Origin of the sequence: Arthrobacter sp. SLBN-122 (genome assembly GCF_006715165.1) — a bacterium.
In the GTDB taxonomy this organism is placed as follows: Bacteria; Actinomycetota; Actinomycetes; order Actinomycetales; family Micrococcaceae; genus Arthrobacter.
The window spans coordinates 3,421,440-3,533,946 of sequence record NZ_VFMS01000001.1; the positions used below are offsets into that span (position 1 = coordinate 3,421,440).

111 protein-coding genes, 3 tRNA genes and 2 riboswitches (2 of these 116 only partly in view) are annotated in these 112,507 nt (G+C 66.8%); of the genes, 80 read left to right on the forward strand and 34 right to left on the reverse strand.

What is annotated here, in order from left to right; genetic code table 11:
* The 4 genes from ligA to FBY36_RS15710 all read left to right on the forward strand — a co-directional run.
* A protein-coding gene (ligA, locus tag FBY36_RS15695) for an NAD-dependent DNA ligase LigA (RefSeq protein WP_142120874.1) crosses the window boundary here: on the forward strand, positions 1-5 show its 3' end. 2,338 nt of this gene lie to the left of the window's left edge; the window shows 5 of its 2,343 coding nt (coding positions 2,339-2,343); the start codon falls outside the window, past its left edge; it ends in the stop codon at positions 3-5.
* Positions 2-811 (forward strand): inositol monophosphatase family protein, encoded by an 810-nt coding sequence (locus FBY36_RS15700; RefSeq protein ID WP_142120876.1) that lies wholly within the window; start codon positions 2-4, stop codon positions 809-811. The genes ligA and FBY36_RS15700 overlap by 4 nt, the downstream gene beginning before the upstream one ends.
* Positions 812-940: 129 nt before the next feature.
* Positions 941-1,444 (forward strand): GNAT family N-acetyltransferase, encoded by a 504-nt coding sequence (locus FBY36_RS15705; RefSeq protein WP_142120878.1) that lies wholly within the window; start codon positions 941-943, stop codon positions 1,442-1,444.
* A gap of 46 nt (positions 1,445-1,490) precedes the next feature.
* Positions 1,491-1,871: a RidA family protein gene (locus tag FBY36_RS15710; protein WP_142120880.1), complete on the forward strand. Its 381-nt coding sequence runs from the start codon at positions 1,491-1,493 to the stop codon at positions 1,869-1,871.
* Between the two features lie 15 nt (positions 1,872-1,886).
* Here FBY36_RS15710 and FBY36_RS15715 read toward each other — a convergent pair whose 3' ends face one another.
* A complete protein-coding gene (locus FBY36_RS15715; protein ID WP_142120882.1) occupies positions 1,887-2,549 on the reverse strand; it encodes a response regulator in 663 nt (220 codons plus the stop codon).
* Positions 2,542-4,290 (reverse strand): sensor histidine kinase, encoded by a 1,749-nt coding sequence (locus FBY36_RS15720; protein ID WP_142120884.1) that lies wholly within the window; start codon positions 4,288-4,290, stop codon positions 2,542-2,544. Before FBY36_RS15720 ends, FBY36_RS15715 begins: the two co-directional genes overlap by 8 nt.
* Positions 4,291-4,491: 201 nt before the next feature.
* On the opposite strand from FBY36_RS15720, the gene FBY36_RS15725 reads away from it, so the two are divergent.
* The 4 genes from FBY36_RS15725 (at position 4,492) to gatB (ending at position 9,486) form a co-directional block, all read left to right on the forward strand.
* Complete coding sequence (locus FBY36_RS15725; RefSeq protein ID WP_142120886.1) at positions 4,492-5,958, forward strand: CitMHS family transporter; 1,467 nt, start codon at positions 4,492-4,494, stop codon at positions 5,956-5,958.
* A 146-nt stretch (positions 5,959-6,104) separates the two neighbouring features.
* Entirely contained in the window at positions 6,105-6,401 is a 297-nt protein-coding gene (gene gatC / locus FBY36_RS15730; protein WP_141940678.1) for an Asp-tRNA(Asn)/Glu-tRNA(Gln) amidotransferase subunit GatC, read from the forward strand.
* Positions 6,402-6,403: 2 nt separating this feature from the next.
* Positions 6,404-7,978 carry an Asp-tRNA(Asn)/Glu-tRNA(Gln) amidotransferase subunit GatA gene (gatA, locus tag FBY36_RS15735; RefSeq protein ID WP_142120888.1) on the forward strand — a complete coding sequence of 525 codons (1,575 nt, stop codon included), beginning with the start codon at positions 6,404-6,406 and terminating at the stop codon, positions 7,976-7,978.
* Positions 7,978-9,486 (forward strand): Asp-tRNA(Asn)/Glu-tRNA(Gln) amidotransferase subunit GatB, encoded by a 1,509-nt coding sequence (gatB, locus tag FBY36_RS15740; RefSeq protein ID WP_142120890.1) that lies wholly within the window; start codon positions 7,978-7,980, stop codon positions 9,484-9,486. The genes gatA and gatB overlap by 1 nt, the downstream gene beginning before the upstream one ends.
* Positions 9,487-9,533: 47 nt before the next feature.
* Here gatB and FBY36_RS15745 read toward each other — a convergent pair whose 3' ends face one another.
* Positions 9,534-10,604 (reverse strand): IS110 family transposase, encoded by a 1,071-nt coding sequence (locus tag FBY36_RS15745; protein WP_142120891.1) that lies wholly within the window; start codon positions 10,602-10,604, stop codon positions 9,534-9,536.
* Between the two features lie 437 nt (positions 10,605-11,041).
* Here FBY36_RS15745 and FBY36_RS15750 point away from each other — a divergent pair, with 437 nt between their 5' ends.
* Positions 11,042-11,782, forward strand: coding sequence for a hypothetical protein (locus FBY36_RS15750; RefSeq protein WP_235008861.1), 741 nt, complete (start codon positions 11,042-11,044; stop codon positions 11,780-11,782).
* Positions 11,783-11,831: 49 nt separating this feature from the next.
* On the opposite strand, the gene FBY36_RS15755 is transcribed toward FBY36_RS15750, so the two are convergent.
* Positions 11,832-12,743 (reverse strand): LysR family transcriptional regulator, encoded by a 912-nt coding sequence (locus tag FBY36_RS15755; RefSeq protein WP_142120893.1) that lies wholly within the window; start codon positions 12,741-12,743, stop codon positions 11,832-11,834.
* 129 nt (positions 12,744-12,872) lie between these two features.
* On the opposite strand from FBY36_RS15755, the gene tdh reads away from it, so the two are divergent.
* The 7 genes from tdh (at position 12,873) to FBY36_RS15790 (ending at position 19,721) form a co-directional block, all read left to right on the forward strand.
* Positions 12,873-13,919, forward strand: a complete 1,047-nt coding sequence (gene tdh / locus FBY36_RS15760) for an L-threonine 3-dehydrogenase (RefSeq protein WP_142120895.1) — start codon at positions 12,873-12,875, stop codon at positions 13,917-13,919.
* An 8-nt stretch (positions 13,920-13,927) separates the two neighbouring features.
* Positions 13,928-15,124, forward strand: coding sequence for a glycine C-acetyltransferase (locus tag FBY36_RS15765; RefSeq protein ID WP_142120897.1), 1,197 nt, complete (start codon positions 13,928-13,930; stop codon positions 15,122-15,124).
* A 40-nt stretch (positions 15,125-15,164) separates the two neighbouring features.
* The gene (locus tag FBY36_RS15770) at positions 15,165-16,307 is read left to right on the forward strand and encodes an NAD(P)/FAD-dependent oxidoreductase (RefSeq protein WP_142120899.1); all 1,143 of its coding nucleotides are present in this window, start codon (positions 15,165-15,167) and stop codon (positions 16,305-16,307) included.
* 11 nt (positions 16,308-16,318) lie between these two features.
* Positions 16,319-17,530, forward strand: a complete 1,212-nt coding sequence (gene hutI / locus FBY36_RS15775; RefSeq protein ID WP_142120901.1) for an imidazolonepropionase — start codon at positions 16,319-16,321, stop codon at positions 17,528-17,530.
* Positions 17,531-17,631: 101 nt separating this feature from the next.
* Positions 17,632-18,420 carry a DeoR/GlpR family DNA-binding transcription regulator gene (locus FBY36_RS15780; protein ID WP_142030746.1) on the forward strand — a complete coding sequence of 263 codons (789 nt, stop codon included), beginning with the start codon at positions 17,632-17,634 and terminating at the stop codon, positions 18,418-18,420.
* 69 nt (positions 18,421-18,489) lie between these two features.
* Complete coding sequence (locus FBY36_RS15785) at positions 18,490-19,269, forward strand: CPBP family intramembrane glutamic endopeptidase (RefSeq protein ID WP_142120903.1); 780 nt, start codon at positions 18,490-18,492, stop codon at positions 19,267-19,269.
* Positions 19,270-19,343: 74 nt separating this feature from the next.
* Positions 19,344-19,721 (forward strand): hypothetical protein, encoded by a 378-nt coding sequence (locus tag FBY36_RS15790; RefSeq protein WP_235008862.1) that lies wholly within the window; start codon positions 19,344-19,346, stop codon positions 19,719-19,721.
* A 100-nt stretch (positions 19,722-19,821) separates the two neighbouring features.
* On the opposite strand, the gene FBY36_RS15795 is transcribed toward FBY36_RS15790, so the two are convergent.
* Together FBY36_RS15795 and FBY36_RS15800 are read right to left on the reverse strand one after the other, a co-directional pair.
* Positions 19,822-21,504, reverse strand: coding sequence for an HNH endonuclease signature motif containing protein (locus FBY36_RS15795; protein WP_142120905.1), 1,683 nt, complete (start codon positions 21,502-21,504; stop codon positions 19,822-19,824).
* Between the two features lie 196 nt (positions 21,505-21,700).
* Complete coding sequence (locus tag FBY36_RS15800; RefSeq protein WP_142120907.1) at positions 21,701-22,339, reverse strand: VOC family protein; 639 nt, start codon at positions 22,337-22,339, stop codon at positions 21,701-21,703.
* A gap of 221 nt (positions 22,340-22,560) precedes the next feature.
* Positions 22,561-22,675, forward strand: a riboswitch (SAM riboswitch).
* A 43-nt stretch (positions 22,676-22,718) separates the two neighbouring features.
* Here FBY36_RS15800 and FBY36_RS15805 point away from each other — a divergent pair.
* The 4 genes from FBY36_RS15805 (at position 22,719) to FBY36_RS15820 (ending at position 28,086) form a co-directional block, all read left to right on the forward strand.
* Positions 22,719-24,041, forward strand: a complete 1,323-nt coding sequence (locus tag FBY36_RS15805; protein WP_142120909.1) for a bifunctional o-acetylhomoserine/o-acetylserine sulfhydrylase — start codon at positions 22,719-22,721, stop codon at positions 24,039-24,041.
* A gap of 102 nt (positions 24,042-24,143) precedes the next feature.
* Positions 24,144-24,259: riboswitch (SAM riboswitch) on the forward strand.
* Between the two features lie 12 nt (positions 24,260-24,271).
* Complete coding sequence (metX, locus tag FBY36_RS15810; RefSeq protein ID WP_142120910.1) at positions 24,272-25,387, forward strand: homoserine O-acetyltransferase MetX; 1,116 nt, start codon at positions 24,272-24,274, stop codon at positions 25,385-25,387.
* A gap of 164 nt (positions 25,388-25,551) precedes the next feature.
* The gene (locus FBY36_RS15815) at positions 25,552-26,934 is read left to right on the forward strand and encodes an MFS transporter (protein ID WP_142120911.1); all 1,383 of its coding nucleotides are present in this window, start codon (positions 25,552-25,554) and stop codon (positions 26,932-26,934) included.
* A 9-nt stretch (positions 26,935-26,943) separates the two neighbouring features.
* Positions 26,944-28,086: a zinc-binding dehydrogenase gene (locus tag FBY36_RS15820; protein WP_142120912.1), complete on the forward strand. Its 1,143-nt coding sequence runs from the start codon at positions 26,944-26,946 to the stop codon at positions 28,084-28,086.
* Between the two features lie 16 nt (positions 28,087-28,102).
* Here FBY36_RS15820 and FBY36_RS15825 read toward each other — a convergent pair whose 3' ends face one another.
* Positions 28,103-29,011 carry a LysR family transcriptional regulator gene (locus FBY36_RS15825; protein WP_200830516.1) on the reverse strand — a complete coding sequence of 303 codons (909 nt, stop codon included), beginning with the start codon at positions 29,009-29,011 and terminating at the stop codon, positions 28,103-28,105.
* 135 nt (positions 29,012-29,146) lie between these two features.
* Here FBY36_RS15825 and mmsB point away from each other — a divergent pair, with 135 nt between their 5' ends.
* Both mmsB and FBY36_RS15835 read left to right on the forward strand, forming a co-directional pair.
* Positions 29,147-30,067: a 3-hydroxyisobutyrate dehydrogenase gene (gene mmsB / locus FBY36_RS15830; protein ID WP_142120913.1), complete on the forward strand. Its 921-nt coding sequence runs from the start codon at positions 29,147-29,149 to the stop codon at positions 30,065-30,067.
* A 35-nt stretch (positions 30,068-30,102) separates the two neighbouring features.
* Positions 30,103-31,587, forward strand: a complete 1,485-nt coding sequence (locus FBY36_RS15835; RefSeq protein ID WP_142120914.1) for a CoA-acylating methylmalonate-semialdehyde dehydrogenase — start codon at positions 30,103-30,105, stop codon at positions 31,585-31,587.
* A gap of 70 nt (positions 31,588-31,657) precedes the next feature.
* On the opposite strand, the gene FBY36_RS15840 is transcribed toward FBY36_RS15835, so the two are convergent.
* Entirely contained in the window at positions 31,658-32,233 is a 576-nt protein-coding gene (locus FBY36_RS15840; RefSeq protein WP_142120916.1) for a hypothetical protein, read from the reverse strand.
* A 49-nt stretch (positions 32,234-32,282) separates the two neighbouring features.
* Positions 32,283-33,152 (reverse strand): SGNH/GDSL hydrolase family protein, encoded by an 870-nt coding sequence (locus tag FBY36_RS15845; protein ID WP_142120918.1) that lies wholly within the window; start codon positions 33,150-33,152, stop codon positions 32,283-32,285.
* Positions 33,153-33,230: 78 nt separating this feature from the next.
* Here FBY36_RS15845 and FBY36_RS15850 point away from each other — a divergent pair, with 78 nt between their 5' ends.
* A complete protein-coding gene (locus FBY36_RS15850; RefSeq protein WP_142120920.1) occupies positions 33,231-33,881 on the forward strand; it encodes an alpha/beta hydrolase in 651 nt (216 codons plus the stop codon).
* An 80-nt stretch (positions 33,882-33,961) separates the two neighbouring features.
* Here the strand turns inward: FBY36_RS15850 and FBY36_RS15855 are convergent, their stop codons facing one another.
* Positions 33,962-34,192 (reverse strand): RNA-binding S4 domain-containing protein, encoded by a 231-nt coding sequence (locus FBY36_RS15855; RefSeq protein ID WP_142120922.1) that lies wholly within the window; start codon positions 34,190-34,192, stop codon positions 33,962-33,964.
* A gap of 32 nt (positions 34,193-34,224) precedes the next feature.
* Here FBY36_RS15855 and FBY36_RS15860 point away from each other — a divergent pair, with 32 nt between their 5' ends.
* From FBY36_RS15860 to FBY36_RS15870, 3 genes are all read left to right on the forward strand, one after another.
* Positions 34,225-35,223 carry a DMT family transporter gene (locus FBY36_RS15860; RefSeq protein ID WP_142120923.1) on the forward strand — a complete coding sequence of 333 codons (999 nt, stop codon included), beginning with the start codon at positions 34,225-34,227 and terminating at the stop codon, positions 35,221-35,223.
* Positions 35,224-35,355: 132 nt separating this feature from the next.
* Entirely contained in the window at positions 35,356-36,741 is a 1,386-nt protein-coding gene (locus FBY36_RS15865) for a glycine--tRNA ligase (RefSeq protein WP_056338595.1), read from the forward strand.
* Positions 36,742-36,743: 2 nt separating this feature from the next.
* Positions 36,744-37,775, forward strand: a complete 1,032-nt coding sequence (locus FBY36_RS15870; RefSeq protein ID WP_142120925.1) for a GNAT family N-acetyltransferase — start codon at positions 36,744-36,746, stop codon at positions 37,773-37,775.
* A gap of 67 nt (positions 37,776-37,842) precedes the next feature.
* On the opposite strand, the gene FBY36_RS15875 is transcribed toward FBY36_RS15870, so the two are convergent.
* Complete coding sequence (locus FBY36_RS15875) at positions 37,843-38,664, reverse strand: lysophospholipid acyltransferase family protein (protein WP_142120927.1); 822 nt, start codon at positions 38,662-38,664, stop codon at positions 37,843-37,845.
* An 11-nt stretch (positions 38,665-38,675) separates the two neighbouring features.
* Positions 38,676-39,467 carry an alpha/beta hydrolase gene (locus FBY36_RS15880; protein ID WP_235008863.1) on the reverse strand — a complete coding sequence of 264 codons (792 nt, stop codon included), beginning with the start codon at positions 39,465-39,467 and terminating at the stop codon, positions 38,676-38,678.
* 141 nt (positions 39,468-39,608) lie between these two features.
* Here FBY36_RS15880 and FBY36_RS15885 point away from each other — a divergent pair, with 141 nt between their 5' ends.
* The gene (locus tag FBY36_RS15885) at positions 39,609-41,048 is read left to right on the forward strand and encodes a YibE/F family protein (RefSeq protein WP_142120929.1); all 1,440 of its coding nucleotides are present in this window, start codon (positions 39,609-39,611) and stop codon (positions 41,046-41,048) included.
* A gap of 33 nt (positions 41,049-41,081) precedes the next feature.
* Here the strand turns inward: FBY36_RS15885 and FBY36_RS15890 are convergent, their stop codons facing one another.
* The gene (locus FBY36_RS15890) at positions 41,082-42,302 is read right to left on the reverse strand and encodes a globin domain-containing protein (RefSeq protein ID WP_142120931.1); all 1,221 of its coding nucleotides are present in this window, start codon (positions 42,300-42,302) and stop codon (positions 41,082-41,084) included.
* Positions 42,303-42,440: 138 nt separating this feature from the next.
* Here FBY36_RS15890 and dusB point away from each other — a divergent pair, with 138 nt between their 5' ends.
* From dusB to FBY36_RS15940, 10 genes are all read left to right on the forward strand, one after another.
* Positions 42,441-43,619, forward strand: coding sequence for a tRNA dihydrouridine synthase DusB (dusB, locus tag FBY36_RS15895; RefSeq protein ID WP_142120933.1), 1,179 nt, complete (start codon positions 42,441-42,443; stop codon positions 43,617-43,619).
* On the forward strand, positions 43,603-44,916 hold the full coding sequence (locus tag FBY36_RS15900; RefSeq protein WP_142122674.1) for a deoxyguanosinetriphosphate triphosphohydrolase: 1,314 nt from the start codon (positions 43,603-43,605) through the stop codon (positions 44,914-44,916). The genes dusB and FBY36_RS15900 overlap by 17 nt, the downstream gene beginning before the upstream one ends.
* A 117-nt stretch (positions 44,917-45,033) precedes the next feature.
* Positions 45,034-45,399 carry a hypothetical protein gene (locus FBY36_RS15905; protein WP_142120935.1) on the forward strand — a complete coding sequence of 122 codons (366 nt, stop codon included), beginning with the start codon at positions 45,034-45,036 and terminating at the stop codon, positions 45,397-45,399.
* 118 nt (positions 45,400-45,517) lie between these two features.
* On the forward strand, positions 45,518-46,486 hold the full coding sequence (locus tag FBY36_RS15910; RefSeq protein ID WP_235008864.1) for an FAD:protein FMN transferase: 969 nt from the start codon (positions 45,518-45,520) through the stop codon (positions 46,484-46,486).
* A complete protein-coding gene (locus FBY36_RS15915; RefSeq protein ID WP_235008865.1) occupies positions 46,479-47,036 on the forward strand; it encodes a ferric reductase-like transmembrane domain-containing protein in 558 nt (185 codons plus the stop codon). The genes FBY36_RS15910 and FBY36_RS15915 overlap by 8 nt, the downstream gene beginning before the upstream one ends.
* On the forward strand, positions 47,033-48,256 hold the full coding sequence (locus FBY36_RS15920; RefSeq protein WP_235008866.1) for an NADH-ubiquinone oxidoreductase-F iron-sulfur binding region domain-containing protein: 1,224 nt from the start codon (positions 47,033-47,035) through the stop codon (positions 48,254-48,256). Before FBY36_RS15915 ends, FBY36_RS15920 begins: the two co-directional genes overlap by 4 nt.
* A complete protein-coding gene (locus FBY36_RS15925; protein WP_142120941.1) occupies positions 48,253-48,513 on the forward strand; it encodes a ferredoxin in 261 nt (86 codons plus the stop codon). Before FBY36_RS15920 ends, FBY36_RS15925 begins: the two co-directional genes overlap by 4 nt.
* Positions 48,514-48,541: 28 nt before the next feature.
* A complete protein-coding gene (gene dnaG, locus FBY36_RS15930) occupies positions 48,542-50,485 on the forward strand; it encodes a DNA primase (RefSeq protein ID WP_142120943.1) in 1,944 nt (647 codons plus the stop codon).
* Between the two features lie 103 nt (positions 50,486-50,588).
* Positions 50,589-50,661: transfer RNA gene (locus FBY36_RS15935), tRNA-Asn, on the forward strand.
* 124 nt (positions 50,662-50,785) lie between these two features.
* A tRNA-Asn gene (locus FBY36_RS15940) sits at positions 50,786-50,858 on the forward strand.
* Positions 50,859-50,931: 73 nt separating this feature from the next.
* Here FBY36_RS15940 and FBY36_RS15945 read toward each other — a convergent pair.
* The 3 genes from FBY36_RS15945 to FBY36_RS15955 all read right to left on the reverse strand — a co-directional run bounded on the left by FBY36_RS15945 (position 50,932) and on the right by FBY36_RS15955 (position 52,897).
* Positions 50,932-51,339 (reverse strand): hypothetical protein, encoded by a 408-nt coding sequence (locus FBY36_RS15945; protein ID WP_056338573.1) that lies wholly within the window; start codon positions 51,337-51,339, stop codon positions 50,932-50,934.
* A gap of 64 nt (positions 51,340-51,403) precedes the next feature.
* A complete protein-coding gene (locus FBY36_RS15950) occupies positions 51,404-51,613 on the reverse strand; it encodes a hypothetical protein (protein ID WP_142120945.1) in 210 nt (69 codons plus the stop codon).
* Positions 51,614-51,673: 60 nt separating this feature from the next.
* Positions 51,674-52,897, reverse strand: a complete 1,224-nt coding sequence (locus FBY36_RS15955) for a multidrug effflux MFS transporter (RefSeq protein ID WP_142120946.1) — start codon at positions 52,895-52,897, stop codon at positions 51,674-51,676.
* Between the two features lie 180 nt (positions 52,898-53,077).
* On the opposite strand from FBY36_RS15955, the gene FBY36_RS15960 reads away from it, so the two are divergent.
* The 6 genes from FBY36_RS15960 (at position 53,078) to FBY36_RS15985 (ending at position 58,333) form a co-directional block, all read left to right on the forward strand.
* Positions 53,078-53,929 carry a phage holin family protein gene (locus FBY36_RS15960; protein WP_142120948.1) on the forward strand — a complete coding sequence of 284 codons (852 nt, stop codon included), beginning with the start codon at positions 53,078-53,080 and terminating at the stop codon, positions 53,927-53,929.
* A 79-nt stretch (positions 53,930-54,008) separates the two neighbouring features.
* Positions 54,009-54,632 (forward strand): CDP-alcohol phosphatidyltransferase family protein, encoded by a 624-nt coding sequence (locus FBY36_RS15965; protein WP_142120950.1) that lies wholly within the window; start codon positions 54,009-54,011, stop codon positions 54,630-54,632.
* A complete protein-coding gene (locus FBY36_RS15970; protein ID WP_142120952.1) occupies positions 54,632-55,540 on the forward strand; it encodes a DMT family transporter in 909 nt (302 codons plus the stop codon). Before FBY36_RS15965 ends, FBY36_RS15970 begins: the two co-directional genes overlap by 1 nt.
* Positions 55,541-55,651: 111 nt before the next feature.
* Positions 55,652-56,848: a glycosyltransferase gene (locus tag FBY36_RS15975; RefSeq protein ID WP_142120954.1), complete on the forward strand. Its 1,197-nt coding sequence runs from the start codon at positions 55,652-55,654 to the stop codon at positions 56,846-56,848.
* A gap of 74 nt (positions 56,849-56,922) precedes the next feature.
* A tRNA-Ile gene (locus FBY36_RS15980) sits at positions 56,923-56,996 on the forward strand.
* Between the two features lie 146 nt (positions 56,997-57,142).
* A complete protein-coding gene (locus tag FBY36_RS15985; RefSeq protein WP_142120956.1) occupies positions 57,143-58,333 on the forward strand; it encodes an acyl-CoA dehydrogenase family protein in 1,191 nt (396 codons plus the stop codon).
* A 22-nt stretch (positions 58,334-58,355) separates the two neighbouring features.
* On the opposite strand, the gene FBY36_RS15990 is transcribed toward FBY36_RS15985, so the two are convergent.
* Complete coding sequence (locus FBY36_RS15990; protein ID WP_142120957.1) at positions 58,356-58,937, reverse strand: M23 family metallopeptidase; 582 nt, start codon at positions 58,935-58,937, stop codon at positions 58,356-58,358.
* A gap of 460 nt (positions 58,938-59,397) precedes the next feature.
* On the opposite strand from FBY36_RS15990, the gene rpsB reads away from it, so the two are divergent.
* The 6 genes from rpsB to FBY36_RS16020 all read left to right on the forward strand — a co-directional run bounded on the left by rpsB (position 59,398) and on the right by FBY36_RS16020 (position 64,422).
* On the forward strand, positions 59,398-60,273 hold the full coding sequence (rpsB, locus tag FBY36_RS15995; RefSeq protein ID WP_142120959.1) for a 30S ribosomal protein S2: 876 nt from the start codon (positions 59,398-59,400) through the stop codon (positions 60,271-60,273).
* A gap of 128 nt (positions 60,274-60,401) precedes the next feature.
* Complete coding sequence (gene tsf / locus FBY36_RS16000; RefSeq protein ID WP_142120961.1) at positions 60,402-61,238, forward strand: translation elongation factor Ts; 837 nt, start codon at positions 60,402-60,404, stop codon at positions 61,236-61,238.
* A gap of 134 nt (positions 61,239-61,372) precedes the next feature.
* Positions 61,373-62,110 (forward strand): UMP kinase, encoded by a 738-nt coding sequence (pyrH, locus tag FBY36_RS16005; protein ID WP_018771653.1) that lies wholly within the window; start codon positions 61,373-61,375, stop codon positions 62,108-62,110.
* Between the two features lie 129 nt (positions 62,111-62,239).
* Complete coding sequence (frr, locus tag FBY36_RS16010) at positions 62,240-62,797, forward strand: ribosome recycling factor (RefSeq protein ID WP_056338542.1); 558 nt, start codon at positions 62,240-62,242, stop codon at positions 62,795-62,797.
* Complete coding sequence (locus FBY36_RS16015) at positions 62,797-63,717, forward strand: phosphatidate cytidylyltransferase (RefSeq protein ID WP_142120963.1); 921 nt, start codon at positions 62,797-62,799, stop codon at positions 63,715-63,717. The genes frr and FBY36_RS16015 overlap by 1 nt, the downstream gene beginning before the upstream one ends.
* A 120-nt stretch (positions 63,718-63,837) precedes the next feature.
* Entirely contained in the window at positions 63,838-64,422 is a 585-nt protein-coding gene (locus FBY36_RS16020) for a DivIVA domain-containing protein (RefSeq protein WP_142120964.1), read from the forward strand.
* Between the two features lie 23 nt (positions 64,423-64,445).
* On the opposite strand, the gene FBY36_RS16025 is transcribed toward FBY36_RS16020, so the two are convergent.
* The 5 genes from FBY36_RS16025 to FBY36_RS16045 are packed head-to-tail and all read right to left on the reverse strand — an operon-like array spanning position 64,446 to position 68,958.
* Entirely contained in the window at positions 64,446-65,135 is a 690-nt protein-coding gene (locus FBY36_RS16025) for a hypothetical protein (protein ID WP_142120966.1), read from the reverse strand.
* A gap of 4 nt (positions 65,136-65,139) precedes the next feature.
* A complete protein-coding gene (locus FBY36_RS16030; RefSeq protein WP_142120968.1) occupies positions 65,140-66,651 on the reverse strand; it encodes a sodium/solute symporter in 1,512 nt (503 codons plus the stop codon).
* 7 nt (positions 66,652-66,658) lie between these two features.
* Entirely contained in the window at positions 66,659-67,030 is a 372-nt protein-coding gene (locus FBY36_RS16035; protein ID WP_142120970.1) for a DUF485 domain-containing protein, read from the reverse strand.
* Complete coding sequence (locus FBY36_RS16040; protein ID WP_142120972.1) at positions 67,027-67,743, reverse strand: LytR/AlgR family response regulator transcription factor; 717 nt, start codon at positions 67,741-67,743, stop codon at positions 67,027-67,029. The genes FBY36_RS16035 and FBY36_RS16040 overlap by 4 nt, the downstream gene beginning before the upstream one ends.
* Before the next feature lie 33 nt (positions 67,744-67,776).
* Positions 67,777-68,958, reverse strand: a complete 1,182-nt coding sequence (locus tag FBY36_RS16045) for a sensor histidine kinase (RefSeq protein WP_142120974.1) — start codon at positions 68,956-68,958, stop codon at positions 67,777-67,779.
* A 133-nt stretch (positions 68,959-69,091) separates the two neighbouring features.
* On the opposite strand from FBY36_RS16045, the gene FBY36_RS16050 reads away from it, so the two are divergent.
* Together FBY36_RS16050 and FBY36_RS16055 are read left to right on the forward strand one after the other, a co-directional pair.
* Complete coding sequence (locus FBY36_RS16050; protein WP_142120976.1) at positions 69,092-69,472, forward strand: DUF485 domain-containing protein; 381 nt, start codon at positions 69,092-69,094, stop codon at positions 69,470-69,472.
* Positions 69,469-71,085 (forward strand): solute symporter family protein, encoded by a 1,617-nt coding sequence (locus FBY36_RS16055; protein WP_142120979.1) that lies wholly within the window; start codon positions 69,469-69,471, stop codon positions 71,083-71,085. Before FBY36_RS16050 ends, FBY36_RS16055 begins: the two co-directional genes overlap by 4 nt.
* 114 nt (positions 71,086-71,199) lie before the next feature.
* Here FBY36_RS16055 and FBY36_RS20905 read toward each other — a convergent pair whose 3' ends face one another.
* The 5 genes from FBY36_RS20905 to FBY36_RS16075 all read right to left on the reverse strand — a co-directional run bounded on the left by FBY36_RS20905 (position 71,200) and on the right by FBY36_RS16075 (position 73,635).
* Positions 71,200-71,463, reverse strand: a complete 264-nt coding sequence (locus tag FBY36_RS20905; RefSeq protein WP_235008867.1) for a hypothetical protein — start codon at positions 71,461-71,463, stop codon at positions 71,200-71,202.
* Positions 71,464-71,534: 71 nt separating this feature from the next.
* A complete protein-coding gene (locus tag FBY36_RS20910) occupies positions 71,535-71,819 on the reverse strand; it encodes a hypothetical protein (protein ID WP_235008868.1) in 285 nt (94 codons plus the stop codon).
* A gap of 77 nt (positions 71,820-71,896) precedes the next feature.
* Positions 71,897-72,301 carry a DUF4383 domain-containing protein gene (locus tag FBY36_RS16065; RefSeq protein WP_142120981.1) on the reverse strand — a complete coding sequence of 135 codons (405 nt, stop codon included), beginning with the start codon at positions 72,299-72,301 and terminating at the stop codon, positions 71,897-71,899.
* 139 nt (positions 72,302-72,440) lie between these two features.
* Entirely contained in the window at positions 72,441-72,986 is a 546-nt protein-coding gene (locus FBY36_RS16070) for a hypothetical protein (protein ID WP_142120983.1), read from the reverse strand.
* 175 nt (positions 72,987-73,161) lie between these two features.
* On the reverse strand, positions 73,162-73,635 hold the full coding sequence (locus tag FBY36_RS16075) for an Lrp/AsnC family transcriptional regulator (protein WP_142120985.1): 474 nt from the start codon (positions 73,633-73,635) through the stop codon (positions 73,162-73,164).
* Between the two features lie 193 nt (positions 73,636-73,828).
* Here FBY36_RS16075 and pdhA point away from each other — a divergent pair, with 193 nt between their 5' ends.
* From pdhA to FBY36_RS16090, 3 genes are read left to right on the forward strand one after another with little or no spacing between them, the layout of a single operon-like run.
* On the forward strand, positions 73,829-74,998 hold the full coding sequence (pdhA, locus tag FBY36_RS16080) for a pyruvate dehydrogenase (acetyl-transferring) E1 component subunit alpha (protein WP_142120987.1): 1,170 nt from the start codon (positions 73,829-73,831) through the stop codon (positions 74,996-74,998).
* Positions 74,998-76,008, forward strand: coding sequence for an alpha-ketoacid dehydrogenase subunit beta (locus FBY36_RS16085; protein WP_142120989.1), 1,011 nt, complete (start codon positions 74,998-75,000; stop codon positions 76,006-76,008). Before pdhA ends, FBY36_RS16085 begins: the two co-directional genes overlap by 1 nt.
* Before the next feature lie 8 nt (positions 76,009-76,016).
* Positions 76,017-77,429 carry a dihydrolipoamide acetyltransferase family protein gene (locus tag FBY36_RS16090; protein ID WP_235008869.1) on the forward strand — a complete coding sequence of 471 codons (1,413 nt, stop codon included), beginning with the start codon at positions 76,017-76,019 and terminating at the stop codon, positions 77,427-77,429.
* A 14-nt stretch (positions 77,430-77,443) separates the two neighbouring features.
* Here FBY36_RS16090 and FBY36_RS16095 read toward each other — a convergent pair whose 3' ends face one another.
* Positions 77,444-78,097, reverse strand: a complete 654-nt coding sequence (locus tag FBY36_RS16095) for an SACE_7040 family transcriptional regulator (protein ID WP_142122676.1) — start codon at positions 78,095-78,097, stop codon at positions 77,444-77,446.
* A gap of 161 nt (positions 78,098-78,258) precedes the next feature.
* Between FBY36_RS16095 and FBY36_RS16100 the strand changes: the two genes are divergently transcribed.
* From FBY36_RS16100 to FBY36_RS16130, 7 genes are read left to right on the forward strand one after another with little or no spacing between them, the layout of a single operon-like run.
* Positions 78,259-79,866, forward strand: a complete 1,608-nt coding sequence (locus tag FBY36_RS16100) for a carboxyl transferase domain-containing protein (protein WP_142120993.1) — start codon at positions 78,259-78,261, stop codon at positions 79,864-79,866.
* Positions 79,867-79,879: 13 nt separating this feature from the next.
* The gene (locus FBY36_RS16105; protein WP_235008870.1) at positions 79,880-82,147 is read left to right on the forward strand and encodes an ATP-binding protein; all 2,268 of its coding nucleotides are present in this window, start codon (positions 79,880-79,882) and stop codon (positions 82,145-82,147) included.
* Position 82,148: 1 nt separating this feature from the next.
* A complete protein-coding gene (locus tag FBY36_RS16110; RefSeq protein ID WP_142120996.1) occupies positions 82,149-83,312 on the forward strand; it encodes an acyl-CoA dehydrogenase family protein in 1,164 nt (387 codons plus the stop codon).
* A 35-nt stretch (positions 83,313-83,347) separates the two neighbouring features.
* A complete protein-coding gene (locus FBY36_RS16115; RefSeq protein WP_142120998.1) occupies positions 83,348-84,139 on the forward strand; it encodes a CoA transferase subunit A in 792 nt (263 codons plus the stop codon).
* Positions 84,140-84,141: 2 nt separating this feature from the next.
* Entirely contained in the window at positions 84,142-84,909 is a 768-nt protein-coding gene (locus FBY36_RS16120) for a CoA transferase subunit B (RefSeq protein WP_142121000.1), read from the forward strand.
* Positions 84,906-85,463 (forward strand): MaoC family dehydratase, encoded by a 558-nt coding sequence (locus FBY36_RS16125; protein ID WP_142121002.1) that lies wholly within the window; start codon positions 84,906-84,908, stop codon positions 85,461-85,463. Before FBY36_RS16120 ends, FBY36_RS16125 begins: the two co-directional genes overlap by 4 nt.
* Positions 85,460-86,299, forward strand: coding sequence for an HpcH/HpaI aldolase/citrate lyase family protein (locus FBY36_RS16130; protein WP_142121004.1), 840 nt, complete (start codon positions 85,460-85,462; stop codon positions 86,297-86,299). Before FBY36_RS16125 ends, FBY36_RS16130 begins: the two co-directional genes overlap by 4 nt.
* Before the next feature lie 13 nt (positions 86,300-86,312).
* On the opposite strand, the gene FBY36_RS16135 is transcribed toward FBY36_RS16130, so the two are convergent.
* Positions 86,313-87,782 carry a lipase maturation factor family protein gene (locus FBY36_RS16135; protein WP_142121006.1) on the reverse strand — a complete coding sequence of 490 codons (1,470 nt, stop codon included), beginning with the start codon at positions 87,780-87,782 and terminating at the stop codon, positions 86,313-86,315.
* 103 nt (positions 87,783-87,885) lie between these two features.
* On the opposite strand from FBY36_RS16135, the gene dxr reads away from it, so the two are divergent.
* From dxr to FBY36_RS16190, 11 genes are all read left to right on the forward strand, one after another.
* On the forward strand, positions 87,886-89,070 hold the full coding sequence (gene dxr / locus FBY36_RS16140) for a 1-deoxy-D-xylulose-5-phosphate reductoisomerase (RefSeq protein WP_142121008.1): 1,185 nt from the start codon (positions 87,886-87,888) through the stop codon (positions 89,068-89,070).
* 17 nt (positions 89,071-89,087) lie between these two features.
* A complete protein-coding gene (locus FBY36_RS16145) occupies positions 89,088-90,419 on the forward strand; it encodes a M50 family metallopeptidase (protein WP_142121010.1) in 1,332 nt (443 codons plus the stop codon).
* A 74-nt stretch (positions 90,420-90,493) separates the two neighbouring features.
* Positions 90,494-91,198: a MarR family transcriptional regulator gene (locus FBY36_RS16150; RefSeq protein WP_142121012.1), complete on the forward strand. Its 705-nt coding sequence runs from the start codon at positions 90,494-90,496 to the stop codon at positions 91,196-91,198.
* A 62-nt stretch (positions 91,199-91,260) separates the two neighbouring features.
* Positions 91,261-91,779, forward strand: coding sequence for a hypothetical protein (locus tag FBY36_RS16155; protein WP_142121015.1), 519 nt, complete (start codon positions 91,261-91,263; stop codon positions 91,777-91,779).
* A gap of 80 nt (positions 91,780-91,859) precedes the next feature.
* Positions 91,860-92,153 (forward strand): YciI family protein, encoded by a 294-nt coding sequence (locus FBY36_RS16160; protein WP_142121020.1) that lies wholly within the window; start codon positions 91,860-91,862, stop codon positions 92,151-92,153.
* A gap of 34 nt (positions 92,154-92,187) precedes the next feature.
* Positions 92,188-93,354, forward strand: coding sequence for a flavodoxin-dependent (E)-4-hydroxy-3-methylbut-2-enyl-diphosphate synthase (gene ispG / locus FBY36_RS16165; RefSeq protein ID WP_142121022.1), 1,167 nt, complete (start codon positions 92,188-92,190; stop codon positions 93,352-93,354).
* On the forward strand, positions 93,317-94,207 hold the full coding sequence (locus FBY36_RS16170; protein ID WP_142122677.1) for a GNAT family N-acetyltransferase: 891 nt from the start codon (positions 93,317-93,319) through the stop codon (positions 94,205-94,207). Before ispG ends, FBY36_RS16170 begins: the two co-directional genes overlap by 38 nt.
* A gap of 235 nt (positions 94,208-94,442) precedes the next feature.
* Positions 94,443-95,027, forward strand: coding sequence for a hypothetical protein (locus tag FBY36_RS16175; protein WP_142121024.1), 585 nt, complete (start codon positions 94,443-94,445; stop codon positions 95,025-95,027).
* A 344-nt stretch (positions 95,028-95,371) separates the two neighbouring features.
* Positions 95,372-97,183: a proline--tRNA ligase gene (locus FBY36_RS16180; RefSeq protein WP_142121026.1), complete on the forward strand. Its 1,812-nt coding sequence runs from the start codon at positions 95,372-95,374 to the stop codon at positions 97,181-97,183.
* Positions 97,180-97,974, forward strand: coding sequence for a sulfite exporter TauE/SafE family protein (locus FBY36_RS16185; RefSeq protein ID WP_142121028.1), 795 nt, complete (start codon positions 97,180-97,182; stop codon positions 97,972-97,974). The genes FBY36_RS16180 and FBY36_RS16185 overlap by 4 nt, the downstream gene beginning before the upstream one ends.
* 55 nt (positions 97,975-98,029) lie before the next feature.
* The gene (locus FBY36_RS16190) at positions 98,030-99,421 is read left to right on the forward strand and encodes a pyridoxal phosphate-dependent decarboxylase family protein (RefSeq protein ID WP_142121030.1); all 1,392 of its coding nucleotides are present in this window, start codon (positions 98,030-98,032) and stop codon (positions 99,419-99,421) included.
* 33 nt (positions 99,422-99,454) lie between these two features.
* Here the strand turns inward: FBY36_RS16190 and FBY36_RS16195 are convergent, their stop codons facing one another.
* The 3 genes from FBY36_RS16195 to FBY36_RS16205 all read right to left on the reverse strand — a co-directional run bounded on the left by FBY36_RS16195 (position 99,455) and on the right by FBY36_RS16205 (position 102,568).
* The gene (locus tag FBY36_RS16195; protein WP_142121032.1) at positions 99,455-100,489 is read right to left on the reverse strand and encodes an aminoglycoside phosphotransferase family protein; all 1,035 of its coding nucleotides are present in this window, start codon (positions 100,487-100,489) and stop codon (positions 99,455-99,457) included.
* Positions 100,490-100,555: 66 nt separating this feature from the next.
* Positions 100,556-101,323 carry a VIT1/CCC1 transporter family protein gene (locus FBY36_RS16200; protein ID WP_142121034.1) on the reverse strand — a complete coding sequence of 256 codons (768 nt, stop codon included), beginning with the start codon at positions 101,321-101,323 and terminating at the stop codon, positions 100,556-100,558.
* A 96-nt stretch (positions 101,324-101,419) separates the two neighbouring features.
* Positions 101,420-102,568, reverse strand: a complete 1,149-nt coding sequence (locus FBY36_RS16205) for a DUF4439 domain-containing protein (protein ID WP_235008871.1) — start codon at positions 102,566-102,568, stop codon at positions 101,420-101,422.
* A gap of 106 nt (positions 102,569-102,674) precedes the next feature.
* On the opposite strand from FBY36_RS16205, the gene rimP reads away from it, so the two are divergent.
* From rimP to rbfA, 5 genes are all read left to right on the forward strand, one after another.
* The gene (gene rimP, locus FBY36_RS16210) at positions 102,675-103,286 is read left to right on the forward strand and encodes a ribosome maturation factor RimP (RefSeq protein WP_142121036.1); all 612 of its coding nucleotides are present in this window, start codon (positions 102,675-102,677) and stop codon (positions 103,284-103,286) included.
* Positions 103,286-104,266, forward strand: coding sequence for a transcription termination factor NusA (gene nusA, locus FBY36_RS16215; protein ID WP_142121037.1), 981 nt, complete (start codon positions 103,286-103,288; stop codon positions 104,264-104,266). Before rimP ends, nusA begins: the two co-directional genes overlap by 1 nt.
* 179 nt (positions 104,267-104,445) lie before the next feature.
* Entirely contained in the window at positions 104,446-104,793 is a 348-nt protein-coding gene (locus FBY36_RS16220; protein ID WP_056338423.1) for a YlxR family protein, read from the forward strand.
* A gap of 152 nt (positions 104,794-104,945) precedes the next feature.
* Positions 104,946-107,876 carry a translation initiation factor IF-2 gene (gene infB, locus FBY36_RS16225; protein WP_142121039.1) on the forward strand — a complete coding sequence of 977 codons (2,931 nt, stop codon included), beginning with the start codon at positions 104,946-104,948 and terminating at the stop codon, positions 107,874-107,876.
* Between the two features lie 243 nt (positions 107,877-108,119).
* Positions 108,120-108,629, forward strand: a complete 510-nt coding sequence (gene rbfA / locus FBY36_RS16230; protein ID WP_142121041.1) for a 30S ribosome-binding factor RbfA — start codon at positions 108,120-108,122, stop codon at positions 108,627-108,629.
* Positions 108,630-108,701: 72 nt separating this feature from the next.
* On the opposite strand, the gene FBY36_RS16235 is transcribed toward rbfA, so the two are convergent.
* Complete coding sequence (locus FBY36_RS16235) at positions 108,702-109,829, reverse strand: ScyD/ScyE family protein (protein ID WP_142121043.1); 1,128 nt, start codon at positions 109,827-109,829, stop codon at positions 108,702-108,704.
* A 176-nt stretch (positions 109,830-110,005) separates the two neighbouring features.
* Between FBY36_RS16235 and FBY36_RS16240 the strand changes: the two genes are divergently transcribed.
* Together FBY36_RS16240 and trxA are read left to right on the forward strand one after the other, a co-directional pair.
* On the forward strand, positions 110,006-110,545 hold the full coding sequence (locus FBY36_RS16240; RefSeq protein ID WP_235008872.1) for a nucleoside deaminase: 540 nt from the start codon (positions 110,006-110,008) through the stop codon (positions 110,543-110,545).
* Positions 110,546-110,547: 2 nt separating this feature from the next.
* Positions 110,548-110,985, forward strand: a complete 438-nt coding sequence (trxA, locus tag FBY36_RS16245) for a thioredoxin (RefSeq protein ID WP_142121045.1) — start codon at positions 110,548-110,550, stop codon at positions 110,983-110,985.
* Between the two features lie 36 nt (positions 110,986-111,021).
* Here the strand turns inward: trxA and FBY36_RS16250 are convergent, their stop codons facing one another.
* Positions 111,022-112,179 carry a pyridoxal phosphate-dependent aminotransferase gene (locus FBY36_RS16250; protein ID WP_200830518.1) on the reverse strand — a complete coding sequence of 386 codons (1,158 nt, stop codon included), beginning with the start codon at positions 112,177-112,179 and terminating at the stop codon, positions 111,022-111,024.
* Between the two features lie 102 nt (positions 112,180-112,281).
* On the opposite strand from FBY36_RS16250, the gene truB reads away from it, so the two are divergent.
* Positions 112,282-112,507 carry the start of a tRNA pseudouridine(55) synthase TruB gene (gene truB, locus FBY36_RS16255; protein WP_142121049.1) on the forward strand. 707 nt of this gene lie beyond the right edge of the window, so only the first 226 of its 933 coding nucleotides appear in the window; the start codon lies at positions 112,282-112,284; its stop codon lies beyond the right edge, outside the window.

The following is a 112,507-nucleotide window of genomic DNA, read 5'->3' on the forward strand; positions in this document are numbered from 1 at the left end:
CATGACGTCCGCAACGGAGCTGCTGGAGGTCGCCAAACAGGCGGCCGCTGCCGGTGCCGGGGTCCTTTCCAGCCGGGACGGCAACGCGCTGGATGCCAGCAACAAGGGGGCGGCCGGGGACTGGGTTACTGCCTTTGACGTTGCCGCCGAGAACGCGGTGCGGGACGTCATTGCCGCTGCCCGCCCGGGGGACAGCATCACCGGCGAGGAACAGGGTAGCACCCGCCCCGCGAATCCCAGCGGCTACCGCTGGTCCATCGACCCGCTGGACGGCACCACCAACTTCATCCGCAATATCGTCTACTACGCCACCTCCGTGGCAGTTGCCGATGCTGACGGCGCCTGGCTGGCCGGCGTCGTCAATGCTCCTGCGCTGGGCCGCATCTACTACGCTGCCCGCGGCCAGGGTGCCTGGCTGGAGGAGCGCGGCACGGTTACCAGGCTCGAGGGCCCCGTCCCCGGCCGCACCGGGCAGATCCTGGCCACCGGGTTCAGCTACGAGCCCGGGATCCGTTCCCAGCAGGCTGCCGCCTTCGCCACCCTGATGGATGGGTTCGCAGACGTCCGCCGGCTTGGGTCCGCGGCCCTGGACCTGTGCATGGTGGCTGACGGAACGCATGACGCGTACGGCGAGCGGGGCCTGAACGAGCACGATTTTTCGGCCGGGGCACTCATTGCCGAGGAGGCCGGGTGCTGGGTGCGCAGGCCGCGCCTCACCAGCCCCCTCGACGGCGGTCCCACCGATGATGAACGGCTGGACGCCTGGACCTGCGCCGCCAGCCTGGAGCTGTCCGGCAAGTTTCCGCTGTAGGTGCCTTTCCCGTCGCCGTCGTTCCCTACTGGCCCGGGGAAGCACCACCCCACGGCCGGTACTGATAGTTCGATCACGGAAAGCACGTTTCCGCCGGAACCGGGGCCGCCCCGCCACTACCATTGATGGGTGCAGCAGCCGTTAACCATCCGTCCCGCAGTCGAAGCCGATTTCCCCGCCGTGGCCCGCATCACCGGCGACTCGTACCTGTCGGCAGGCTATTTCGACGACCCCGCCCACCCCTACATGGTCAAGATCATGGACGTTGCTGCACGCGCCCGGCAGGCCACCATCTGGGTGGCTGAACGGGAAGGAACGGTTATCGGCTCCGTCACCCTGGCGCTGGCGGGGGAACCCTACGCGGACATCGCGCTGCAGGATGAGTTGGAATTCCGCATGCTGGTGGTGGACCCTGCCGTCCAGCGCAGCGGCGCCGGCAAGGCCATGGTGGAAGCCATCCTGGGCCACGCCAAGACCCTCCCCGGCATCCGTGGAGTGTCCCTCACCACCGGCAAAGCCTGGGAAAGCGCCCATGGTCTGTACCGCAAGACCGGCTTCGAGCGCGTGCCCGAACGGGACTGGTTCGTCCCCGGAACCGACACAAAACTACTGGTTTACCGGCGCGACCTGTAGCAGCCCTACAGTGGTGGCGACCCATTCCAGCTTTGAAAGGCCACCCATGCGCAAAACCTTCGGCAGCGGATCCGTCTGGGAACAGACCCTCGGATATTCCCGCGCCGTCCAGGTGGACAACACCCTTTACATCTCCGCCACCGCGGCAAGCGGGGACGACGGAATCGTCGGGGACGACTTCTACACCCAGACCCAGTACATCCTGCAGAAACTCGGCAAGGTGCTGGCCGACGCCGGCTTCGCCTACGGGGACGTGGTGCAGTCCAAGCTGTACCTGACGGACATCAGCAAATGGGAAGAGGCCGGCCGGGCACACGGCGAGGTGTTCGGGGAGATCCGCCCCACCCTCTCCCTGGTCCACGTGCTGCCGTTCCTGGACCCGAAGATGCTGGTCGAGATCGAACTGGTGGCCCAGAAAGCTGCATGACGCGATCCACGCATCCTACCGCGCCGGCAGGCCGTACCTGTGTTCCGGCCTGCCGGTAGTTCCGTAGCGGAGCTGGATGTCCACCGCGCCGTCGTCCGCCAGGGAGGACAGGTACCGCTGTGCGGTCGCCCGGGAGACGCCCACCCGGGAGGCCACTTCAGCGGCGGAATACTGCTCACCGGGAACCAGGGATTCCAGCACCGCCGCTTCGGTTGCCGAGCGGGGTTTCGACGACGGGGTGACATCGCCCGGAATCAGCGAACGTTTGGCACGTTCCACTGCCTCCTGGTCCAGTGCCCCCGGCTGGCCCAGGAGGCGCCGGTACCGGGCATAGGAGCGCAGCTGCTGGGACAGTGACTCCGCGGTGAAGGGCTTGAGCAGGTACCCCAGGGCGCCGCGGCGGAACGCCACCCGGAGGGATGCGGCATCGGAGGCGGCGCTGAGGATGATGGTGTCCACATCCAGCTGCTGCAGCAGGTCCAGGCCGGAAGCGTCCGGCAGGTAGACATCCAGCAGCACCAGGTCAGGCCGCAGGCTGTGGATGGCCTGCAGCGCCAACGACGCCGTACCCGCCGGCGCCAAGGCCATGAACCCTGCCACCGAGTCAACATAGGCTGCATGGAGCTTGGCCACGTGGAAGTCATCATCCACGATCAGGACCCGAAAATCGTCAGCCATTCTCATCCTTTCCGGCTGCCCCCGGGGTGGCGGCGGCAGGTTTTCCCGCCGTCGTATGCGGAAGGGTGGCCATGAACACGGCACCCGGCCCGCCCTTGGTTCCGCGCTCCAGTACCTTCACGTCGCCGCCGCGGCGCCGTGCCAGCTGGCGCGCCAGGGCCAGTCCGAAGCCCTGCCCGCCGCCTGCCCGGACGGGGCCGGAAGCGGTGGTGAAACCTTCGGCAAACACGCCCTCCGCGTCCGTGCCCTCTGCCAGCCCGTCGCCGGAGTCCGCCACCACGATATGCAGTGTGCCGCCGTCGTCTGCCGGCTCATCCAGCACCTCAAGTTCAACCCAGCGGTCCGTCGATGACCCCGCCACGGCGGCGTTGACGGCGTTGTCGATCAAGTTGCCCAGCACGGTGGTGACATCCTGGGCCTCCGTGACCTGCCCCCGGACCAGGGTCTCCGGGCCGATGCGGAGGGCGACGCCGCGCTCGTCCGCCTCCACGCCCTTGGCGCCAACGAAGGCCTGAAGGTAGGGGTCCTGCAGCAGTTCGGCCTGGTCCACCGGGAACTTCAGCGGACCGGTGGCGGCCAGCCGCGCGAGGTAGTCGCGCGCGTCCTGGTGCTGGCCGATGCCCAGGAAGCCCGCCAGCGTGTGCAGCTGGTTGGCGAACTCGTGCCGCTGGGCACGCAGCGCCGTGGACATGGTGCCGACGGCGTCCAGCTGGCGGGTCAGCTGCTGCAGCTCGGTACGGTCCCGCAGCATGATGACCCAGCCCAGGTCCTCGCGCCGGTGCAGCGCCTTGCGGGCGTTCGCCACCAGCACGCGGCCGCCGGCCACCAACTCCAGTGCATCCACGGGGGAGCCTGCCGTGCCGGGGACATCAGTGCCGGAGCCCGGGCGGGTCAACGCTTTCAGCTGCTCCGGAACCGGCGCTTCCTCCCACCGCGTGCCGGCCAGGTCGGGCAACGCCAGCAGGCGCTGGGCGGCGGCGTTGAAGACGCTGACCCGGCCGTCGGCACTGACGCCGATGACGCCGTCGTCCACCCCCTGCAGCACCGCCACCTGGTCATGGACCAGCGTGCTGATCTCTTCCGGCTCCAGGCCCAGGGTGAGCCGCTGCAGGCGGCGGCGCAGCAGGAAGGACCCCAGGATCCCGGCCAGCAGGGCGCCCGCGGCCGTCAGCGCCACCGGTCCGATGTCGCGGGCCACGCTTTGGGCCACGGTCTCCATGGAGTAGCCCACACTCACCTCGCCCACCACGGTGGCGGTACCTGGGGCATATACGGGAACCTTGGCGCCGGCGGAGGGACCCAGGGTGCCGGTGTTCCGAGTGGTGATTTCCTGCCCCGACAGCGCCTCGGACGGATCCGTGCTCACCTTCTCACCCAGCCGCTGCGGATCCGGATGCGCCAGCCGGATGCCGGTTTCGTCGGTAATGACCACGAAGAGGGCGCCGGTCCGGGTCCGCGCTGCCTCGGCGGAAGACTGGAGCGGCCCGGCCAGCAGTTCGGCGGGCGGGGGAGTGCCGGGCTGTTCGCTGATGGCCAGGACGTTGGCCCTGACCTCCGGATCGGAGGCAACGGTGCGGGCCAGCGTAAGTGCCTGGTTTTCGGCTTCGCTGCCGACCCGGTCGTATGTAAGCCACGCGTGCACGGCGGCGCTGAGCAACACAACGAGCAGCACCACCGCCAGCTGCAGCAGCAGCGTCTGGGTGGAAAACCGCAGCGGCGGCCGGGGCGCGGAACGCTGCATTGGTCCTCCTTGACGTGTGTGGGCGGTGCGGCCAAAGGCTGCGGCTTCAGCGCGAGAACGCTTTGAGCACAATGAGCAAAATGCTCCCAATAAGCAGTATGCCAATCAATTGAGCCAAAGGCACTGCCGTGACGGACGCCACCTTACAGTCTGTAGCACGCATCACAACGCTGTGGTGCCGTTCACAAGAAGGAGCCGGCTGTGCTGGTAATACTTGGATTCGCCATGATCGCGGTATTCATGGTGCTGATCATGACGAAGAAGTTGACGCCAGTGCTGGCGTTGATCATTGTCCCTACTGTTTTTGGCCTTTTCGCCGGCGCCGGCCTCGGCATCGGCGACATGGTCATGGACTCCATGAAGTCCATGACCTCCACCGCGGCGCTGCTGATGTTCGCCATCATCTACTTCGGCCTGATGATCGACGTCGGGCTCTTTGACCCGCTGGTGAAGTTCATCCTCCGCAAGCTGGGCAACGACCCCGCCAAGGTTGTGCTGGGCACCGCCATCCTGGCGGCCGCCGTGTCGCTGGACGGCGACGGGTCCACCACGTTCATCCTCACCACCGCCGCCATGCTGCCGGTCTACCTGCGCCTCAAGATGAGCCCCGTGGTCCTCACCTGTGTGGCCGGCCTGGCCAACGGCACCATGAACATCCTCCCGTGGGGCGGCCCCACCGCCCGCGCCGCCACCGCCCTGAAGATCGACGTCAATGACGTCTTCGTCCCCATGATCCCGTCCCTGGTGGCCGGCCTGGTGGTCGTCTTCGCCTTCGCCTGGCTGCTGGGCCTGCAGGAGCGCAACCGCCTCCGTGCCACCGCACCCGAGATCTGGAGCGTCCCGGACACTGCCGAGAAGTTTGATGGAACGTCCGACGGCGGCACCCCCGCAGCTGCCTCCGGCACCGGCCGTGGGCGCAAGGGCGGCAACCCCGGCGGCGCAGCCCCCGCCGGTGGCTCCGTGGCTGTCCTGGAGCGCACCGAAACCCTGGTGGACGATCACGACTCCGCCATGGCCGACACCGCTCTGGACCCCAACCGCAGTACCCTGCGCCCCAAGCTGTTCTGGTTCAACCTGGCCCTGACCGTCGCCGTCATGGTGGTCCTCGTGGCCAACATCATCCCGCTGCCGTTCGTGTTCATGGTGGGCGCCGCCATCGCCCTGCTGGTCAACTTCCCGAAGGTCAAGGACCAGGGCGCCCAGCTGATCGCCCACGCACCGTCCATCGTTGCCGTGGTCAGCATGGTCATGGCCGCCGCCGTCCTCACCGGTGTCCTCAAGGGCACGGGCATGGTGGAAGCAATGTCCGCATGGCTGGTCCAGATCATCCCGTCCTCGATGGGCCCGTTCATGGCCGTGATTACCGGCATCCTGAGCATCCCCATGACGTTCTTCATGAGCAATGACGCGTTCTACTTCGGTGTCCTGCCCGTGCTGAGCGAGACCGCCGCACACTACGGGGTTGGCGCCGCCGACATGGCCCGTGCCTCCATCACCGGCCAGCCGTTCCACCTGCAGAGCCCGCTGGTTCCTGCCATCCTGCTGCTGGTTTCGCTGGCCAAGGTGGACCTCGGCGACCACCACAAGAAGGTCCTGTGGCGCACCGCGGTCATCTCCCTGGTCATGCTTGGCGTCGGACTGCTGACTGGAGCCATTGGAATCGGTTAGTCTTTAGCTGCCCGCGCTCCTGTCCCCGAGGCAGGACCGGGTCTCGAAGGTGCCCGTCTGACGCCCGCTGGGGGCCGTCAGACGGGCATCTTCGTTTCCGCACTAGACTGGATCGGAAAACAATTCGAACTTTGCAGGGGAGATCCATGGCTGCGATCAACCGTGACGACGTCGCGCACCTCGCGCGGCTCGCTCACATCGAGATGAGTGCCGAAGAGCTGGACAGGATGGCCGGCGAGCTGGCCGTCATCGTCGATTCGGTCAAGTCCGTCAGCGAGGCCGCCGGGGACGACGTCCCGGCCACCTCCCACCCCATTCCGCTCACCAACGTCTTCCGCGAGGACGTTGTGGGGCACACCTTCACGGCGGAACAGGCCCTCTCCGGCGCCCCGGACTCCGATGAGAACCGTTTCAAGGTCCCGGCCATCCTGGATGAGGCATAACCATGACTGAACACAACACCACCGGCACCAGCGCCGAGACCCTGATCCGCCTGTCCGCCGCGGAGCTGGCCGGGAAGCTCGCCGGCGGCGAGGTCACCGCCGTCGAAGTCACCCAGGCCTACCTGGACCGCATCGCCGCCGTGGACGGCCTGGTCAACGCATTCCTGCACGTCAACGCGAAGGAGGCGCTCGCCGTCGCCGCCGAGGTGGACGCCATCCGCGCCGCCGGCGGTGCTGAGGCGGAGGCCCTGCACGTGCTCGCCGGCGTCCCCATCGCCGTCAAGGACCTCATCGTCACCGTCGGCCAGCCCACCACCGCGGGCTCTAAGATCCTCGAAGGCTGGCACAGCCCGTACGATGCCACCGTGGTGGAGCGCCTCCGCGCTGCGAAGATGCCCATCCTGGGCAAGACCAACCTGGACGAATTCGCCATGGGCTCCTCCACCGAGCACTCGGCCTACGGCCCCACCCGCAACCCATGGGACCTGGACCGGATTCCGGGCGGCTCCGGCGGTGGCTCGGCTGCGGCCGTTGCCGCCTTCGAAGCACCCCTCGCCCTGGGGACGGACACCGGCGGCTCCATCCGCCAGCCCGGTGCCGTCACGGGAACCGTCGGCGTGAAGCCGACCTACGGCAGCGTCTCCCGCTACGGCGCCATCGCCATGGCCTCCTCGCTGGACCAGATCGGCCCGGTCACCCGCACGGTCCTGGACTCCGCCCTGCTGCACCAGGTCATCGGCGGCCACGATCCCCGTGACTCCACCTCCTTGCCGGACCCTCTCGCTGACCTCGTCGCCGCCGCAAAGACCGGCAACGTGGAGGGCCTGCGGATCGGCATCATCAAGGAACTGCACGGCGAGGGCTACCAGGCCGGCGTCGAAAACCGCTTCAATGACGCCCTGGAGCTCCTCAAGGAAGCCGGCGCGGAGATCGTGGAGGTCTCCTGCCCCAACTTCCAGTACGCCCTGGGTGCCTACTACCTGATCATGCCGTCCGAGGCCTCCTCCAACCTGGCCAAGTTCGACGGCGTCCGGTACGGCCTGCGCGTCCTCCCCGAGGACGGTCCCATGACCATCGAACGCGTCATGGGTGCAACCCGTGCCGCCGGCTTCGGCGACGAAGTCAAGCGCCGCATCATCCTGGGCACCTACGCCCTGTCCGCCGGCTACTACGACGCCTACTACGGCTCCGCCCAGAAGGTGCGCACGCTGGTCCAGCGGGACTTCGACGCCGCCTTTGAACAGGCCGACGTCCTGATCTCGCCCACCGCCCCCACCACGGCTTTCCCGCTGGGCGAAAAACTGGACGATCCGCTGGCCATGTACCTCAACGACGTCGCCACCATCCCCGCCAACCTGGCAGGTGTTCCCGGCCTGTCGCTGCCCGGTGGCCTGGCCGACGAGGACGGACTGCCCGTCGGCATCCAGCTGCTGGCCCCGGCCCGCGAGGACGCCCGCCTCTACCGGGTGGGTGCGGTCCTGGAATCGCTGCTCGAAGCCAAGTGGGGCGGCCCGCTGCTGGCCCAGGCTCCCGACCTCGCCGCAGCCGTCACCCTCGAAACCCAGGAGGCAAAATAATGAACACCGAGGCAATCCTGAGCTTCGACGAGGCCATGGAGAAGTACGACCCCGTCCTGGGCTTCGAGGTCCACGTGGAGCTCAACACCAAGACCAAGATGTTCTCCTCGGCCCCCAACGTCTTCGGTGACGAGCCCAACACCAACGTCAACGAGGTGGACCTGGGCATGCCGGGCGTCCTGCCCGTGGTCAACAAGACGGCGGTGGAGTCCTCCATCAAGATCGGCCTGGCGCTGAACTGCAAGATCGCCGAATCCTGCCGCTTCGCCCGGAAGAACTACTTCTACCCGGACACCCCCAAGAACTTCCAGACCTCCCAGTACGACGAGCCCATCGCGTACGACGGCTACCTGGACGTCGAACTGGAGGACGGCACCGTCTTCCGCGTCGAGATCGAGCGCGCGCACATGGAGGAGGACGCCGGAAAGCTGACCCACATGGGCGGCGCCACCGGCCGCATCCACGGCGCCGACTTCTCCCTGGTGGACTACAACCGTGCCGGCGTTCCGCTGGTGGAAATTGTCACCAAGCCCATCGAGGGTGCCGGTTCCCGCGCCCCGGAACTGGCCAAGGCGTACGTGGCCGCCATCCGGGAGATCGTGAAGAACCTGGGTGTCTCCGATGCCCGCATGGAACGCGGCAACGTGCGGTGCGATGCCAACGTCTCGCTCCGCCCGCACGGGCGCGAACGGTTCGGCATCCGGTCCGAGACCAAGAACGTGAACTCGCTGCGCGCCGTCGAACATGCCGTCCGCTACGAGATCCAGCGCCACGCCGCCGTCCTGGACTCCGGCAGCCCCGTGGTCCAGGAGACCCGGCACTGGCACGAGGACACCCGCACCACCACTTCAGGCCGGCCCAAGTCGGACGCGGACGACTACCGCTACTTCCCGGAACCGGACCTGGTGCCCGTGGTTGCCTCCCGCGAGTGGGTGGAGGAACTGCGTGCCACGCTGCCCGAGCCCCCGGCCGAGCGCCGCAAGCGCCTCAAGGCGGACTGGGGCTACTCCGACCTGGAATTCCGCGACGTGGTGAACGCCGGCGTCCTGGACGAGATCGAGGAAACCATTGCGGCCGGCGCCTCGGCGTCCGTGGCCCGCAAGTGGTGGATGGGCGAGATCGTGGGCCGCGCCAAGGCCGCCGACGTCGACCCCGGCCAGTTGGGCGTCCAGCCCGCCACGATCGTGGAGCTCAGCCGCATGGTGGAAGCCGGCAAGATCAACAACAAGATGGCTACGGAGGTGCTGGACGGCGTGCTCGCAGGTGAAGGCACCCCCGAGGAGATCGTTCAGAAGCGCGGCCTCGCCGTGGTGTCCGACGACGGGCCCCTCCTGGAAGCCATTGACGCCGCACTGGCTGCCCAGCCCGACGTCGCGGAGAAGATCCGCGGCGGCAAGGTCCAGGCCATCGGTGCCATCGTGGGCGGGGTCATGAAGGCCACCCGCGGGCAGGCGGATGCCGGCCGCGTGAAAGAACTGATCCTGGAGAAGCTGGGCGTCACCGCCTAGCCTTTCCCACCCAACTGGGTAGCACCAGGTGACCCTTCTATGGTTCGTCAAGCCTGGGAGGCGCTGGGTGTGGCGGCGCTGAGGGTGCGGTAGATACGTCGGGCGAGGTAGCGTTTCACGCAGCGGCGGATTTCCCTTTTGGTGCGTCCTTCGGTTTGTCGTTTGGTGACGTAGTTGCTGGTCTCGGTGTCGAACGTCATTCTGCTGAGGGCGACCATGTGCAGTGCCCTGTTCAGGGTTCGGTCACCGCCGCGGTTGAGTCTGTGCCGGACGGTGTTCCCGGAGGAGGCTGGGATTGGGCTGGCCCCGGCTAGCGAGGCGAAGGCGGCTTCGGACCGGACCCGGCCGTGGTGTGACCAGGCGGTGAGGCAGATGGCGGCGGTGACGGGGCCGAAGCCGGTTTCCTGGAGCAAAGGTGCGGCTTCGCTCACTTCCACCAGTTCGGTGATCCGGTCGTTGTTGGTTTTGATCTCCGCGTCGAGCTCGCCGATCCGCTTGGCGAGCCGGACTGCTTCTGAGCGGGCGATCGACAGTGCCAGTGGTTCTTCACGGGCGCGCCAGCGGCAGACTTCACGGATCTGGGTTCCCGTGAGGGGTTTGCGGGCGTCAAGGCCAAGGTCGTTGACCCGGGCCAGCGCTGTTAGGGCGTTCACGGCCCGGGTGCGCTCGGTCGTCATCGACTCCCGCGCGGTGACCAGGACCCGCAAGGCGGCCCGGATACCTTCGTTCAGTCGTGGCCTGCGCAACTGATCCGTTTCCAACGGCAGGACGGCCGCGGCGATCCGGTGGGCATCCAACAGGTCGGATTTGCCAACCCCGTGATGGGACCGGGCATCCATCCTCGGTGCTTCGGCGACGTCGTAGCCGGCGGCGCCTACAGCTCCGGCGAGGAGGGCACCATAGGACGCGGCTCCCTCGATCACCCACAATGTGGCCAGGTCAGCTCCGATGTGACGTGCCACCCAGGCCAGGGCGCGGTTGATCCCGGCGCTGGTGGTCGGGAAGTCCCGGGTTTGAAGCAGTTCCCCGGTTGTGGTGGTGATGATCGCGTAGACATGGTTTTTGGCGTGGGTATCGACGCCGACGACAAACGGGTGCGAATGCGTAACGATAGACATAGCGGTTCTGGCATCTTCCTCTAGACCGGATAGGGTCAGGCCGCGTTCGGCCGGTACCAGTCCGGGTAGAGGTCACTTCGGAACAGCACTGTGACGAGCCACGCCCCCTTAGAGGGGCCGGGCAACCTTCTGATCAAGTCACCGAGGTGGGCCGGGCAGGTGCCGGCCGTCCACCCCAGCGGACGGACAAGTCAATTGAAAGGCACCCACAAGGGGGGCCAATCGTTTTGTGAGTCACGACCACAGGGCGGAACGGCCAACACCTACTCTGCCAGCCAGTCCCGGACCAGCCACCCCAATCCTCACAGTCGTTTTGAGCACTCATAACGACACTTGGCGCTACCCAGTTTTTCTTTAAGTACTCAAGTGCGCGTGCGGCCAAAGTACTTATATCCAGCAACGGAGCGCGGTCTTAGACTGATGCGCAGGATGCGGCTTTGGGCAATGACCTGGCCTCACCGGAGCTGTGGGAGGAGACAGACATGTTTGTGGGGGACACACTGAAAATGCGCAAGGTAGCGCTCGCCGGGGCAGTGGCCCTGGCCTTGACGGGCACGGGAGCTGCGTTGGCCTGGTCTGCCACAGGCACGCCTACGCCGTCGCCCTCCCAGTCGGCGCCCGGCCAGGAGAAGGCACCAGGGAAGGCCACGGCACCCGGCCAGCAGGACAAACAGGACAAGAAAGCCCAGCGACCGCAGCCGCTCCATGGCGAGGGCGTGGTCAAGAACCCCGACGGAACCTTCCACACCAAGCTGGAACAGCGCGGAACGGTGGAGTCGGTCAGCGAGTCGGCCATCACCGTCAAGAGCGAGGACGGCTTCTCCCAGACCTACACGGTGAACGGCGATACAAAGATCACCGTTATACCTGCCCCGGCTGCGGATGGATCAGGGACAAATGGTTCGGGGACAAATGGCCCAAATGCTACGGGCGACGACGGCAAGCGGCTTAAGCCGGCGGACGGAACCATCGCGGACATCGCCGTGGGGGACACCGTACGCATCTCGGGCGTGAAGGATGGGGACAAGGCCACCGCCGGGCGGGTTGTGAAGGGCGCCGGTGACGGGCCAGGCCTTGGTTTGGGACGCGGCTTGGGACGCGGCCATGGCCTGGGACACAAGATGGGCCAGGGCAACCACCAGGACGACGGTAACCACCAGGACGACGACGGGGCGTAAAGGCTGGATCCCGGCCCGGTCCTGCCTTCCTGAACCCGGACACCCCGGCTCAGCCCTGCCGCACCAGCCCCGCCATGATGTCCTCCAGGGCCTCGCAGACCATCACCACGGCCCGCCGCTTCAGGTTTTCCGGCCGGGCCAGCAGGTCGATCCTGCGGCGCGTGCTGATGCCCTCCAGCGGCCGCAGCACGATGTCCGGGTTAAGGACCGGCCCTGCCGTATACCTGGGCAGCAGGCCCACCACGCCGCCGGCGGCCACGAGAGCCGCGACCGTGGAGTAGTCGTTGATGCGGTGCACAATGTTCGGCTCGCGGCTGGAGACTGCAGCGACGGCGGACAGGACGTCGGCGGGGGAGTAGCCGGGGTGGCTAGTCACCCAGGCCTCGGCGCCCACGTCGTCCGCCGTGACAGTGTCCTTTTGCGCCAACGGGTGGCCGGCGGGCAGTGCCACGTCCAGCGGTTCGTGCGCCAGCGGGATCACCGCAACCCGTTCTGCGGGCCAGCGCGGACTGTGGTCCATGCGGTGCGCCAGGACCAGGTCGTACCGCGCGGTGAGGGCAGGGAAGTCCTGCTGGGCCACGTCCTCGTCGGACAGTTCGATCCGGGGGTGCTCCGGCTTGTCCAGCATGCGAGCCAGCGGGGCAAACAACGCCTGCCCGGCGCTGTGGAAGCCGCTGAGGCTCACGCGGCCTGCCGGCGACTGGTGATAGGTGCTCAGGGCGCCGCGGGCGTCGGCCATGGCACTGACGACGGCGGCGCCCGCGTCCGCGAGTACCTGGCCGGCTTCCGTGAGGACCAGGTTCCGGCCCTCCTTGCGCGTCAGTGGTGCCTCGACCGTCCGCTGCAGGTGGGCCAGTTGCTGCGAGACGGCCGAAGGAGTGACCATGAGGGTGTCTGCCACGGCCTTGACACTTCCCAGTGCTCCCAGTTCGCGCAGGATCTCCAGCTGATGAACTTCCACGATCCCAGTCTAATCATTAGCAACCGCTACACCGTCGATTGAGAAGATCCTTGTTGTGCTAACGCTTCGGCAGGGCTTCAATGAGGAGGACAAGACCTCGGATCTGAACGCCAAGAAGTAAGGACGCCAATGAAGGCCCTCTACAAGGCCGGCCCACACGCCGGTTTCGAACTCGTCGACCGGCCTGAGCCTGAGGCCGGCCCGGCGGACGTGAAGATCCGGGTCATGACCACGGGGATCTGCGGTACGGACCTGCACATCCAGTCCTGGGATTCCTGGGCCCAGGGGATCATCGAAGCGCCCCTCATTGCCGGCCACGAGTTCTATGGCGAAGTGGTGGAGGTGGGGGAAGACGTCCGGGACGTCAAGGTGGGTGACCGGGTCTCGGGTGAAGGCCACGTGGTGTGCGGCATCTGCCGCAACTGCCGGGCCGGCCGCCGCCAAATGTGCATTCATACTGTCAGCGTGGGGGTCCAGCGTGACGGTGCGTTCGCAGAGTACGTGGTGATCCCCGAAACCAATGTCTGGGTCCACCACGATCCTTCCGTCACACCGGAGTTGGGCGCCATCTTCGACCCTTTCGGCAACGCTACCCACACAGCCCTGAGCTTCCCGCTGGTGGGGGAGGACGTCCTGATCACGGGCGCCGGCCCCATCGGCCTGATGGCCATCGCGGTCGCCCGCCATGCCGGCGCGCGAAAAATCGCCATCACGGACATCTCCCGGCCCCGCCTGGACCTTGCACGGCAGCTCGGTGCGGACCTTGCCATCGATGTCTCCACCACCAGGGTCCGCGACGCCCAGCGCGAGCTGGGCATGCGCGAAGGCTTCGACGTCGGAATGGAAATGTCAGGCCACCCCTCCGCCCTGCCGGAGATGATCGACAACATGAACCACGGCGGCCGGATCGCCATGCTGGGGCTGCCCATCCAGGAGATCACCATCGATTGGGGCAAGGTGGTCACCCACATGCTCACGCTCAAGGGCATCTACGGCCGGGAAATGTACGAAACCTGGTACGCCATGAGCGCCATGCTGTCCTCCAACCCCGTCCTGCACGCGGGCATTTCCGCCGTGGTCACGGACACGCTTCCGGCCACCAACTGGGAGAAGGGCTTCGACATTGCCCGCAGCGGTGTGGGCGGCAAAGTTGTCCTCGACTGGACCCGACTGTAAGGAAACCCATGTACACCTCCATCAAGGGCCAGCTCCACGACGAGCTGGAAGACATCCGCACCGCCGGGCTCTACAAGACCGAACGCAGCATCAGCTCGCCGCAGTCCAGCCACATCACGGCCGGCCGGATTGGCGGCCCGGGCGCCGACGTGCTGAACTTCTGCGCCAACAACTACCTGGGCCTGGCAGACCACCCGGACATCATCAGTGCCGCCAAGGCTGCGATGGACGAGCGCGGCTTCGGCATGGCCAGCGTCCGTTTCATCTGCGGGACCCAGGACCTGCACCTGGAACTTGAGGCCAGGGTCTCCAAGTTCCTGGGCACCGAGGACACCATCCTGTTTTCCAGCTGCTTCGACGCCAATGGTGGAGTTTTCGAATCCCTTTTCGGCCCCGAGGACGCGGTCATTTCCGACGCCCTGAACCACGCCTCCATCATCGACGGCATCCGCCTGTGCAAGGCCCGCCGCTACCGCTATGCCAACCAGGACATGGCCGAGCTCGAGGCCCGGCTGCAGGAGGCCCAGGACGCCCGCCGGAAGATCATCGTCACTGACGGCGTGTTTTCGATGGACGGCTACCTGGCTCCGCTTGAAGCCATCTGCGACCTCGCCGAAAAATACGACGCCCTGGTGATGGTGGACGATTCGCACGCCGTGGGCTTCATGGGTGCCACGGGCGCAGGCACACCCGAACACGCTGGGGTGTCACACCGGGTGGATATCTACACCGGCACGTTCGGCAAGGCCCTGGGCGGGGCGTCCGGCGGCTATGTTTCGGGCCGCAGGGAGATCGTTGCCATGCTGCGGCAGAAGGCCAGGCCCTACCTGTTCTCCAACTCCCTGGCTCCCGCCATTGTGGCCGCCACCCTCAAGGCGCTGGACCTGGTGGAAAACTCGGCGGACCTGCGCCGCCGCCTGTTCGAGAACGCCGAACTCTTCCGCCGCCGCATGACCGAGGAGGGCTTCGACCTGCTTCCCGGGGAACACGCCATCGTGCCGGTGATGTTTGGTGACGCCGTGATGGCCGCCAAGGTGGCTGACCGCATGCTGCAGCACGGAGTCTTCGTCACCGCCTTCAGCTTCCCCGTGGTCCCGCGGGGTGCTGCGAGGATCCGGGTCCAGCTGTCGGCTGCACATTCAGCGGACGACGTCGAGGCGTGCGTGGGTGCCTTCGTCGCCAGCCGTGCCGAGGCAGCAGCCTGACGGGACTTCCACGGGACGCGAACTCTGCGAGGATGGACGGATGGCAGCACATTATGATGTCCTGATCGTGGGCGGCGGCATTGCCGGCCTGTCCCTGGCTTCCGAGCTGGCCGGCCGGTGCAGCGTGGCGCTGGTGGAGGCTGAGCAGGATCTGGCGTACCACACGTCCTCCCGCTCGGCCCGCCAGCTGATCCCCAGCTACGGCCCTCCCGTGGTGCAGGAGCTCACCGTCCGGACCCTTGAGCTGATTGCGGCCCGGGACGCCGAACTGCCGGAACCGGTCCTGACGCCACGCAGTTTCATGCTGATTGGCTCAGAGGCGGATGTTGCCGCGGAAGCCAGCGGGCACATGCAGGCCATTACCGTGGACCGGGCGCTGGAGCTCTGTCCGGCCCTCCTCCCGCAAACCTTTGCCGCCGCCGGTCTGGACACCGGATCCTATGGCTGCAATGCGCCCCTGCTGCTGGCCGATCACCGGCAACGCGCTGAAGCTGCCGGGGTGGACATCATCACCGGTGCCCGTGTGCATTCAGCACAACGGCTGGGTTCCGGATGGCAGGTAGGTGCCGGTGCCGAGGGTTTCGAGGCGGGTGTCCTGGTTAACGCGGCCGGTGCATGGGCTGATGAGCTCGCAGTGCTCAGCGGCGTGGAGAAGCTTGGCCTGCAGCCGTACCGGCGCACTGCGGCGATTGCCGCCGTCGAACGCCCCCTGTCCGCTGCCACCCCCATGGTGGCGGCAGCGGACAATACGTTCTACTTCCGCCCGGACGGTGACGACGTATTGATTTCACCGTCCGAAACCGTGCCCAGCGGGCCCGAGGACGCGCAGCCGCGGCCCGGCGACGTGGAACGCATCGTGGAGAGGCTGAACTCTGTCACCAGCCTGGGGATTACCGGAATCCGCCGGGCCTGGACCGGCCTGCGCACCGAAGCCGCCGACGGGGTTCCGGTGGCCGGGTTCGACGCCGAAGCTCCCGGGTTCTACTGGCTTGCCGGGCAGGGTGGCTACGGCTTCCAGACTTCTGCTGCCATGGCTGAGCTGGCGGCCAGCCAGATCCTTGCCGGCCAGGCATTCGGAAGTGCGGCGTTTGGAGATGTTGCCGCCGGAAATGCAGCCGGCGACGGTCCGGCATCCCGGACAGCGCAGGCGCTTGCTGCCACCCGCTGGTCCATCCGACGCTGAAGAATGGTCCCATGAGTACCCTGATCACCAATATTGCCGAGCTGATGACCCAGGACCTGGAACACCGGGTCCTGAAGGACGCGGCGGTAGTGGTCGAGGGGGAACGGATCTCGTGGATCGGCGCCGCAGCTGATGCCCCGGCGGCAGATAACGCCGTGGACGCTGGCGGCCGGGCCATGCTCCCGGGGTGGGTGGACTCCCACAGCCACCTGCTGTTCGCCGGGGACCGTACTGCAGAATTCGAAGCCCGTATGGCGGGGGAGGCGTATGCCGCCGGCGGCATCGCCGTCACGATGAATGCCACCCGCGCCACGTCGGATTTCGACCTCACCCGCCTGGCCATGGGCAGGGTTGCCGAGGCAGTTTCGCAGGGGACGACGTACCTGGAAACGAAGACCGGCTACGGCCTGGATATCGGGAACGAGGCCCGGAGCGCGCGCATCGCCGCCACCATAGCGGACCAGGTAACCTACCTTGGCGCCCATTTGGTTCCTGCCGGCCAGGACCCGGAGGAGTACACCGACCTGGTCTGCGGGCCGATGCTTGATGCCGTCCGCCCGTATGTCCAATGGGCCGACGTCTTTTGCGAGGAAGGTGCGTTCACCGCCGAACAATCCCGGCGCGTGCTGACCGCCTGCCGTGATGCCGGCCTGGGCCTGCGTGTGCATGGCAACCAACTGGGCGAGGGCCCTGGCGTGCAGCTTGCCGTAGAGCTGGGCGCAGCCAGCGTGGACCACGTCAACTACCTGGCCGGGCAGGACGTGAAGGCCCTTGCCGCTTCCTGGTCCGGGTGGGACGCCGCCGCGGGAACCGGTGGGCGGGGCACGGTGGCCACCTGCCTCCCCGCCTGCGATCTCTCAACCCGGCAACCGTTGGCCCCCGCCCGCGAGCTTCTCGACGCCGGCGTGCAGGTGGCGCTTGCCTCCAATTGCAATCCCGGAACGTCGTACACAAGTTCCATGGCGTTCTGCGTCACCACCGCTGTCCTCCAGATGCACCTGAGCGTGCACGAGGCCGTCCGGGCTGCCACCTATGGGGGTGCGCTGGCGTTGCACAGGGAAAGCGGCCGTGATGCCGACGGGGAACGCGCCGTGGGGTCCATCGCCGTCGGGCACCGGGCCGACCTGCACCTGCTGAATGCTCCTTCCGCGACGCATCTCGCTTACCGCCCGGGCATGCCGTTGACGTACGCTGTGTGGCGGGCAGGAGCCAGGGAGCGGTAGGCCCGGACAGAGCTTCTGATTGTTCCTGATTCTTTCTCTTGGTTTATAATCAGGAAACGTCATCGACAGCGGTGGCTGATGTATCGAAAGGCCCCGTTTGCATGACGCGCACTGACCGGTTGACGGCGATCCTTGACCTGCTGGCCAGGACCGGGCAAGTGGAGGTTGACGAGATTGTCAGCACCCTCAATGTCTCGCCGGCCACGGCGCGGCGTGACCTGGACAGCTTGGCCAAACGCCGGCTGCTGACGCGTACCCGGGGTGGCGCCACTACCGGCGCCCTGGCCTACGATCTTCCCGGCCGCTACAACCGCGACGACCACGCGGAGGCCAAGGAACAGATTGCCCAGTGCGCCTCGGCGTTGATCCGGCCCGGGGCGGTGATTGGCCTGTGCGGGGGGACCACCAGCACCGCGCTCGCGCAGATCCTCGCTACCCGTGAGGACCTGAACGCGCCGTCCAATCAGCCCACCCTTACTGTGGTCACCAATGCCATCAACATCGCCGGCCAATTGGCGGTGCGGCCCAACATCAAGGTGATGGTGACCGGGGGAATCCTCAACCCGCGGTCCTATGAGCTGGTGGGGCCCTATACGGACATCATCATGCAGAAGGTGGTGCTGGACATCGCGTTCATCGGTGTCAACGGCATTGATCCCGAAGTTGGCCCAACCAACACGGGGGAAGGGGAGGCATCAGTGAACGCCCTGCTCGCCAGCAGGGCCCGGGTGTCCTATGTCCTGGCCGATTCCTCCAAGGTGGGCGTGCGGGCCTTCGCCACCATGGACGGCTATGACTTCACCCGTCTGATTACCGATTCCGGGATCTCCCCACGGGACAAGGCTGCCTTTGAGGCCAACGGCACGGAAGTGATCGTCGCGCCGGCCTGATTTCCGGGGAGTCCAGTGGTTCGGCAGTTCCATCAGCCCGGATCCAGAAACTGAAGGCAAGATGGGAACATGCTGGTTCCCTCCCGCCGTCGCCTGCGGCTCGAAGTATGGATCGTCCTTGGCCTCTCCCTGGGCCAGTCGGCTGTCTACTCCGTGGTGCAGCTGCTGGACAAGATGACCCGCGCTCCGCTGGCGGAGGGCACGTCCACGCTGAACCGCTCCCAAAGCACCCGCGAGTACTTCGACCTCACCTACCAGCTGCTGGACATCATCTTTGCACTGGTGCCGGTGCTGCTGGTTCTCTACTTCCTTACGGACCAGCGCCAGGCAGGGCCGGGTGATGCCGGGAACTCCCGCTCCGCGTTCCAGAAGCTCGGGTTCAATTTCGTCCGGCCCGGCAAGGATCTGCTGCAGGGCCTCGGACTGGCCGCGCTGATCGGCATTCCCTCACTGGGGCTCTATGCGGCCGGCCGGGCACTGGGAATCACCACCGCCATTATCCCGAGCGCCCTGGATGCCTACTGGTGGACGGTTCCTGTGCTGATCCTGTCCGCCATCCGCCACGCAGTTCTCGAGGAAGTCATCGTGGTGGGCTACCTCCTGAACCGCTTTGGCAAGTTCGGGTGGAGCACGCCGCTGGCCATTGCAGTGAGTTCCCTGCTGCGCGGCAGCTACCACCTGTACCAAGGCTTCGGTCCGTTCTTTGGCAACGCCGTGATGGGCGTGGTCTTCGCCTGGCTGTACACCCGGACCCGGCGGGTCATGCCACTCGTCATCGCCCATGCCCTGCTGGACATCGTGGCCTTCGTGGGCTTCAGCCTGTTCGGCAAAGCCGTGGGGCTGGGCTAGGGCCCGAGGGCATCGGGGCTAAGCCTGGGATCGTACGGCTGATTTCGAAGAAACCTATTGGCGCTCACAACCTGTTGACCATCAACTGGCTTTCATGGATCGTGTGCACCATGAACCTGGGGGCGCGGTTGACAGCATGGTCGCTGGTGGCGGTCACAGTGCTGGCTGGACTTCTGGTTCTTGGGCAGTTGTGGAGCGTCCATCAGCAAACATCTGACTGGGCTCTCTGGCCAAAGGAAATTCCTTCACGAGTGCAGTTCGCCGGCCGCGACTATGACTGTGGCCCGACTCCAGCGGCTGCACATGACGACGTGAGCGGAATGACCAGGCAAGGCACGACAGCGGGTGGGGCCGAGATCCTCGCAGAACCTCCTTCGGTGGAAGCCAAGGTCTTCATCCTGGTGCGAACGGCTGAGGGGACGTTCGGCTGCGGCCTGCTTGGCGGTCCTTGATTTTTCAGGCACAGTCCTTGGCCAGGCCCCGCCGTTGCCGTTGCCGTTGCCACAGGACCTATCCCACGCAGGAGTATCAGCCAGCTTCGAATTCCAGCCCTCACATCAGCGACAGCACCAACTGCCAGTCCGCCTCCGGGTCGGGCGGCAACACAAAGGGCTTCGCATAAAAGTCGTCCCATAGCGGATCCGTCGGCGACAGTTCGTCCGGATCCAGCAGGTTGTCGCCGTCAGATTCCTCCACCTCGCACCCTGCCCACGCTGGCGCCGCTGGTGTACCCGTCGCCGGTGGTGCGGCGGGTGCAACCGTCGATTCATTCGGCGACAATATCCCTGGTGGCCAGTGGGGTGGTTCGGTGTCGTCGTGTTCAGGGTTGTAGTGGCGGCCGGTGGGTGAGGTCCAGCCCGGTGGCTCACGAGGGGTCGCCGCATCCGGTTTCCACTGGCTGTTGTGCTTGAGCCGGTGATGTTTTGGGCAGAGTTGTGCCAGGTTGCTGGTGCCGGTGGTGCCGCCGTGGTCCCAGGCGGTGAGGTGGTCGGTGTCGTTGTCCGGGGTGCGGTTGTTGCAGCCGGGGAAGGTGCATTTTCCGTCCCGCATCCGGATCCACTGTTTGACGGTTTCCGTGAGTCGGTAGCGGGTGCGGCCGATCTCCAAGGGGGCCCCGTCGCGAGGGTCGACCAGGACCCGGTAGAACGAGTCCGCCCCGTCCGCGACGAGCTTGCGTGCCAGGGAGGCCGGGATGGGGCCCAGGCCGTCCAGTTCTGCGGGTTCGTCGGTGCTGCCGAGGAGGGAGAACACCGGGACCATGACCAGGACGTCGGCCCGCGGAGTGGGGACCTGGGCTATCCCGGTGGTGCCTGCCGTGGGGGAACTGCTGTCTGTACCCGGCCCGCTTCCGGAGAAGGTGGCGGTGTCAGCGGTGGCGGTGTTTTCTGGACCGGGAAGCAGGCCTGTCCCGAGGAGCAGGGATGCTGCGATGTCGGGGCGGAGTTGGGTGAGGGTGCGGGGTTCGTTGGGGCCTTGGAGGCCGCGGGCGGTGGCGGTGGTGCGGTTCCAGATGGCGCAGGCGGTGTGCCCGGGGAGGCGGAGCGAGATCCAGGCCATGCCGTCGCGGTCCGGGCTGTATTCCATCCGCCGGTCCGCGACGCCCTTCGCGTGGCGCTTCTGCAGGCTTTCGGGGTGGTGGCGCTCCCGCCAGGCGCGGATCTTCGTCCGGAACCGGGACGGAACCAGCTTGCCGGGTGCGGCGCCGCGGGCCGGCTTGGGGGCAGCGGGGTCGAAGAAGTGGGCTACTAACGCGGCGGCGCCGTCCGGGGTGAGGCCTTCGGTTTCGTCGGCAACAATCCTGGCGTGCTGCCAGGACAGGGCCCCGGCGGCCAAAGCGTCCATCACCGGCGGCAGGGCACAGACACGGCGGGACTGCTCCACGAATGCCCCGGCAGCGCCGGAGCTGATGGTCAGGACACCCGCGATCTCCTCCACCGCTGACATCTCCGCGTAGGTGCGTTCACGCACGGGCGCGTCGGGGGCAAGCATTGCGTGCTGGATCTCAACGGCCTCGGCAACATCAACGGCCTTGACCGCGGCGAGCTGCGCCTCCAGCCGCTTCACCACCTCCAGCCGGGTCAGCCGGAGCTCATACCGCCGCTGCAAGACATCAACATCAGCCCCAACACCAACACCGGCAGCCAGGAACGTATCCTCAGCAGCCAGCGCATCCAGGGCGGCCACAGAGGCATGAACCCCCTCCAAGACCACCCCGCCACCGCTGCTGATTTCCATACGAACATCATCCATCGAGGCACTGACAATCAAAGGTCCGCAGGAATCCCGTTCGCGCCTGGCAGCCACGTTAAATGAATTCGGCCGCCATCGGGTAGTGACGCCGTTGTCACCACCTGATGGCGGCCGAAGCAGGTCCGGACAGTGGCCCGGAAAACCCAAATCCCGCGAGTGCCGGGAAAGAGGGATGAAGCGTTTAGATGGTGACTGCTCCGTTGGCGGTTTCGAACGTGACCGACAGGATTCCCGGCGTTCCGTGCGGGGCCACCCACTCAACCGCAACGTCCTCAAGCGGCTTCTCCACCGGCTCACCCAGCCACTCGGTCACGCGGGAGGCGGAACCGGCGATGGTCAGGCAGCTCATCTTGATGTTGCTGGCGTAGGCGTTGGACGGGTGCAGTGACGGGTCACCTTCCCACTTGAGCATGTACGGAACCTGGGGGTCGGCGATAAGGCCAAGGATGCCAATCTGCTTCCAGACCAGCTCCCGGCCGTCCGGGAACTTGCGGTTGCCGTTCACGGCAGCACGGCCAAGGCGTTCCTCAAAGGGGGCGAGGTCGTCCACTTCGACGCACCAGCCCATCCAGCCGCCGCCGGCTGCGGAACGGGCACGGACTGCCTGACCGAACGGTGCCTTGTCCGATGCCGGGTGGTCCAGGACCTCCACGACTTCCAGGTACTTGTGCCCGGCGAGCGGGATGATCATATTCCGGGTTCCGAACCGGGGGTGGACCCCGCCCTTCACTGCCTCAACGCCGAGGGCAGATGAAATACGTTCGGTAGTGGCCGCGAGGCCATCGGTTTCACAGGCGTAAGAGACGTGATCCATGCGCATGGCAACATCTTGGCACTTTGTGATCGGGCTCTCAGCTAAGGGTACCCTTACTGGAAACGCGGGCCGTGGAAAGTGCCGGGAATGGGGGGCAATCCGGACGACGGCGGCGTCCCCGGGCTGGGTGCCGCGCGCCAATCCGCCGTCAGTACGGGGGCATACCGGATGACCTTGTTCGTCACAATGCTGTCCACGGTGGCCGCCCGGTTCCTAGACTGGGCGCAGGTCATGAGCGCCAGCGCCAAGCCCCGGTTCGCTGGCCGGCAACCCTCCATCCGCGGTGGGGTGCCCCGGGTGAGGACCTGGCTGTCCGGCACCAGCCGGAAGCAAGCGCGGCCCGTACTGCTCCACGCATGCCGGGCCCATGTCAAAGGAGATTTGGATGTCCAACGGATGGTCCTTCGAAACCCGCCAGATCCATGCAGGCCAGGAAGTGGACAGTGCCACGGGAGCCCGTGCGCTGCCGATTTACCAGACCACGTCCTTCGTGTTCCCCAGTGCCGAAAGCGCAGCCAACCGCTTTGCCCTGGCTGAACTTGCACCCATCTACACCCGGATCGGCAACCCCACCCAGGACGCCGTCGAACAGCGGATCGCCAGCCTTGAGGGAGGCCTGGCCGCTTTGCTGCTGAGTTCCGGGCAGGCAGCGGAAACCTTCGCGGTCCTGAACATCGCGGAGGCCGGGGACCACATTGTGGCCAGCCCCAGCCTTTACGGCGGGACGTACAACCTGTTCGCCCACACCCTGAAGAAGTTCGGCATCTCGGTCACGTTCGTGGACGATCCCGACAACCTGGACCAGTGGCGCGCCGCCGTCCAGCCCAACACCAAGCTCTTCTTTGGCGAAGTGGTGTCCAATCCCCGCCAGGACGTCCTGGATATCGAAGGCATCTCCGGGGTGGCCCACCAGGCAGGCGTGCCGCTGATCGTGGACAACACCCTGTCCACCCCGTACCTGATCCGTCCGCTCGAGTGGGGCGCCGACATCGTGATCCATTCCGCCACTAAATACCTTGGCGGCCACGGCACGGCGATTGCCGGCGTCATTGTCGATTCCGGAAAATTCGACTTCAGCAAGGATCCTGAACGGTTCCCAGGCTTCAACACCCCTGACCCCACCTACAACGGCCTGGTCTACGCACGCGACCTCGGCGCCGATGGTGCGCTGGGAGCCAACCTGTCCTACATCCTCAAGGCCCGCGTCCAGCTGCTGCGCGATCTGGGCTCGGCCGTGTCCCCGTTCAACGCCTTCCTGATCTCCCAGGGCCTGGAGACGCTGAGCCTGCGGGTGGAGCGCCATGTCGCCAACGCCACGGAAGTGGCGCGCTGGCTGGAAGGAAGGGACGACGTCGAATCCGTCGCCTACGCGGGGCTGCCCTCCAGCCCCTGGTACGAACGTGGCCGCAAGTACGGGCCCAAGGGGACGGGCGCCGTCGTGGCTTTCAACCTGGCCGGCGGGGCGGAGGCGGGCAAGCGCTTCGTCGACGCCCTTGAACTGCACTCCCACGTTGCGAACATCGGCGACGTCCGCTCCCTGGTCATCCACCCGGCGTCGACCACCCACAGCCAGCTCTCGCCGGAGCAGCAGGCAGTGGCAGGGGTGACCCCGGGACTGGTCCGGCTGTCCGTAGGCCTGGAACACATCGATGACATCCTGGCCGACCTGGAAGCGGGCTTCCGCGCAGCCAAGGGCGCCCCGGCCTAAGACAACAGCCGGGGCTGCAGTGAGTGCCGCCGGCAAGCCGGGAAAGTCACAACCAGTCACACTCTTGGCTTGGAACGGGGGGTGTTTCGTACACTCGAACCAGGTCATGAGTGCCAGTGACAGCCCCGGCTTGCTGGCCGGCAACCCTCCATCCGCGGTGGGGTGCCCCGGGTGAGGACCTGGCCTGCCGGTCAAATGACGGCGGGCAAGCGCGTAGAAGAGGTCTTGCCATGACGGTTACCGTCGCCCGAACCACCATTCCCGAACACGGAATCGTCCGCTACGCCTCCATCGGGGGACTGGAACTTGAAGCCGGCGGCTACCTCCCGGACGTCACGCTGGCCTACGAAACCTGGGGCACGCTTAACGCGGACGGCAGCAATGCCGTCCTGATCGAGCATGCCCTGACCGGAAGCACCCACGTGACCCGTGGCGACACGGACGAAGAAGGCTGGTGGGAACAGCTGGCCGGTCCCGGCGCGCCCGTGGACACGGACAGGTTCTTCGTGGTGTCCATCAACATCGTGGGCGGCTGCTACGGGTCCACCGGTCCGTCGTCGCCCGCCCCGGACGGATCCCCCTGGGGCTCCCGTTTCCCGCTCGTCACCCTGCGGGACAGCACGGTGGCGGAGGCCCGGCTGGCAGACCAGTTGGGCATCAAGAGCTGGTTTGCCGTCCTGGGCGGCTCCATGGGCGGCGCCCGTTCCCTGGAATGGGCCGTGACCTACCCGGAGAGGGTGCAGCGCTGTGCCGTCATCGCCGTGGGGGCCGCAAGCACAGCCGAGCAGATCGCCTTCGCGCAGGCCCAGACGCTGGCCATCCGGCAGGATCCGAATTTCAACGGCGGCGACTACTACGGCGGTCCCAGCCCGGAAGACGGCCTGGCCCTTGCCCGGCGCATCGCCCACATCACGTACCGCTCCGCAGCCGAGCTGGAAGGCCGGTTCGGCCGGTCACCGCAGGCGACCGAGTCGCCCCTGAAGGGCGAGATCCTGGCCGCCCGGGGCCGCTACCAGGTGGAAAGCTACCTGGACCACCAGGGCAACAAGCTCGTGAAGCGCTTCGACGCGAACAGCTACATTGCCCTGACCGAAGCGTTGATGAGCCACGACATCTGCCGGGGCCGGGGGAGCCTCGCAGAGACGTTGGCCAGGTCAACTGCACGCTTCCTCGTAGCCGCCGTCGACTCCGACCGGCTCTATTTTCCGTCCCAATCCCATGAACTGGCCCAGGCCCTGCCCGGGGACGTGGACGTCCACGTCATCCAGGCCCCGATCGGGCACGACGGGTTCCTGACCGAAATCGGCCAGCTGGGCAGCCAGCTGAGGGGCACCTTCCTGGCCTGAGGCCCCGCATGTGCATTCCTGCAGATGCCTTCTGCACTAATCGGCGTTGAGGTTGCACCGCAGGCAGACCATACTCAATCAAATCCGGCGTTCGTGGTGTGCATCACATCCGGCCGCCATTGACTGGTCCCCGTGGTGTCGACGACGACGCCGAAGGAGTTCACATGAGTACGGAAAGCTCCGCCGCAAGGCGTACAGAGGAAACCGACGTCAAGGCCTCAGGCCTCAAGAAGGTAGTGACGGCCTCCATGGCCGGAACCGTGGTGGAGTGGTACGAGTTCTTCCTCTACGCATCCGCCGCCACGCTGGTGTTCGGAAAGGCCTTCTTCCCCAACGCCGGCACCGAACTGGACGGCATCATCGCAGCCTTCCTCACCTACGCAGTCGGCTTCGTGGCCCGCCCCATCGGCGGGATCGTCTTTGGCCACTTCGGCGACAAGTTCGGCCGGAAGCAGCTGCTGCAGCTGAGCATCATCCTGGTGGGCGTCTCCACCTTCCTCATGGGCTGCCTGCCCACCTTCCAGCAGATCGGCTACTGGGCCCCCACCCTGCTGGTGGTGCTCCGGTTTGCCCAGGGCTTTGCCGTTGGCGGGGAGTGGGGCGGTGCCGTCCTCCTCGTGGCAGAGCACAGCCCCAGCAAGTCCCGCGGATTCTGGGCCAGCTGGCCGCAATCTGCAGTGCCGCTGGGAAACCTGCTGGCCACGGCCGTGCTGTTCATCCTGTCCTCCACGCTGACCCAGGACGCCTTCCTGGGATGGGGCTGGCGCGTGGCGTTCTGGCTGTCCGCGGTGATCGTCCTGATCGGCTACTACATCCGGACCAAAGTCAACGACGCACCCATCTTCCTGGAGGCCCGCAAAGAGGTCGAGGCCGGCCACAAGGGCTACGGTGTCGCCGAAGTTTTCCGGCGCTACCCCCGCGGCGTGTTCACCGCCATGGGCCTGCGCTTCGCGGAAAACATCCTGTACTACCTGGTGGTCACCTTCTCCATCACCTACCTGAAGACCGTGGTGCAGGCCGACACCACCCGCATCCTGCTCCTGCTGCTCCTGGCCCACGCCGTGCACTTCGCGGTGGTGCCCATGGTCGGCAAGCTGTCGGACCGCTTTGGCCGTAAGCCCGTCTACATGGCCGGTGCCATCATGGGTGCCACCTGGGGCTTCTTCGCCTTCCCCATGATGGATACCAAGAACGATGCCATCATCCTTGCCGCCATCATGATCGGGCTGGTGTTCCACGCCTTCATGTACGCAGGTCAGCCTGCCATCATGGCGGAAATGTTCCCCACGCGGATGCGGTACTCCGGGGTGTCCCTGGGCTACCAGGTGACCTCGATCGTGGCCGGTTCGCTGGCTCCGATCATCGCCGCCTCGCTCCTGGGCACCTACAAGTCCTCCGTCCCCGTGGCCGTCTACCTGCTGATCGCCTGCGCCATTACCGCCGTCGCGGTCTTCTTCCTGAAGGAAACCCGCGGCATCTCGCTGCACGACGTGGACGCCGCCGACGCCCAAGGCACCGCCGACCTCCTTGCCGCCAACAAGAAGTAGCAGGTTCCCATGAAAGCCGCCGTCCTGTACTCCACCGTTCCGGCCCCCACCCCGGGGGCCGGACCCGGGAAACGGACCTACTCCGATGCCGGCCCGCTGCTGGTGCAGGAACTGGAGCAGCCGGAGCCGCGGGCCGGTGAGCTGGGTGTTGCCATCACCTACTCCAGCCTGTGCCATTCAGATCTCTCGGTGGTGGACGGTTCCCGCGTCCGGCCGCTTCCCATGGCCCTGGGCCACGAGGCCGTGGGACGGGTGGTGTCCGTCGGCGAAGGTGTGGCCGACGTGTCGGTGGGTGACCACGTGGTGCTGGTCTTCGTGCCGAGCTGCGGGAAGTGCCGGGCCTGCCTGTCCGGCCGGCCGGCCCTGTGCCACCGCGCAGCGGAGGTCAACGGCTCCGGGGACCTGCTGCACGGTCCGGCGCTGCTGCGGACTCCGGCGGGGGAGCGCATCAACCACCACCTGGGCGTCTCGGCCTTTGCCGACTACGCGGTAGTCGCGCGGGAATCGGTGGTGGTGATTGACGACGACGTCCCGGACACGGTTGCCGCGATGTTTGGTTGCGCCGTGCTCACCGGAATGGGCGCCGTCCTGAACACCGCCGGCGTCAGTGCGGGCCAGTCGGTGGCGGTGTTCGGACTTGGCGCGGTGGGCCTGTCCGCCGTCATGGCAGCGCGCCTTGCGGGGGCCGCCAGCGTGATTGCCATTGATCCGAACCAGGGCAAGCACCAGCTGGCCCGCGACGCCGGGGCCACGTCGGTGGGGACTCCGGAGGACGCGGCACGGTTGGTTGCGGAAGCCTCCGGAGACGGGGTGGACGTCGCCATCGAGGCGGTGGGCTCGGCGGGCGTCATTGCCTCCTGCCTGGACCTGGTTACCCGGGGAGGCGCCGTGGTCTCGGTGGGCCTTCCCCATCCGTCCGCCCAGTTGACGGTACCCGCCCTGCAGTTTGCCGGAGCGGGAAAACGGCTGCTGGGCTCCTACATGGGGGATGCCGTGCCCTCCCGCGACATCCCGAAATACCTCGGATTCTGGCGGGAGGGCAGGCTCCCCGTTGAGTTGCTGCACACGGACACGAGGCCACTGAGTGAGATCAACGAGGGCCTTGATGCGCTGGTATCCGGGCAGGTGGTGAGGCGGCTCTTCCAGGCCTGAGCCCTTCCGGGCCGGCCTAGCCAGCCAACAGCCCGGCGCGCTCCTTCATCTCCTCTTTGAGTGCCCCAATCACGGCCTGCACCGGGGCCGAGCGGAGCGACTCCGGACGGGCAACGGCCCAGATGGGGAGCTGCCGCTCGAAGTCGGCGGCCAGGACGGGAACGAAATTGTCGGATTCCGCCACCATGAAGTTGGGCAGCAGCCCAATGCCCGCGCCCCGCCGTACCGCCTCCACCTGGGCGAACACGCTCGTGGCCTGGAAACTTGTCCTGGGGACGGGAAGCTCCGATGACCAGCGCGGCCCAAGCTCCGCTACCTGGAGTGCGGACTCCACGTAAGAGACAAACCCGTGCTGCCCCACGTCGTCGAGCCTTTCCGGCAGGCCATGCCGGGCGGCATAGGCGGAACTGGCGTAAAGGCGCAGGTAGTAGTTGCTCAGGAAGATGGTCTGCGCGCTGGTAACCTCGGCCCTGCCCACCACAATTTCCAGGTCCACCCCCGACCGGTTCTGGCTGACTTTCCGAGTGGCACTGAGCATTTCAACGTTCAGCTGCGGGTTCTGCTGCTGGAGCCGCACCAGCGACGGGGCCACGAAGACGGCACCCACGCCGTCCGTCGTAGCGACGCGGACCAGGCCGGTCAGGGCACTCTGGTCCTGGCTGATCAGGCCGGACAGCGAGCCCAGCGTGGCCTCGATTGTCTCTGCCGCTTCCACCGCGGCGGTGCCGAGCTGCGTCAGTTCCCAGCCGTGCGGGCTGCGTTCCAGGGTGCGGCCGCCCAGCTGCTTGTCCAGGGCGAGGATGCGCCGGGAAATGGTGGTGTGGGTTGTCCCCAGTGTTTCCGCCACGGCGTTGAAGCGGCCCAGGCGTGCAACCGTCAGCAGGATGAGCAGGTCGTCGGGGCTGGGCAACCGTCTGGGGTCCACACCGGTCCTTCCCTTGATGTGCAGCAATGCACATGGTCTCTGTGATTTTTCCCCTTGATTGCACTCTAACAGGGTGTGATCGTTGACACAGACATGCCGGCAGCAAGGCTGGAATGGAAGCAAAGGAGCTTACGCATGGCAGTTATCGGTTGGATCGGCCTGGGCAACATGGGCGGCCACATGTCCGTGAACCTGGTGAAGGCCGGGCACGATGTCCGCGGTTTCGACCTCAATCCCACGGCCCTGGCAGCGGCTGAGGCAGGCGGCGTCAAACGGACCGCCAGTATCGCAGAAGCGGTGGACGGTGCAGACGCCGTGTTCACCATGCTGCCAAAGGGTGAACATGCCCGCGCGGTGTACCTTGGGGCGGACGGCGTGCTGGCGCACGCGGATACCCGCACGCTGCTGATTGACTCCTCCACCATCGACGTCGCCTCCGCGCAGGAACTGCACGACGCCGCTGCTGCCGCCGGCTTCCGCTTCGTGGACGCCCCGGTGTCGGGCGGAATGAGTGGGGCCGAGGCAGGAACCCTGACCTTCATGGTGGGCGGCGAAGAGGGCGCCGTGGCGGACGCCACGGGCTACATCGGCCCCATGGCCGCCAACATCATCCCCACGGGTGGGGCCACCACAGGGCAGGCCGCAAAGATCTGCAACAACCTGATGCTCTTCATCAACCTCGCCTCCACCGCCGAAGGCGCAGTGCTCGCCGACCGGCTGGGCCTGGACAAACAGGTCTTTTGGAACATTGCCTCGGTCTCCTCGGGTGACTCATGGGCGCTGCGGACCTGGTACCCGGTGCCCGGAGTGGTTCCCACCGCCGCCTCCAACAACGACTTCGCACCCACCTTCACCACCGAACTGGCGAACAAGGACATTGGGCTGGCCATCAGCGCGGCCGAGGACACCGGCACACCCCTGGAGATCGGCAGGCACGTCCAGCAACTGTTCCAGCGCCTCATTGACGAAGGTGATGCCGGCAAGGACTGCTCCATGATTATCAAGCTCGTGGACGGCTCACTCGAAACCGCCCAGCCGGCACCGTCCGCCAACTAGCCCCGCCGCAAGCAACGCAGGAAAAGAGACTCCCCTTGGAAACCATTCCGCATTACATCAACGGCACCCGTGTCAGCGACGCAGACCGCTTCGGTCCGGTGTTCAATCCCGCCACCGGAGAACAGGACAAGCAGGTGGCGCTCGCCTCCGCGGCCCGCACGGAGGAAGCCATTGCGGCTGCCCGTGCTGCGCTCCCTGCCTGGCGCGCCACCAGCCTGGCCAGGCGCACCACCATCTTCTTCAAAGTCCGCGAGATCCTGAACCAGCGGAAGTCCGAACTTGCCGCCATCCTCACCAGCGAGCACGGCAAGGTCCTCTCAGATGCAGAGGGCGAGATCGCGCGCGGCCTGGAGAACATCGATTTCGCCACCGGCCTGTCCCACATGCTCAAGGGCGAGCGGTCCGAGCAAGTCTCCACCGGAGTGGACGTGCACTCCGTCCGCCAGCCCGTGGGCGTGGTTGCCTGCATTACGCCGTTCAACTTCCCGGCCATGGTGCCGCTGTGGATGATCGGCAGCGCCCTGGCCTGTGGCAACACCGTGCTGCTGAAGCCCAGCGAGAAGGACCCATCCGCCGCCGTCTTCATCGCCGAGGCCTTCGCCGAAGCGGGCCTGCCGGCGGGCGTGCTGAACGTGGTCCAGGGGGACAAGGAAGCCGTCGACGTCCTGCTGGAACACCCCGACGTCAAGGCAGTCAGCTTTGTCGGGTCCACGCCCATCGCCCAATCGATCTACAAGCGGGCGGCAGAACACGGCAAGCGGGTGCAGGCCCTGGGCGGCGCAAAGAACCACATGGTGGTCCTTCCCGACGCCGACCTGGACATGGCTGCCGACGCTGCGGTTTCCGCCGCCTACGGTTCAGCCGGCGAACGGTGCATGGCTGTCAGTGTCCTGGTGGCCGTAGGCAACATCGCGGACGATCTGGTGAAGGCCATCTCCACCCGCATGGCCGGCCTCAAAATCGGCCCGGGAACGGACCCCGCCTCCCAGATGGGTCCCCTGATCACCGCTGAGCACCGGGAACGGGTGGCCTCCTATGTTTCGGGAGCAGAGAACGAAGGCGCAACCGTGGTGGTGGACGGGCGCTCGCAGCAGTTCGATTCAAACGGGTTCTTCATCGGCGTCAGCCTGGTGGACCACGTCAAGCCGGGCATGAAGGTGTACGACGACGAGATCTTCGGCCCGGTCCTGTCCGTGGTCCGCGTCGACACTTACGCCGACGCCGTCAAGCTGGTCAACGACAACGAGTTCGGCAACGGCACCGCCATCTTCACCCGCGACGGCGGGGCGGCGCGGCAGTTCGAGTTCGACGCCGAAGCAGGCATGGTGGGCGTCAACGTGCCCATACCGGTCCCGGTGGGCACCTTCTCGTTCGGCGGCTGGAAGAACTCGCTGTTCGGTGACACCCACATGTATGGCCCCGACAGTATCCGGTTCTACACGCGGGGCAAGGTGGTGACCACGCGCTGGCCGGATCCCGCCACCTCGGTGATTGACCTGGGCTTCCCGCAGGTGGATTAAGTACAGGTGCGTTAAGCACAGCAGGCCGGGGGCCGGCAACCGGTCCCCGGCCTGGCTGTTGACAAGGCAGCTAGCCGTTCATGATGTCGCTGCGCCGCTTCATGTACTCCTCCATGGACAGCTCACCGTTGCTGTACTGCTGGTCCAGCTCCGCGAGCTTGCGGGCACGGAACCCTTGCGGGGCGGCCGGCGGCGGGGGAGTGGCAGGCGCCGAAGGCTGGCCCGGCCCCTGCCGGACGGGTCCCTGCTGTACGGGCGGCTCCTGGTACGGCTGCTGCTGGAACGGCGGTTCCTGCGGGGCACCGTAGCCGGGCCCCGGTACGGGCGGCTGGCCGTACTGGTAGGGCAGCGGCTGGGGATCGCCCGTGGGCTGCGGCCGCTCGATACTGCGGAAGCCGCCGGAGAAGTAGTCCTGCTGGGTGTAGCCGTCGCGGGGCTGGTTGCTCTGCGGCCCGGCCGGGCCCGGGTACTGGCCCGGGAACCCGCCTTGTCCGTACTGTCCGGGGTGCTGCCCCGGGAACTGCTCGGGGAAGCGCCCAGGCAAGCCTTGGTCCCGGTCCCGCCGCGCCATGGAGCGCCGGTACATCCGCACGGCCATGGGAATGACGAAGGACAGGATGATGATCCAGAAAAACAGGCTGCTCACTGTGCCGCACCTCTCAAGTGTTGTCCTTCCAGCCTAACCCCGGGCGGCCCTACCGGCGGCTGGGCTCCGCCGTTCCCAGCGGACCCTCGCCGGATCCCAAGGGAACGCCCGGACCAAAGACGGGACCCGGCGTCGGCCGCTTCGCCGTGATGCCGTCACCGGAGGACTGGTGGCGCAGCCGCCGCAGCACCCACGGCACAAAGTATTCGCGCGCCCACACGAAGTCTCCGCTCCTGGCCTCGCGCCAGGTCCGCGGCGGCAGCGGCTTGGGCTGCAGCGGTTCCAGGGAATGCTCCACGTTCAGCGCGTCCAGCACCATGGCCGCGATGGTGTGGTGGCCCAGCGGGGAGAAATGCAGCCGGTCCTGGTCCCACATCTGCGGGTCGCTCAACTGCCGCAGCGACCACATGTCGGCGATGATGGCGTCGTGCCGCGCCGCGACTGTCCGCAGGTTCTCGTTGTAGATCGCCACCTTGCTGCGGATCCTGCCCAGCACCGACGAACCCGTGTCAGGTCCGTTGAACAGGACCACGGTGGCGCCGCCCATGGACAGGATCTGCACCACGGAATCGAGCTTCTCGGCCAGTGTGTCCGGGTCCCCGCCGGGGCGGATCAGGTCGTTGCCGCCGGCGGACAGGGTGACCAGGTCCGGCTTCAGTTCCAGGGCAGGGGCAAGCTGCTGGTCCACGATCTGCTGCAGCAGGCGGCCGCGGACGGCAAGGTTGGCGTAGGCGAAGTCAGGTTGGGTCCGGCCCAGCTCCTCGGCCACCCTGTCGGCCCAGCCGCGGTGGCCGCCGGGAATCGAGGGTTCGGGGTCGCCAATGCCCTCGGTGAAGGAATCGCCCATCGCCACGTAGCGGGTCCACGGGTGGGATCCGCGGTGCGCGGGCAGGGCCTGGATGTCACTTGTGTCAGTCACGGTCCTATCCTGCCTTCCGCCTTGCTGCCTACGCGAACGTAGGTTGTTACCTCTGGGTAACTGATATGAATGGAAACCATGACTGACGCCGAAGTATTTCCTGCCCCCGTTGTCCTGTGGTCCCATCCCGAGGACCAGCGCACCGGCAAGCCGCTGCTGGTACTCCTCCACGGCTACGGCGCCAATGAGCAGGACCTGCTCAGCCTGGCCGACCTGCTGCCGGGGGACTTCGCCGTCGCTTCCGTGCGGGCACCCATCGCCATGGGCCCCGGCTTCACCTGGTTCCCGCTCACGGCCTCCATCGACTATTCCCTGGACCGGGTCAAGAAGGCCTCGGCGTACGTGCTCGACTGGATCGACGAAATCCGGGTGGGGCACCCATCGGTGACCCTGCTCGGTTTTTCCATGGGCATGGCCATGGCCACCACGCTCCTGCGGCAGCGGCCCACGGACTTCGCTGCCGTCGTCGGACTCTCCGGCTTCGTGGTGGACGCCGCCGGTGACCCGTCCTTCAAGGACGGCGAGCTGGACGGCACCGTGCCCCTGTTCTGGGGCCGGGACCAGCAGGATCCGGTGATCACCCAGGACAAAATCGAGTACACCATGGGCTGGGTCCGCAAGCACGTCAAGCTCACCAAGGTGCTCTACACGGGCATGTGGCACGGCATCAACCAGCAGGAGATCGGGCACGTAGGGGAGTTCCTCACCCATGAGGTGCTGAACAAATAGGCGTACGACGGCGGCACGGCGGCCTAGGAGGCCTGCCCGCCGCCGTTGGATCGGAGGTCAGCCCTCCGGCACCTGCCAGGTCAGCCCTCCGGTGCCACAACCTTCACCGAGTGGCCGTTGACGGTGACGATGTCACCGTTGTGCAGCTGGCGGCCGCGGCGGTCGTCGATTTCGCCGTTGACCTTGACCAGCCCGTTCTTGATGAGGTCCGCCGCCTCCACCCCGTCCTCCACGAGGTTGGCGAGCTTCAGCAGCTGGCCCAGCCGGATCATGCTGTCGCGGATGGGGACGTCGTCAATGGGGTTGCTCATACAGCAATAATGCCTGAACTAAGGTGGATGCAATGACCTCCCCTCCCCGCCTGCCGGTGCTCGCAGGCCTGCCGCTGGCCGTGGGTTCCGGCCTTGCCATCCCAGTCCAAGGGCGCATCAACGGGGCCCTGGGTGCCCGGCTCAATGACGGAATCGCCGCCGCGGCCGTGAGCTTCAGCACAGGGCTGCTGGTCATGATTGTCATTTCGCTGGTCCTGCCGCGCGGCCGGGCCGGGCTGGCAAGCATCCTCCCGGCGCTCCGCAACCGCGCTTTTCCCCGCATCTACGTGGTGGCCGGCGGTATCGGTGCATTGTTCGTCTTTGCCCAGTCCTTCACGGTGGGCATCCTGGGCGTGGCACTCTTCACGGTGGCCACCGTGACCGGGCAGACCGTGAGCGGCCTGCTGGTGGACCGCCTGGGAATCGGGCCGGCCGGGAAGAAATCCGTCACCGGCATCCGGATCATCGGCTGTGTCCTCACCATCGCCGCGGTGGCATGGGCGGTGTCACCCCGGTTCAGCGGCACAGGGGCGGGCGGACCCGACGGCGGTCCCGCTTCCCTGCTGCTTCCCATCCTGCTGCCCGTAGCCGCGGGCTTCCTCATGAGCTTCCAGCAGGCCATGAACGGCACCGCCACCGTCCACTACGGCACACCGATCGCGGCAACGCTGGTCAACTTCGTGGCCGGCTGCACCGTGCTTTGGGCCGCGCTGGCGGTGAAGCTGGCGGTGGCCGGTCCCGCCAACCCGCTGCCGTCCGAATGGTGGTACTACCTGGGTGGTCCCATGGGGTGTGTCTTTATCGGCCTCGGCGCCCTCCTGGTGCGCAGCCTGGGCGTGCTGGTCACCGGGCTGGGCATGATTGCCGGGCAGTTGCTGGGCTCGCTGGCCCTGGACCTTGCGCTGCCCACGCCGGGTACCGTCGTGGCTCCGGCCACCGTCCTCGGGACCCTGCTGACCCTCGCCGCCATTATCCTGGCAACCCTACCCTGGCCGCGGGGCGCGCTCCGGAGGCAGCGGCCGGTACGCTAGGACACGAGCTTTCCACCATCTTCCTTCATTCGCCCCGGCGGGCAGCCCACTGTGCCTCCAGGCATACGGCGGCCGGGGCCCGGCAAACCCGCGGACCGCACCCAGCGGCCCTGTAGAAATTGGAGTTACCCCATGGCAGCAAAATCCGTCCTCGACCAGGTCATTTCCCTCTCCAAGCGGAGGGGCTTCGTGTTCCAGGCCGGTGAGATCTACGGAGGTTCGCGCTCTGCCTGGGACTACGGCCCCCTGGGCGCGGAACTGAAGGAAAACATCAAGCGCCAGTGGTGGCAGTCCATGGTCCGCGGCCGCGAGGACGTGGTGGGCCTGGACTCCTCCGTGATCCTGCCCCGCCAGGTCTGGGAAGCCTCCGGCCACGTCGAGGTCTTCTCCGACCCCCTGGTGGAATGCCTCTCCTGCCACAAGCGCTACCGCGCCGACCACCTCGAGGAAGAGTACGAGGAAAAGAAGGGCCGTCCCGCCGAGAACGGCCTGAAGGACATTGCCTGCGCCAACTGCGGCACACGCGGACAGTGGACCGAGCCGCAGGAGTTCTCCGGCCTGCTCAAGACCTACCTGGGCCCGGTGGCCAATGAGGAAGGCCTGCACTACCTGCGCCCCGAAACCGCCCAGGGCATCTTCGTGAACTTCAACAACGTCCTCACCACCTCCCGCAAGAAGCCGCCGTTCGGCATCGGCCAGATCGGCAAGTCCTTCCGCAACGAGATCACGCCCGGAAACTTCATCTTCCGCACCCGCGAGTTCGAGCAGATGGAAATGGAGTTCTTCGTGGAGCCCGGCACCGACGAGGAATGGCACCAGTACTGGATGAAGGAGCGCATGGCCTGGTACACCGGCCTGGGCATCCGGGAGGAGAACCTGCGCTTCTTCGAGCACCCCAAGGAGAAGCTCAGCCACTACTCCAAGGGCACCACGGACATCGAGTACCGCTTTGGTTTCCAGGGCTCGGAGTGGGGCGAGCTGGAAGGCATCGCCAACCGCACCGACTTCGACCTCTCCACCCACGCCAAGGCCTCCGGCACGGACCTGAGCTACTTCAACCAGGCCACCAACGAGCGCTACACCCCGTACGTGATCGAGCCCGCGGCGGGCCTGACCCGGTCCTTCATGGCGTTCCTGGTGGACGCCTACACCGAGGATGAGGCTCCCAACGCCAAGGGCGGTGTGGACGTGCGCACCGTTTTGAAGCTGGACCCGCGCCTGGCCCCCGTCAAGGCCGCCGTGCTGCCGCTGAGCCGCAACGAGGACCTGTCCCCGAAGGCCAAGGACCTCGGCGCGCAGCTGCGGAAGAACTGGAACATCGACTTCGACGACGCCGGGGCCATCGGCCGCCGCTACCGCCGCCAGGACGAGATCGGCACCCCGTTCTGCATCACCGTGGACTTCGACACCCTTGAAGACCAGGCAGTCACCATCCGCGAGCGGGACACCATGAGCCAGGAGCGGGTCTCCCTGGACAAGGTGGAGGGCTACCTGGCGGCACGGCTGATCGGGGCCTGAGCATGGCCATCGAATACCGCGAATGGCGGGACGGCGACGACCTGGCGCTCCTGGAAATCTGGGGCGACCCGGACACCGCGCAGGCCCGGCAGTTCCGCGGCGCCCTCGCCGTGTCCTCCAACGGGAGGGACGGTTCCCCATGGCGCCGCTGCATCGTGGCCGAGGACGTCATTGACGGCGTGGGTATTCCGGTGGCCGCCGGCGTCGTCTATGAAGCGTCCCTGCACCCGGAACGCCTCTGGTGCTACATCGAGGTGGCCCGCGACCAGCGCCGTGCGGGCATCGGTGCAAGCCTCCTGGCCATGCTGCGGCGCGAAGCCGAACACGCGCCGTCGGGCGTCACCAAGCTGCGCGCCAAGGTGGAGCCAGGCACCGCGGGTGCCGCCTTCGCCGAAACGCTCGGCCTGGCGCCCATCCAGCGTTCCCGCCTTGTGGTGGTGGAGCCCGGCGCCCTGCGGCTTCCGGTGTTCACGGCCAAGGACGACGGCGGCGCGGCCAGCGGCGAGAACGCCGGCTCCGACGTCGTGATGGACCTGGCAACGGGATCCGTGGAGCTGACCGACGTGGTGGGCCGGTATTACACCTCCATCCACGGTTGGGACTCTCCCGGCGTCCTGTCCGTGGGGCAGGTGCAGAAGCTGTTCCTGGACGAACTCACCGGAGCCCACGGCGCCATTGTGCTGCGGGCCCAGCCCGGATCCGCATTCGGGACGGGGGTTGCCCCCAGTAAGAAGGGCCGCATCCGGGCCTTTGCCGTCAGCTACGCGGCCCCGGCTGACCCGGACGCCGCACCGGGGACGGATGCTGCTGGACCGGAAACGCCCACCGACGTTTTCGTGGGTCACGAGCCTTCGCTGGATGCTGATGATGCCGCTGAGGCCGTCCGCGACATGCTGGCCCTGATCGCGTACCAGCACCCGGTCATGCTGGAACTGGACGATTCCATGATCGCCCTGCGTGCCGCCGTCGAACCCCTCCTGGACAGTGGCAAGGCACGGCTGGCGGGCGCGGAAACCCTGGTGGTCTCGGACTAAGCCACCGCTACCCAACCAGGTCGCAGCAGATGTCGTTATGGAGCTCCATTCCGACATCTGCTGCGACCTAGTTGCGGGGAGCACGACGGCGGCCCGCGGCTGCGTCGGCTGCGTCGAGCAGCTGCCGCTCGGCGTCCGTCGGGGCGCTCCCACCCACGTGCGCAGGCATCCACCACGCGCCGGATCCGGGATCGAGCGGGAAGCCGGCGATGCAGCGGTCGATTCCGGACTGCAGGGTGCTGCGCAGCATGTCCGTGGCCGCCTCCGGGTCGCTGCCTGTCGGAAACGTCATGGGTTCGTCCACGTGGACCCGCACCGGGGCGCGCCAGCTGCGGCGCAGCGAAAAGCCGTGGCCGCGCGTCAGTACCCGGTGCGCGCCCCAGACAGACACCGGAATCACCGGTACGCCGGCCTCGGCGGCCATGCGGACTGCCCCTGTGCGGCACTCGCGGACGGTGAAGCTGCGGCTGACCCCGGCCTCCGGGAACACCGCAAGGTACTCGCCATCGCGCAGCTTGGCCACCGCAGCGTCATAGGCGTCCGAACGGTCCGTGTATCCCACCACGACGTGGCCGCTTGCGCTGATGGCAGGGCCGGCAAGCCAATGGTCCGCCGCTCCCTGATGGACCAGGAACCGAAGCTGCGCACGGGCGTGCCGCCACAGGAGCAGCTCGAGCACGGCAAAGTCCAGGTAGCCGAAATGCGTGACGGCGAACACCGCACCCTTCCCGGGATCCACCCGCCGGGACGGCCCGCTGAGCGGTCCCTTGTCCGGAAGGTGCTCCAGGCCCGTTGCCTGGATGTCCAGGCGCAGGGCCCAGCGCAGGAACTGCCCGGTCCGGACGATCAGCCGATAGAACCGGTCGTTGGACGGCGGACGCCAGGGCATGCCGAAAACTCCTAAAGGGTGACCTGGACGGATGAGTCCGGCAGCAGCTGCGCGAAGGCCGGCGACGGCCGGACGGCGGCGCCAGTGCTCTCCGCAAAGGACTTGATGACGAAGCCGGTGGCGAGGGTCTGCCACACGCGGACCTTGCGGAGCATGAAGTGCCCCACGCCCTTGAGTGCCACGTACTGCATGCTCCCCGCCTCGGCAGAGGCCCGGCGGGCGAAGGCAAGGGACTGCGAGGGGCTGGTCATGTGGTCCGTGGTGCCGTGGATGATGAGGACTTTCCTGCCGGCGACGGCGGTGGCGGGAGTTGCCGGGCTGAGCCACGGAGCGAGCGCCACCACGGCCTCAACCTGGGGGTGGTCCGCTGCACATACCGCAGTCAGGCCGCCCATGGAGTGGCCCAGCAGGAAGACCGGAACGTCCGGGTGGCGTTCGGCGATCTGCCGCAGGGCCCAGCGGGCGTCCTGCAACGGGGACATGTCAGGGCCGTTCCAGCCGCGGACGCTGTTGCGCAGGGACCAGACGGCCAGTCCGTGCTTCCGGCCGGCGCGGTGCAGGTGCCTGGCGAAGGGAATCATCCGGGCCGGGCTGAGGTGCCGGGCCTCCACCGGATCCCGGCTGTGGGCCTTGCCGCCGTGCAGCACCAGGACCACGCCCCTGGTGTCACCTGCTGCTTCGAGGACACTCAGGACAGGCTGATGGGCGGGTGTGGCCGTCACCTGGCCCGACTGCACTCCGCCTTCGGCGGCCCCGCGAATTCCTGCCCCGCTGCCGCTTCCCGGCGTATCACGGTTGTCCATGCCTGGTTCCTCCCCATCCCGATGGTCCATTTATAAACCCTATGGCGGCCCACGTAGAGTTCAACGCATGAGGTTGTACTGCTGATGGGCGCCGGTCACTCCCACGCTTCCTTGGATCATTCGGAGCCGACGCCCCAGGCGATGGCTGCCCGCAGCAAGGCGAACCGCATCCTTGCCGCGGTGCTCATTCCGCTGGCGCTGCTGACCCTGGCCGGGATGGCCTGGTTGTGGCCGTCCGGCAGCAAGGAAGGTGTCTCGCTGGCCAACCCCTATTCCACGGCCCCTGGGGTAACTTTTGATACGGGCACCATCCAGAACGTGGTGACCGAGAACTGCACCCAGGGCCTCAGCCAGCAGGGCACAGGCCAGCAGGGCGCAGGCCAACAAGGCAACAGCCAGCAGGGTTCCACGCAGCAGCCGCCGGGGCAGGGCTCGGACTGCACCTTCGCCTTCACCGAGCCGGACAAGGGCGGAAGTCCGGTGAAGGTGGTCATCAACCCGGATGTGGCCTCCTCCCACGGGGTTAAGCCCGGAGACCAGATCCGCTACCTGAATCTCTCCAACGCCCAGGGCGCCACGGGCTCGCAGGGCTCCCCGGCCTACATCTTCGTGGACTTCGTCCGGACGCTGCCGATTGTCCTGCTTGCCGTGCTCTACGCGGCGGTGGTCATCGCCGTCGCCAGGTGGCGCGGACTCCGGGCCCTGATCGGGCTGGTGGGGGCCTACTTCGTGCTCGCAAACTTCCTGCTCCCGGGCCTGGTGGAAGGCAAGCCGCCGCTGCTGCTGGCCCTGGTGGGTTCCACCGTGATCATGATCGGGGTGCTGTACTTCGCCCACGGATTCTCCGCGCGCACCTCCACAGCCCTCCTGGGGACCATCTTCGGCCTTGCCATCACCGCCCTGCTGGCAGCCTGGGCCACCAACGCCGCCAACCTTGCCGGGGTGGGCAGCCACGACGCGGCCACCCTGGTGAACACCTCGGCAAACATCTCCATCTCCGGTGTGATCCTCTGCGGACTCATCATCTCCGGCCTGGGTGTCCTCAACGACGTGACCATCACCCAGTCCTCGGCGGTGTGGGAACTTTACGAGCTGGCACCGGGCAGCAGCGCCCGGAAGCTGTTCACCTCGGCCATGCGGATCGGCCGCGACCACATCGCCTCCACCGTGTACACCATCGCCTTCGCGTACGCCGGCGCCGCACTGCCCATCCTGATCATCGTCATGCTCTACGACCGGCCGCTGATGGACACCCTCACCAGCGCCGAACTCTCCGAGGAGGTCATCCGGACCCTGGTGGGTTCGATCGGGCTGGTCCTGGCCATCCCGGTCACCACCCTGATCGCCGTGCTCGTGGTGAAGGCCACCGGGATCAAGGCACCAGACGCCGTGCCAGTGACCGGTGCGGTGCGGGACGGAAAGAGGGGTACAAAGCACGACGACGGGCACGTCCATACGGACGGCGTCACGGACACGGGGGCGCTCGCCGCCGCCGTGCTTGAGGAGCGCACCCGGCGCACCGCCGTCGAACCCGCGGATGAACCAGCCACCCGGCGGGGCCGCCGGGCCGACCGCGGCTGAAAACCTTCTCTTTGTACGGCTGTCCAGCTGCTGCTACTGGAAGTCGGCCAGCCAGAGATCCGGGCCGAAGACTTCGTACTGGATGTCCTTGGGCCGGACGCCTGCGCCCACCAGGGCGGTCCGGACGGCCTGCATGAAGGGCACCGGGCCGCAGAGGTAATATTCGGCGTCGGATGGCAGCTGGACATCCTTGATGTTCATGAACCCTGAGCGCACGGTCCCGCCCGCATCGGAGGTGGAGGATTCGGTGCCGTCCGGATCGAGGAACCACGTATTCAGGGATGCATCCGGCAGTGCGGCAAGGTCAGCCGTCACCTGGTTCCGCAGCGCGAAGGAGGCAGGGGAGTCGTCCGCGTGCAGGAACATAACCTTCCGCTGCGAGCCGGCCTTCACCAGGTGGGACAGCATGCCTGCCATGGGCGTGATCCCGATGCCCGCGCTTGCCAGCACCACGGGCCGGTCCGTGTATTCGAGCACAACGTCGCCGAAGGGCGCCGAAAGGGTGACTTCATCGCCCACGTCGACGTGGTCGTGGAGGAGGTTGGACATCTCGCCGTCCGGCTTCCCTTCCGTGCGCACGCGCTTGACGGCGAACCGCCGGTGCTGTCCGTCGTCGGCCTGGGTGAGGCTGTACTGGCGCGGCTGCAGGACGCCGTCGGGCATCTGCATCCGGAGGGTGACGTACTGTCCGGGGAGGGAGGGCTTGACCTCCCGCTCGTCGGTCCTTTCAACCACGAAACTGGCAACGTCGCCGGTTTCCTGGATCTTTTCGGCCACCCGCCAGTTACGCCACACGGTCTCCGGGCTCAGCCGGACGGCGTCGTAGAGGCCACGTTCCTTGTTGATGAGCATGTTGGCCATGAGCCAGTAGACCTCGTCCCACGCAGCGGCCACTTCCGGTGTTACTGCGTCGCCGAGGACATCCACGATGGCCCACATCAGGTTGTCGTGCACCACCTGGTACTGCTCGGGGCTCAGGCCCAGGGACACGTGCTTGTGCGCAATGCGGGACAGCAGGTGGTCAGGCAGGTGCGTGGGGTCGTTGACGAGGAAGCCGGCAAAGGCGGCGATTGACCCGGCCAGCGCCTGCTGCTGCCGGCCGTCGGCCTGGTTTCCTCGGTTGAAGAGGCCGTTGAGCAGTTCGGGATGTTCCTCGAACATGTGGCCATAGAAGCGGGAGGCGATCTCCTGGATGTTTTCGCCGACGACTGGAAGGGTCGCCTGGATCACGGGGTATGCGGTGTCTGACAGCACGGTGATCTCTCCTCTGAAGGCAGGCCCCCTGGCAAGGCCCGGTTCCACGACACGCTAACAGCCGGGTTGAAACCCCCGACAGGCCCTTTGGCACTGGCGGGCAACCACCGATTTGCCCGGCTTTGCAACAATGGACAGGTGACTGTTGCAGCAACTCCTCCCGCCCCCAAGCTGGAACTCCCGCCCCTGAAGCTGGGACCCATCACGGTTGACACCCCGGTGATCCTGGCCCCGATGGCCGGCATCACCAACTCCGCCTTCCGCAGGCTCTGCCGTGAGTACGGCGGCGGCATGTACGTGGCGGAGATGGTCACCTCCCGTGCGCTGGTGGAGCGGAGCCCCGAATCCCTCCGGATCATTTCGCATGACGACGACGAGAAGGTCCGCTCCGTCCAGCTGTACGGCGTCGACCCCGGTACCGTCGGCGCCGCCGTCCGGATGCTGGTGGAGGAGGACCGGGCGGACCACATCGACCTCAACTTCGGCTGCCCCGTTCCCAAGGTGACCCGGCGCGGCGGCGGGTCCGCCCTGCCCTGGAAGATTGATCTCTTCACCTCGATCGTGCAGACCGCCGTCAGGGAAGCCGCCAAGGGCAACATCCCGCTGACCATCAAGATGCGCAAAGGCATTGACGATGACCACCTGACGTACCTCGACGCAGGCCGCATCGCCCGCGATGCCGGCGTGGCAGCCGTCGCGCTCCATGGCCGCACCGCCGCCCAGTTCTACTCCGGCAAGGCGGACTGGTCCGCCATTGCCCGGCTCCGTGAGGCGCTCCCCGACATCCCCGTGCTGGGCAACGGCGACATCTGGTCCGCCGAGGACGCCGTCCGGATGGTGCGGGAAACCGGGGTGGACGGCGTGGTGGTGGGCCGCGGCTGCCAGGGCCGGCCATGGCTCTTCGGGGACCTGCAGGCCGCCTTCGAAGGCAGCGACGTCCGCCACCGGCCCAACCTGCGGCAGGTGGCAGAGGGTGTGTACCGCCACGCCGAACTGATGGTGGAAACCTTCGGCGACGAAGGCAAGGCACTGCGCGAGATCCGCAAGCACATCGCCTGGTACTTCAAGGGCTATGTGGTGGGCGGGGAACTGCGCACCCGGCTTGCCCTGGTCACCAGCCTGGAAGTGCTCCGGGACACCCTGGCCGAGCTGGACCTGGATTCGCCCTATCCCGGAGTGGACGCCGAGGGCCCGCGCGGCCGTTCCGGCTCACCCAAGCGCCCTGCCCTGCCCAAGGACTGGCTGGACTCCCGGGCGCTGAACGATGACCAGTCCCGGGACATCGCAGCTGCCGAACTGGATGTTTCCGGTGGCTGAAACACCGACGGCAGGAACGCCCATCGCCGCCCTGGCGCTGCCCGGGTACGATCTGCACGATTCCGCCCGCTGGGTGGAGGAGCCGCCCAAGAGCACCTACCGGTCGGACTTTGAACGGGACCGGGCCCGCGTGCTGCACTCCTCGGCCCTGCGCCGGCTGGGCGCCAAAACCCAGGTGGTGGCACCGGACACCGACGACTTCGTCCGCACCCGCCTCACACACAGCCTGGAAGTGGCCCAGGTGGGCCGCGAACTCGGCCGGGCCCTGGGCTGCGATCCCGACGTGGTGGACACCGCCTGCCTCAGCCACGACCTGGGCCACCCGCCCTTCGGCCACAACGGCGAATCGGCGCTCAACGAGGTGGCGCATGCCATTGGCGGCTTCGAGGGCAACGCCCAGACCCTCCGCCTGCTCACCCGCCTCGAACCCAAGGTGCTCACGGCTGACGGCCGGCCCGCCGGACTGAACCTGACCCGCGCAAGCCTTGACGCGGCGTCGAAATACCCGTGGTCCGCCCTGGAAGCACCGGTGATCCACGGCCAGCGGACCAGCAAGTTCGGCGCGTACGAAGACGACCTGCCCATCTTCAACTGGCTCCGGGAGGGTGCGCCGGAGCGCCGGACCTGCCTGGAAGCCCAGGTGATGGACCTGGCGGACGACATCTCCTACTCGGTGCACGACGTGGAGGACGCGATCGTGGCCGGACACTTCCAGCTGCGCTGGATGGACAACCCGGACCACCGCGCCCGCGTGGTGGGCTACGCCAAGCAGTGGTACCTGCCGCACAACGACCCCGCAGCCATCGATGCCGCACTCGCCCGGCTGGAGGCCACAGACGTGTGGGTGCGCGAGGCGGACGGCAGCCGCAGGTCCATGGGGGCACTGAAGAACATGACCAGTCAGCTGATTGGCAGGTTCTGCCAGAGCGCCCTGGAAACCACCCGCGCCGTCTACGGGCCGGAGAACCTCACGCGCTACAACGCCGAACTGATGGTTCCGGACGAGACCGTCATGGAGATCGCCGTGATGAAGGGCCTTGCCACCACCTTCGTGATGACCACCGAACACCGGCAGCCCATCTACGAGCGCCAGCGGGAGGTGCTCCACGCCCTGGTGACGGCCCTCAGCGCCACGGGGGACCGGCACCTGGAGCCGATGTTCGCGGCGGACTGGCGGGCGGCGGACGACGACGGCGCGCGCCTTCGCGTGGTCATCGACCAGGTGGCGTCCCTCACCGACGGTTCCGCCCTGGCCATGTACGAGCGCCTGGTGGGGAGCCTGCCCTCGCTGTGGTGAACCGCCCCTGAAACCCCCGCCTGAAGATCCACCCGATCAGCAGCTTCCTTAAAGCATTTACACAGGAACGAAGCGCACCATGGGAGGAAAACAGGCCGCCAGGAACGGGAACAGGTCATGAGTACTCGCAGCAGGGGCAAGCGCCTCGCTACCGGGATAACAGCAGCCGTGGGCGTTGGCAGTTTCGCCGCTGCCGGGGTCGCCGCCGCTGCCGTCTATGCCGCCACGCCTTCCGTGATCGCCAGGACAAGGTCCGCCACGGACAGCAGGCAGGACAGCAGCCCGCAGGGCAACAGCGCAGAGGGAAATACGGAAGACAGCAAAGCCAAATCCGGTTCTGCGCGCTCTGGCGACGACGACGACCATGGCAGCCGCCACGACAAGACGACGCGCCGCTCCAAGAGCTACAGCAACTCTGGCGGCACCAGCCCGGTCCAGCCCGGGAACGGCAGTACCATCCATGGCAGGTCCTCGGGGTCCTGACATGGACAGTTCTGATGGTGCCCGTGTCGAGGGGCATGCTTCGGAAACCACGGACCGGCCGGCCGGCCCGGAAAGCACAGCGCAATCCAGCTGGACAGTCTGGCAGTTGGAGGCATCCGTGACTGTTACCGATCCCGGCATGCTTGCCGCGGCGGAGGGCATCGTCCGTGGGGTGCTGGCCGCCGTAGACCTCGCCTGCAGCTGTTTCCGGGGTGACTCCGAGTTGATGAGGCTTCAGCCGCTGATGGCAGCGGGCGTGAGCGTGAGCCCGATGTTCCGGCTGCTCCTGGAGCGCGCCCTGGAGGCCGCGGAAATGACCGACGGAGACGTCGACCCCAGTCTCGGGACAGACCTGGCAGCGCTGGGCCACGGCCCAGGGCTGCAGCGCAGACCGGGGCTCCAGAGCGTGCCGGTGCCCTCGCCACATCTCCCACACACCCCGACTCCGGAAGCCCCGACGCCGGACACCTTGGCTCCGCGGCTCCTCGGCTGGTCCCGGATCCACTTGGATGCGGCGAAACTGACAGTGCCGGCCGGGCTGCGCCTGGACCTGGGAGCGTCCGCCAAGGCGGTCGCGGCAGATCTCGCAGCCGCCAAGGTGCACCGGAAGCTGGGCTGTGGGGTGCTGGTGAACCTGGGCGGAGACCTGGCCAGCGCAGGGCCAGGACCATGTGAGGACGCCATGCCCGGCCAGTGGCAGATCCTCGTTCAGGACCTCGCCGCAGACCCCGCCCAACAAGTCTCTCTGGCAGCGGGCTTTGCGCTGGCCACCTCCAGTACTCAAAAGCGCCGATGGACACATCACGGGATCCAGGTCCACCACATCCTTGACCCCCGCTTCGGCCTGCCCGCCGAACCGGTCTGGCGCTCAGTAACCGTGGCGGCCCCCACCTGCCTGCAGGCTAACGCGTTCAGCACCGCTGCCATCGTCCGCGGCTTCGCGGCGGTGGAATGGTTCCGGACCGAAGGCATTCCCGCCCGGCTCGTGGACAGCAGGGGCAGGATCACAACCACCGGCGGTTGGCCCGTGGAAAGCTCCACTCCTGTTGAAGCCGCCGACGCCATCGGGGGCGTCCGTCATGGATGAGGCCATGTGGGCCGTCGGCCGCGTCAGTGGGTTCGTCTCCCTGGTCCTGTTTACCGGGTCCGTGCTGCTGGGGATCCTGAACAGGTCCGGCCGTCCGTTCATGGCGCTGCCCAGGTTTTCCATCAGCCTCCTGCACCGGAACATCGCGCTGCTGGCCACGGTCTTCCTGGGGCTGCACGTGGGATCCCTGCTCCTCGACTCCTATGCAAAGTTGAACCCCGTGGACATCATCGTGCCGTTCCTGGGCTCTTTCCAACCGTTTTGGCAGGGGCTGGGGACGGTGGCCCTGGACCTTGTGCTGGCCGTGGTGGTGACGGGCCTGCTGCGCCACCGGATCGGACGGCGCAGCTTCAAGGCCGTGCACTGGTTCAGCTACGGACTCTGGCCCGCAGCCCTGGCGCACGCCCTCGGCAACGGCAGCGACGTCTCGGGCGGCTGGTTCCTCCTGCTGGCCGCGGTGTCCGCGGTGGCTGTTGCCGCGGCCCTGCTGTGGCGGCTCAGCCCGTCCTTCCTCGAAACCTCGCATGCCAGGCAAGGAGACCTCCCGTGAGCCCCGACATCCGCCAGGAGCACCGCCTCCTGGCAGCAGGCCCTGATGCGGACTGGGCGCAGCATCTGGCTGCGTTCGGTCCGTGGGAGCCGCAGGCTGCCGCAACGGGCTTGCTGGAGGCACTGGCAGCCGCCGGGCTGACAGGGAGGGGCGGAGCTGCCTTTGAAACCTGGCGTAAGGCCACAGCCGCCGCTGGATCGGGCAGGAAGAGACTGTTTCCGGCCCGGCCGGTGGTGATCGCCAACGGCGCCGAGGGCGAGCCGCTCAGCTTCAAGGACCGGAAGCTCCTGGCCCATGCACCCCACCTGGTCATCGACGGGCAGCTGGCACTTGCCGCAGCCCTCGGCGGCGCCGGCATGTACGCTTACGCGCCAGCGGCAAGCCTGAACCGCGTGCAGCAGGCCCTCAAAGAGCGTCCCGGTGCCACGAAGATTCGGGTAGTGAAGGCTCCGGATACGTTTATTTCCGGTGAATCGAGCGCGGTGGTCAACATGATTGCCAACGGTTCCGCCTTACCGAGGGACCAGCGCCGCCGGCTCAGCGAGGAGGGCCTCAACGGCCGCCCCACCCTGGTGGTCAATGTCGAGACCCTGGCCCAGGTTGCGCTGATCGCCCGCTATGGTGCGCAGTGGTTCCGCCAGGCCGGCACCGCAGAGGATCCAGGCACACGGCTGGTGTCCGTCTCGGGTCCCGCCCCGGCCCGGGATGTGGTGCTGGAGGTGCCCGGCGGTGCGGAACTTTCCGCGGTCCTCGAAGCAGCGGGAATGGATCCGGCATCCCTGTCCGCCGTCCTGGTGGGCGGATACCACGGCCGGTGGGTCCCGCCCGCGGCCCACGCCCTCTCGCCGTCGGGGCCGCCGGACCGGACCGTCCGCCCGGGCGCCGGAGTGATCCATGCCCTGGACCGGCAGGCCTGCGGCATCGAGGTGACGGCGCGGATCGTCGGCTACCTGGCCAGCCAGTCCGCCCGCCAATGCGGGCCCTGCATGTTTGGTCTGCCGGCCATGGCCGCCGTCCTGAACAGGATCGCGGGAGGGGAACGGAATGCCCGCCTTGCCCCCGAACTGGACCGGCTGGGGCGGCTGGTTTCCGGGCGCGGCGCATGCCGGCATCCGGAAGGAACCACGGGACTGGTCCGCAGCACCCTCGAGGTCTTCGCCCCGGATTTCCGGGCCCACCTTTCCGGATACTGCACAGGACAGGGAGGCGCAGCGGCATGACGGCGCACCTGCACATCGACTGGACCAGCTGCGACGGCCGCGGCCTGTGCGCCGAACTGCTTCCCGGTGTCCTGGACCGGGACGACTGGGGCTATCCGGTGGCGCGCGGCAAGGCAGGTCGCGAACGCACGGACGTGCCCCTGCGGGACGCCGACCGGGAAGCCGCCCGGGAGGCCGTGCACCTCTGCCCCAAACTGGCCCTCACCCTGGTGGAGCGGACACCCCCGGAACCGGAGCACAGGATGCCTGGCCGGTAGGTCCGTGTACTGACACTAAGATTGCTCTGTGGCTGGGCTGATCAAACGTGAAGATATCGACGAAGTACGCCAGCGCACGGACATCAAGGAAGTGGTGGACGGCTACGTCACGCTCAAGGGTGCCGGGCTGGGCACCTTCAAGGGTCTGTGCCCCTTCCACGACGAGCGCTCGCCGTCCTTTACCGTCCGCCCCCAGGTGGGCCGCTACCACTGCTTCGGCTGCGGCGAGGACGGCGACGTCATCGCCTTTGTCCAAAAGCAGGACCACAGTTCCTTCCAGGAAGCCGTGGAAAAGCTGGCCGCCCGCATCGGTTACGAGCTCCGCTACGAAGACGGCGGAACCGGGCCCAACCGCGAGGAAGTGGGCCGCCGCCAGCGGCTGCTGGACGCGCACAAGATCGCGGACGAGTTCTTCCGCGCCCAGCTGCTTACCCCTGGCGCCGCCGAGGCCAGGAACTTCCTGTTTGGCCGGGGCTTCGACAGGGCAGCGGCGGAACACTTCGGCTGCGGGTATGCGCCCCAGGGGTGGGACGCCCTCCTGAAGCATCTTCGCGGCCGTGGATTCACCGATGCCGAGCTCAAGCTCACCGGAATGTTCAGCGAGGGCAACCGGGGGATTTACGACCGTTTCCGCGGCCGCCTGATCTGGCCCATCAAGGACATCGCCGGCGACACCATCGGCTTCGGCGCGCGCAAGCTCTACGAGGACGACCAGGGCCCCAAGTACCTCAACACCCCGGAAACCACGCTCTACAAGAAGTCGCAGGTCCTGTACGGCATCGACCTTGCCAAGCGCAGCATCGCCAAGGACCGCCAGCTGGTGGTGGTGGAGGGCTACACCGATGTGATGGCCTGCCACCTTGCAGGAATTACGACGGCGGTGGCCACCTGCGGCACGGCGTTCGGCACGGAGCACATCAAGATAGCCCGCCGGCTGTTGTCAGACGACGGGACCGGGGGAGAAGTGGTGTTCACCTTCGACGGCGACGCCGCCGGCCAGAAAGCGGCCCTCCGGGCCTTCGAGGAGGACCAGCGGTTCACCGCGCAGACCTACGTGGCCGTGGAACCCACCGGGGCCGATCCCTGCGACCTCCGCCTCAGCCGGGGGGATGAAGCCGTGCACGCCCTGATCCAGTCCCGGCGTCCGTTGTTCGAGTTCGCCATCCGCACCACGCTGAAGCAGTTCAACCTGGACACCGTGGAAGGCCGCGTCCAGGGCCTGAAGGCATCCGTGCCAGTGGTGGCGGCCATCCGCGACGCCTCCACCCGGACCGGCTACTGCCAGGCGCTGACGGGATGGCTGGGCATGCCGGACCCCAACGAGGTCCTGCGCATGGTTACCGCGGCGGTCAAGCGCGGCGAAACGGGACGTCCCCCCGCCCCGGGGCAACAGCAGGGGGGAGGTGCCAACCCATCCACGGCCCACCCCGGCTCCTCCCAGGCCGGGGGACCCGGCGTAGCTGCCGGGCCGGCGTCGGGCGCTGTCCCCTCCTACCACCGCCCCGATCCTCGCGACCCCGTGGCCTCGATGGAACGGCAGGCCCTGGAAGTGGCGCTGCAGCAGCCCTCACTGCTGGAAGGCGGCGTCTGGGACCGGTTCGCCGCCGCCAGGTTTGCCACCCCGGCCTTCCAGGCCGTCCATGACGCCATGCGGGCCACGGGGCCCGGGCTTGTGGGGGACCCCGTGCGCTGGGTGGAACACGTGATGCACGAGGTCCCGGAGCCGCTCCGGCCCCTGGTCTCGGAGCTTTCCGTGGTGCCGCTGCCGGCCCACACGGAGGAGGCGGTGCTGAAGTACTGCCGGGACATCCTGTCCAGGCTGTTCGAACTCCAGATCACCCGCGTCAAAGCGGACAAGATGGGCCAGCTGCAGCGCCTCGACGCCGCGGCGGACCCGGAAACTTACCAGCGGCTCAACCGCGAACTGATGATGCTGGAAATGGAACGCCGGGCCCTACGGGCGGAGTCGTAGGCGGCGCCTGCTCCGCGGCGGGTGGCAGGCGGGGTGGCAGAGGTCACTGCCGGCTCGATTTCGTTTCCGCCGCAGGTGTTTGCTAGGCTAATACCCGCTTCATTCCTCCTTAGCTCAATTGGCAGAGCATTCGACTGTTAATCGAAGGGTTGCTGGTTCAAGTCCAGCAGGAGGAGCTTCCAATCCCCGTTCCGGCCTCCGGAACGGGGATTTTTTGTATCCGGGAAGGGCCGTTTGGGCCCGCAAAACCGCCGATTTCCCTTGGGCCGGAATCCTTTGCTAATGTCATACCTGCTTCATTCCTCCTTAGCTCAATTGGCAGAGCATTCGACTGTTAATCGAAGGGTTGCTGGTTCAAGTCCAGCAGGAGGAGCGCTACGAAAAATCCCCGTCCCTCCACTTGGAGGAACGGGGATTTTTTTATTGTCGCGGGCGGGGAAGCTTGGCTAGACGAAATCCATCTCCACCTGCAGGAACCTTTCGGCCTCGGCGATGGCTGCCTCGAATGCCTCCTTCTCGGTGGGCGACTTCCGGGGTTCGCGCGGACTCCATTCATGCGGCGCGGAGTGGATTCTCACAAACCCTGCGTCAGGCGGGGCGTAGAAAATCCCGAAGCGCTGCACCGGCCATTCAGGCGACGTCTCTGGCGCCACCAGCAAAGCTGCATTGAAGGCGGGGTTGAACCATTGGGCAATGGGCCTGCGCCGGTCTTCGGTGAACAGCCCGGCCGCGTACAGCGCCGCCGACTGCTGTCCCGCCTGCGCACACAGCCGCTCCCACCACAGTGGCAGGATCCGGGCGTCGCACCGTTGCCAGGTGGCCGGAAGTGGCGGTTGGTTCTGCCAGTTGGGCACGGGATCATTTTATCCCCGGACGCAGCCGCAGGGCAGGGAAAGCCGCCCCGGTGAGGCAAAACAATCAGCGGCGCTTCCGGGGCCCGCCGTTCTTTGGTCCGGGCTTCCTTGGTCCGGGATTCACCCGGTACAGGAGGGCGGCGCCTGTCAGTAGTCCCAAGACGATCCCCATGGCTGGGTTGCCCAGGGCGCGGCCGGCAAAATAGCCGACGACGGCGCCAAGCACCGCCCCGAGGAAAAGTCCCCTTCCGTTGCGGTGCGGCTTGGGGCTCATGGGCTGCCTTTCAAGGAAAGTCCGGCTTCAGCGGATTGACGGGCTGTCGATTCATGGAACTCAGTGAATTGACGGGACCGTGCGGGGCCGCACCACCAGCCACAGGGCGGCGATGGCCAGCAGGATGCACGCTGCCTGCACCGCACCCATGGGCGCGGCGCTGGTGATGCCCACCCAGCCCACCACGGGGGAGATGAGTCCAGCCATGAGGAACGTGGCCGCTCCCAGCAGCGACGCCGCCGTGCCGGCCTGTGCTGCATGACCCGCCAGCGCCAGCACCTGCACGCAGGGGAACATGAACCCCGTACCCATGATGTAGAACCACAGCGGGACCATGACGCCCCACAGCCCCATGCCCGCGCGGTCGAACACCACGATCAGCAGGGCCATCAGGAACATCCAGGCGGTGGCGCCGGCCAGGATCCATTGCGGCGGGACGATCCTGATCAGCCGGGCGCTGGTCTGCACGCCGGCCACGATGCCCAGTGAGTTGATGCCGAACAGCAGCCCGTACTGCTGGGCGGAGAATCCAAACACGTCCTGGAAAAGGAAGGGCGAGGCCGACAGGTAGGTGAAGAGGCCGCCGAAATTGAAACCGGCCACCATCAGCAGGCCCACGAAGATCCGGTCGCTGAAGAGGGTCTTGTAGCGCTGGCCGGCCGTCATGCCGCTCTGGCCCCGTTTCTCCGGCGGAAGGGTCTCACGCACCAGGAGCAGCGCCGCCACGATCACCAGCGTCCCGTAAGCGGCGAGGAACACGAAGATGCCCGGCCACGGCATCACCAGCAGCAGCTGCGAGCCGATGACGGGGGCAAGAATGGGTGCCAGCCCGTTGACCAGGGACATGCGGGAGAACATCCGCACCATGGCATACCCCGAGAACAGGTCGCGCACCATGGCCATGGCCACCACGCCGCCGCCGGCCGCGCCCACTCCCATCAGCACACGGAAGATCCCCAGGGTGGTGATGTCCGCGGACAGGGCGGCGCCAAGGGATGCAGCGATGTGCAGTGCCGTGGCCAGGATCAGCGGGCTCCGCCGGCCGAACCTGTCGCTGAAGGGACCCACCACCAGTTGCCCGAACGCAAAACCGACCGTGGTGCCGGCCAGGGTGAGCTGTACCTGCGCCTCGGTCACCCCCAGGCTTGCCTCCAGCGCGGGAAAGGCCGGCAGGTACAGGTCGATGGTGAACGGGCCGAGGGCCGTGAGGGCGCCCAGGAGGAGGATGTACAGGAGCTTCCGGCGGCGGCTCAGCAGGTCGCCCGGATTGGGGGGATTGGTCACGGAGAACAATCCTAGGCCCGGCCAGGACTGTTTTTGCAGCGTTGTAGGCCGCGCCGTCCGGCAAGCCCCCAAGTTCGCCCTGAACCTGAATGGTAGTTTTGGTGGCGTGGACTGTGCGGCTGCACATTTCCGCAGTAAACGGAAGCAGTATCGACCCATGAGACCAGTAAGGCGGAACCGATGAGCGGACGTCACAGCGGGCGTACCAGTCCGGGATTGCGCATCACTGCGCTGCCCGGGACGGCAAGACTCCTTTTCCGGTTGGCGCCCCGCCAGCTCAATGACGAGATCGCGTTCGCCAAGATCGAACTCAAGCGCAAGGGAATCCAGGTAGGCGTGGCCGCGGCCTTCTTCGCCGTGGCGCTCCTCTTCCTTGCGTTCCTGGTGGTAGGCCTGATCGTCGCAGCCATCATGGGCCTGGCCACCATCATGCCCGCGTGGCTGGCGGCCCTCCTGGTGTCCGCCGCTTTCCTGTTGATAGCCCTCATCGGTGGACTGGTTGGGCTCGCCCGGTTCAAGAAGGCCATGCCGCTGATGCCGGAAGAAACCATTCGCGGCATCAGGCACGACATCGGTGTTGCCCGGGAAGGGTCCGCCTTCAACCCGGCTGTCCTGGACCGGGACAGCCCCGAGGCGAAGGCTGCGAAGGCCGCCAAAGCCGAAGCAGCGGCAAAGGCCAAGGCCGAGAAGGCAGCGAAGGCTGCCGAGCACGACAAGGAATTCCCGCACGCCTCCGAGCCCGAGCTGGTGCACCGGCTGAGCCAGCGGCGCCACCACCTCACCGAGGTCCGCGACGAACTGGGCACGGAGCTGGACCTCAAGACCCAGGCCCGCTACGTGCTGGCCGTCGCACAGGTCAAAGCCCGCGAGGGCCAGGTGCTGGCGCAGCGCGGCGTCGATGCGGCGGGCCAAAGGCTTGCAGCGTTCTCCGGATCGACGGACCTGTCCAAGCGGTGGAAGCCGCTGACAGCTTTCGTGGCGGCCGGAACCGTCCTGGTGGTCCTCCTTCGAAAGCTGCTCCGCTCCCGCTAGGCCAGTTCAATGCAGAACGTTCCAATGGACGACTCATAACCGAAAGACCGCGATGCGGCGCAGGAAGGAGAGGGGACGGGTGAAGTTTATTGGTGCAGGTGCCCGCCCCGGCCGTCCGCAGGTGGACCACGACGTCGTCTTCACCATCCCCAACCTGCTCACCGTTGTGCGGTTCATGGGCGTCCCGCTCTTCATGTGGCTCGTCCTGGCCCAGAAGGAGTACGGGGCCGGCGTGATCGTCCTGGCCGTCATGGCCGGCACGGACTGGATTGACGGCTACATCGCCCGCCGGTTCGACCAAGCCTCAAAACTCGGCAGGGTCCTCGACCCGATCGCCGACCGGCTGGCACTGCTGGCCGTGGCCTTCACCCTGGTGATTGCCGGCGTCGTGCATTGGCTGTACCTGGCCGCCCTGGTGGTCCCGGACGCCGTGCTGCTGGTCCTGACGCTTTCCTTCTTCCGGGGGCACCCTGATCTTCCGGTCAGCGTGGTGGGCAAGGTCCGGACCGGGCTGCTCCTCCTGGGTACTCCGCTGCTGGTCCTCTCCCGCCTGGACACCGGCTTCGCCGGGCAGCTCTTCGCCGCCGCGTGGGTGGTGCTGGGGCTGGGCCTGGTTGGCCATTGGGTCGCTGCGTACAACTACTTCTGGGCCATCCTGCGAAAGGGCAGGGAACTGAAACAGCACGACGGCGGGAACGGCTGATGGTTTGGGTTGCCGTCGGCCTGGCGGTGCTTGGCGCCTTCTGCCTGGCCCTGGGTGCCCAGCGCCAGGGCAGTGCCGTCAAGGCCGACACCGGCGGCCTTGCACTGAGTTCCAACGGATTCCTGCGCCTCCTGCGCAATCCCCGGTGGATGTTCGGGCTCCTGCTGCTGTGCACCGGAATGGCAATGAACGCCGTGGCCCTGGTCTCGGCGCCGCTCACTGTGGTCCAGCCCATCGGCGCCATCGCCCTGGTGATCACCACCGTGGTCAACGCCCGGGACCAGGACCTGACCATCAACCGTGCCACCGCCGTGTCCATCGGCGCCTGCGTCACCGGCTCGGCACTCTTTGTCCTCCTCGCGGTCAACGTCACCCAGGAGAGCCACCATGTCAGCCTGGCGGACGAGCTCACCATCGTGCTGCTGCTCGCCTTGGCGGTGGGCCTGTTCGGCACCTTGGCGGTGATGTTCAGGCACCGCATGAACGCGTTCGTCTATATCCTGGGCGCCGGCATCCTGTTCGGCTTCGTTGCGGTGCTCACCAGGATTATCGGCAAACACCTCCTGGACCCCAACGGCCTGTTCCTGCTGAACGTGCAGTGGTACTCGGTGGTGGCCATCATCGCCGCCGGCGGCCTCGGCTCCTGGTTCGTCCAGAGCGCCTACTCCACCGGCCCTCCGGACCTGGTGATTGCCGGACTCACGGTCGTTGACCCCATGGTGGGCATTGCCATCGGCATCATCATCCTGGGCGAACTGCGCCCCGATGTCCATGCCGTCATGGCTATTGCGATGGGAACGGCGGCCTGCCTTGCTATCGTTGGGGTTATCGCCCTTTCCCGGCACCACCCGGAGGTCACCAAGCGCAAGAAGGACGCGCGGAAGGCCGCCGGCAGGCCGTCCCACTAGCCAATTCCCGCACAGACCAGCTATCCCACGAAGCCCCGGCGCCCTGCGCCAGCGGCCAACCGTGCTGCCAGTTCCACGCTGTCCGCACCGTGACCATCAGGAGTACTCCACATGACCACGCCAGCCGACCAGCATCCCCTGACCATCCTCATCGCAGCGGACACCTACCCGCCTGACGTCAATGGCGCCGCCCAGTTCGGATACCGCCTGGCCAAGGGAATGACTGCCCGCGGACACAACGTCCACGTCCTGGCGTCCCGCGACAGCAAGGGGAAGAGCTTCACGGAGTTCCGCGAGGAAGCAACTGTGCACCGGCTCCGCTCGCACAAGGCCTTCACCCACGAGACCTTCCGCCTCTGCTTCCCCTGGGAAATCAAGAAAGAAATCAGGCTGCTCTTCGACCGGGTGAAGCCGGACGTGGTGCACATCCAAAGCCACTACATGATCGGCGAGCACGTACTCTACGAAGCGGTGAAACGCGGCGTCCGGGTGGTGGCCACCAACCACTTCATGCCCGAAAACCTCAACCCCTTCCTGCCGTTCCCGCAGTGGTTCAAGGACATCATCGGGCGTGTTTCCTGGAAGGACATGGGCAAGGTCATGGGCCAGGCCGACGTCGTCACCACGCCTACGCCGCTGGCCGCCAGGGCCATGCACGAGCACGCCTTCCTGCGTAAAGTCCTGCCGCTGTCCAACGGCATCGACTCCGCAGTCTACGAGGTCCAGCCCGGCGAGCACATCGAGCCGCATGAGAACCCCACTGTGCTGTTCGCCGGACGCCTGGCCGAGGAAAAGCATGTTGACGTACTCATCAAGGCCATCAGCAAGACGCCTCCCGAATTGAACGTGCACCTGGAGATTGTGGGCGGCGGGGAAGTGCGCACCGCCCTGGAGGACCTGGTGCGCCGGCTTGGGCTGGCAAGCCGGGTAAAGTTCCTGGGCCTTGCCAGCGACGAGGAACTGCGGAGGGCCTACATCCGGGCGGACCTGTTCTGCATGCCCGGAACGGCCGAACTGCAATCGCTGGTGACGCTCGAAGCCATGTCCGCCTCCACTCCTGTGGTCCTTGCGGACGCCATGGCCCTGCCGCACCTGGTGCGCGACGGCGAGAACGGCTACCTGTTCACACCCAACGACAGTGATGACCTCGCCAAGAAGATCACCCAGGTCCTGGAGCTGCCCAAGGAGCAACAGCGGGCCATGGGCCGGGCCAGCCGCCAGATGGTGGAGCCGCACAGCATCCAGGGGACGCTGCAGACCTTCGAGGACTTGTACCGCGGCGCCACGTACGAGGACAAAGTGGTCTGAACCCTTTCCCGGGTTTGCTAGAGTGTTTCTGCCCTGCCCGAGCGTGCCTGTTTGGCCACGTGCCCACGGGGTTTGGGGCTATAGCTCAGCTGGTTAGAGCGCGGGACTCATAATCCTAAGGTCCTCGGTTCAAGTCCGAGTAGCCCTACCGCCAATGGCGGAACCGCGGCCGACGATCCTTCGTTGGCCGCGGTTTTCTTGGTTAACCCCGCCTCCTGCGGTATGTTACTGGTCAGTAACATACCGTGCTCCGCTCCGACGCATGGTCAGCGCTGATCATCAAAGAAGGTACCCATGGCCACCTCCGCAGCCGATCCCCACGAACTTCCCTACGCTGACGGGGACTTCTTCGCCTTCGAGCAGCTCCTCTCCGGGAAGGAACAGGACCGGCTCGCTGAAGTCCGCGAGTTCCTGGCCCGCGAGGTCAAGCCCATCGCGGTTGACTGCTGGAACCGCGGCGAGTTCCCGGCGAACCTGGTGCCGAAACTTGCCGGCCTGGACCTGGCCAGCCCGGTCCGCCGCCAGGGGTACTCCAACCTCTTTGCGGGCATGCTGCATGCCGAGCTCACGCGTGCCGATGCCTCCATCGCCACCTTCCTAGGCGTCCACGACGGGCTGTTCACCGGTTCCATCGAGTTGCTGGCCTCCCAGGAGCAGAAGGACGAGTGGCTTCCCGACATCTACTCGCTGAAGAAGATCGGTGCCTTCGGCCTGACCGAGCCGCTGGGCGGCAGCGATGTTGCCGGCGGGACGCGCACCACGGCGCGGAAGGACGGCGACCACTGGATCCTCAACGGCGCGAAACGCTGGATCGGGAACGCCACCTTCTCGGATTGGGTGGTGGTGTATGCCCGGGACCTGGCCGACAACCAGGTCAAGGGCTTCATGGTGGACACGGCGCTTGACGGGTTCAGCGCCACAAAGATCGAGAACAAGATCTCGCTGCGCACCGTCCAGAACGCCGACATTGTCCTGACGGACGTGGTGGTGCCGGAGCGCTTCAAGTTGGCGAACGCCAACAGTTTCCGCGACGTCAACAAAGTCCTCAAGGTAACCCGGCTGGCGGTTGCATGGCAGGCCGTGGGGCTCCAGCTTGCCGCGTTCGACGTTGCCCGCCGCTACGCCGTGGAACGCCACCAGTTCGGCCGGCCCCTGGCCTCCTTCCAGCTCATCCAGGACCAGCTGGTGCGGATCCTGGGAAACACCGTCAGCTCGATGGGGATGATGGTCCGGCTCTCCCAGCTGGAGGACGAGGGGGTGGCCAAGGACGAGCAGTCCGCGCTTGCCAAGGCCTACGCCACGACGCGCATGCGGGACAGCGTGGCGTTGGGCCGAAGCATCCTTGGCGGCAACGGAATCGTGACCGACTTCGAGATGGCCAAGATCTTCGCCGACGCAGAGGCCATCTACTCGTACGAGGGCACGGCTGAAATCAACACCCTGGTGACGGGCCGGGCCATCACGGGCATCTCCGCCATCGTCTAGCGTCGATCCTGGGTCCGCTACGTCACGGCGGGCCCGGCAGCGGAAGCAGGACGGATGGGCGAAGGTCCAGGACGAACTGCAGCGGATTGACGTATTCGTCCCCGTCCCGGACTCCCCAGTGCAGGCACTGGGCCGCGGCGCAGTGTCCCGGCAGCACGGTCCCCACCACTTGGCCCGGAGCAACGGCTTGGCCCACCGCCACGGTGCTGTCCACGGGTTCGAAGCTGCTGCGCAGCCCGCCGCCATGGTCAATGGTGATCACGGGCCTGTCCACCACGACGCCCGCGAAACTCACCGTTCCCGCCGCAGGCGACACAACGGGGGCTCCGGGTGCGCCGAAACCCAGGTCAACGCCGCGGTGCCCGCTGAGCCAGGGCTTTGGCGGGGGATCGAAACCGCGCAGCACCGGCGGGCGCGGCGCCAGCGGCCACTGCCAGGAAGGCGCTGCACCCGCTGCGGCGGCCGCCGTCGTACTGTTTCTCTGGGAAACGGTGCTGTGCGGGGCGGTGCTGTGTGTGACGTTGCTATAAGGGAGGGCCGGACCGGCGGAGGCCACGGAGGCCGGCAGGAGCAGGAGCGCGGCAAGGAGAACTGATGGTTTCATGTCACCAGCCTGCCGGGCTCCGTACGGTACCGGCAGGGGTGGTTCCGCCTATGTGTACAACCATCGGGACGGGCAGGCCGGCAGCCGCGGCAGTGTCCGGCGGGCGGGGACGCCTGTAGTACACTTGATGGAGCAGTTTGCTGCGCCCTCAACGTTTCCCGTCCCAGTGGTCTACCCCTGCGGTAGATGCCCCTGTCCGGATTGCGTCGGCACATCTCATTCAGGAGTGTGGGGGAGCGGCGGCTGACTACGCGCATCCAGCCCTCCGGCAGGCGACGCCCCGGCGCCGTCCATGGAGGATCGCGCCTCCTTCGGTCAGGCTTCGATCCTGATGGGAAGTGCGGGGGATGCCAGGAGCACGGCCCGTCCGGGCCACGCTGATCAACCGTCAACTATTGGCAGGGTAAGAAGCCTCCGGGTTTTCTCATGAATGACCTGCCGGAAAATAAGGAGCGCCGGAATGCCCGTCGTAACCATGCGCCAGCTGCTTGACAGCGGCGTCCACTTTGGACACCAGACCCGCCGTTGGAACCCGAAGATGAAGCGCTTCATCTTCACCGAGCGCAACGGCATCTACATCATCGACCTTCAGCAGTCGCTGTCCTACATCGACCGTGCCTACGAGTTCGTCAAGGCCACTGTCGCCCACGGCGGCACCGTGCTCTTCGTCGGCACCAAGAAGCAGGCCCAGGAAGCAATTGCCGAGCAGGCAACCCGCGTGGGCCAGCCCTACGTCAACCAGCGCTGGCTCGGCGGTATGCTGACCAACTTCCAGACGGTCGCCAAGCGCATCCAGCGCATGAAGGAACTCGAAGAGATCGACTTCGACGACGTCGCCGGTTCCGCTTACACCAAGAAGGAACTGCTGCTCCTCAAGCGCGAGCTCACCAAGCTGGAGTCCAACCTGGGCGGTATCCGCAACCTGACCAAGGCTCCCTCCGTGCTCTGGGTTGTCGACACCAAGAAGGAACACCTCGCCGTTGACGAGGCCAAGAAGCTGAACATCCCGGTTGTGGCCATCCTGGACACCAACTGCGATCCGGATGAAGTCGACTTCCCGATCCCGGGCAACGACGACGCCATCCGCTCCGTGAACCTCCTGACCCGCGTTGTCGCCGACGCCGTTGCAGAGGGCCTGATCGCCCGCAACAACCGCGGCACGGGCGCCACCGAAGCTCCGGAAGAGCCGCTGGCCGAATGGGAGCGCGAGCTCCTCGAAGGCAACAAGGCAGAAGCCGCTGCAGCTCCGGCAGAAGCTGCTGCAGCCCCCGCTGCTCCGGCTGAAGAAGCCGAAGCTCCGGCCGCCGCCGAGGCTCCCGCCGAAGACGCCAAGTAACACACTTCAATCCGGATTTTCCGCGCTGTCAGCAGCCGGAACTGCTGACAGGATGGCTGCCCACTTGCGTGGGCGGCCGTCCTGTCAGTCCGTACACCACCACACATTTTCTAGACAGAGGGGTTCACATGGCGAACTACACTGCCGCGGACATCAAGGCCCTGCGCGAGCGCACCGGCGCCGGCATGATGGACGTCAAGAAGGCTCTTGACGAAGCCAACGGTGACGCCGAGAAGGCCATCGAGATCATCCGCATCAAGGGCCTCAAGGGCGCTACCAAGCGTGAAGGCCGCTCCACCGCTGAAGGCCTGGTGGCCGCCAAGGTCAGCAACGGCGTCGGCGTCATGATCGAGGTCAACTGCGAGACCGACTTCGTTGCCAAGGCTGACAAGTTCATCCAGCTGGCAGACAAGGTCCTGGCCGTCGCCGTCGAGTCCGGCGCTGCCGACCTCGAAACCCTGCTCGCCACCGAGGTGGACGGCAAGCCGCTGTCCGAGGTTGTCGTCGAAGAGGGCGCCGTCCTGGGCGAGAAGGTTGTTGTCCGCCGCATCTCCCGCATCGAGGGCGCAACGGTCGACGCTTACCTGCACAAGACCTCCAAGGACCTCCCGGCCCAGGTTGGCGTGCTGTTCGCTGTCGACGGTGAAGGCGAAGCCGCTGCCACCGCCGCCCACGACGTCGCCGTCCACATCGCCGCCATGGCTCCGAACTACCTCACCCGTGAGGACGTTCCGGCCGAGCTGGTCGAGTCCGAGCGCCGCATTGCCGAGGAAACCGCCAAGGCCGAGGGCAAGCCCGAAGCTGCCCTCACCAAGATTGTGGAAGGCCGCGTGACGGGCTTCTACAAGGGCGAGGTCCTGGTTGACCAGGCATTCGCAAAGGACGCCAAGAAGTCCGTGGCACAGGTCCTCGAAGAGGCCGGTGTCAAGGGAACCGCGTTCACGCGTTTCCGCGTCGGCTCCTAGTCGATTCTGAAAGGGGGTGGCCACTTCGGTGGCCGCCCCTTTTGCATGCGCACAGTCCACATGGAGCGCGGCCGGTTCCGACCAACGGATCCGGCAGGATACCCTTTTTTCAGAGTCACCAACCGGAAGGCATCATGGAAGCCGTCAACACTGTCATCCATTCCGAGAAGAACAAGCGGCGGGTCCTCCTGAAGCTCTCCGGCGAGGTCTTCGGCGGCGGGAAACTGGGTGTCGACCCCGAGACCGTCCGCGACGTCGCCAAGCAGATCGCCGCGGCCGTCCCGCAGGTGGAAGTGGCCATCGTAGTGGGCGGCGGAAACTTCTTCCGCGGCGCTGAACTCTCCCAGAGCGGCATGGACCGCTCCCGCGCCGACTACATGGGCATGCTGGGAACGGTCATGAACTGCCTGGCACTGCAGGATTTCCTGGAGCAGGCAGGCGTGGAAACCCGCGTCCAAAGCGCCATCACCATGGGCCAGGTGGCCGAGGCCTACATTCCGCGCCGCGCCATCCGCCACATGGAAAAGGGCCGCGTGGTCATTTTCGGCGCCGGCGCCGGCCTGCCCTACTTCTCCACCGACACCGTGGCAGCACAGCGGGCCCTGGAAGTCCACGCCGACGTGGTGCTGATGGCCAAGAGCGGGGTGGACGCCGTCTACACCGCAGACCCCAAGAAGGACCCCACCGCGGAACGCCTGGAAACCCTCAGCTACGACGACGCGCTGCGCCGGGACATCCGCGTCATGGACCAGACCGCCATGACCATGTGCAAGGACAACAACCTTTCCATGGTGGTCTTCGGCATGGAGGGTGAAGGCAACGTCACCCGCGCCATCCTCGGCGAAAAGCTGGGCACGCTGGTCACTGCCTAGCTGCGGCTAGGATGAATCCAGGACAGTTCCGTTCCCGCCCTTCCCGGCGGGAACGGAAACGGCAACAAAGAACCACGTGAGTGCAGGGAACCGGCGCCCCGGACTGCACCAGAACCGTCAGGAGAGACCGTGATCGAAGAAACCTTGCTCGAGGCCGAGGAAAAGATGGACAAGGCGGTTGAAGTAGCCAAGGAAGACTTCGCTTCCATCCGTACCGGCCGCGCCAATCCCGGTCTCTACAACAAGGTCCTGGTGGACTACTACGGCTCGCCCACCCCGCTGCAGCAGCTCGCGTCCTTCGCCATCCCGGACGCCCGGACCATCCTGATCACCCCGTTCGACAAGACCGCCATGCGGGACATCGAACGCGCCCTGAGCGACTCCGAGGTTGGCGCCAATCCGTCCAACGACGGCAACGTCATCCGGATCACCATTCCGGAACTGACCAAGGAACGCCGCAAGGAGTACGTCAAGATCGTCAAGACCAAGGGCGAAGACGCCAAGATCTCCATCCGCAACATCCGCCGCAAGGCCAAGGAAGCCCTGGACCGCCTGGTCAAGGACGGCGAGGCCGGCGAAGACGAAGGCACTCGCGCCGAGAAGGAACTGGACAGCCTCACCAAGGCCCACGTGGACGGCATCGACGAGCTGCTCAAGCGCAAGGAAGCAGAGCTGCTCGAAGTCTGATGGGCCAGGCAGATCAGGCCCCCGCACCAAGGGCGCGCACACGGGGGAAGCAGCCCAGGAGCAACCCGACGCCAAAAGCCGGGCGGAACCTGCCCGCCGCCGTCGTGGTGGGCCTGGCCATGCTGCTGGCCGTCCTGGGCGGGCTGCTGTTCCTCCCGCTGGCTTTCGTGGCAATTGTCACCGCCTTCGCTGTATTCGGCGTGTGGGAGATCTACCGGGCACTGGAGCACAACGGAACCAGGATGCCCATCGTGCCGGTCATGACCGGCACGGTGGCCATGCCGTTCGCCGCTTACTTCGGCGGCATCGAGAGCCAGCTCTTTGCGCTGCTGCTCAGTGCCGTGGCGGTCCTGCTGTGGCGATCGATCGAAAGTGCGGCGGGATCGGCCAACAGCATCTTCGCCGGCGTCTTCACCCTGGGCTGGGTACCGTTCTTCATCAGCTTCGCCGCACTGCCGCTGCATGCCGCCGGCACTACACCGCTGGGGCTGTGGCCCGGCGGCGTAGCCCCGATCGGGGCATGGGAGATAGCCGTGATGCTGCTGCTGGTGGTGTCCAACGACACCTTCGGCTACCTGGTGGGCGCGTCCATCGGCAAGCACCCCATGGCGCCGAAAATCAGCCCCAAGAAATCCTGGGAAGGCTTCGCGGGGTCCGCAGGAGGTGCCATGCTGATCGGCGTCCTGGCAGCCCTCTTCGTGCTGGACAAGCCCTGGTGGGTAGGCGTGGTGCTGGCAGTGGGAACCGTAGCCGCGGCCACGGCGGGGGACCTCGGCGAATCCATGGTCAAGCGTGAACTGGGCGTCAAGGACATGAGCAGCATCCTGCCGGGACACGGGGGAGTCATGGACAGGCTGGACTCCATTGTCTTCGCCTCGCCGGTGGCATTCATCCTGTACGGGCTCGTGGCCGGCGCATAACCCTATCCGGCCCGGCGCAGCCCGGCATCCGACACAAAAAAGGCCCGGGCTGCCGGACCACGCCCGGCATCCTAGACTGGTGCGCAAGCACTACGGCTGAAGAGCATTGAAGGAATCGAAGTGGCATTGGACATTCATCGGCAGATCCCTGCGTCCTTTGAGCGCGTGCAGCGCAATGAGTACGGGTACAACGCCAAGCAGGTGGACCAGTTCCTGCAGCGGGCGCGGGTCTCCCTGGAAACGCCCCAGGCCGCCACAGAGCCCGTCAACAGTGCCGACGTCAGGGCCGTGTCCTTCGACCCCGTCAAGGGCGGCTACTCCGCCACCGTGGTGGACGCGGCCTTGGACCGGCTCGAGGACGCTTTCGCCCGCCGGGAGCGGGATGAACTGATCGCGGCCCACGGGGAAGAAGCCTGGCTGCGCGAAATCGGCAACCTCTCCGGCATCCTCCGGGGGCGGCTGCACAGGCCCGACGCAGACCGCTTCCGCCGGCCCACCGGCAGGAAGGCCCGCAGCTACAACACGGACGACGTCGACCGGCTGTGCCACGAACTCATTGCCTACCTTGAGCAGGACAAGCCGTTGAGCGTGGACAGCGTCCGCCGTGCAGTCTTCCGCCCGGCGGTTGGCAGGGACGGCTACGAGGAGTCACAGGTGGACGCGTTCCTGGACCGTGTCGTTGAACTGATGGCCGCCATCGACTGACGGTCCACGGCCGGAAACGGCGCTTATTCCGTTGCCGGCGGAGTGGGGGAGAGCGGTGTGAAATGGCGCCACAGAGCGCGGTAGCGCCGGCCCCCGCGCACGACGGACACGGCGAGGAACCCAGCTCCGCACACTGCGCCCGCCACGAAGGCAACTGCCTTGTCCGCCCCGGCCAGCGTCACCAGCAGGCCCGCGAGGATGGCAATCAAGGCAGCGTTCGCCGTGGTCATGAAGATCATGCTGCTGCCGGCCACTTGGCTGAAGTTGCCACGGCTTCCAAAGAAATAATAGGTTTGGTGGGCGCCGGCCTCGTCGTCGTGGTGTGCGGCCATGAGGTAGGGAGCCACGCCCGGGTCAAGGTCCACGTACGCACTCCGCAGCCGGTTCATGGCCGTGACATACATGAGGTCCTCGTAGGCAACGTTCATGACGCGGAGCTGGGTCAGCAGTCCGATTGCCACATCGATGAACAGGACCACCACGGCCAGCAGGACAAAGGCATCCGAAAACCCCGTGGCCTGCCCCACCAGCGCCACGCTGACCAGGCTTGCCGACGTGAAGGTAAGGAACATGCTGATCCGGGTCAGCACCTCGCCTTGGGCGGTACTGCGCGATGCCAGCAGGCCCCAGTGTTCCGTGGCGAGCAGCTGGGCCCGCACGGAGGCCGGGACCGCACCCTGCCGGTGGGACATACCGCCGTCCTCGATGGACATGGCGTTATTGTCCTCCCGATCCCCGTTCGGTCGCCAGCGGCCGCTCCGGAGTATGGAGGCGGGACATGGTCCGTGGCATGGTGGCGGGGATCCGGTGGGCGGTGGCCCGGGACACGATGACCATGACGGCGAAGGCGGCAGGAACGCTCCACGCCGCAGGCTGCGCGAGCCAGGCCGGGGTCTGGCCTAAACCGGACATGCCTAGACCGGACAGGCCGGCACCGGACAGGGAGCCCGCAATCATCGCCCCTCCGCAGAGCATGCCACCGGTCAGCATGCCGGCAATGGCCCCGGCGTCCGTCAGGCCGCGCCACCAGATGCCGAGCAGCAGGACCGGGCATACCGTGGAGGCCGTGAAGGCGAACACCAGGCCGACGCTGCCGGCCAGTGCCAGGGAGCCGGTCATGAAGGCAAAACCCAGGGGGACGACGGCGGATACGACGGCGGCGAGGCGGAACCCGCGGACGCTGCCGCCCAGGACGTCCTGGCTGATGACGCCGGCGAGGGACACCACCAGGCCGGAGGTCGTGGACAGGAACGCGGCGAAGGCGCCCGCCACCACGAGGGCGGAGAGCAGGTCCCCCGGCAGCCCGCCCACGAGTTCGCCGGGCAGCCGCAGGACCATGGCGTCCGGCTGTCCTGATCGGGCCAGGCCCGGCGCGTACATTCGGGCCACCAGGCCGTAGGCAGTGGGGAAGAGGTAGAACACGGACAGCAGGCCCAGGACGATCAGCGTGGTGCGCCGGGCAGACTGCCCGTCCGGGTTGGTGTAGAAACGCACCAGCACGTGGGGCAGCCCCAGGGTGCCGAACAGCAGCGCCACCAGCAGGGACACATTCTGGTACAGCCCGGCCGGCGCCAGGTCCGTAGGGTTGACCGCCGGCAGCGACTGCGGCTCGGCACCGTTCCCGGCCAGCACGAAGATGATGAACAGGATGGGCACGGCCAGGGCCGTCAGCTTGAGCCAGTACTGGAACGCCTGGACAAACGTGATGGACCGCATCCCGCCCGCCACCACCGTCAGGCACACCACCACCACGACAGCCACGGAACCTACCCAGGGCGGCAGTCCCGTGGCGATCTGGATGGTCAGCGCGGCGCCGTGGAGCTGCGGAACAATATAGAGCCACCCGACCAGGACAACCACCACGCTGGTGACCCTGCGGACCGTCCTGGACGAGAGCCGGGATTCGGTAAAGTCCGGGATGGTGTAGGCGCCCGAACGGCGCAGCGGGGCGGCGACGAAGAGCAGCAGCATCAGGTAGCCGGCCGTGTATCCCACGGGGAACCAGAGTGCGTCGGTCCCGGACAGCAGGATGAGCCCGGCCACGCCCAGGAAGCTGGCGGCGGACAGGTACTCGCCGCCGATCGCGGACGCGTTCCACCACGGGCGCACAGTGCGCGAGGCAACGTAGAAGTCTCCTGTAGTGCGTGAGATCCGCAGCCCGTAGAAACCGATAATGGCAGTGGCGAGGGACACCACCGCCACTGCTGTTATGGCGACCCCGGCATTCATGGGCGCCTCACTGTTCACCGGCAAGGTCGCGGTACCGGGCCTCGTTGCGGGCCGCCGTCCTGACGTACAGCCAGGCACTCAGTCCGATCACGGGGTACATCCCGGCACCCAGCAGGAGCCAGCCGAAGGGGATGCCGGCGATCCGGGTTTCGGCCAGGCCGGGAACCATCACCAGGATCAACGGGAACGCGGCAAGGATCAGCAGGAAGCCGCCAGCCACCACCAATGCCAGCCGCAGCTGGGACCTGATCAGGGAGCGGACGAATACCTGTCCCACTTCGGAGTCCTGCGCCGCTTCGCGCGACTCGAGCGGACGCCGCCCGGCCGGCGCCGGGGACCGGAGGGACGCGTGCGGGGCGGTGACCCGGACGCGGGTCATGCGTGCGGCCTGATCCTGGTGGCCTCCAGCTTCTCCCGCACGGTGGGCAGATGCCGCCGGCTGATGGGAAGGCCCGCGCCGGCCACCGTGACGCGCGGCCCGTCAGCCGCCAGCTTCATTGAGGACACATGCTTCAGGGCCACCAGGTAGGAGCGGTGGGTGCGGATGAAGCCGGCGTCCGCCCACTGCTGTTCAAGATCTGCCAGCGGCACCCGGATGAGGTAGCTGGCGTCGGCGGTGTGCAGCCGCGCGTAGTCCCCCTGGGCCTGGACGTAGGTGACGTCGTCCCGGCGGATCATCCTGGTGGTCCCGCCCTGGTCAACGGTGATCATCTCAGGTGCCGCACCGCCGTCGCGCAGTTCGCAGATCCGCCCCACGGAACGGGCCAGCCGTTCGGCGCGCACCGGCTTGAGGAGGTAGTCCACGGCGGCGAGTTCGAACGCCGCCAGGGCGTGGTCCTCGTCGGCGGTGACAAAGACAACGGCCGGGGGATTGCTGTTCCGGGCGATGGCGCCGGCGATGTCCAGGCCGGACACGGCGGGCATGTGGATGTCCAGGAAGACGGCGTCGATGCTTCCGGCAGAAAGGGCCGTCAGTGCTTCAGCGCCGGACGTGGCCCGCAGCACCTTTCCGATGCGATCGTCCCTGCCCAGCAGGAAGGCCAGTTCTTCAACGGCGGGCAGCTCATCATCAACGACGAGGACGTTAATCATTCTCCTAGGGTACTTCCAGCCGGGGTGCCGGCCTCACGCATCGTGCCCGGGCTGGGACTTTGGCACCCGCATGGTGATCAGCGTTCCCTCGCCCGGCGCCGTCTCCACCACCAGTCCGTGGTCGTTGCCGTACACCTGGCGGAGGCGGGCATCCACGTTCCTCAGCCCCACGTGGTCCCCGTCGGTGTGTCCCGCCAGCACCGACCGGAGCTGCTCCGGATCCATCCCCACGCCGTCGTCCTCGATGGTGACCTCCGCGAAAGCGCCGGCGTCCTCGGCAGTGATGGTGATGTGGCCGGGCCCGGCCTTGGCCTCAAGCCCGTGCCGGACGGCGTTCTCCACCAGCGGCTGCAGGCTGAGGAAGGGGATGACGGTGCTGAGTACCTCGGGCGCCACCCGCAGGCTGACCTGGACCCGCTCACCGAACCGGGCCCGTTCCAGGAGCAGGTAGCGGTCAATGCAGCGGAGCTCCTCTGCGAGGGTGGTGAAGTCGCCGTGCCTTCGGAACGAGTACCGGGTGAAATCGGCAAACTCCACCACCAGCTCCCTGGCCCGCTCCGGATCGGTGTTGATGAAGGACGCGATGGCGTTGAGCGAGTTGTAGATGAAGTGCGGGCTGATCTGGGCGCGCAGGGCCCGGACTTCCGCCTCCATCAGCAGGGTCCGGGAGGCGTCCAGTTCGGCCAGTTCCACCTGGACCGCCACCCAGTCAGCCACTTCCCCCGTTGCCCTGACCAGGCCTGCCCCCGCGGAAGGGGCGAAGGCGGCCACAGCGCCCACGATCCGGGTGCCCGCCCGTACGGGGGCGATGACGCCGGCGAGGCGGCCGCCGGTCCCATCGCCGCCCGCAGACAGGACGGCGGTCCGGCCGGAGGCAAGGACCCCTGCGGCAAGTTCCATCAGGCGCGGCCTGATGTCCTCGGCTCCGCCGTCCCAGGCGAGTACGCCCGAGGTGTCCGTAATGGCCAGGGCATCGCAGGCCAGGAGGGCGCGCAGCTGACGGCTCGCTTTCGCCGCCCCGGCGGGGTTCAGGCCGCGGCGCAGGTGCTGCCCGGCCTGGGAGGCCGCGTGGAGCGTGTGGTAGGTGGCGCGCTCGGCGTCAGTGCCCAGGTCCCGGAAGGAGCGGAGCACCTTCAGGCCCACGCCGACGACGACGGCGATGGCCATGGCGATCACCGCAACGGCCGCTGCGGTGAGGAGGGGGGAGTCCGGCATGGTGCCCAGCGTAGCGGCGGGTGCCGTTTGCCGCAGCATCGCAACCGTTGAGCGACCGTGGCGGCCAGCTTATGGAATGGACAGGGCAACGGACGGCAGAGTGATTGGTGTCACATCTCAATGAGGAGGAACGATGGGTCACGATGCCCATACTCCGGACGCAGCGGCGTCCGTGGACTTCGAACAAGTCCAGTCGACCGGGCAGTTCCAGGAATTGCGCAAGCGACACCGCAGCTTTGTCTTCCCCATGGCAGTGGCCTTCCTGCTGTGGTACTTCGCCTACGTCCTGCTCGCCGACTACGCGGTGGGCTTCATGTCCACCAAGGTATGGGGCAACATCAACGTCGGCCTGATCCTGGGCCTGCTCCAGTTCATCTCCACCTTCGCCATCACCGGCTGGTACGTGCACTACTCCAACCGGAAGCTGGACCCCATCGCCTCCGAAATCAGGCATGAGATCGAGGGCCACGAATTCGATAAGGACGGAAACCGAGTGGGCGGAACCAACAAATGATCACAATTCCAGCTGCGGTGGACGTCGCCGCCCTCAAGGACACCACCCTTTTGAACATGGGCATCTTCGGCCTGTTTGTGGCCGTGACCATGGTGATCGTGCTCCGGGCCAGCCGCAACAACAAGACCGCCGCCGACTACTACGCCGCCGGGCGCTCCTTCACGGGCTCGCAGAACGGCACAGCCATTGCCGGCGACTACCTGTCGGCAGCATCCTTCCTGGGCATCACCGGCGCCATCGCCATCAACGGCTATGACGGGTTCATGTACTCCATCGGCTTCCTGGTGGCCTGGCTGGTGGCGCTGCTGCTGGTGGCTGAACTTCTCCGCAACACCGGCAAGTTCACAATGGCGGATGTGCTCTCCTTCCGGCTGAAGCAGCGCCCCGTACGGATCGCGGCAGCCATCTCCACGCTTGCCGTCTGCTTCTTCTACCTGCTGGCCCAGATGGCCGGCGCCGGCAGCCTCATTTCGCTCCTGCTGGGCATCAGCGACTGGGGCGGACAGGCGCTGGTGATCATCGTCGTCGGCGCCCTCATGATCATGTACGTCCTGATCGGCGGCATGAAGGGCACCACCTGGGTCCAGATAATCAAAGCCATGCTTCTGATCGCGGGTGCCGCCGTCATGACCCTGTGGGTCCTTGCCATCTACGGCTTCAACCTCTCCGCCCTGCTGGGCGGCGCCGTGGAGACCGCCAACAACCCGGCCGTCCTCAACCCGGGCCTGCAGTACGGCAAGTCGGACACCTCCAAGCTGGACTTCATGTCCCTGGGACTCGCCCTGGTCCTGGGCACAGCAGCCCTGCCGCACGTCCTGATGCGCTTCTACACCGTGCCCACTGCCAAGGAAGCCCGCAAGTCAGTGGTCTGGTCCATCTGGCTCATCGGCCTGTTCTACCTCTTCACGCTGGTGCTGGGCTACGGCGCCGCCGCGTTGGTGGGTGCCGACACGATCAAGAGCGCCCCGGGCGGAGTTAACTCGGCCGCGCCGCTGCTGGCCTTCCACCTGGGCGGCCCGCTGCTGCTCGGCTTCATCTCCGCGGTGGCGTTCGCCACCATCCTGGCGGTGGTGGCAGGCCTGACCATCACGGCCGCCGCTTCCTTTGCGCATGACATCTACGCCAACGTCATCGCCAAGGGCAAGGCCGACGCCGCCACGGAAGTCCGGGTGGCCCGGCGCACCGTGGTGGTGATCGGCATCCTGGCCATCCTTGGCGGCATCTTTGCCAACGGCCAGAACGTGGCCTTCCTGGTGGCACTGGCCTTCGCCGTCGCTGCATCAGCCAACCTGCCCACCATCATCTACTCGCTGTTCTGGCGGAAGTTCACCACCCAGGGCGCCGTGTGGAGCATGTACGGCGGCCTGGCCTCGGCGATCCTGCTCATCGTGTTCTCCCCGGTGGTTTCCGGAGCCAAGACCTCGATGATCCCGGGCGCCAACTTCGCCCTCTTCCCGCTGAGCAATCCGGGCATCGTGTCCATTCCGCTGGCCTTCTTCCTGGGGTGGCTGGGGACCACCCTGGACAAGAAGAAGGAAGATCCCGCCAAGCAGGCCGAAATGGAAGTCCGCTCGCTTACGGGCATCGGGGCCGAAAAGGCCGTGGACCACTAACAGGTGGACCACTGACCGATATGCCGGCTTTACCGGCGTAGACGGAAGGAGCCTCCAGCCGCAGACCGCGGCTTGGAGGCTCTTTCCGTGCCCCCTGGCTTTCAGGGAGGAGGTTCAGCGCCGGTGGTGGTCGTCCGGCCCGGGGTTCCCGTGGCTGCCGTGCGGGACGGCGTGCTGGCCGGCCGTGGAGGCGGCGAGGCCCGGCGTCGTTATTCCTGCCACCAGGACGGCGCCGGCGAAAGCTGCCAGCAGGAGCCGGCCAGGCCGCATTCCGGTCCCCACCGGAGCACTTGGAACCGGCTGCCGTTCCCTGTCCTGCAAATCACCGCGTTGCCGGACGGCGGCCCGCTGGAGCCACTCAAGCGATGCAATGATCATGAGCGTGAGCAGCAGCGCCGAAAGCTGCGTCAGGCTGAGGTTGGCGGCGGCGGGGGCAATCGGCGTGAATGCTATCGCGGCCAGGTGGACGGCGGCGGCGCCGGCCAGTACATACCGCGCCCGGGCCCGCCAGCCAGCCGGTCCCTGGCCAGGAACACCACGGCGCCGGCCAGCAGTGCCAGTCCCCAGGCGCCGGCCACCGTGCCGGCAAAAACGGCCGGTGGCGCCGCAGGTCCCGCTGATGCCGCAAAGACACTGGACGAGATGGCCAGGTTGAGCGATCCTGCTCCGAAGCCCGCGAACCCGGTGAGCAGGCGAACGGCAGGGCCCGCTTGGGACGTCTGGGCCTCCGGCACGGCTGTCAGAGCTGTTGGTGCGCTCCGGCCAGCCGGGGCAGCCGGCCGGAGCGAGGCCATTCCCGGCGACGCCACGGCTAGGCCCGGGCGGCGGCGGGGGACTTGTCCAGGGACAGGCCCACGCCGAGGAGGAGTACGGCGCTGGCGAGGTGGAGGACGTTGTCGGCGCCGTTCAGGGCGATGATGTTCAGCGGCGAGTTCAGCAGGAACAGTCCAACGATGCCCACCAGGAGGTAAACGGCGCCCACCGTCGCGTTCACCGTGCGGGCACTGTCCGTCCCGCGAAGCCCGGCAAAAAGAAGCGCGGCACCGATGGCGAGGTGGATGACATTGTGCAGTGGGTTGACTTCGAAGATGATCAGGTTCGCGCCCTCGGTGGCAACGAAGCCGACGCCGGACGTGACTGCGAAGCCCAGCAGGCCCACCAGGAGGTAGACGGCTCCGAAAATGGTGGCGACGAGGCGGTTGGGTGAGTTGCGCATGGCCAATTCCTTCCGATGGGGCGGGCAACAGTTCCCGCCGGACCAACAGGCCCCTGGGCGGGACCCTCGGAAGAGATTCGGATCATGGCCGTGGGTGGATGGGTAAAAAGATCAGTACCCTTTCCACTTTCCTGTCCGTCTAGGCCGCCGGCCGCAGCTTAATGTTGGTCATGAGGGGCTTGTCCTTGCCTTCGAAGCGGTATGCCAGGTCCACTTTCTTGCCGGTGCAGCTGATCTGGCCCACCACCTCCGCCGACTTGATCCCGTTCTCCGTGGAGACCTTAAGGTCGTTGTACGCGGGCTGGCAGGAGCTGTCCATTTCCAGGCTCTTCACCCCGGAGATGAAGGCTTCCTTGGAGAGCTGTTTCTGCAGGGCCGGGTCGAGGTATTCGTCGTAGGCGCGGGAGGTGTCGCCGGCGATGACCTTCCTGGTGAAGTCGTCCGCGAGTCCCCGGGCCTGGTTGGTTGCGCTGCCAACCACATTCACCAGGATGACGACGCCGAGGATCACCAGGAGCAGCACCCCGCCGAGGCTGCCAAGAATGATCCACAGCTTCCGACGGTTCCGTTGCCGGGGCGGTTCCCCCGGCAGTCCGAACGGGGCGGGCTGCTCCGGCAGCGGCGGCAACTGCCGAGGTGTGTAGCCCGTCCGGCCCTGCTGGTACGGATCCTGGGAACTGCTCAAAAGTGGAGCCTTTCGGGAACTGGCGCTGCGGCGCCGGCGAACTGGCCCGGGCCCTTCCCGGCCCGGCGATGACTGCAACCAAGCCTATAACCCCGCCTGCCGCCGTCGTGCGTGCAGCATGTGTGGAAGGTCCGCTGGTGGCGTTAAGCACCTTCTGGACTATGCCCCTTCTGAACTATGCACTTTCTGAACCGCGGTCCAGCAGGGGCTGCACCCGGAAAGGGATCAGTTCGCCCATGGCCAATGCGGTGTCAGCCCGTTCCACGCCATCGCAGGCAAGGATCTTGCCGTTGATCCGGAACAGGTCCTCGGCATCCCTGGCCACCACGCGCAGCAGCAAGTCTGCTGAGCCCGTCAGTCCGTAACCCTCCAGGACCTCGGGGATGGCTGCGATTTCCTCCGCCAGGTGCCCAAGCTTCTGCTGCTGCACGTGGACGGAGATGAAAGCCATGAGCGGATACCCCAGGGCGACTGGATTGATGCGCCGTTCGAAGGACAGGAAGACGTGCTTTTTCTCCAGCTGGGCCATGCGCGCCTGGACCGTATTGCGGGACAGGCCCAGCTTCTGCGCCAGGGCCACCACCGTGCGGCGCGGATCCTGTGCCAGTGCTGCCAACAGGCGGGTGTCAGTGCCATCCAAAGCTCGCATAATGCGCAACGCTAGCACGGTCCCAGTGCCTCATATAGGGCACTCTGCTCAACTTGATCCGCAGTGGTTGTACCCGATGGCCATTGTGAGTAGGGTCACAGTATCTGGGGCAATGACGCCCGGAAGGCCGGTGGCGGCAGGGCCAAAAGCTTCGAAAACCACAGGTCAACGACGTACGAAGGTTGCGGCAATCGTGTCTACAGACGAAACGGGCCCTGGCGGCGCACAAACCCCCGACATCGCAGGAAACCCCGGCGGAACGGGGCCGGATCTCCTCCAGCTGATCGCCCCGTCGGGTGAGCGCATCAGCCACCCGGAATTCGATTTTTGGGTCAGGGACATTACCGACGATCAGTTGTGCTCCCTCTTCGAGGACATGACCGTCATCCGCAGGATCGACGTGGAGGCCACGGCCCTGCAGCGGCAGGGTGAGCTGGCCCTGTGGCCCCCGCTCCTGGGCCAGGAGGCAGCCCAGATCGGGTCCGGCAGGGCGTTGCGGGCGGACGACTTTGTCTTCTCCAGCTACCGCGAAAACGGTGTGGCGTACTGCCGCGGTGTAGACCTGACGGACCTACTGCGGGTGTGGCGGGGAAACGCGTCCGGCGGCTGGGACCCCTACGGCATCAACATGGCAACGCCGCAGATCATCATCGGCGCCCAGACACTGCATGCCACTGGCTACGCCATGGGGATCCAGAATGACGGCGCGGACGCGGTGGCCGTGACCTACTTCGGTGACGGGGCCACCAGTGAGGGCGACGTCAACGAGGCCATGGTGTTCGCCGCCAGTTTCCAGGCCCCCGTGGTTTTCTTCTGCACGAACAACCACTGGGCCATCTCCGAGCCCGTGCGCCTGCAGTCCCACATCCAGCTCGCGGACCGGGCCTGCGGTTTCGGCATCCCCAACCTGCGCGTGGACGGCAATGACGTCCTGGCGGTCATGGCTGCCACCCGGCTGGCACTTGACCGGGCCCGCCGTGGCGGCGGCCCCACCTTCATCGAAGCCGTCAGTTACCGCATGGGCCCCCACACCACCGCAGATGATCCCACCCGCTACCGCGACGCCAACGAACTGGAGGACTGGGCCGCCAAGGACCCCATCTCCCGGCTCGCCGGCCTCCTGGACCGGAAGGGGATCCTGACCGCGGAACTGCAGCAGCAGGTCAAGGACAAAGCTGACGCCGTTGCATCGGAGATGCGCCGCGGCTGCACCACCATGCCGGAACCCCGGCCCATGGACATCTTCAAGCACGTCTACAGCACGCCCAATTCCTGGCTGGAACGCCAGCAGGACCATTACGCCCGTTACCTGGCGACCTTCGGGGACCCCGACGGAGCCGTTTCCAAGGAAGGTGCACGCTGATGACCCAGTTGACCTTTGCCCGTGCCATCAATGCCGGGCTGCGCAAGTCGCTGGAAAACGACTCCAAGGTGGTCCTCCTCGGCGAGGACATCGGTACCCTGGGCGGCGTGTTCCGGGTGACGGACGGCCTGCAGAAAGACTTTGGCAAACACCGCGTGGTGGACACGCCGCTGGCGGAGTCAGCCATTGTGGGCACCGCGGTGGGCCTGGCCTACCGCGGCTACCGTCCCGTGGTGGAAATCCAGTTCGACGGCTTCATCTACCCGGCGTTCGACCAGATCGTCAGCCAGGTGGCCAAACTGCACTACCGTACCCGCGGGGCCGTCAGGATGCCCATCACCATCAGGGTCCCGTTCGGCGGCGGCATCGGCTCGCCCGAGCACCACTCGGAATCGCCGGAAGCCTACTTCACCCACACCTCCGGCCTCCGGGTGGTCACCGTGGCCAACCCGCAGGACGCCTACACCGTAATCCAGCAGGCCATCGCCTGCGACGACCCCGTGCTGTACTTCGAGCCCAAGCGCCGCTACCACGACAAAGGCGAAGTGGACGAGTCAGTGGACCCGCGTTCCGCCCTGCCCATGGACAAGGCCAGGGTCCTGACCGACGGCAGGGACGTGACCCTGGTGGCCTACGGCCCCCTGGTCAAGACGGCCCTGGACGCCGCCTCCGCCGCAGCCGACGAGGGCATCTCCATTGAAGTCATCGACCTGCGCTCGCTGGCCCCCGTGGATTATGAGCCTGTGGTGGCGTCCGTACGGAAGACCGGCCGCCTGGTGGTGACGCACGAGGCCGCGCAATCCGGCGGGCTGGGGGCGGAAGTGGCAGCCAGCATCACCGAGCGGTGCTTCTACCACCTTGAGGCGGCTCCCGTGAGGGTGACGGGATTCGACATTCCCTACCCGTACTCGAAACTGGAAATGCACCATCTGCCGGGCCTGGACCGCATCCTGGACGGCGTGGACCGCGCCCTGGGCCGCCCCAATTCCCTGAGCGGGCTGGAAGGATGAGCGCCACCATGATCAAGGAATTCCGGCTCCCGGACCTGGGCGAGGGACTCACAGAATCTGAAATCCTCAGCTGGAAAGTGGACGTTGGCGACACCGTGAGCCTGAGCCAGGTCATCGCCGAAGTGGAAACCGCCAAGGCAGTGGTGGAGCTCCCGTCGCCGTTCGCCGGCGTGATCAAGGAACTCCACGAACAGCCCGGTTCCGTTGTGGAGGTGGGCAAGCCGATCGTCTCCTTTGAGGTGGCGGACGACGACGGCGCGCCACCTTCACCACGGTCCGGCGCCTTTGAGCCCGGGGCGGGGGAGTCCGCCGGGGAAACGCCGAAGGCAGGGGAAAGCCTGAAGCGGGAACCCAACCTGGTGGGGTACGGCGCCGTCGTGGAAGCTTCCGGCCGGCCAACCCGCCGGCCGCGGAAGCTTGCCCCCGTGGAGCCAGCCGCAATCCGGCCCCACGTGGTTGAGCACGTGGAAGACAAGCCCGTCCACTCCATCCCCATGGAGACCAGGCCAGCCGAAGATCACCACGCGGAGCGCCCCCGGTCCACGCCTCCTGTCCGGAAGCTGGCCAAGGACCTGGGCGTGGACCTCACGCAGGTAACCGGCACCGGTCCCGGCGGGTTGATCACGCGGGAAGACGTGCAGGGCTTTGCGGGGCATGCAGGAGAACCTGCCGGGGCCACGGCAGGGCAGGTGACGGTATCCGGTGGAACCCGGACGGGGGAGCGGGAGACCCGGACTCCCATCAAGGGCGTGCGCAAGCACACTGCGGCGGCAATGGTCCAAAGCGCCTTCACCGCGCCGCATGCCACCGAATTCCTCACCGTTGATGTCACGCCCAGCCTTGAGCTGCTGGCAAAACTCAAGAACAGCAGGGACTTCGCCGGAACCAGGCTCAGCCCGCTGACGCTCGCCGCCAAGGCCGTCCTGGTGGCCCTGCGGCGGAACCCGGCGCTGAATTCCCGCTGGGACGGGGACAACCAGGAGATTGTCACCTTCAACTACGTGAACCTGGGCATTGCAGCGGCCACCCCCCGCGGACTCACAGTCCCCAACATCAAGGACGCCGACGCCATGGCGCTCCCGCAGCTGGCGCAGGCGCTGACGGCGCTCGCAGATACGGCCAGGGCAGGCAAGACCACGCCCGCAGACCTTGCCGGCGGCACCATTTCCATCACCAACATCGGCGTCTTCGGGATCGATGCGGGTACCCCCATCCTCAATCCCGGGGAGGCGGCGATCCTTGGCCTGGGCGCGGTCCGGACCATGCCGTGGGAGTACAAAGGCGAGGTGGCGCTGCGCCAGGTGCTCACGCTCAGCCTGTCCTTCGATCACCGCTTGGTGGACGGCGAGCAGGGGTCCCGGTTCCTGGCCGACGTCGGGGCCATCCTGGCCGAACCCGGGATGGTCATCGCGATGGTCTAGCGGCCTGCTCCAAGCTAGGGGGCGGGCGCGCTGTCCACCATCAGCGCTGCCAGTGCCATCCGCTCGAGCAGCGGGCGGGCCGCTCCGGCCGCCAGCCTCCTGCCATGGCTCCGGACCGAGTGCGGGGTGGAATTGATCAGGCCGAACGTGGCGTGGGCACGCATCCGCAGCTCAGCCGCATCGGTTCCCGGGTGGACCCTCGCCAGAATGTCCACCCACACCTCCACGTAGCTGCGCTGCAGGGTACGCACCGCGGACTGGTCCTGCTCCGACAAATTGCTGAAGTCACGGTCCTGCACCCGGATCACGTCCGGCTTGCCGAGTGCGAAATCCACCTGGAACTCCACCAGCCGGCGCAGGGCAGCCAGGGGATCCGGCGCGGTGTCCACCACCTGGCGGCCGCCGTCCAGCAGTTCCTGGCTCACGGTGACCAGGAGATCGGCCAGGACGGCCTGCTTTCCGGGAAAGTGGCGGTAGACCGCGGGGCCGCTGACCCCTGCCGCCGCGCCAAGATCCTCCAGCGAAACGCGGTTGAAGCCGTTCAGCGCGAACAGTGAAGCCGCAGCGGACAGCAAAGCCTGCCGCCGGTTCTCCTTGGCCTTGCCGCGCTGGGTCGTTGGAACGGAGTGGGTCGTTGGAACGGGCTGGGCGGCAGGTACCGGCTGCACAGTATTGCTGGACACTTTTCCTCCTCGGACCGACGCAGATTCTACCAAGGCGGCCGTGTGTTGGACATCACAGTTAATCGAGACTAACCTGAATTTCAGTTATTAGTCACTAACCGAGTTGGCAGTAAAGCCGGCCCGGCACAGACAAGGACGGACCGTCAATGGAGACCCTGGCCACCCGGCTTGACCCCGCAAGCGAGGCCTTCCGCGCCAACCGGGAAGCGCAGTCGGCGCTCGCCGGGGAACTGCGGAAGCGGCTGGCGGATGCAGCGCTGGGCGGGCCCCAGAAGTCGCGGGACCGGCACGTGGCCCGGGGCAAGCTGCTGCCGCGGGACCGGATCGACCAACTGCTGGATGAGGGCAGCCCGTTCCTGGAGATCGCACCCCTGGCGGCGAACGGGATGTACGGTGACGAGGCACCCGGCGCAGGAGTCATCGCCGGCATCGGCCTGGTGCACGGCCGGCAGGTCCTGGTCATCTCCAACGACGCCACCGTTAAGGGCGGCACGTACTACCCCATGACGGTGAAGAAGCACCTCCGTGCCCAGGAGATCGCCCTGGAGAACGGCCTTCCCTGCATCTACCTGGTGGATTCCGGCGGGGCCTTCCTGCCCAAGCAGGACGAAGTCTTTCCAGACAAGGACCACTTTGGCCGGATCTTCTACAACCAGGCGCGTCTGTCCGCCGCCAAAATTCCACAGATCGCTGCCGTCATGGGGTCCTGCACGGCCGGCGGCGCCTACGTCCCGGCCATGAGCGACGAAACCGTCATCGTCCGAAACCAGGGCACCATCTTCCTGGGCGGACCGCCGCTGGTGAAGGCGGCAATCGGGGAAATCGTCACCGCCGAGGAACTGGGCAGCGGCGAGGTGCACTCCCGGGTCTCGGGCGTGACCGACCACCTCGCCGAGAACGACGAACATGCCCTCCAGATCGTCAGGGACATTGTCTCCACCCTGCCGCCGCCCGCCGCGCCTGCCTGGCAGGTGGAACCCGCCGTCGAACCTGCCGTGGACCCGGACGCGCTCTATGGTGCCGTGCCTACGGACGTCAACGCGCCGTATGACGTCCACGAGGTTATTGCGCGCCTCGTGGACGGCAGCCGGTTCCATGAGTTCAAAAAGGAGTACGGCACCACCCTGGTCACAGGATTCGCCCGGATCCACGGGCACCCGGTGGGGATCGTGGCCAACAACGGCGTGCTGTTCAGCGAGTCGTCGCTCAAGGGTGCGCACTTCATTGAGCTGTGCGACCAGCGGGGGATTCCGCTGGTCTTCCTGCAGAACATCTCCGGCTTCATGGTGGGCAGGGACGCCGAGCAGGGTGGCATCGCCAAGAACGGCGCCAAGATGGTGACCGCCGTTGCCACCGTGCGGGTGCCCAAGCTGACGGTGGTGATAGGCGGCTCCTTCGGGGCGGGAAACTACTCCATGTGCGGCCGCGCCTACTCGCCGAGGTTCCTGTGGATGTGGCCCGCAGCCCGGATCTCCGTGATGGGCGGCAACCAGGCCGCCAGCGTGCTGGCCACCGTGAAGCGGGACCAGTATGAAGCAGCGGGTGAGGACTGGCCGGCAGGGGACGAGGAAGCCTTCAAGGCACCCATCCGGCAGCAGTATGAGGACCAAGGCAGCCCCTACTACTCCACCGCCCGGCTGTGGGATGACGCCGTCATCGATCCCGCCGATACCCGCACCGTCCTGGGCCTGGCCCTCGAGGTCGTCTCCCGCACCCCCCTGCCGGGGACCTCCTTCGGCCTCTTCCGGATGTGAGCCAGGAATGACAATGAAAACCAACGCAGCCACAACCAGCACGGCTTCCGCCGCGGTGGCACCCGGCAAGCCCCTCTTCAGCACCGTACTGGTGGCCAACCGCGGCGAAATCGCCTGCCGCGTCATCCGCACGCTGCGGCACCTGGGCATCCGTTCGGTGGCCGTTTACAGCGATGCCGACGCCGGCGCCCGGCACGTGCGCGAAGCGGACGCTTCCGTCCGGATCGGCCCCGCCGCGGCCACCGAAAGCTACCTGAACGCTGACGCAATCGTGGAGGCATGCCGGCAGTCCGGGGCCGAAGCGGTCCACCCCGGCTACGGTTTCCTGAGCGAGAACGTGGACTTCGCCCGGGCCCTGGAGAAAGCCGGCCTCACGTTCATCGGCGCGGGCGTTGAAGCGCTGAATGTCATGGGTGACAAGATCCGCGCCAAGAACCACGTGTCAGGTTACGGCGTGCCCGTCGTCCCCGGCATCGCCAAGCCCGGTATGACGGACAGCGAACTGATGGAGGCCGCAGCCGCCGTCGGCTTTCCCTTGCTCATCAAGCCGTCCGCGGGCGGTGGCGGCAAGGGGATGCATGCCGTCGGGAAACCGGCGGACCTGCCCGCCGCCCTGGCCACGGCGCGGCGCGTGGCCGCCGCCGCGTTCGGTGACGACACCCTGTTCCTGGAACGCCTGGTGACCACCCCGCGGCACATCGAGGTGCAGGTGCTGGCGGACGGCCACGGCAACGTCATCCACCTCGGCGAGCGCGAATGCTCCCTGCAGCGCCGGCACCAAAAAGTCATCGAGGAAGCCCCGTCACCCCTGCTGGAGGGCCTTCCCAACGGGCCCGAAGTGCGCGCCCGCATCGGCGAGGCCGCCTGCAACGCGGCCCGCAGCGTCAACTATGTGGGTGCGGGGACGGTTGAATTCCTGGTCTCCGATGACGCGCCGGACGAGTTCTTCTTCATGGAGATGAACACCAGGCTGCAGGTGGAACACCCGGTCACCGAAATGGTCACGGGCATCGACCTGGTGGAATGGCAGGTGCGGATCGCCGCGGGTGTGGAGCTGACCGTCCGGCAGGCTGAGGTGGAGCTGTCCGGCCACGCCGTGGAGGCCAGGGTCTACGCCGAGGTGCCCGAGAAGAACTTCCTCCCGTCCACCGGGACCGTGCTGGTGCTCGATGAACTGCCGGGCCCGGCGCAGCGTCCCAGCGCCCCCGCACGCAACGAAACCGGGACAGCACAGGGCCGGGTCCGGGTGGACTCCTCCCTGGTGGAAGGCCTGGAGCTGTCGGCACACTACGATCCCATGGTTTCCAAGGTGATCGCCTGGGCCGGGGACCGCGCTGCGGCCCTGTCCACGCTGGACCAGGCTTTATCCGGCTACACGGCGCTGGGCATCGAGACCAATGTGGAGTACCTGCGGCTCCTGGTCAACGACCCCGACGTCCAGGCAGGGCATCTGGACACCGGCCTGATCGAACGGAAGCTGCCCGGGCTGGATTTCCGCCGCATCGACAACCCCGAGCTGGTGGCCGCCGCGCTCTACGCGTTGTCCCTGGACGCGCAGGACAACCCTTCCCCGGGGAGCGGGCCCTGGCAGGGCAGGAATGGCTGGCGCCTCGGCGCGCCGGCGCCACGCCGCGTCAGCCTGGGAACGCCCGACGGCGGCGTGGTGACGGTGCAGGTCACCGGCAGTCCCAATGCGGGGGACAAGGCCGTGGTCGCCGTCGACGGCGGCCCGCGGCAGACAGCCTCGCTGCAGTGGTCCGGCCGGAAAAGCATCGAACTCGACCTGGACGGCGGGCGCCACGCCTACCGGCTGGCACCGGTGTATTCCGGAGCCGCCGCCCCGACCTGGGACAACCCTGTGCCCGCCGGCCCCGCACAGCTCTACCTCGGCAACGACGGCTGGTCCTGCCGGCTCGATGTCCTGACCCGCGAGGCACGGCTGGAACGCGTGCTGGCAGCCATCCAGCGGCAGGAAGGGGCAGCCGACCCGGAGGTGCGCTCGCCGATGCCCGGAACCGTCGTGGCCGTCCCGGTAGCTGACGGGGACACGGTCCAGGCAGGGGACGTCCTGGTGTCCGTGGAAGCCATGAAGATGGAGCACCACCTGGTGGCCCCGCTGGCAGGGACCGTGCACTTGGCGGCCCGTACGGGAGACCTGGTGAAGGCCGACCAGGTGCTGGCCACCATCCATCCCGCTGCCGCCGGCACAAAAATTCCCAGAACAGAAACAGCAACAGGCACAGCATCAGACACTGCTGCAGACCAAGGCGAAGGAGCCTGAAATGTCCGGATTTGAACTCAGCGAGGAATACCAGGACCTCAGCAACACCGTCCGGGAATTCGCCGACGAAGTAGTCGCCCCGGTATCGGCCAAACACGACGAAGAGCACAGCTTCCCCTACGAAGTGGTGAAGCAGATGGCGGAGATGGGCCTGTTCGGGCTGCCCTTCCCTGAGGAATACGGCGGCATGGGCGGGGACTACTTCGCCCTGGCCCTGGCGCTGGAGCAGCTTGGCCGGGTGGACCAGTCCGTAGCCATCACCCTGGAAGCAGGCGTTTCCCTGGGCGCCATGCCCGTCTACCGCTTCGGGACCGAGGAGCAGAAGCAGGAGTGGCTGCCCATGCTGGCGTCCGGCCAGGCGCTCGCCGGCTTTGGCCTCACCGAGCCCGAGGCCGGTTCGGATGCCGGCGGGACCAAGACCCACGCCCGGCGCCAGGACGGGAACTGGGTCATCAACGGCAACAAGGAGTTCATTACCAACTCCGGAACGGACATCACCCGGCTGGTCACTGTTACCGCCGTCACCGGGCAAAAGGAGCGCGCGGATGGCAGCGTGCAAAAGGAGATCTCCACCATCCTGGTGCCTACCGACACACCGGGCTTCAAGGCGGAAAAGCCGTACAACAAGGTGGGCTGGAATGCTTCAGACACCCACCCCCTCACCTTGAAGGACGTGCGGGTCCCTGAAGCGAACTTGCTTGGTGCTGAAGGCCGCGGCTATGCCAACTTCCTGTCCATCCTCGATGAGGGCCGCATCGCCATCGCCGCGCTGGCCACGGGCGCCGCCCAGGGCTGCGTGGATCTCTCGGTCAAATACGCCAGCGAGCGCAGGGCGTTCGGCCAGGAAATCGGCAAGTATCAGGCCATTTCCTTCAAGATCGCCCGCATGGAAGCACGGGCCCATACCGCCCGCCTGGCGTACTACGACGCCGCCTTCCGGATGCTTGCCGGCAAGCCGTTCAAGACCCAGGCGGCCATCGCTAAGATGGTCGCAGGCGAGGCGGCCATGGACAATGCGCGGGATGCCACCCAGGTATTCGGCGGCTATGGCTTCATCAACGAGTTCACCGTGGCACGCCACTACCGCGACTCCAAGATCCTTGAAGTGGGGGAGGGCACCACGGAGGTCCAGCTGATGCTGATCGCCCGCGAACTGGGTCTTTAGAAACTGGGACTGTAGCCGGCCTGAGAGGATCACTGATGATTGACAAGGTTGTTGCCAGCGCTGACGAGGCGGTTGCAGACATCCCGGACGGCGCCTCCCTGGCGGTGGGTGGATTCGGCCTCTGTGGAATTCCCGTTGCCCTGATCGACGCCCTGCACCGCGCGGGCACCTCCGGCCTGGAAACCGTCAGCAACAACTGCGGCGTCGACGACTGGGGGTTGGGCATCCTGCTGCGGGACGGGCGCATCCGCCGCACCATCAGCTCCTATGTGGGCGAGAACAAGGAATTCGCACGCCAGTACCTCGCCGGTGAGCTCGAAGTGGTGCTCACGCCGCAGGGCACGCTGGCCGAAAAGCTGCGTGCGGGCGGGGCGGGCATCCCGGCGTTCTACACCAAGGCGGGGGTGGGCACGCAGGTGTCCGACGGCGGCCTGCCGCAAAAGTACGACGCCAACGGAGGCATCGCGGTTGCCTCCGCCCCGAAGGAAGTGCGGTCCTTCGGGGGAGTGGACTACGTCCTGGAAGAATCCCTCATCCCTGACTTCGGACTGGTCCACGCCTGGAAGGGCGACCGCCACGGGAACCTCGTCTTCCACGCCACCGCCATGAACTTCAACCCCCTTTGCGCCATGGCAGGCAGGATCACTATCGCCGAGGTGGAGGAACTCGTGGAGCCCGGCGAGCTGGACCCCGAACACATCCACACCCCCGGCATCTTCGTCCAACGCGTGGTCCTGGCCGCGCACGGGGAGAAACGGATCGAAAAGCGGACAGTGGCGCTGGCCCCGGCACAGGAGCGCGGCACCAACCAGCAGGCAGGAGCTTAGCTATGGACCCGAACAGCCCCTTCGCACCGCGGCCGGAAGGCGTCCGCCCTGAATACCGCCGGGCGGCAGGACAACAGCATGAGACGCCACCTGACGGGACCGGCGCCAAGGGCTGGACGCGCAACGAACTCGCCGCACGGGTGGCCAGGGAGCTCCGCAACGGCCAGTACGTGAACCTTGGCATCGGGATGCCCACCCTGATCCCTAACTACATTCCCGCCGGAGTGGAGGTGGTGCTGCACTCCGAGAACGGGATCCTCGGCGTCGGCCCGTACCCCGCTGAGGACGCGGTGGATCCGGACCTGATCAACGCCGGCAAGGAAACCGTGACGGTCAACAGGGGCGCAGCGTTCTTCGATTCGGCAACATCCTTTGGCATGATCCGCGGTGGCCACGTGGACCTCGCCGTCCTGGGCGCCATGGAGGTTGCGGCCAACGGGGACCTGGCCAACTGGATGATCCCGGGCAAGATGGTCAAAGGCATGGGAGGGGCCATGGACCTGGTGTTCGGTGCCAAGCGGGTCATCGTGATGATGGAGCATGTGGACCGCAACGGCAACCCGAAGATCGTCCAGCGATGCTCACTGCCGCTGACCGGCAAGGGCTGTGTGGACCGGATCATCACCGACCTCGCCGTCATTGATGTCGTGAAGGACAACGGCGACTCACGCCTGGTGCTGCGCGAACTGGCCCCCAACGTCTCTGCCGAGGACGTGGTGGCGGCCACCGGCGCGGACCTGTTCGAGGAAGACCGGGAACTCACCGTATGACTGACGGAAACGGTCCGGCGTCCCGGCAGGAGGACGACGGCGGCAGGAGGGTCATCGAACAGCGCGGGCTGTACTTTGACGAACTGGAGGAAGGCGTGCTGTACGCCCACCGTCCAGGACGCACCGTGACCGAAACCGACAACGTCCTCTTCTCCACGCTCACCATGAACACCCAGGCGCTGCACCTGGACGCCGCCTGGAGCGCCGGGCAGCCCTTTGGCCAGCGGCTGGTGAACTCGATGTTCACCCTTGCCACCATGGTGGGCCAGTCCGTCACCCAGCTCACCCAGGGGACCATCATCGCCCAGCTGGGCCTGACGGACGTCACGTTCCCGCACCCCCTGTATCACGGCGACACGCTGTACACGGAGACGGCCGTCACCGGCAAGCGGCTGTCGTCCTCACGCCCCGGCCAAGGCATCGTGACCATGGAGCACACCGGGCGCAACCAGGACGGAACCGTGGTGGCCCGGGCCACCCGAAGTTGCCTGATGTGGACGCATGAAGCCCACCGCCAGGCGCAGGACGCCGGACAGGAGACAATGCCGGTATGACTTTCGTAATGGGCCCCGCGCTGCTGTTCTGCCCCGCCGACCGGCCGGAGCGCTACCAGAAAGCCGCCGCGAGGGCGGACGCCGTGATCCTGGACCTTGAAGACGCCGTGGCGCCGGCGGACAAGCAGCGCGCCAGGGGTGCCATCCTGGCGCAGTTGGGAACCACGGGCGTGGAACCGGAGCTTGAACCCAGTTGCACCATCGTGAGGGTGAACCCCGTGGGCACCGAGGAGTTTGAAAAGGACCTGCACTGCCTGGCCCATACGCCGTACCGTACGGTGATGCTGGCCAAGGCCGAATCGGCCGAACAGCTCAAGGCGCTGGAGGGCTACCAGGTGATTGCCCTCTGCGAAACGGCGCTCGGCGTGCTCAATGCGCCGGCTATCGCCGCCGCTCCCAACGTGGTGGGCCTGATGTGGGGCGCCGAGGATCTGCTGGCCAGCCTGGGAGGTACATCCAGCCGTAAGGACGACGGCGGCTACCGGGCCGTGGCCCTGCATGCCCGCTCCGCCGTCCTGCTGGCGGCCCGCGCCTACGGCAAGGAAGCGGTGGACGCGGTGTACACCAACATCCCCGACCTCAATGGACTGGCTGCCGAAGCGGCCGACGCTGTGGCTTCGGGCTTCAGCTCAAAAGCCTGCATCCATCCCAGCCAGGCGGCGGTGGTCCGCAAAGCCTACGCACCCTCGGAAGGCGAGGTGGCGGCAGCTGCTGCCCTCCTGGAGGCCGCAGCGTCAGCCGGATCGGGAGTGTTCCAGTACCAGGGGAAGATGATCGACGGACCCATCCTCAAGCACGCCCAGGAGATCGTCCGCCGCGCCGCTGCCAAAGCATAGCGGGACGGTCCGGCTACCGTTGCCGTCCGTGCTGCCGGCGCAGGGACGTGGGCGGGATGGGCTCGTAGAGCAGCGTCCGTACCCAGCGGTTCCCTGTCTCCCGGAACTCCTTCCGGGTGGCGAAGCGGTAGTGGAAGGTGCGTACGCGCACCCAGCGCGGCGCGGCGCCGTCGAACGGGTCATGCCTGAGGAGGCGAAGCATCTGCCGGTCCGCCGCCAGCAGCTTGGCAAGGAACGCGTAGAACCATTCCTCATGGACGGTGCGCAACGGCAGGAACCACATCAGCCAGTCCAGCCGTAGGTGGTAGGGGGCCCACTGCCGGGGAATCCGGCGCACATCACCGGGCTTGCCCTTGAAGCCGTACTCCCGCCAGCCGGAGCTGTCATCAGGGTCATCATCCAGGGTGCCTTCCACCACCACCTCGATGCGCTGCTTGGTCACCGTGCCGAACGCGCCGTAAGCGTTCACCAGCTGCCACCGGTTGAAACTGGCATTCATCAGCTGCCGCCGGGAGAACAGGTTGCGAAGTGGCCAATAGCTCAGCACCAGCAACAGGACGGACGCCGCCAGCGTGATGGCCAGCCACCAAAGCGGCGACTCCTGACGGCCTCCCATGGCGGCGTCCCAGTCCGCCGGGATGGCCGGTATCACCGCGTGCGCCACAGGATCACTGACCGCGGCGAACGCCAGCACGATGGCCATCCAGTTCAGCCAGGCGAAGTTGCCGCTGGCCACCAGCCACAACTGGGTAACGATGACCACCCCCGCCGCCACACCGGCCACGGGCTGCGGAGCGAAGAGCAGGAACGGCACCACCAGCTGGGCGATGTGGTTGCCCACCACCTCGATGCGGTGCAGCGGCTTGGGCAGGAGATGCGCCTGCCGGCTGAGGGGGCCGGGCATGGGCTGGGTTTCATGGTGGTAGTACAGCGCCGTCAGGTCCCGCCATTCCCGGCCACCGCGAATCTTGATCATGCCCGCACCGAATTCCAGCCGGAACACCAGCCACACGATCAGGATCAGGATGGTCCGCGGCGGCTCCGTTTGGTTGGAACCCAGGAATGCGACGGTGAAGCCCGCCTCAAGGAGCAGCATTTCCCAGCCGAACCCGTAGAACGTCTGGCCCACGTTCACCACCGACATATACAGCAGCCACAGGACCAGGAAAGCGATCAGTGGAACCCACGGCGGGCCCGTTTGCGGTATTCCGGCCACGAGCAGCGCAGACACCACCAAACCGGCAGCGCAGACGCCGCGAAGCAGCCGGTCCGAGTACCGCCAGCGGAACAGGGTGGGGCGGCGCAGGCGGGTGAACGCCGCAAGGAAATCGGGTACCGGAAGTAGGCCGCGCTCGCCGAGCAGGGCGGGAAACTGGTTCAGCGTTGACAGAAACGCAACGAGATACAGTGCAGCGACGCCCCGCTGCAGCACCTGCCGGGCGAATTCGTACTCCGGCGCATCAAACCAGGTGAGCCAGTCCACGCAATCCACGTTACGCCCGGCCACCTCCCGGTCAAGGGCGGCCACGGTATTGCAGCAGGCCACGGGCGCAAGCAGGCAGGGCGGGGTGCGGGATACTTAACTAATGCAGCCACGCAGAATCGTCCTCCTCGGATCCACCGGTTCCATCGGCACCCAGGCGATTGACGTCGTCGACGCCGCCCCGCACCAGTTCGAGGTGGTGGCACTCAGTGCCGGCGGCGGCAACCTGGAACTCCTGGCCAAGCAGGCTGTCCACACCGGTGCGGCGGCGGTGGGAATCGCCGGTGGAGATCCCGGGCGGCTGGAAGCGCTGATCCGCGAGGCCGCTGCCGCTGCGGGCCGTCCAGGGTACCGGCCGGAGATCGTGGCCGGCCCTGACGCCTCCGCCCGGATCGCCGCCGTCGGGGCGGACGTGGTGCTCAACGGCATCACTGGTTCCATCGGCCTTGCACCCACGCTCGCTGCCCTCAAATCCGGAGCCTCCCTCGCCCTTGCCAACAAGGAGTCGCTGATCGTGGGCGGCAGCCTGGTCAAGGCGGCAGCGCAAGAGGGGCAGATCGTGCCGGTGGACTCCGAACATTCCGCAATCGCCCAGTGCCTGCGCTCAGGAACCGGGGATGAGGTGGACAAGCTCATCCTCACCGCTTCCGGCGGTCCGTTCCGGGGCATGAGCCGGGAGGAACTGCACGCCGTCACCCCGCAGCAGGCGCTGGCCCACCCAACCTGGGACATGGGCCCCATGGTCACCACCAACTCCGCCACGCTGGTGAACAAGGGCCTGGAGGTCATCGAGGCCCACCTGTTGTTCGATATCCCGCTGGACCGGATCGACGTCGTGGTGCATCCCCAGTCCATCGTCCACTCCATGGTCCAGTTCGTCGACGGCTCCACCATCGCGCAGGCCTCGCCGCCCGACATGCGGCTGCCCATCGCTTTGGGTCTTGGCTGGCCGGCCCGGGTGCCCGGGGCCGCCAGCCCCTGCGACTGGACCAAGGCCGCCGCCTGGACCTTCGAACCACTCGACGCGGAAGCCTTTCCCGCCGTCGGCCTTGCCAAGGACGCCGCACGGCAGGGGAGCACCTTCCCTGCCGTGTTCAATGCAGCCAATGAAGAGGCCGTCACCGCCTTCCACGCCGGCCGCATCCGGTTCACCGACATCGTCGATACTGTTGACAGCGTGCTCAGTGAACACCCAGGTTCCTCCGGGCTGACGGTGGAATCGGTGCTGGATGCTGAAAGATGGGCACGCACCCGCGCGCACGAACGTTTAGCAGTCAGCAGTCTCTAGGAAGCAGCAGCACCTCCATGACCCCTGTCCTACTTTTCATCCTCGGCGTCGTCTTTGTCGCCCTGGGCATCGCCGTGTCCATCGCGCTCCACGAGGTGGGGCACCTGGTTCCGGCCAAGCTCTTCAAAGTCCGCGTCACCAAGTACATGATCGGCTTCGGGCCCACGCTGTGGTCCCGCCGGAAAGGTGAAACGGAGTACGGCGTGAAGGCCGTGCCGCTGGGCGGCTATGTGTCGATGATCGGCATGTACCCGCCGAACAAGGAGGACGGTTCGGTCCGGCCCTCCAGCACCGGCATGTTCCAGACGCTCGCCACCGAGGCCCGTTCCATGGCCCACGAGGAAGTGGGGCAGGGGGACGAAAACCGGGTCTTCTACCGCCTGCCGGTGTGGAAGAAGGTGATTGTGATGCTGGGCGGCCCGGCCATGAACATGATCCTTGGCGTGCTGCTCACCGCCGTGCTGCTCATGGGGTTCGGGATTGCCACAGCCACCACCACCATTTCGGACGTCTCGAAATGCCAGGTGGCAGCCGGACAAACGGTCGATCCCGACTCCGCGGACTGCCGGTTGACGCCCGCCGCCGCCGCCGGGTTGAAGCCAAACGACACCATCACCTCCTTCGACGGCAAACCCGTCACCAACTGGGAGCAGCTGACGGAGTGGATCCGCGCCTCCGCCGGCAGGGAAGTGGCCATCACCGTGCAGCGGGACGGTAATGCCGTCTCCACCACGGTGACCCCCGTGCTGTCGGCCCGGCCCGTCATGGGACCCGAGGGACGGCAGGTCACGGACGCTGCCGGCAACCTCCAGTACCAGGACGTCGGATTCCTTGGCATCGGCGCGCAAACGGCGCTGGTGCCCCAGCCGGCGTCGTCCGTCCTGCCCATGGCGGGGGAGAACATCCGCCAGGTGGCCGGCGTTGTCCTCAACCTTCCGGCGCGTGTGGTGGGAGTGGCCAAGGCTGCGTTCAGCGAAGAGCCGCGCGACCCCAACGGCCCCATCAGCGTGGTGGGCGTGGGCAGGGTGGCCGGCGAAGTGGCGGCCATGGAGGCCGTGCCGCTGCAGTCCCGGCTGGCCACTCTCGTTGGCCTGATGGCGGGACTGAACTTTGCGCTGGCAGTGTTCAACCTGGTCCCGCTTCTGCCCCTTGATGGCGGCCACGTGGCCGGGGCCCTGTACGAGGGAATTCGTCGCCGCGTGGCAAAGCTGCGCGGACGGCCCGATCCCGGCGCGTTCGACATCGCCAAACTGCTTCCCGTCACGTATGTGGTCGCAGCGCTGCTGATGGGGATGAGCGTGCTGTTGATCTACGCGGACATCGTTAAGCCCGTGAATCTGTTTGGATAGATCGATATTGGCTGACTTCAGAAAATCAGCCAAATGTGATTGATAAGCGAGCATCAACCCGCTATGGTTGATGAATGTTCGTCATGACCATCGACCAGCGCGGAAGCACCGGTGACCAGGACCGGGTCCCGGCGCTGCTCGGACAGGTTTCGCGCCTCGAACTTCCCGAATCCGGACACCCGCTGTTCGACCGATCCGTCGGGGATGAGGTTCAGGGAGTGGTGCGGGACCCTTCCACTGTGGTGGAGATAGCGCTGCACGCCCTCCGGGAAGGCCGCTGGTACGTGGGGATCGGCGTCGGAAGCGTTTCCCTGCCCCCGGGCGCCAGCCCGCGCGAAGGGACCGGAACTGCTTTTGTTGCCGCCCGCAAGGCGGTGGAGCTCGCTAAAGGCGCAGGTTCCCAGGTGCCGCTGTCAGTGGTGGCCGGCATCATGGCAAGGGAAACCCGCAGGGGAACCCCTGCGGGGGAAGGGGTTCAGGCGTGTGCAAATGCGGAGGCGGTTCTTCGGTTGCTCGGCCGGCTTGTGCAGGACCGGACGGAAGCCCAGTGGCGGGTGGTCGATGCCCTGCGTCGCTTGGCTGCAGACGGGCAGGGTGCCGGCCGGCACGGAAGCCAGAAGCGGGTGGCCCTTGAACTTGGAATCTCGGAGCAGTCGGTGAGCCGGACCCTGCTTCGGGCCGGCTGGCAGGAAGAATGGGCAGCCAGGCCGGCGGTTTCCATGCTTCTCGGTTTTGCCGACTCCCAGGTTGCCCAGGCACTCGAGGATGGCCGGGCATAAAAGGTCCAGCCCCCGAAGGAGCCGGCTGGCCGGATTGACGACGACCCGAATGAAGGAGACAGGTGACGGCACTTTGGGTGGCAGCGGCACTGGTGGTGGCGGGCTTCGCCGGCTGGCCGGTCACCGCGCTGGTGTTCAGGCTCGCCCGGACCATCGACGACAAAGCAGACGCCGCCAAGGCTGCGGAGGAAGCCCGCCAGGTCGAACATGACCCCTCTGCTGACGTCACGGTGGACGATCCTTCCGGCGGCGCAGCCAACCAGGCAGTGGACGGTGAACTGACCGCCCCTCCTGCCGTACCGGCGTCGGACGGGCCGGCCGCCGGACCCGCCCTGCCCAGCCAGCGCATCCTGCGCGGCGGGGCCATCATCGGCGTGCTGGAGCGGCTGGGGGTGTGCCTCGCCATCCTGACCGGCCAGCCCGTGGCCATTGCCTACATTGTCGCCATCAAGGGCCTGGGCAGGTTCGCCGAGCTGAAGGAGACGCCCGTGGCCGCTGAGCGCTTCATCATCGGGACCCTCACCTCCATGCTTTGGGCTGCCGGAACGGCTGCCACAGTGAAAGTGCTCTTCCTGCACTGAAGCCTTATCCCTCCGCCGGCGGTGTTCCTGCATGGGGGATGGGTACGGTACCAAGGCGGCCATGGCGATAGGGTAGCGGTATGACAGTTTTTGCCGTTGAGTACGTTTATGCCGCCAACTCCACCGAAACCCGCAATGAGGTCCGCCCCGCACACCGGGAATGGACGGGCAGCCTGGCGCAGGACGGCGTCATCGTGGCCAGCGGACCGTACGGTGACGGTGCGGGTGCCCTGTTGATCTTCAGCGCAGCGGATGAAGCCGCCCTCAACTCGATCCTCAAGCAGGACCCGTTCGCCGCAGCCGGCGTGATCGCCGGAACCCGCATCACGGAATGGTCTCCGGTAACCGGCATGCTGGCCGGGATTGCCGCGTAGCCGCCTTTTTACCCTTTCAACTCAAGGAGTCCACGTGACCTCGGTCAGCCTGGGAATGCCGTCAGCACCACCGCCCGTCCTTGCCCCCCGCCGCAAGACGCGCCAGATCAAAGTCGGCTCGGTTGGCGTTGGATCTGATTTCCCCATCAGCGTGCAGTCCATGACCACCACGCCCACCACCGACATCAATGCCACGCTGCAGCAAATCGCTGAACTCACGGCATCCGGCTGCGACATTGTCCGCGTTGCCTGCCCCTCCGCTGACGACGCAGAGGCGCTGCCCATCATCGCCCGGAAGTCCCAGATCCCGGTCATCGCGGACATCCACTTCCAGCCCAAGTATGTGTTCGCAGCCATCGAAGCCGGCTGCGCTGCCGTGCGCGTGAACCCTGGAAACATTCGTAAATTCGATGACCAGGTCAAGGAGATTGCCGCCGCTGCCAGGGACCACGGCACCTCCATCCGCATCGGCGTCAATGCCGGCTCCCTTGAACCGGGCATCCTGAAAAAGTACGGCAAGGCCACCCCCGAAGCCTTGGTTGAATCGGCTGTCTGGGAAGCGTCGCTTTTCGAGGAGCACGGCTTCCACGACTTCAAGATTTCGGTGAAGCACAACGACCCCGTGATCATGGTGGCGGCCTACGAAATGCTCGCGGAAAAGGGCGACTGGCCACTGCACCTCGGCGTCACCGAGGCAGGGCCTGCCTTCCAGGGCACCATCAAGTCCGCCACCGCCTTCGGTGCGCTCCTGTCCCGCGGGATCGGCGACACCATCCGCGTGTCCCTCTCGGCACCGCCGGTGGAGGAAATCAAGGTGGGCAACCAGATCCTCCAGTCGCTGAACCTGCGGCCCCGGAAGCTGGAAATCGTGTCCTGCCCGTCCTGCGGCCGTGCCCAGGTTGACGTGTACACTCTGGCTGAACAGGTCACGGCCGGGTTGGAAGGGATGGAGATCCCCCTCCGCGTGGCGGTCATGGGCTGTGTCGTGAACGGACCCGGCGAGGCCCGCGAGGCCGACCTTGGTGTCGCCTCAGGCAACGGCAAGGGTCAGATCTTCGTTAAGGGCGAGGTCATCAAGACTGTTCCCGAGAGCGCAATTGTTGAGACACTGATCGAAGAGGCTATGCGTATCGCCGAAGAGATGGGGGACGCCGATGGCGAAGATGCTGTCAAGGGTAGCCCCGTGGTTAGCGTCTCGTAGGGACGCGCCAGACCCTGCGGGGCTTTCTGTCCGCACGCTGGACGGCCAGGATACCCCCGCGCTGTTATTGCTGGCCCAGCAGGACCGGGTGGCCAACGTCTTCATCCTGGCCCACCTGCGCGCCACGGGGACGGCAGCGCCCACCAGCGGCGGTGCCGGTGTCATCGGAGTCTTTGACGACGGCATCCTGACGGGTGCCTGCTGGGCCGGAGCCAACCTGGTTCCGGTCCAGCTCGATCCCGCCCTGGCCCCCCTGGTTGCGGAGGCGGCCAACAGCTCCGGCCGCCGGTACGCATCTGCCTTTGGCCCCGCCGCAGCCGTGCTGGCGCTTAACGCCGAACTTGCCGAGTTGGGGCACCGTGCACACGAGGTCCGGGCTGACCAGCCACTGATGATCATCGACGGACCGCCCCTAGTCCAGCCCAACCGGGGCCTGGAGCAAGGGAACCTCGCGGACTTTGACCGCATCCTTCCCGCCTGCGCCGCCATGTTCGAGGAAGAAGTGGGGTATTCGCCCTACCTGGGAGGCAGGGAGTTCTACAGCCGCCGGGTGGAGGGACTCATCAGGCAGGGGCACTCCCTGGTCCACCTCAACAACGCCCGCGACGTGGTGTTCAAAGCTGAGCTCGGCGCAGTCACCGACGACGTCACCCAGGTCCAGGGTGTTTGGATGAACCCGGTCTTCCGCGGCCAGGGGCTGAGCGCCGGCTACATGTCGGCTGTGGTGGAAAAGGCCCAGGAGATCGCCCCCGTGACCAGCCTCTATGTGAACGGCTTCAACACCCGGGCCAGGTCCACTTACGAACGCGTTGGCTTCCGCCAGGTGGGGACGTTCGCTACAGTTCTGTTCTAGCCGGGCAGTGGCCGCGGCCAGCTGAATATTGGGGGAAAAATTGAAGACGTCCGTGCTGGGAACTTTCGGGGCTTCCGCCCTGTTGGCCATATCCGTTTCTGCCTGCGGCGGGACGGCAGCGCCTCCCGCTGCGGAGTCTTCGTCTGCCCCGCCTGCCACGGCCCAAACTTCGGCCGCAGCCCCGGCGCCAACAGTTACGCCCGTTCCCACCGGCACGCCAACCCCTACCGCCAAGGTGTACACCAGTAGCGAACTCGCTGCCCTGGTGGGGCAGGTGCGGGACGCAGCCGACCGCAGGCTTTCGGTCCTGCCGGGCGGTGACATCGCCGCGGCCTTGGAGCAAACCAAGGCCATGATCTCCTCCATTGACGTTGAGCCGGCGGAGTGCAGGGAACTCGCTGCCGCAAGCACGGTGCCCTCGGTGGAAGATGCAGCCATGGCGATCGGCATGAGCACTGACTCGGCTACGGGCGCGGTGACCGCACTTTCGCTGGTGGCGGGCCTGGACCAGGGCGTCCTGGCCCAGGTTTCCGATCCTTCGGAGCAGTTGGCGAAGTGCTCCTCCATGACCATGACGGCGTCGGGCATCAAAGTGGCAGTCACCATCACGTCGGTGGAGGGGGCCAGCGGGCTGCCCGGCGCCGTCGCCTACCGGACCGACACCGTATTGCCGGACGGCAGCACGCAATCCATAGTCAGGGCGCAGGTGGTCCACCACGGCATGCTGATCACCTCGGTGGCGTCCGGCGGTGAAATTGGAGCCGACGCCGTCCGGCGGGCAGGTGCGCTGCTGGACTCCGCCGCCGCGCAGGTCCAATAACCATCCGTTGGGTCATAAAGTAAAAACACTTGTCAAACGTGTTTACGATCACATAAGTTCGATCTAGCTGCGCTGGAAGTGGGGTGGGCGGTCTCACCAGTCCTCACCAGTACTTAGGCGATAACGGCGTTGGGCCACGCCCGGATACGATGACCAGCCCTATTGGGGGGCCAGGGGCTTTGTATTCCCGGGCGTGGCCCTACTGTGTCCGGACCCTGAAAGAAGGTCTGCGGCTGCTGCCCGCCCCGCCAGTCCGTGCCGCAGGCCGTGTGCCGGTAGATTAGTACCCAGACGAATTGTCCGGCCCTGCTGACCCAGCACTTCCCCAGAAACGGATACCACCCGTGGTCCTACGACTGTCCCAGCTTTTCCTGCGCACGCTGCGCGAAGACCCCGTCGATGCCGAGGTCGCCAGCCACAAGCTCCTGGTCCGTGCCGGCTACATCCGCCGCGCGGCCCCTGGCATCTACACCTGGCTTCCGCTGGGACTGAGCGTGCTGCGCAAGGTCGAGGAAATCATCCGGGAGGAAATGGCTGCCATCGGCGCACAGGAAGTCCACTTCCCGGCCCTGCTGCCCCGTGAGCCCTACGAAGCCACCAACCGCTGGACTGAGTACGGTGAAGGCCTGTTCCGGCTCCAGGACCGCAAGGGTGCCGACTACCTCCTGGCCCCCACGCATGAGGAGATGTTCACGCTCCTGGTCAAGGACCTGTACTCGTCGTACAAGGACCTTCCGCTGAGCCTGTACCAGATCCAGAACAAGTACCGTGACGAGGCACGCCCGCGGGCAGGGCTCCTCCGTGGCCGCGAATTCATCATGAAGGATTCCTACTCCTTCGACGTCGATGACGCAGGGCTGGACGCCAGCTACGCAGCCCACCGAGGCGCCTACCTGAAGATCTTTGAACGCCTGGGGCTTGAGGTTGTTCCCGTTGCAGCCACCGCGGGTGCCATGGGCGGGTCCAGGAGCGAGGAATTCCTGTTCCCCACCGAGATCGGTGAGGACACCTTCGTCCGCTCTGCCGGCGGATATGCAGCCAACGTCGAGGCCGTCACCACGGTGGTCCCCGACGAGATCGACTTCAGCAATGCACCGGCCGCAGAGGTCCTGGACACCCCGGACACTCCCACCATCGACACCCTTGTTGCCGCCGCAAACCAGATTGCCCCGCGGGCAGAGGCCGACGGCGGCGCCTGGACTGCCGCGGACACGCTCAAGAACGTGGTCCTCGCCGTCACGCTGCCCACCGGTGAGCGGCAGCTGGTAGTCATCGGCGTTCCCGGGGACCGCGCAGTGGACCTCAAGCGCGTTGAAGCGAACATCGGCGCCTTCCTGCCCATCGCGGGCGAGATCGGACTCGAGCAGGCAGGCGAGGAGGACCTCAAGAAGCAGCCGCTGATCGTCAAGGGCTACCTGGGCCCGGGACTTTCCCTGGACCAGCCGCTCCTGGGCTCCGACAGCGCCACCAAGCTGCTGTACCTTGTGGACCCGCGCGTGGTCAGCGGAACGGCATGGATCACCGGCGCCAATGAGGCCGGCAAGCACGTCTTCGGCCTGGTGGCGGGCCGCGACTTCGCGTGGGACGGCGTCATCGAATGCACCGAGGTGCGCGCGGGCGACCCCTCCCCGGACGGGTCGGGTCCCCTGGAAACCGCCCGCGGCATCGAGATGGGACACATCTTCCAGCTCGGCCGCAAGTACGCAGAGGCCCTGGACCTCAAGGTGCTGGACCAGAACGGCAAGCAGGTGGTGGTCACCATGGGCTCCTACGGTGTCGGCGTGACCCGCGCCGTGGCCGCCCTGGCAGAGGCCAACCACGACGCCCGGGGCCTTGTCTGGCCCCGCACCGTGGCCCCCGCCGACGTCCACGTGGTGGCAGTTGGCCGTGGCGAGGAGATCTTCCAGGCCGCGGAGAAGCTCTCGGCAGAGCTTGAGGACGCCGGCCTGTCCGTCATCTACGACGACCGCCCCAAGGTTTCACCGGGCGTGAAGTTCGGTGATGCGGAACTGGTGGGCGTGCCCACCATCCTGGCCGTGGGACGCGGCCTGGTGGACGGTGTGGTGGAAATCAAGGACCGACGCAGCGGGGAAGCCGAGAACATCGAGGTCGATAAGGCCGTGGACTACGTGGTCAACGCCGTCCGAAACCAGTGATCTCCGGCTTCGAATCGATCCAGCTCACCACCATCGTCCTGATCGTGGTGGCTGGATTCGCAGCCGGCTGGGTTGATGCCGTAGTGGGCGGCGGAGGACTCATCCAGCTTCCGGCGCTGCTCCTGGTTCCGGGCATCGCACCCGTCCAGGCGCTGGCCACCAACAAGATGGGCTCCATTTTCGGAACCGCCACCAGCGCCGCCACCTACTACCGGCGGGTGGGGCCGGACCTCCGGACTGCCGTACCCATGGCGGTGATAGCCCTGGCGGGAAGTTTCGGCGGGGCCAGCCTGGCAGCCACTCTCCCGGCCGGGGTTTTCAAGCCCATCATCGTTGTAGCGCTGGTGGCCGTCGCGCTGTTCACCGCACTGAGGCCCAGCGTCGGTGAACTGACGGCACTCCGCCACGAAGGCCACAGGCATTACGTCGTCGCCTGCCTCATCGGGGCCGTGATCGGCTTCTATGACGGCCTCATCGGCCCCGGAACAGGATCCTTCCTGGTCATTGCCCTGGTGTCCGCCATGGGTTACGCGTTCCTGGAAGCCAGCGCCAAGGCCAAGATCGTGAACATGGCCACCAACGCCGGAGCGCTGCTGTTCTTCCTGCCGCACGGGTCCATCCTGTGGGGCATCGGCCTGCTGCTGGGGGCAGCCAACATGGCAGGCGGCTATCTTGGCGCCCGCACGGCCGTGCAACAGGGGAGCAAGTTCGTCCGCATTGTCTTCCTGGTGGTCGTTGCGGCCCTGATCGTCAAGCTCGGCTACGACGTCTGGCAGGAAAACTTCGCCTGATCCGCTCCGGAAACTGCTCCTCGTGGCGGGCACCGCCGCGGCGTAGCATGCAGGTATGGCACACGGCGAAGACGGGTATGCCGCCGCTCTGGCGGCCGCAGCACGGCACGCGCAGGCCTGGCTGGACAGCCTTGCGGACCGCCATGTGGGACCCAGCCTGCACGCCACCGAGCTCGCTCCCGTTTTCGGCGGGCCGCTGCCGGCCGCGGGCATGCCAGCCGATGAGGTGATCGGCTTCCTGGCCGGGGCCGCCGAACCCGGACTCATGGCCATGCCCTCCGGCCGGTTCTTCGGCTGGGTTATTGGCGGGACCCTCCCAGCGGCCATGGCGTCGGACTGGCTGGTCAGTGCCTGGGACCAGAACGCCGGTCTCCGTTATGCCACTCCGGCCACCGCCGCCATCGAGGAAGCCGCCGGGCAGTGGGTGCTGGAGTTGCTGGGCCTGCCGTCCACTGCCGACGTCGGATTCGTCACCGGAGCCACCATGGCAAATTTCACCGGCATGGCGGCCGCCCGCTGGCGGCTGCTCGCCGACGCAGGGTGGGACCTGGACCGGGACGGCCTCTTCGGCGCGCCCCGGATCCGCTGTTTCGTGGGACGGGAACGGCACGACACCGTGGACCTTGGCCTGCGCTATCTGGGCCTGGGACAGCCGACGCAGGTCGACGCCGATGGGCAGGGCCGCCTGGTGCCCGCCGCGCTGGACGCTGCCCTTTCCGCCGGCACCGGCCCCGCCCTCGTATGCCTCCAGGCGGGGAACCTGCACTCCGGTGCCTTCGACCCCTTTACCGAGGCCATCGCCGTCGCACGCAAACATGGTGCCTGGGTGCACGTGGACGGCGCCTTCGGGCTGTGGGCGGCCGCCGCACCAGAGCTTCGCCACCTCATGCGCGGCTGCGGGGAAGCGGACTCCTGGGGCACGGATGCGCACAAAACCCTGAATGTGCCCTACGACTGCGGCATTGCCGTCGTCCGGGACCCGTCGGCCCTGCGCGCGGCGATGGGACTGCACGCGAGCTACCTCGTCCACGACGCTGAAGGTCCGGGCGACCCCTTCGAGAAGGTCCCTGAACTGTCCCGCCGGGCGCGGGGAGTGCCGGTCTGGGCCGCCCTGAAAAGCCTGGGCCGGGACGGGGTTGCAGCCCAGGTGGGTGGACTTGCCGCCGCCGCCGCCGCAATTGCCGAGGGCATGGCGGGCCTGGACGGCGTGGAGGTGCTTAACGACGTCGGCTACACCCAGGTGTGCCTGGCTTTCGGCGACGACGACACCACCCGCGCCGTCACCGCACGCGTTATCGAGGAGGGAAAGGTGTGGATGTCCGGCTCACGCTGGCGGGACCGCGACATCCTCCGGGTTTCGGTGAGCAACTGGCACACGTCCGGCGGGGAAGTGGCCACGGCCGTGGACGCTGTCCGGTCAGCCCTGGCTGCCATGCGGAACGCTTAAGGATTTTCGCGACCTGCCGCTATCCGCCCTTGCTTATCCATCCTGGCCGGGTTCCGGCAGCGCATGGGGATGCGGCAGGCCTTCCAGGGTGTCGCCGGCGAGGGTGCTGGCAACCCAGAGGGACCTGGCCAGATCGCCAGTGTGGCCATGGGCGGCGTACCACAGCGCGTTCTCCACCTCCCTGGCGATGCCCCATTGCCGGGCCACGTCAGGGTCCAGCCCGGCGGCAGTACTGAAGTCGTGGCAGCGACTGAGCAGCGCCGGCCCGGCCTGGACCGCCGGCAGCTCCCCAAGGCGGTTCCAGAGCAGCGGCGCAACTGCGAACTCGGGCTCGCCGATCATCGGCTGCGGATCGATGGCAGCGTAAGCAGCTGGAGCATGCATGCCATCATGGCGGGCCCTGTCGGGGCGAGCCAGGATGTTCAGGAAATGCAGGTCCGTGTGGACCAGCAGGTCGCGGGCGGACCGGCGTCCCACCGCGCCTCGCGTCTGGCAGACCTCCAGCGCCGCCTCCAACAGCCACCTGGGAAATGGCCGGCCCAGCTGCTCCCAGTCGGCTGGAAGATCATCACTCCACTGTTCGGCCCGGGCTGCGATGTGGCCGAACTCCCGCCACTCGGGCCGCTGGTCAGGGGCAAGCCCCAGTTGCCGCACCAACCCGCCCCACACCTGCATGGCGTCGTCCATCCCCAGCTCCGCCAGGGTCCGGCCGGCATCGAGGCGTTCCAGGAGCATGGCACACGACCCGGGATCCGCGGCCAGCAGCGCAGCAGCGCCGCGGCCACCCCAAAGGGCCAGGGCATGCCGCTCCACTTTGGCCTCGTCGTGGGGAAAAGCGATCTTGAGGGCTGCCGGCAACCCGTCCTGCCGCCGCACCGGCACCACCAGGCCGCCGTGGCCGTGCCACGGCATGGTCCCGGGCGGCAGGTCAACCTCGAGGTGCCACGCTTCCAGGTGCTCCTCCAGCAGGCCCGGGAGCTTGCTGAGCCACGCCCTTCCTTCGGTGCTGCGCGCGTAGCGTGCCGCAAGGTCCGGCGGGATGGACACGGACACCACAGGCCCACTCATGAGGCTGCCACCCACGCCGGTGCCGGGCACTGCCGGTCCGGAACTGTCGAGTCAGGAATCATCGGATCAGACAACGCCGGAGGCGCCGAGCAGGTTGCCGATCAGGAAGGTTGCAGCGAGCGCCAGGGCACCGCCAACCACCACGCGCACGGCCGCCCGGGCTTTCGAACCACCGCCGATCCACGCACCGAGGGCACCCGTCAGTGCCAGGGCCACCAGGACTGAAACGAAGGTCAGCGGAACGCGGATCTCCGGTGGCGGAAGCAGGATGGCCAGCATGGGCAGGATGGCCCCAATGGTGAAGGCGATGGCGGAGGCAAAAGCCGCGTGCCAGGGGCTGACGATGTCCGCCTCATCGATATTGAGTTCGGCGGACAGGTGCGCCGCCAGCACATCGTGGGCGGTCAGTTCCTCGGCAACTTTGGCGGCTGTTTCGGGGCTGAGGCCCTTGTCCTGGTAGATCGCCGTCAGTTCTGCCAGTTCCGCTTCCGGTTCTTCCTGGAGTTCGCGCCTTTCCTTCTCGATCAGGGCCCGCTGGCTGTCGCTTTGGCTGCTGACCGATACATATTCGCCCAAGGCCATGGACACCGCACCGCCCACGAGCCCGGCAGCACCCGCCGCAAGGATAGGGCCGGTCTCGGCAGTGGCCCCGGCCACGCCCACCACAATCGCGGCGACGGAAACGATGCCGTCATTGGCACCCAGGACGCCGGCACGCAGCCAGTTCAGCCGGTGCGCGATGTCGTTGCCGTGTGGTTCGGTCTCGAGATGGCCGTTCAATCCCTGATTGGCTGCACTGGCTCCCGGTGCATCGGCCGGATCGTCCGCGTTCATCCCCTCAGCAAACCATCCCCGCCCGCCCAGTGCCAGCCTCGAGGTGGCTTTACTTGGCGGGCTGGGGTTCGGGGGAGAGCCGCTGACCACCAGGGTTCAGGGCGCAGCAGGTGACTGTGGTGCGCCGTCTCGAGCAGGCAGGGCAGCGCCGGCAGGAAGGGACGGCAGCTGGTCAACATCCAGGCGCAGCCCTGGAACGGGTCCGGGATCTGCACCCCACCGCTGGGCCCGGCCCGCGGCGGACTGCAGCGCTGACAGCGCCCACCTCCGGTCCTGACCCTGGGACACCGCCACCACGTCCCCGTAGGCCGCCAGTGTGGCCGCCTCGAGCTTGCCCAAACCGGACGCCGGTGCAGCCAGGAAGCCTGGCTCAAGTACATACCCCGGCTGTTGCGGCAGGGGCGCCCCGCAGGCGGACCGGAGGTGTTCCGCGGCGGCTGCGGCCTGTTCCTTGTGCCGGAGCAGGAATTCCGACGCCGGGCCCGCCTCCGCGGGCGCCAGGCGGGGGAGTGCCGCCTGGTAGCCGTAGGCGGCCTGTTGCTCCGCGGTGATGACTGCGGCCAGTGCCTGGCCCACGCTTGCGGCAGCATCCGGCCCGGTGGTCTTCGGGGCGGCAGCCGGATCTGAAGGCGACGGGCAAGCGGCAGCAGTTGCTTCAGCCGCGGAAGCCTCTTCCTGGGTTCCTGCCGGTCCCTTCGGTGCCGGTACCCCCGTTGCAGAGGCAAGGCGACCGGCGGCGAGGAGCTGTGCGGTGCCGGTGCCCGCGAGGAGGCGCGCCATGCCGCCGTCGGCCGTCTCCGCGTCCTCGACGCGGGCGGCGCCACTGTTGGCCAGCGCCTGGACCAGCGCGGCGGGGGTTTGAAGGCCCGCACCCGAAAGACCTGCACCGGGACGGCCCGCTACGGCGGATGGCGATGGCGATGGCGACGCCGACGCCGGGCCGGAGTCCGAAGCAGGGACGGACAGTGCCCTGGCCTGGATGGTCAGCAAGGTCACAACCGGTTCCAGTGCGGTGGATTCGGCCGCGCCGGCGGAGGCCAGCTCAACCCCGGCAGCGCGCAGGTCCATCGCCTCGCTGAACGCCGCCGCCCGGGCGCGCTCGGAGAACGAAGGCGGGGCAGGTGCCGGCTTTTCCGCGGGATTCAGGGCTAAACCGAGGCTCAGGACAACCAGCACGGCAAGGCCAAAGACGGCAAAACGGAACGGGCGCATGCGCGGGCTGCTGTCCTGGCGGCGGTCTTTCACAACAGACCATGGTGTCACGGTGACGAGGCACCCGGGTGCACCGCTGGGCCGGTAAAATAGCTACGCTAGTAAACACCACATCATCTATAGGGAGGCGGCCGGCATCGTGAGCAATGCAGAAGCCACGGCTTCACCAGACCATACCGGTACGGGAAGCGGATCCGCGCCGGCCCACAACCCCGAAGCTGCCCGGCTGCGGGCCCTCCTGGAACCCGCCGTCCAGGCCAACCGCCTGTACCTGGAGGACGTGGCCATCATCCCCGGCTCGCACCGCGTGGTCCACGTAGTGGTGGACCTCCCCCAGGAGGAAAGCGGAGGGGTCAGCCTGGACGTCATTGCGGACATCTCCAGGGTGCTCTCGGATGTGCTGGACAACGATCCCAACGACGACGGCCGTCCCTATGACCTCGAAGTGTCCTCACCCGGCGTCGGACGCCCCTTAACGGAGCCCCGGCACTGGTACCGCGCCCGGGGCCGGATGGCCAAGGTGAACGTCATCCAGGGCGAGAACATCACCGGACGCATCCAGTCCGTGGACGATGGGGGAGTCACCCTGGTCCCCGAGGTCGCCGTCAAGAAGGGCATGAAGCCCCGCCAGGGCGAACCCTTAAAACTTCCTTTCGACAGGATCCGCAACGGAAAAGTCGAGATCGAATTCAGCCACCTCCCCGAGGATGGTCTGGAACCTGAACACAATGGACCTTCTGAGGAGGCCTGATGGATATTGACATGAGCGCACTGAGACTTTTGGAGCGTGAGCGTGAAATCCCGCTGGACCTCCTGATCCCCACCATCGAGCAGGCGCTCCTGGTGGCATACCACAAGTCACCCGGCGCCTTCGAGAAAGCGCGCGCCGAGCTGGACCGCAAGAGCGGGCACGTCACCATTTGGGCTGTGGAGATTGACGACGACGGCGCCCCCATCGGTGAATTCGAGCACACCCCGGAAGGGTTTGGCCGGATCGCCGCCAGCACCGCACGCCAGATCATCCTGCAGCGCCTGCGCGATGTTGAGGACGACAACGTCCTGGGCGAATTCAAGGGCCGCGAGGGCGAGTTGGTGTCCGGCACCATCCAGCAGGGCAACAACCCGCACATGATCCAGGTCAACCTCGGCTCGCTCGAGGCCCTCCTGCCGCCGCCCGAGCAGGTTCCCGGTGAGAAGTACATCCACGGCAACCGGCTGCGCGCCCTGGTCATCGACGTGCACCGCGGCACCAAGGGTCCGTCCGTCACGCTCTCCCGGTCCCACCCCGGCCTGGTCCGCAAGCTCTTCGAACTCGAAGTACCCGAGATCGCCGACCACTCGGTGGAAATCGTTGCCCTGGCCCGCGAAGCCGGCCACCGCACCAAGATTGCCGTCAAGGCGAACACCCCGGGGATCAACGCCAAGGGTGCCTGCATCGGTGAGATGGGCTCACGCGTCCGCGCAGTCATGACCGAGTTGAACGACGAAAAGATCGACATTGTCGACTTCAGCGAAAACCCGGCCACCTTCATCGCCAGCGCACTCTCGCCGTCGCGCGTGAATTCCGTCACCATCACGGACGAAGCCACGCGTTCGGCCCGGGTGGTGGTCCCTGACTACCAGCTGTCCCTGGCCATCGGCAAGGAGGGCCAGAACGCCCGGCTGGCGGCGAAGCTGACCGGCTGGCGGATCGACATCGTCTCCGACGCCGCGGTGGCCCGCGACAAGTAAGGTCCCCGGAGGGATGGCTTCCGCAACGCGGCAGCCACCCGGTTTCGGGCAGAACGGCCCAAAGGGGCTAGAATAGACAGGACCGCGCCTAACGGCCGGTAGCCGTGTGCCTTGGGCGTGCTCGTTTCCGTGACTGCGGAGGCGGTAAACCTGCGGCCAGCAGAATGAACGTCAGGACGATGACCGTGGCAGAAGTGCTTTCCACCGGAAGTCAGCCTGAACGTACCTGCATCGGATGCCGGAAAAAGGGCCCGCGGTCGCAGTTGCTCCGGCTCGTCGCCGAAGGCAGCGGGTCAACCGCTGTCCTGGTGGATGAACGACGCCGGATGTCTGGCCGGGGTGCATGGCTGCACCCCAGCGAATCGTGCCTGGCTCTTGCGGTCAAGCGGCGAGCATTCGGACGCGCCCTTCCCGGCGCAACCGAAACAGCCGCCGTCGAACACTGGATCACGCGAGGCCCGAACGTTGACGCCGCCCCGGTGGCTGCAACACCAACCGTCCAACCTGAAAGCGGGTCAGAAATCTGATGGAAACCCGATGAGTTCCCAGCGATGAGTGCGTAACGATGACAACTTTGTTGCGCTCTGCAATGGGCCCTTCCGCTGTAGTCGCGGCTGGGGTCCGCAGTAAGAAGTAGACGGTTCGTGCCTGGCTCGGTGCGGACCGAGACAGGAGAAATGTGGCCAAGGTCCGCGTACACGAGCTCGCCAAAGAGCTCGGTATTACTTCCAAAGATGCAGTGACAAAACTGCAGGAACTGGGCGAATTCGTTCGCTCTGCCTCTTCCACCATTGAGGCCCCCGTTGTGCGTAAACTGCGCAACGCCTTCCCCGACGCCGCTGCCAAGTCAGCGGCACCGGCCGCAGCGCCTGCCGCTGCGCCCAAGGCACCTGCTCCCGCAGCAGAATCACGTCCTTCAGCACCGGCTCCCGGCCCTGCTGCGCCCAAGGCTCCGGCCCCCAAGGCACAGGCACAGGCTCCCGCTGCCCCCTCCGCGCCCGCACAGGCAGAGGCACCGGCCACGCCGGCCGCCGCGCCTGCCGCCCCTGCGGCTCCGTCCTCGGCTGCGCCCACCTCGGGTGCTCCGTCCACCGGTGCCAAGCCCGGTGCACGCCCGGCGCCCAAGGCCGACACCCCGGCTCCGTCCACCCGTCCGGGTGGATCCGCACCGGGTGCGTCCGGCCCCCGTCCCGGCGGTCCCCGCCCGGGTAACAACCCCTTCGCCACCTCGCAGGGCATGCCCCGCGGCCGCGGCGGAGACGGTGAACGCGCCCCCCGTCCGGGCAACAACCCCTTCGCCACCTCGCAGGGCATGCCCCGTCCCGGTGGCAGCCGTAACGACGGCGACCGGCCCGGCGGCCCCCGTCCCGCAGCCGGTGCAGGCGGGCCCCGTCCCGGCGGGCCGCGTCCCGCAGCCGGTGCCGGTGGACCCCGTCCCGCAGCCGGTGCAGGCGGACCCCGTCCGGGTGCACCCCGCCCCGGAGGTCCCCGTCCTACTCCCGGCATGATGCCCAACCGCACTGAGCGTCCCGCACCCGCAGGTGCAGGCCGTCCCGGTGGCGGCGGCCGCGGTCCCGGACGCCCCGGCGGCGCACCCGGCACCGGAGGTCCCGGTGCCGGCGGCGGTGCTCCCGCCGGTGGTGGCTTCGGCAAGGGCGGCCGCGGCCGCGGCGGCACCCAGGGTGCCTTCGGCAAGGGCGGCGCAGGCCGTGGCAAGCAGCGCAAGTCCAAGCGCGCCAAGCGCCAGGAACTTGAGCAGATGAGTGCCCCGTCGCTGGGTGGCGTGAGCGTACCCCGCGGCGACGGCAACACCGTCATCCGGCTCCGCCGTGGTTCGTCCATCACGGACTTCGCCGACAAGATCGAGGCAAACCCGGCCGCACTGGTGACCGTGCTGTTCCACCTTGGTGAAATGGCCACGGCAACGCAGTCGCTGGACGAGGAGACCTTCGCGCTGCTGGGCGAGGAGCTGGGCTACAAGCTCCAGGTCGTGTCGCCGGAAGACGAGGAGCGCGAGCTGCTCTCCGGGTTCGACATCGACTTCGATGCCGAGCTGGAAGCCGAAGGCGACGAGCAACTCGAGGCACGTCCTCCGGTTGTCACCGTCATGGGCCACGTCGACCACGGTAAGACCCGCCTGCTCGATGCCATCCGCAAGTCCGACGTCATGGCCGGCGAACACGGCGGCATCACGCAGCACATCGGTGCCTACCAGGTCACGCACAACCACGAAGGCGACGACCGCAAGATCACCTTCATCGATACCCCGGGTCACGAGGCGTTCACCGCCATGCGTGCCCGTGGTGCGAAGGTCACCGACATCGCCATCCTGGTGGTCGCAGCGGACGACGGCGTCATGCCGCAGACCGTTGAAGCGCTCAACCACGCCCAGGCGGCCAACGTGCCGATCGTCGTGGCAGTGAACAAGATCGACAAGGAAGGCGCCAACCCGGAGAAGGTCCGCGGCCAGCTGACCGAATACGGCCTGGTTCCCGAGGAATACGGTGGCGACACCATGTTCGTGGAGGTCTCTGCCCGCCAGAACCTCAACATCGACGAGCTGCTCGAGGCCGTCCTGCTCACCGCGGACGCCGCCCTGGACATGCGCGCCAACCCGAACAAGGACGCCCGCGGTATTGCGATCGAAGCCAACCTGGACAAGGGTCGCGGTGCCGTTGCCACCGTCCTGGTGCAGTCCGGTACGCTGCGCGTCGGCGACACCATCGTTGCAGGCACGGCCCACGGCCGTGTCCGTGCGATGTTCGACGACGACGGCAGCGCCCTGACCGAGGCCGGCCCGTCCCGCCCCGTCCAGGTGCTGGGTCTGTCCAACGTGCCGCGCGCCGGTGACACCTTCTTCGTGACCGCTGACGAGCGCACCGCCCGCCAGATCGCCGAGAAGCGCGAAGCCGCCGACCGCAACGCCGCCCTGGCCAAGCGCCGCAAGCGCATCAGCCTGGAAGACTTCGACCAGGCCGTCGCCGAAGGCAAGATCGACACCCTCAACCTCATCCTCAAGGGTGACGTGTCCGGTGCCGTGGAAGCCCTCGAAGACGCGCTGCTCAAGATCGATGTCGGGGAAGGCGTGCAGCTGCGCGTCATCCACCGCGGTGTGGGTGCCATCACCCAGAACGATGTCAACCTGGCAACGGTGGACTCCGCCGTCATCATCGGCTTCAACGTCAAGCCCGCCGAGCGGGTTGCCGAACTGGCAGACCGCGAAGGCGTGGACATGCGCTTCTACTCCGTCATCTACGCAGCAATCGATGACATCGAGGCAGCGCTCAAGGGCATGCTCAAGCCGGAATACGAAGAAGTCCAGCTCGGCACCGCCGAGGTCCGCGAAGTCTTCCGCTCCTCCAAGTTCGGAAACATCGCCGGCTCGATCGTCCGCTCGGGCATCATCCGCCGTAACACCAAGGCACGGATCAGCCGCGACGGCAAGATCATCGGTGACAACCTCACCGTTGAGACGCTTAAGCGCTTCAAGGACGACGCCACCGAGGTCCGCACGGACTTCGAATGTGGTATCGGTCTTGGGTCGTACAACGACATCACCGAAGGCGACATCATCGAGACCTTCGAGATGCGCGAGAAGCCGCGCGTCTAGTCTGTCTGTTGTGGGGCCGTCGGAATTTTTCCGGCGGCCCCGCCCCTTCGCTGGGCGGCTTGGGATCTTCGATCCCGCGCCGCCCAGCTCCGGCAGGCCCGATGCCACTCCCGGGCCGCCGGAGAAAATCCCGCCGGGTCCGTCGTTGGCTCGCCTTGGTCCGTGGCACATAACTGAAACGTTCGAGGCAGCTCCTGTGCCGCCGTCGTACGTCCCAAATTTTTCTTTTTATAGGAGTTGTTCATGGCTGATCCGGCACGTGCTGCCAAGTTGGCGCAGCGGATTAAGGTTGTTGTTGCTGAGGCTCTGGGCCGGAAGGTCAAGGATCCCCGGCTGGAGGGCATTACTGTTACTGATGCCCGCGTGACCAATGATCTGCAGCATGCCACCGTTTATTACACTGTCTTCGGCGACCAGGCTGTCCAGGCTGATGCTGCCAAGGGGCTTGAGAAGGCCAAGGGTGTGCTCCGGCAGGAAGTTGGACGCAACATTACTGTGCGCCTGACCCCCACCCTTGAGTTCGTGGCCGACCAGATTCCGGTCAATGCCTCCAACCTGGAGGAACTGCTGCGCGAGGCCAAGAAGCGGGATGCCGAGGTTGCTGCCCTGGCTGCCAACGCCCGGCACGCCGGCGATGCGGACCCGTACAAGTCCGACGCCGTGGCGGAAGTGGACATTGACGAGGACGACTTCGACGAAGAGGACCTGGACCTCTCCGATGATGAGGACCTCGACGAGGACGGCAACAAGTAGTCATCAGCAACAGCCCAGCGGCATGAAAACGGCAGGACCCAATGTGGGTCCTGCCGTTTTGTTGTTGTGGCCTTAGTGGAGGTCCACCTCGATCAGGCGTCCACCGGGCTCCGCCATGGGAGCGGAGGGCCCCTCAGGATCCGACACGCCTACCAGGGCATCCACCGTTGCGAAGACGTCCCCGCCCCTGAACTCAACATCGGCAGGCATGTTCACTGTCAGGAAATGCGATCGATCGCCCTCGGAGTTGAACTTCAGGATTTCCCCGCCGAACAGGGATGCGACATACACATCACCCTTGTCGGTCACGGCCAGCCCCGTAGGCGTGAGGATGTGGTCCTGCCACAGTTTCGTCTCGCCGGTCCAGGGATTGATCTTGAAGATGGCACCGCGGGCACCGAGCGAGCCCGGTTCTCCGCCAGGGAGCGATGACACGTACAGCCAGCCGTCCGGACCTATCTCCACGTCGGTGGGAACAGGCTCGAAGGCATACGTGAATCCGGCACACGCAGGTGCACCAAAATGATCCGCAACATCCTCTGTCAGCTTCGCCGGTCGGGGCGGAAGGACTGCCACTGTAGAAATGCGGCCGGAGTCAAGATCGACCTTGAGGACGGCGTTTGCGCCTGCGTCAGCGACGTAGGCCGTATCTTTCCAGAGGGCCAAGGCGTAGGGGTGGGAGTCGATGTCCCCTGTGTACTGAGCCGGCGGGGCGTCCTTCGGTGCTCCGGCTTCGGTCAGGCATTGCTGGCTGACATCATCCCCGAAGCCATAGTGCTGCTTGCGGTCGGGATTGACACTCCGCTCGTAGTCGGCGAGGCTGGCGATTTTGTCCACATCGCCGTTGGAGTCGATGGACTTCAGGTGGCTGTGGAGTGCGGCAGGATCACCTTGTCCGGCACCGATGCTCTCCAGGAAGTACGTGGTGTCGCCGCGTGTTTCAGCTCCGGCGACCTCCCAGCCCTTCTCCGCGGTGTAGACGTCCTTGCGGTCCCCGTCGTGCTCGACGCGCGTGAGGATTCCAGCGAAATCCTGGCTGACGCGAACGGTTTCGCCGTCCCCTACGGCGAGGTGGAGGGGCGAGACGAGGCCTGTGGCCATGACTTCGTAATCAGGGTCGTGGCTGGAAGCAAACGCCGGGCCCGTCTGGACCACCATGGCAGCGGCCAAGCAGCCGATAAAGGTTATTTTTCGTTTCATTGGATTCTCCGGGGTGCGAGATGCCCTTGCGGGCTGGATATGAAGCCTCCGAAGAGGCGGATGTTATCCCCCGGGCGCAAGCGTAGGCCCCTACCAGCGGGTAGTCGTTGGGGGCATCCCCCCTTTCTGGCCCCAATTTCGTCCCCCAACGGGGCACCTGTGGCTAGGATCGTGCTATGACGTCCGCAGACCACGGCAACAGGGGCTTGCAGCACCCCGAATCTGCTCAGCACCCCGAATCTGCCCACCATCCCGGACAGGCTCAATACCTTGAACAGGCCGTGGAACTGGCCACGCACAACGTCGCTGAGGGCGGCGGGCCATTCGGTGCGGTGGTGGTGACGCCTGACGGACGCGTCCATACCGGAGTCAACAGGGTGACCAGGGATAACGATCCCACCGCCCATGCGGAAGTGGTGGCCATCCGGGCGGCGGCCGCGGCTACATCCGATTTCGACCTGGCCGGTTCGGTCCTCTACGCAAGCTGCGAGCCGTGCCCCATGTGCCTGGCGTCCGCCTTGTGGGCCAGGATCGGCCGCGTCTACTACGCAGCAGACCGGCACGGGGCCGCGGCGGCAGGCTTCGATGACGCGCTCTTCTATGACTACTTCAGTGGCGCGGCGCCGGAGCTGATGCCGGTCACCAAGGGTGACATCCCGACGTCGGACGTCCCCTTCCAGGCGTGGCGCGCCTTTGACAGCAGGAAGGAATATTAGTCATGGAACCCACACTCTTGAGCTGCCCGGCCTGCGGCAAGACCAACCGGGTTCCGGCCAGGGCTTCGGGCCACCCGCGCTGCGGCAACTGCAAGGCGGACCTGCCCTGGATCGTATCCGCAGGCGACAGCGACTTCGCGGCCGTGGCGGAGCAATCCCCGGTTCCGGTGTTGGTCGACTTCTGGGCGGCGTGGTGCGGACCCTGCCGGATGGTCAGCCCGGTCCTGGACAAGCTGGCCAGGGAACGGCCCGGGAAGATCAAGCTGGTGAAGGTGGATGTGGATACGTCTCCCGGCCTGTCGCAGCGGTTCGATGTGCAGGCCATTCCCACCTTGATGGTGCTTGTTGACGGAAAGGTGGCAGCGCGCCAGGCCGGCGCCGCACCGGCGGAGGTCCTCCGTTCCTGGCTGGACAAGGCCCTCGCCGGCGCCCGCAGCTAGCTGGAAACGGAGCGCTCGAAACCCGGCACCAGCCGTCTACGGCCGGGCGTCCGGAAGCCGGGACAGCCCATCCAGCAGATCCTGTTTCCGGCCGCACAGCGCGATCCGGACCCACCCCTCGCCAATGGAGCCGAAAGCGGTCCCCGGAGCCAGCGCCACGCCGGAGTCTGCGAGAAAACGCCGAACCCAGGCCCGCACATCCCCGCCGCTCACATGGGACATATCAGCCCACAGGTAGAACGCGCCCTGCGCCGGAAGGTACCGGATCCCCTTCGCTGCCAGCACCGCAGAGGCGGCGTCCCGGTTCTCCCGGTAGTGCTGGTGGGCGTGCCGGACGTAGTCCTGGGGCCCGGTCAGCGCCGCCAGCGCCGCATACTGCGGCGCAGAGGCCACGCACGAGACGATCGATTCCATGACGTTGTCCATCTTCTGTTTGAGCCCTGGCGGGCAGACCAGGGCGCCGATGCGCAGCCCGGTCAGGCCGTAGGTCTTGGACAGTGTCAGCGACGTGAACACGCGCGCATCCGCCGCGGTGCCGCCGTCGAACCTTGCCGGGCTGACGTGGGGCACATCGTAGGTGAACGCCTCGTAGCACTCGTCCGAGACCACCCAGATGTCGTGCCGACGGGCCAAATCCATCAGTTCCCGGACCACTTCTTCACCAAGCACGGCGCCGAGCGGGTTGGAGGGGGAGTTGAGGACCAGCACCCGGGTGCGGCTGGTGATCAGCGCCTCCACATCGGCTACCCGCGGCTGGAAGCCGTATTCGGGGTGCAGCGGATAGCCCACGGGGACGGCATTGAGCAGCCGGCTGGTCATGGCAAAGGTGGGATAGCCCGGGTTGGGGATCAGGATTTCGTCGCCGGGGGACAGCAGTAGGCTCATGGCGAAGTGCAGGCCCTGTTGCGCGCCGGACACCACATAGACGCGGTCGGCGCCGACGTCGACTCCCTGTTCTTCCCGGAACCTGGCAGCGAACGCCTCACGGAGGGCGGGAATCCCGGCGTTGGGCGTGTAGTTGGTTTCGTCGCGGTCCAGGCAGGCGATGCCTGCATCCAGGACGTGGCGGGGGAGCGGAAAGCCGGGCTCCCCGATGCTCAATATGATGGCGCCGGGGGTACGCCACGCAGCCTCGGTGATCTCGCGGATCTGGTTGACGGGCACGTCGCGGACATGGGCGGCAAGCTCAGGCATGCCAGCCATCCTAGCCGTCCCTGCGGGACTGCCGCCGAGCGTGCCGTGACGGGCCGCAGTGGGTGGGCAGGCGGGCCTACCAGCGCCGATATACTGGGAGGCGTGCTTTCTGGACTGGTGATAGTGGACAAGCCGCAGGGATGGACCAGCCATGATGTGGTTGGCCGGATGCGGCGCCTCGCAGGGACCCGGAAAGTGGGGCACGCAGGAACCCTGGACCCGATGGCCACCGGCGTCCTGGTGATCGGCATCAACAAGGCAACGCGCTTGCTCACCTACATCGTGGGCACCTCAAAGACCTACACCGCCACAATCCGGCTGGGCCAGT

What these genes read in the sequence shown, in the direction of transcription:
- FBY36_RS16190 (WP_142121030.1), top strand. Translation starts at nt 98,030, where the DNA reads ATGGCACACGGCGAAGACGGGTATGCCGCCGCTCTGGCGGCCGCAGCA.
- FBY36_RS16195 (WP_142121032.1), bottom strand. Translation starts at nt 100,489, where the DNA reads ATGAGTGGGCCTGTGGTGTCCGTGTCCATCCCGCCGGACCTTGCGGCA.
- FBY36_RS16235 (WP_142121043.1), bottom strand. Translation starts at nt 109,829, where the DNA reads ATGAAACGAAAAATAACCTTTATCGGCTGCTTGGCCGCTGCCATGGTG.
- FBY36_RS16110 (WP_142120996.1), top strand. Translation starts at nt 82,149, where the DNA reads ATGTCCGGATTTGAACTCAGCGAGGAATACCAGGACCTCAGCAACACC.
- FBY36_RS15885 (WP_142120929.1), top strand. Translation starts at nt 39,609, where the DNA reads ATGGCTGCCCGCAGCAAGGCGAACCGCATCCTTGCCGCGGTGCTCATT.
- FBY36_RS15880 (WP_235008863.1), bottom strand. Translation starts at nt 39,467, where the DNA reads ATGGACAACCGTGATACGCCGGGAAGCGGCAGCGGGGCAGGAATTCGC.
- FBY36_RS16045 (WP_142120974.1), bottom strand. Translation starts at nt 68,958, where the DNA reads ATGCCGGACTCCCCCCTCCTCACCGCAGCGGCCGTTGCGGTGATCGCC.
- FBY36_RS15715 (WP_142120882.1), bottom strand. Translation starts at nt 2,549, where the DNA reads ATGGCTGACGATTTTCGGGTCCTGATCGTGGATGATGACTTCCACGTG.
- FBY36_RS16220 (WP_056338423.1), top strand. Translation starts at nt 104,446, where the DNA reads ATGACCGTGGCAGAAGTGCTTTCCACCGGAAGTCAGCCTGAACGTACC.
- FBY36_RS16015 (WP_142120963.1), top strand. Translation starts at nt 62,797, where the DNA reads ATGGGCCAGGCAGATCAGGCCCCCGCACCAAGGGCGCGCACACGGGGG.
- FBY36_RS20905 (WP_235008867.1), bottom strand. Translation starts at nt 71,463, where the DNA reads ATGATCATTGCATCGCTTGAGTGGCTCCAGCGGGCCGCCGTCCGGCAA.
- FBY36_RS16145 (WP_142121010.1), top strand. Translation starts at nt 89,088, where the DNA reads ATGACCCCTGTCCTACTTTTCATCCTCGGCGTCGTCTTTGTCGCCCTG.
- FBY36_RS16160 (WP_142121020.1), top strand. Translation starts at nt 91,860, where the DNA reads ATGACAGTTTTTGCCGTTGAGTACGTTTATGCCGCCAACTCCACCGAA.
- FBY36_RS16085 (WP_142120989.1), top strand. Translation starts at nt 74,998, where the DNA reads ATGACCCAGTTGACCTTTGCCCGTGCCATCAATGCCGGGCTGCGCAAG.
- FBY36_RS16120 (WP_142121000.1), top strand. Translation starts at nt 84,142, where the DNA reads ATGGACCCGAACAGCCCCTTCGCACCGCGGCCGGAAGGCGTCCGCCCT.
- FBY36_RS15765 (WP_142120897.1), top strand. Translation starts at nt 13,928, where the DNA reads ATGTACACCTCCATCAAGGGCCAGCTCCACGACGAGCTGGAAGACATC.
- FBY36_RS16130 (WP_142121004.1), top strand. Translation starts at nt 85,460, where the DNA reads ATGACTTTCGTAATGGGCCCCGCGCTGCTGTTCTGCCCCGCCGACCGG.
- FBY36_RS15975 (WP_142120954.1), top strand. Translation starts at nt 55,652, where the DNA reads ATGACCACGCCAGCCGACCAGCATCCCCTGACCATCCTCATCGCAGCG.
- FBY36_RS15700 (WP_142120876.1), top strand. Translation starts at nt 2, where the DNA reads ATGACGTCCGCAACGGAGCTGCTGGAGGTCGCCAAACAGGCGGCCGCT.
- FBY36_RS16025 (WP_142120966.1), bottom strand. Translation starts at nt 65,135, where the DNA reads ATGTCCATCGAGGACGGCGGTATGTCCCACCGGCAGGGTGCGGTCCCG.
- FBY36_RS15865 (WP_056338595.1), top strand. Translation starts at nt 35,356, where the DNA reads ATGGCAGCAAAATCCGTCCTCGACCAGGTCATTTCCCTCTCCAAGCGG.
- tdh (WP_142120895.1), top strand. Translation starts at nt 12,873, where the DNA reads ATGAAGGCCCTCTACAAGGCCGGCCCACACGCCGGTTTCGAACTCGTC.
- FBY36_RS16035 (WP_142120970.1), bottom strand. Translation starts at nt 67,030, where the DNA reads ATGACCCGCGTCCGGGTCACCGCCCCGCACGCGTCCCTCCGGTCCCCG.
- FBY36_RS16065 (WP_142120981.1), bottom strand. Translation starts at nt 72,301, where the DNA reads ATGCGCAACTCACCCAACCGCCTCGTCGCCACCATTTTCGGAGCCGTC.
- mmsB (WP_142120913.1), top strand. Translation starts at nt 29,147, where the DNA reads ATGGCAGTTATCGGTTGGATCGGCCTGGGCAACATGGGCGGCCACATG.
- FBY36_RS16100 (WP_142120993.1), top strand. Translation starts at nt 78,259, where the DNA reads ATGGAGACCCTGGCCACCCGGCTTGACCCCGCAAGCGAGGCCTTCCGC.
- rpsB (WP_142120959.1), top strand. Translation starts at nt 59,398, where the DNA reads ATGCCCGTCGTAACCATGCGCCAGCTGCTTGACAGCGGCGTCCACTTT.
- tsf (WP_142120961.1), top strand. Translation starts at nt 60,402, where the DNA reads ATGGCGAACTACACTGCCGCGGACATCAAGGCCCTGCGCGAGCGCACC.
- dxr (WP_142121008.1), top strand. Translation starts at nt 87,886, where the DNA reads ATGCAGCCACGCAGAATCGTCCTCCTCGGATCCACCGGTTCCATCGGC.
- FBY36_RS15785 (WP_142120903.1), top strand. Translation starts at nt 18,490, where the DNA reads ATGCTGGTTCCCTCCCGCCGTCGCCTGCGGCTCGAAGTATGGATCGTC.
- FBY36_RS15860 (WP_142120923.1), top strand. Translation starts at nt 34,225, where the DNA reads ATGACCTCCCCTCCCCGCCTGCCGGTGCTCGCAGGCCTGCCGCTGGCC.
- FBY36_RS15970 (WP_142120952.1), top strand. Translation starts at nt 54,632, where the DNA reads ATGGTTTGGGTTGCCGTCGGCCTGGCGGTGCTTGGCGCCTTCTGCCTG.
- FBY36_RS15870 (WP_142120925.1), top strand. Translation starts at nt 36,744, where the DNA reads ATGGCCATCGAATACCGCGAATGGCGGGACGGCGACGACCTGGCGCTC.
- FBY36_RS15855 (WP_142120922.1), bottom strand. Translation starts at nt 34,192, where the DNA reads ATGAGCAACCCCATTGACGACGTCCCCATCCGCGACAGCATGATCCGG.
- pyrH (WP_018771653.1), top strand. Translation starts at nt 61,373, where the DNA reads ATGGAAGCCGTCAACACTGTCATCCATTCCGAGAAGAACAAGCGGCGG.
- FBY36_RS15905 (WP_142120935.1), top strand. Translation starts at nt 45,034, where the DNA reads ATGAGTACTCGCAGCAGGGGCAAGCGCCTCGCTACCGGGATAACAGCA.
- FBY36_RS16170 (WP_142122677.1), top strand. Translation starts at nt 93,317, where the DNA reads ATGCTGTCAAGGGTAGCCCCGTGGTTAGCGTCTCGTAGGGACGCGCCA.
- FBY36_RS16150 (WP_142121012.1), top strand. Translation starts at nt 90,494, where the DNA reads ATGTTCGTCATGACCATCGACCAGCGCGGAAGCACCGGTGACCAGGAC.
- FBY36_RS16090 (WP_235008869.1), top strand. Translation starts at nt 76,017, where the DNA reads ATGATCAAGGAATTCCGGCTCCCGGACCTGGGCGAGGGACTCACAGAA.
- FBY36_RS15875 (WP_142120927.1), bottom strand. Translation starts at nt 38,664, where the DNA reads ATGCCCTGGCGTCCGCCGTCCAACGACCGGTTCTATCGGCTGATCGTC.
- FBY36_RS16115 (WP_142120998.1), top strand. Translation starts at nt 83,348, where the DNA reads ATGATTGACAAGGTTGTTGCCAGCGCTGACGAGGCGGTTGCAGACATC.
- gatB (WP_142120890.1), top strand. Translation starts at nt 7,978, where the DNA reads ATGAACACCGAGGCAATCCTGAGCTTCGACGAGGCCATGGAGAAGTAC.
- trxA (WP_142121045.1), top strand. Translation starts at nt 110,548, where the DNA reads ATGGAACCCACACTCTTGAGCTGCCCGGCCTGCGGCAAGACCAACCGG.
- FBY36_RS16250 (WP_200830518.1), bottom strand. Translation starts at nt 112,179, where the DNA reads ATGCCTGAGCTTGCCGCCCATGTCCGCGACGTGCCCGTCAACCAGATC.
- FBY36_RS16200 (WP_142121034.1), bottom strand. Translation starts at nt 101,323, where the DNA reads ATGAACGCGGACGATCCGGCCGATGCACCGGGAGCCAGTGCAGCCAAT.
- rbfA (WP_142121041.1), top strand. Translation starts at nt 108,120, where the DNA reads ATGGCTGATCCGGCACGTGCTGCCAAGTTGGCGCAGCGGATTAAGGTT.
- FBY36_RS15915 (WP_235008865.1), top strand. Translation starts at nt 46,479, where the DNA reads ATGGATGAGGCCATGTGGGCCGTCGGCCGCGTCAGTGGGTTCGTCTCC.
- FBY36_RS16050 (WP_142120976.1), top strand. Translation starts at nt 69,092, where the DNA reads ATGGGTCACGATGCCCATACTCCGGACGCAGCGGCGTCCGTGGACTTC.
- nusA (WP_142121037.1), top strand. Translation starts at nt 103,286, where the DNA reads ATGGATATTGACATGAGCGCACTGAGACTTTTGGAGCGTGAGCGTGAA.
- FBY36_RS16030 (WP_142120968.1), bottom strand. Translation starts at nt 66,651, where the DNA reads ATGAATGCCGGGGTCGCCATAACAGCAGTGGCGGTGGTGTCCCTCGCC.
- FBY36_RS16075 (WP_142120985.1), bottom strand. Translation starts at nt 73,635, where the DNA reads ATGCGAGCTTTGGATGGCACTGACACCCGCCTGTTGGCAGCACTGGCA.
- FBY36_RS15710 (WP_142120880.1), top strand. Translation starts at nt 1,491, where the DNA reads ATGCGCAAAACCTTCGGCAGCGGATCCGTCTGGGAACAGACCCTCGGA.
- FBY36_RS16055 (WP_142120979.1), top strand. Translation starts at nt 69,469, where the DNA reads ATGATCACAATTCCAGCTGCGGTGGACGTCGCCGCCCTCAAGGACACC.
- FBY36_RS15990 (WP_142120957.1), bottom strand. Translation starts at nt 58,937, where the DNA reads ATGAAACCATCAGTTCTCCTTGCCGCGCTCCTGCTCCTGCCGGCCTCC.
- FBY36_RS15745 (WP_142120891.1), bottom strand. Translation starts at nt 10,604, where the DNA reads ATGTCTATCGTTACGCATTCGCACCCGTTTGTCGTCGGCGTCGATACC.
- FBY36_RS15960 (WP_142120948.1), top strand. Translation starts at nt 53,078, where the DNA reads ATGAGCGGACGTCACAGCGGGCGTACCAGTCCGGGATTGCGCATCACT.
- FBY36_RS16240 (WP_235008872.1), top strand. Translation starts at nt 110,006, where the DNA reads ATGACGTCCGCAGACCACGGCAACAGGGGCTTGCAGCACCCCGAATCT.
- gatA (WP_142120888.1), top strand. Translation starts at nt 6,404, where the DNA reads ATGACTGAACACAACACCACCGGCACCAGCGCCGAGACCCTGATCCGC.
- FBY36_RS15900 (WP_142122674.1), top strand. Translation starts at nt 43,603, where the DNA reads ATGTTTCCGGTGGCTGAAACACCGACGGCAGGAACGCCCATCGCCGCC.
- metX (WP_142120910.1), top strand. Translation starts at nt 24,272, where the DNA reads ATGACGGTTACCGTCGCCCGAACCACCATTCCCGAACACGGAATCGTC.
- FBY36_RS15780 (WP_142030746.1), top strand. Translation starts at nt 17,632, where the DNA reads ATGACGCGCACTGACCGGTTGACGGCGATCCTTGACCTGCTGGCCAGG.
- gatC (WP_141940678.1), top strand. Translation starts at nt 6,105, where the DNA reads ATGGCTGCGATCAACCGTGACGACGTCGCGCACCTCGCGCGGCTCGCT.
- FBY36_RS15795 (WP_142120905.1), bottom strand. Translation starts at nt 21,504, where the DNA reads ATGGAAATCAGCAGCGGTGGCGGGGTGGTCTTGGAGGGGGTTCATGCC.
- FBY36_RS15720 (WP_142120884.1), bottom strand. Translation starts at nt 4,290, where the DNA reads ATGCAGCGTTCCGCGCCCCGGCCGCCGCTGCGGTTTTCCACCCAGACG.
- FBY36_RS15950 (WP_142120945.1), bottom strand. Translation starts at nt 51,613, where the DNA reads ATGAGCCCCAAGCCGCACCGCAACGGAAGGGGACTTTTCCTCGGGGCG.
- hutI (WP_142120901.1), top strand. Translation starts at nt 16,319, where the DNA reads ATGAGTACCCTGATCACCAATATTGCCGAGCTGATGACCCAGGACCTG.
- FBY36_RS15925 (WP_142120941.1), top strand. Translation starts at nt 48,253, where the DNA reads ATGACGGCGCACCTGCACATCGACTGGACCAGCTGCGACGGCCGCGGC.
- FBY36_RS15800 (WP_142120907.1), bottom strand. Translation starts at nt 22,339, where the DNA reads ATGCGCATGGATCACGTCTCTTACGCCTGTGAAACCGATGGCCTCGCG.
- FBY36_RS16125 (WP_142121002.1), top strand. Translation starts at nt 84,906, where the DNA reads ATGACTGACGGAAACGGTCCGGCGTCCCGGCAGGAGGACGACGGCGGC.
- FBY36_RS15770 (WP_142120899.1), top strand. Translation starts at nt 15,165, where the DNA reads ATGGCAGCACATTATGATGTCCTGATCGTGGGCGGCGGCATTGCCGGC.
- FBY36_RS16105 (WP_235008870.1), top strand. Translation starts at nt 79,880, where the DNA reads ATGAAAACCAACGCAGCCACAACCAGCACGGCTTCCGCCGCGGTGGCA.
- FBY36_RS15815 (WP_142120911.1), top strand. Translation starts at nt 25,552, where the DNA reads ATGAGTACGGAAAGCTCCGCCGCAAGGCGTACAGAGGAAACCGACGTC.
- FBY36_RS15805 (WP_142120909.1), top strand. Translation starts at nt 22,719, where the DNA reads ATGTCCAACGGATGGTCCTTCGAAACCCGCCAGATCCATGCAGGCCAG.
- FBY36_RS16040 (WP_142120972.1), bottom strand. Translation starts at nt 67,743, where the DNA reads ATGATTAACGTCCTCGTCGTTGATGATGAGCTGCCCGCCGTTGAAGAA.
- FBY36_RS15985 (WP_142120956.1), top strand. Translation starts at nt 57,143, where the DNA reads ATGGCCACCTCCGCAGCCGATCCCCACGAACTTCCCTACGCTGACGGG.
- FBY36_RS15850 (WP_142120920.1), top strand. Translation starts at nt 33,231, where the DNA reads ATGACTGACGCCGAAGTATTTCCTGCCCCCGTTGTCCTGTGGTCCCAT.
- FBY36_RS15820 (WP_142120912.1), top strand. Translation starts at nt 26,944, where the DNA reads ATGAAAGCCGCCGTCCTGTACTCCACCGTTCCGGCCCCCACCCCGGGG.